The sequence below is a fragment of the Pseudomonas sp. GW821-FHT07B01 genome, from assembly GCF_059419065.1.
In genome coordinates this window covers 57,672-167,153 of record NZ_JBWKRA010000012.1, presented here as the reverse complement: position 1 = coordinate 167,153, position 109,482 = coordinate 57,672, and the positions used below count along the sequence as shown (strand labels likewise).

Genomic DNA, 109,482 nt, shown 5'->3' with positions numbered 1-109,482 from the left:
AAGGCTGTTCTCCGGCATTGGCCAGGCTGTCGAGCAACGCCTGGCCCATCAACTCGCGGCGCCAGCCACGCAGCGAGTCTGGCAATTGGTAAGGCCCATCGGGGTAGCCACTTTTAACCAGGGCTTCGAGGGTTTTCTTGCGCAGCATCAGTTCCGGCGCCATGTCCAGGCGCTCGGCGAAGGTTTGGCCCAGGGCCCGCAGTTGCTTGATCAACGCTGCAGCGTCCACCGGCAACGGCTCTGCCACGGCAGGCGGCCATTGGTCCATGGGCAGGCTGGCAGTGCGTTTGATCAGGTCCAGCAGGAACTGGCCGTCCTGACGCACGGTGCGCGGGTGCATGTCTTCGATCTTGCCCAGGGCGGCGAGGTTATCCGGCTGGGATTTGGCCAGGGGCCACAGAGAGTGTTCGCGAACGATGCGGTTGCGCGGCAAGTCGCGGGCACGGGCCTGCTGCTCGCGCCAGGCGCAGAGTTCACGCAGCACCGCGAGTTGGGCACGGGACAACTTCCACGCCAGCTTGGCGTCGCGGTACACCTCGTAGGGGTCGATCTCACGGCGCAGGTTGGCCACCAGTTCGGCGCCGTCTTCCAATACCCACCCGTATTTGTCGTCCGACAGTTGCGGGCGCAGGCGGGTGTAAACCTCGGCCAGGTGCACCGCGTCTTCGGCGGCGTAGCTGACCTGCGTCTCCGACAATGGCCGCTGCAGCCAGTCGGAGCGGGTTTCGCCCTTGGGCAGCTCGATATCCAACACCGCCTGCACCAGGCGCGAGTAGCCCATGGAGAAACCGAGGTTGAGGTACGCCGCCGCCAATTGGGTGTCGAACAACGGCACTGGCAAGCTGCCAGTCAGGCGCAACAGCACTTCCAGGTCTTCGCTGCAGGCGTGCACCACCTTGATCACCGCCGGGTTCTCCAGCAAGGCGGCCAAGGGTTGCCAATTGTCGATAGTCAGGGGGTCGATCAGGTAAGCGCGCACGCCATCACCGATCTGGATCAGCCCGGCAATAGGGTAAAAGGTGTCGACCCGCATGAATTCGGTGTCGAGGGCGACGAATGGCAACTGCTGCCATTCGGCGCAATGCTGGCCGAGGCTATCGTTGTCGCAGATCCAGTGAATATCGATGGCCACACGGCTCTCCCTTGAAGAATGGCGCGCAGTATATATCGCGAAAGGGGCTTGCGAGCATCCGCAGTGCACACGCCATCATGAAAACTCCGACAGGAGATGAAGAATAGTCCGACAAACGGGCGTTATCCTCTCTTACGCAAAACGTAGACGCACCATCGCCGCGAGCCCGGCAGGAACTCTTGGTAATTGAGGATTTTGAAGCCGGCTTGGCGAAACTCGCTCTCTACCGGCGTGCCCACGTTCACGGCAACAATCACCGTGTCGCGACTGACGCGGTGAAACTCATGCAATAACATGAGTCGTGCATCGCTGCCGGGCACATGGCGAAACAAATCCAGGCAGAAAATGCAGTCCACCGCATTCGCCGAAAGGCCAATGGAAAACGCCGAGCCCTGGAATGTTTTGACACGCTTGAGCAACGTACCCGGGTGATGGGTGCGCGCGTGATCGAGCATCGCCTGGGAGTTGTCCGAGGCCAGGATCACACGGTTGACGTGTTCGGCCAGCACCGGCCAGAAGCGCCCGGAACCGCACGCCAGGTCGAGGATAAGCCCTGGCTCGCCCGCCACTTTCAGGGCCTGGCGTACCAACCGCGCATCGCGCCACGCCGACAGGCGCTGCAACAGCCTGGGCGGACGCGGGTCGCCACAGCCCCTGGCATGCTCACGGTCATAGCGCTCGGTGAATTCGGTCTCGATGGAGGATGGAGGTTGTGGCGACATCGCGGGCTCATGTGAATGAAACGGTAGTGAACGACCTTGATCCGCAGCTTAACCTTCGCAACGTGAAAAAAAGGTCGAAAGCCCACACCGCTAAAACCGGTCACGCTTGATGCAAGTACCACCGCCAATCCTGCTCCCCCACCTCGCCCATGAACTGGCGGTATTCGGCACGTTTGACCGCCAGGTAAACGCCTAGGAATTCGCGCCCGAACGCATCCGGTGCCCAGCGGGAGGTTTCCAGCGCGCGCAAGGTGGTCAGCCAGTCGGTGGGCAGCAGTTCCTTGGCCTGGGCGTAGCCGTTGCCTTGCACCGGGGCGCCAGGGTCGAGCTGTTCGCGGATGCCTCGATGAATGCCGGCCAGGATCGCAGCAGCCGCCAGGTAGGGGTTGGCGTCGGCACCGCAGATGCGGTGTTCGATATGCCGGGATGGAGCCGGGCCACCGGGCACACGCAGGCTGACGGTGCGGTTGTCCACGCCCCAAGTGGCAGCGAGCGGCGCATAGCTGTTGGTTTGGAAGCGTCGATAAGAGTTGGCGTTGGGGCAGAACATCAACAGTGAATCGAGCAAGGTACTGAGCATGCCGCCCACGGCCTGGCGCAGCAGTGGCGTGCCGTCGGTCGCTTCACTGGCAAACAGGTTATTGCCCTGGGCATCGGCCAGGCTGACGTGCATGTGCATGCCGGTGCCGGCCAGGTCGTCGAACGGCTTGGCCATGAAACAGGCGGTCATTCCATGTTTGTGCGCCACGCCCTTGACCAGGCGTTTGTAGCGCACGGCTTCGTCCATCGCCTGCAGCGCGTCGGTGCGGTGCTCGAGGGTGATTTCCACTTGGCCCGGCGCGTACTCGGAGATAGCCGTGCGCGCCGGAATGCCTTGCAGTTTGCAGGCGCTGTAGAGGTCGGCAAGAAACGGCTCGATCTGCTCCAGCTCGCGCAGGCCGTACACCTGGGTCGAGCGCGGACGCTTGCCATCCACATCCCGCGCCGGTTGCGGGCGGCCGTTGCTGTCGGGCTTCTGGTCGAGCAGATAGAACTCCAGCTCCGCCGCCATCACCGGGTAATAACCGTCGGCCTTGAGCGCCTCGATAACATTGGCCAGCAGGTGCCTGGGGTCGGCCACGGTGGCGGGCAGACCTTCGGTGGGGTGCATGCTGACTTGCACCGCTGCGGTGGGGATCAAGCGCCATGGCATGCGCTGCAAGCTGCCGCTGATCGGATAGGCGCGGCAGTCGATATCTCCCACCTCCCAGACCAGCCCGGAGTTTTCTACGTCATCGCCATTGATGGTCAGGCCGAGGATGGTACTGGGCAGAGGCCGGCCACTTTCGTACACCGCCAGCAGTTCGTCGCGGTGCAGCAGCTTGCCGCGCGGTACGCCGTTGTTATCGAGGATAAACAGCTCGAACATCTCAATGTCGGGGTTCTGTTCAAGGAAGGTCTGGGCTTCATGCAGGCTGGCAAAAACACTCATGGGAATTCTCATACGTTTGCGTCAGGCAAGCGCGCAGGCGCCGCCGGGCAGATGCGCACAGGTGCGCGTCATCCTTGGGGTAGATCAACGTAGGAGAGAGGTATCTGGCGGGCGCGCGTGTCGGCAATGGAACAAGGCCCAGAACGCAAGCGCAGACGGCAATGTCGCGGTGTGAGTGTCAGGGCAAGCGTGCATGCGCGGTTCACAGTGATAGAGAGACTGGAGCGTCACACGCGAGGATACGCGAGTAAATTCAGGCTTGATGGAGTTTGGTTGCAGTTTGGCTAAACATTCACCGCGCCTTGCCACCCTGCCCTGTGCTGGAAATAATGAGCCCCCGACCGTGCCCCAAGGATTCGACCCCATGAAAGCGCCTCTGGCCCTCTGTGTACTGGCAAGCCTGGCCACTGTCGCCCAGGCCGACACCGCTGCATCTCGCCTTGACGACGTGATTGCGCACGGTACCCTCACCGTGTGTACCACCGGCGACTACAAGCCTTACACCTCGCTGCGCAGCGACGGCGGCTATGAAGGTATCGACATTGCCATGGCCGAGTCTCTGGCCAAGAGCCTCAACGCCAAAATCAACTGGGTGCCCACCACCTGGAAAACCCTGATGCCGGACTTTCTGGCCCAACGCTGCGACATCGCGGTGGGCGGTATTTCCGTGTCGTTGGAACGTCAGAAAAAAGCCTTCTTCAGCCAGTCTCTCGGGGTCGATGGCAAGATCCCACTGGTGCGCTGCGCCGATGTGCAGCGCTACCAGACGGTGGAACAGATCAACCAGCCCCAGGTGCGAGTGATCGAACCCGCCGGTGGCACCAATGAAGTGTTTGCCCGTGCGCACCTGGGCCAGACGCAGATTCGCCTGCATGACAACGTGACGATTTTTGATGAACTGCTGGCGGGCAAAGCCGATGTGATGATTACCGACGCCAGCGAGGCACGTTATCAGCAGAAGCTCAAGCCTGGGTTGTGCGCGGTCAACCCGGAGCAACCGATGCAGTACAGTGAAAAAGCGTTTTTGTTGCCGCGCGATGATGTGGCCTGGAAGAGTTACGTGGATCAGTGGTTGCATTTAAGTGTGGCGACGGGGGCGTATGCGGGGATTGTGGGGCAGTGGTTGGCTGCGCCTTGAATGCGGGGTGCCAGGTAGATCGGTGTTGATTGTCCGGCCGTCATCCCAGGCGAGCCAGCTCCCACATTGGGATCCTGGGGCGTCAGCCCGGCCCTACGCCTTGATCAACGCTACAAACGCCGCACACGCAGCGCTGCGATACGCGCCCTTGCGGCTCAGCAGTGCCGCGGTGCGCTGCGGCAACGGTGGGGCAATCGCCACGGCATGCAGGCCTGCCTGGGCCTCGGCCAGTGCGCGGGGCAGGATGGTTGCCAGGGGCGTGCTGCGCACGATTTCGATAATCGCGCTGATGGAATTGGCCTCCATGGCAATCTGCGGTTTAACCCCTTGCTGGTGGCAGTAGTCGTCGATATAGCGACGGGTGGCGAAGCCTGTGTTCAGTAGCACCAGGGGCTGTTCGAGCCAGGCTGGTTGTGTGCGTTCTGGATGGCTGGCACTGACGACCAGGCTCAGCTCTTCGACAAACAGCGCCTCGCAGTGGATCTCCAGCCCATGCTCGCCGGTAAAGCCGATGCCGATATCCAGCAGGTCCTCGCCCAGGGCGGCTTCGATGCGGTCTTGGGTCAGTTCCTCAATGCTCAGGGTGATGCCGGGATACAACGCATTGAAGCGTGCCAGCAGCGGGCCGATCAGGTAGGCGGTGAAGGTCGGCGTCATGGCCAGGCGCAAATGCCCCCGGCGCAGGTCCTGCACGTCATGTATGGCGCGGGTGCCGGCCTGTAGATCCTGCAAGGCCAGCCGCGCATAACGCACATAGGCCTGCCCCGCGTCGGTCAGGCTGACACTGCGCCCGGAACGGTCCAGCAGTGGCGCGCCCAGGCTTTCTTCCAGTTGCTTGATCTGTTGCGACAAGGTCGGTTGCGAGACATGTAGCGCCTCGGCGGCACGCGTGAAATTGCGATGCTCGGCAACCGCCAGCAAGTAACGGATATGACGCAACAGCATGGGCAGCGCTCCAACTATAGGCATGACTTATAGAAAGCATAATAAACCGATCTTGGACGCTATAGCCGAAAACTTCCATCCTTGCCCCATCAGCGACGCAAGGAGAACCACCATGCAGCATCTCATCGACGGCTTTCGCAAATTCCAACGTGAAGCCTTTACCCCTCGCAGTGACTTGTTCAAACACCTGGCGACTACGCAAAACCCCGGCACCTTGTTCGTGTCCTGCTCTGACAGCCGCGTAGTCCCCGAGCTGTTGACCCAGCAGGAACCCGGTGACCTGTTCGTCATCCGTAACGCCGGCAACATAGTGCCGTCCTACGGCCCGGAACCAGGAGGTGTGTCGGCCACAGTCGAATATGCCGTTGCGGTGCTGGGCGTCAGCGACATTGTGATTTGCGGGCACTCGGACTGCGGTGCGATGACTGCCATTTCTACCTGCAAATGCCTGGACCACCTGCCCGCCGTGGCCAACTGGCTGCGCCATGCCGAGTCGGCCAAGGTGATAAATGCCGCTCGCACGCATGTCTCGGACGCTGCACGCCTGGATTCGTTGGTGCGCGAAAACGTGGTCGCCCAACTGGCTAATCTCAAGACTCACCCTTCTGTCGCCCTGGCGCTGGAACAAGGCCGGATGAACCTGCATGGCTGGGTGTACGACATCGAAACCGGCGGCATCGACGCTTTGGACGGGCACACCGGGCGCTTCGTCTCCCTGCTCGACCACCCCAGCACCCGCGCCCACGCTGCCTGAACCTTATTCAACCCAAGAGGACGTCACCATGTTGCAATCCCAATTCGCCCAAACCCCACGTCTGGCCCTGGCCGACACCGTTATCGACCTCAAGGCACGCAAAAACCTGTCGTGGCAGGACCTCACCGACGGCACCGGGCTGAGCCTGGCATTCGTCACCGCAGCCCTGCTCGGCCAGCACCCGCTGCCCAAGGAGGCGTCCGACATCGTGTGCGGCAAACTCGGTCTCGACGAGGACGCCAGCCGCCTGCTGCAGAGCGTCCCGTTGCGCGGCAGCTTCCCGAGCGGTGTGCCGACCGACCCAACCATGTACCGTTTCTATGAAATGCTGCAAGTCTACGGCTCTACCTTGAAAGCCCTGGTGCATGAGCAATTCGGCGACGGCATCATCAGCGCCATCAACTTCAAACTGGACATCAAGAAAGTCGAAGACCCGGACGGCGGCTCCCGTGCGGTCATCACCCTGGACGGCAAATACCTGCCGACCAAACCCTTCTGATTCGCCGCCAACCGTCTACGCTCTTGGCACACCAACAAGAACGAGGGACGGGTAAATGAAGAGACTGCTCCGATTCACCTGGCTGCTGCTGTTGTGTTGCAGCCAGGTGCATGCCGCCACGGCACAGGAAGCGGATGCCCAAGCCGCCAAGGCCCTGCTGGAAAAGGCCTTGGCGTACTACCACAAGCAAGGTGACAAGGCGTTCGCCGCTTTCAGCCGTCAGGGCGAGTTCATCGACCAGGACCGTTATGTGTTTGTGGTCGATACAAAAGGCGTACTGCTGGCCAGTGGCGGGCCCTCCTCCGCGCTCATAGGTCGCGATGTGTCCGAGGTACTCGGACCAGATTTGCGCCAATCCTTCAAGGACGCGCTCAAGGTGCCCGAAAACCAGGGTATCCAGCAGGCTGACTACCGCTGGCAGAACTGGAATGACGGCAAGGTCGAACATAAACACGTGTTTTATCAGCGCGTGGGCGAACGCATCCTGGCGGTCGGTTATTACTTGCCGCGCGCCACACCGGAACAGGCACGGGCGCTGCGCAACAAGGCGGTGGAGGCGTTGGTCAAGGATGAAGCCGGCACGCTCAAGGCGATCAACTCCTTGCAACGCGGCTTCCTGCAAGATGATCTCTACGTATTCGTGGTGGACCTGAACACGCAGCGCTACGTCGCCCATGGCACCAACCTGCGCCTGATCAACACCGATTTTGCCAAGATCAAGGACCCGGATGGCAAACCGGTGGGTGTGCCGATCCTCCAGATGATGGCTGAACAGGACCAGGGCGAATACAAATACCGCTGGAAAAACCCGGTGACCGGCAAGGTCGAGAACAAGCACGCCTATGTGCGCAAGAGCGGGCATTTCATGGTTGCGGTCGGGTATTACAGCCCCTGATCCTGATCGTTCCCACGCTCTGCGTGGGAACGCCGCCTGGGACGCTCCGCGTCCGCTTATCTAACTTTGTCTTCACGGCCGCGCAGTACCCGATTCGGCATCGCTATCGCTGCTGCCAACCCCAGCAGCGACACCGCCGCACTCACCATCAGCAAATGCCGGAACGTCACCGCCAGCTCGCCGCGCAACGCATCCTGCGCCGGGCCGGGTGCGGCGTTGAGGCCGTCGAGCAGTACGTTGCCGGAACTGCCTTCGGCCACCAGTGCGCCGCTCGTCAAATGGGCGAAACTGGAATCGTGCAACAGCGCCAGCAGCAACGCCGACATGCAAGCCACCCCCACTGCCCCGCCCAGGGAGCGAAACAGGTTGGTGGTGCTGGTGGCCACACCGATATCCCGTTGCTCCACCGAGTTCTGCGTCCCCACCAACGAGGTCGGGAACTGCATGCCGGCGGCGATACCGCACAACAACATGAAGACGCTGGTAAGCGCCACCGCCTGGGGCGCGCTGTAGGCCATGCCGAGAATCGCCAGCGGGCTCAACACCGCGCCGCTGAGGATCATCGGTTTATAGCGGCCGGTCACCGAGGTCATGCGCCCGGCGAAATACGCGCCCATCGGCAAGCCCATCGCCAACGGCAGCAAGTGCAGGGCTGCGCTGTCGGCCCCAGCGCCGGTCACGGTCTGGTAGCGCAGGGGCATCAGCACTGTCAGGGAAATCGCCTGGAAGCTGGTGACGAAAATCGTGCACCAGCACAACACCGCACTGCGGTTGGCAAACAAGTGCATCGGCAACAGCGGTTCCCGCGCCCGGCGTTCGTGCCACACAAACACGCTTAACGCCATCAGTGCGCAGGCCAGCAACCCCAGCACTTGATCGTCACGCCACGAATGGCCCTGGCCGATTTCAGTGATGCCCAGCAACAAGGCGGTGAGGCCGACGATCATCAGCACCGTGCCGAGGTAATCGATGATCGGCTTGCGCTGCGGCACCGGCAGCCCCACCAGGGTGCGATGGGCCACGTACCAGGCGCCGACGCCCAGTGGCAGGTTGATCAAAAACACCCAGCGCCACGACAGGTACTCGGTCATATAACCGCCCAGCACCGGCCCGGCCACGCTGGCCACCGCGTACATGCTGCTGAAATACCCTTGATAACGTCCCCGTTCGCGGGGAGGAATAATGTCGCCAATGATCGCCTGGCTCACCGAGACCATCCCGCCAGCGCCGATACCCTGCAGAACCCGAGCCAGCACCAGTTGCTCCATGCTTTGCGCAAGGCCGCAAAACAACGACGCCAGGGTGAACAGGCCCATGCCGATGAGCATCATGGGCCGGCGCCCATACAGGTCACCGAACTTGCCGTAGATCGGCACCGCCACGGTCATCGCCACCATGTAGCCGGAGATCACCCAGGCCAGCAGGTTGACGTCATGGAACTGCGCGGAAATGGCCGGCATGGACACGGCGACAATGGTCTGGTCCAGGGCACCCAGGAAGATCGCCATCATCAGCGCGACCAGGATACTGCGCACGGCGGGAACGGTTGGAGCGGGCTAATTGAGGTGAGTCACGGCAGAACCTTCGAGCAGGGCCCACAGGCAACGGTCACCGGTGGGAATGCTCGATACGATAGCAGGCTATTCGATAGGCTCGTAAGGAAGGCCGACGTAATTTTCTGCGATGGTTTTGCGCCCGGCCTGGGAGTGAATGAAATAGTCCAGTTCGCTTTCGGCAATACGCTGGCTGAAGTCATCCGCCTGGGGAAACTGATGCAGCATCGAGGTCATCCACCAGGAAAACCGCTCGGCTTTCCACACTCGGCGCAGGCAGATTGCCGAGTATTTTTCCAGCAAGTCCAGGCGCCCTTCGCGGTACACCTTGAGCAAGATGCGGAACAAGGTGCTCACATCACTGGCTGCCAGGTTCAAGCCCTTGGCACCGGTGGGCGGCACAATGTGCGCGGCATCGCCGAGCAGGAACAGGCGCCCGTACTGCATGGGTTCCACCACAAAGCTGCGCAGCGGCGCGATGCTTTTCTCGATCGACGGGCCGGTCACCAATTGTTCGGCCAATGAGCCGGGCAGGCGGCTTTTGAGTTCATCCCAGAAACGTTCATCCGCCCAGTCTTCCAGCTTCTCTTCGACCGGCACTTGCAGGTAGTAACGGCTGCGGGTCGGCGACCGCATGCTGCACAGCGCAAAACCCCGCGCGTGTTTGGCGTACACCAGTTCGGCATGTACCGGCGGCGTGTCGGCCAGCACGCCCAGCCAGCCGAAGGGGTAGACGCGTTCGAACACCTTCAGCGCTTGCGCCGGTATCGACTGGCGGGCCACGCCATGGAAACCGTCGCAGCCGGCAATGTAATCGCACTCCAGGCGGTAGGCTTGGCCTTCGTGCTCAAAGGTCAGCCAGGGCTGTTCACTTTTCAGGTCATGGAGTTGAACATCGGAGGCTTCGTACAGGGTGATGGCACCGGCGGCTGCGCGGGCGGCCATCAGGTCGCGGGTGACCTCGGTCTGGCCGTAGATCATCACCGACTGGCCGCCGGTCAAGGCCTTGAGGTCAATGGAGGTGAGTTGACCATTGAGGGCAATATCAAACCCGTCGTGCACCAGACCCTCGGCGTCCATGCGTTGGCTGACCCCGGCTTCGCGCAGCAGGTCGACCATGCCCTGTTCCAACACACCGGCGCGGATACGGCCTTGTACGTAATCGGCGCTCTGACGCTCTAGAACGAGGGTCTGGATGCCAGCGTTGTGCAGCAGTTGGCCGAGCAGCAATCCGGAAGGACCGGCACCAATAATGGCGACTTGGGTTTTCAGGGTTTTCATTATTTTTATGACCTTCAAGCTTCACGCGAACGTATGGAGTGAAAGAGTTGTCATTGCTCTTGTGGCTGACATTTTTCACTTGAGTGAGGCTCATAAGAAGGTGAAAACTGCGTCAAAACCTGTGCTTTTCGCCAATCGGGGCGATTACCGAACCATTATCCTGAGTATCGGATTGAAACCATGACCAAAACCGCGATTCCGGTCTTCAAGCTTTACGGGGAAAGCCAGCAGTGGCCGACTCCCGATTTGTTGCACTGCGAAACCATTTCCCGGCGCAGTCGGGAATACCAGTGGGAAATCCAGCCCCACCGGCACGCGGACCTGTGCCAGTTGCTGTATGTGCACAAAGGCCAGGCACAACTGGAAATCGAGGGCCAGCGCACCACGCTTAACGAGTCGAGCCTGCAAGTGCTGCCACCGCTGTGCGTGCATGGCTTTCGTTTTTCCGAGGATGTGGAAGGGTTTGTGGTAACGCTTTCGGCGCCGCTGGTCAGCCACTTGCAGGCGCAACTGGACTCTACCGTCGATGGCCTGCACACACTCGGCAGCTACCCGGCGGGCAAGGACAGCGATTACTTGAACAGCCTGTTCGTACGCTTGCAGGACGAATACGCCGATGACCAACCGGCACGGGACATGATGCTGCACGCCCTGGTCAGCGTGTTGTTGGTATGGGTCAGCCGCCAGGCGATCCAGCGCCGCCATCCACGCGCGCCGCGGGGTCGTGAGTACTTTCGGCGGTTTACGCAACTGGTCGAACAGCATTACCGCGAACACCCGAAGATTGAAGACCTGGCCCACAAGCTGGGCATCTCGGTCTCACACTTGAACGGGACGTGTCGGGAATTGGGTGGGCAACCGGCGTTGCAGATCATGCATGACCGCCAATTGCTGGAAGCCAAGCGCCTGCTGACCTACACCAGCATGACCATCAACGAGATGTCCGAAGTGCTGGGCTTTTCCGACCCGACCAACTTCTCACGGCTGTTTCGCCGCAGGGTCGGGTTTTCACCCAAGGCGTTTCGTGAACAACTGAAGGCAGAGCAGCCTACCTGAGCGCACTGAAACTGCCGGTGCGGGGAACGCATTGGTCCTGATGGCAGCTGATAGCGAACGCCGCTGGCTGCATGCGCGTTTGCTCGACGCGGTAGGCGGCAGTCCCATACAGCGCCGTCGCCAATGCGCAGAGGGTGAAAATCGTCAGGTACTTTCTGGTTTTGATGCTCATGGCACAGACCTCTGAACGGATCTACAGGGTGCTGTTTAAAGCATAGGTCAGTCAGGGCAACTTGCCATGATGCGCTGCCATTCAGCGCGCTTATTTCACCTCAGAGCCCTACGTCCCAAACCGGCTCTTCGGGAAACCGCAGCACCAGGAAATCCAGGAGGCTACGCAGCGCCGAAGGCATGTGTTTGCGTGAGGCGTACACCGCATAGATGTTCATTTGTCGTGGCTCGGCGTGCGGCAGCAAGCGCACCAACTCCCCACTGCGAATCAGCTCGCCGGCCTGATAACTGGGCAGCATCGCCACCCCTGCCCCGGCCAGCGTCACGCGCATTAACGTGCTGGCTTCGTTGGCCGTGATATTGCCGTGGACCGGCACCGACACGTGCTCTCCGTTTTCTTCGAAATGCCACAGGCTCTTGCCGAAGTAAGAGTGGGTCAGGCAATTGTGCCGGGCCAGGTCTTCGACTTTCTGCGGCGCCGGATGCTCGCGCAGATAAGCCGGTGTGGCGCACACCACCGAGCGACATACGGTCAGGCGCCGGGCGATCAGGTTGGGGTCCAGATCGTTGCTGGTGCGGATCGCCAGATCGATGCGCTCGTCCACCAGGTTCACCGTGCGATCAAGCATTTGCAAATCCACCGTCACCAAGGGGTAAAGCTTGACGTATTCGGCAATCGCCGCGCCCAGCTGCGCCTGGCCGAACGAAGTGCTGACGCTCAGGCGCAACAGGCCTCGGGGCGCATCATCGGGCTCGCTGACGGCGGCCTGCATATCACCGCACAGTTCCAACAATTGCCGGCAACGCGGCAGCGTTTCTCCGCCGGCGGCGGTGAGGCTGAGCTTGCGCGTGGTGCGGTGCAGCAAGCGTGCGCCCACCCAGTCTTCCAGCTCGGCCAGGTAGCGCGAGACCACCGGGCGCGACAGGTCAAGGTGGTCGGCAGCGGCGGATTGGCTGCCCAAGTCCACCACGGTGACAAACACGCGCATTGCTTGAAGACGATCCATGATTTGCCCGATTTTAGAAACAAACTATGTCCCAGCATCGCATTTTTTGTCGTGTTTTATGCAACTAAGCTCTGTGCATCCCTTACCGATGGCAGGAGCTGCCCGATGTTCTCGACCTTCAAACGCTTGACCCTGGCCACCGCCGCCCTGGCCTTCGCTGCCCACGCAGCAGCGGCAGAGCTGAAACTCGACGTGTACAACCCAGGCGAAGCCGCGATCTTCCCGGTCAGCTCGGTGCTGGTGAGCGGCGAGAAAGACGCGATCCTGGTGGATGCGCAATTCGGCAAAGGCCAAGCCGAGCAGCTGGTGCAGAAGATCCGCGCCAGCGGCAAGCACCTGACCACCATCTACATCAGCCATGGCGACCCGGACTACTACTTCGGCCTGGACACCCTCACCGCCGCTTTCCCCGACGCCAAGGTGCTGGCGCCGCAGCCGGTGGTCGACCATATCAACGCCACTGTCGCCGACAAGCTGGCCTTCTGGGGCCCGAAAATGGGCGCAGACAAACCGGCCAAGACCCTTGTACCGCAGGTACTTAAAGGCCACAGCCTGACCCTGGAAGGACAGCAGCTTGAAGTGGTGGGCCTCGACGGCCCGCAGCCAGATCGCAGCTTTGTGTGGATTCCGTCGATCAAGGCCGTGGTCGGTGGTGTGGTGGTCGCTGAAAACATCCACGTCTGGATGGCCGATACCCAGAGCGCGCAATCCCATAAAGACTGGTTGGCCACCCTCACGCGCATTGAAGACCTGAAGCCGAACACCGTGGTGCCGGGCCATTACCTGGGCACGCCATCGCTGGCCTCGGTCACCTTCACCGCTGATTACATCAAGGCCTTCGACCTCGAAACCGCCAAGGCCAAGGACTCCGCCGCCCTGATTGCGGCCATGAAAAAACGCTACCCCACCCTCGCCGACGAAAGCTCGCTGGAACTGAGCGCCAAAGTCGCCAAGGGCGAAATGAAGTGGTAACTGGCTTTAAACCTTAACCCTGTTGGAGAACATCATGAGCAAGATCGCAATCATTGGTGCCACTGGCCGCGCCGGTAGCCAACTGCTGGAAGAAGCGCTGCGTCGCGGGCATACCGTCATCGCCATCGCCCGCAATACCGACAAGCTGGCTGTGCGCCCAGGCGTTACGGTCAAACAGGTTGATGCCCTGGATGCCGAGGCCTTGCAACACGCCATCAGCGGTAGCGACGTGGTGATCAGCGCGGCGCACTTCGCCACGCTTCCCGCCAGCGCCGTGATCGGCCCGGTGAAAAAGGCCGGGGTGAAACGTTTGTTGGTGGTCGGCGGCGCAGGTTCGCTGTTGTTGCCCGGTGGCGGGCGCGTGATCGACAGCGAAGGGTTCCCGGCTGAATATAAAGCTGAAGCCAGTGCCGGGGCGCAATTCCTGGAAACGCTGCGCCAGGAAAAGGAGCTGGATTGGACCTTCCTGTCGCCATCGGCCCTGTTCGACGGCACCGAGCGCACGGGCAAATTCCGCTTGGGCACGGATGATCTGCTGGTGAACAGTGACGGCAACAGCTCGATCAGTTTTGCCGACTTCGCCATCGCCATGCTGGATGAAGTGGAAAACCCGAAGCACTCGCGCCAGCGCTTCACAGTCGGCTACTGACCCAACGCCGTCAACGCTAACCACGATGCGAAGCGAGCCGCTTTTGATCTGCTTTTGATCTTGATCTTAGGCGCCCCGTTAAACCACGCTGGCCGAACGCAGGCTTGAATTCGTGGGTAACCCGGCAGGACGCCGGGTTAGCCGCCCCGCGCCATGGATGGCGCGTGGCGGCGGCCCACGGATTCAAGCCTGTGTTCGGGCACACCGAGCCCAAGCGAGGTGCCGAGTGGTGGGGCGAGGACTTTTTGGTTACTTTTGGGTCCTTCCAAAAGTGACCCGCTGTAAAAGCGGAACCATAAGCAGCCGTTACCTAAATAATGGATATGTACACGGTCTGATCCAAGATTCTGGTCGGCTGTCAGGCCGCCTTCGCGAGCAAGCCTGCTCCCACAGTTGGATCGCGGGGGTGTCAGGTAGATGGGTGTCGGCTTTCAGGCCGCCATCGCAGGCAAGCCAGCTCCCACATTTGGATCGCGGCGAGTCAGGCAGATAGGCGTTGGCTGTCATCCCAAACTGGCCTCACTGACCAACCAATCCATCAGCGCGACCAACCCAACCGACGGTTCCTTCCCCGGCGGATACACCAGGAAATACCCCATCCCCGTCGACACCCGCAGTTCAAACGGCATCGCCAACCGCCCCGCCCTCAGATCCTCGCCAATCAACGCACTGTCGCCCATCGCCACCCCGGAGCCCTGGGACGCTACGGTCATTGCCAAGTCCAAGGTTTCGAAGTGGTGCCGTTGGATGGGGTCGCTCAAGCAGGCATTGGCAGCCTTGAGCCACAACGTCCAATCGCGCTCGTCTCGGGTCGGGTGCAACAGTACCTGATGCTGCAAATCCTGCGGCGTACGCAAACTGCCCAGCAACCCAGGCACGCAGACCGGCGTGAGACGCTCGTCGAACAGATGCCGCGCCTCGGCCGACTGCTCGGCGATGGGCCCGTAGATCACCGCCGCGTCAAACGGCTCACGACGAAAGTCGACGTTATAGGCCACCGTCGTGGTGAGCTCCACCGGCACATCCGGGCGTTCTTTTTGCCATTGCAGCAAGCGCGGCAACAACCAGCGCATCACGCAGGTGGACGCTTTGAGCTGCAAGGTGCGGCGCCGGTCACCGATGTGCTCCACCGCGTCAGCGAGCAAGCCAAACACCTGTTGCGCGCATGCCAGCCATTCGCGCCCCTCCTCCGTCAGGCTCAAGCCACGCGCCTGGCGCTGAAACAAGGCATAGCCCAACTGGCTTTCCAACCCGGCCACCTGTCGACTCACCGCGCCCTGGGTAATGTGCAGGTGTTCGGCGGCACGGGTGAAGTTGCAGCACTGGGCTGTGACCCAGAAGGTGTGCAACGCAGGTAACGGTGGGAGGCGTTTCATCGGGGCGCAGCCATGACGGGAGGACATGGCGAGTATGACTTTTTATCGATTGTTGCCGCCACCGGCCAACCGCTCCAATAGCGCTTCGACCCCATCACAAGAGCGACCTGTATGGCGACCTGCGGCGAAGTATTGGTGCACCTCCTGGAACGCTACGGCGTGGACCACGTATTCGGCATTCCCGGCGTACACACCGTGGAGCTGTACCGGGGCTTGGCGCGCTCCAACATCCGACATGTCACCCCGCGCCACGAACAGGGCGCCGGCTTCATGGCCGACGGTTATGCGCGCACCTCTGGCAAGCCCGGCGTGTGCTTTATCATCACCGGCCCCGGCATGACCAATATCACCACCGCCATGGGCCAGGCCTATGCCGACTCGATTCCGATGCTGGTGATTTCCAGCGTGCAGGCACGCAGCCAGTTGGGCGGCGGGCGCGGCAAGTTGCATGAACTGCCGAACCAGAGCGCACTGGTGGCCGGAGTGGCAGCGTTCTCCCATACCTTGATGTCAGCGGCCGAACTGCCCGCCGTGCTGGCGCGGGCGTTTGCGTTGTTCCAGGCTGGTCGGCCGCGCCCGGTGCATATCGAGATCCCCCTGGATGTGTTGGTGGAAAATGCCGACGCGTTGCTGGGCAGCACGCCTGTCAGCGTCACCCGTGCCGGCGCAGCCCCGGCTGCCATTGAGCAGATGCGCCAGTGGCTGGCTGCGGCCAAGCGCCCGCTGATCCTGGCCGGTGGCGGCGCCATTGACGCCGCCACCGAACTGACCCACCTCGCAGAAACCCTCGGCGCGCCCGTGACCTTGACCATTAACGCCAAGGGTATGTTGCCCGCCGCGCACCCGCTGCTGATCGGTTCCACGCAAACATTGCCCGCCACCCGTGCCTTGGTGGCTGAAGCTGACGTGGTATTGGCGATCGGCACCGAGTTGGCGGAGACCGACTACGACGTCACCTTCGCCGGCGGTTTCAACATTCCCGGAACGCTGCTGCGCATCGATATCGACCCGGACCAGACCGTACGCAACTACCCGCCCCAAGTGGCACTGGTGGCCGACGCACGCATCGCCGCCCAGGCCCTGCTTACCGCACTCAACCGCCAGCCGCTGGCGCCGCGCACTGCCGACTGGGGTGCAGCACGCGCCTCCCGTTTGTGGGCCGAGCTGGAACCTGCCTGGGACGCTTCGACGCGTGCGCAAACCCGGTTTCTCAACGCGGTTCTGGAGGAATTGCCCGGCGTGGTGTTCGTGGGCGACTCCACTCAACCGGTGTACAGCGGCAACCTGACCCTGAACCTCGACCACCCACGCCGCTGGTTCAATTCCTCCACCGGTTACGGCACCCTGGGTTATGCCCTGCCTGCGGCCATTGGTGCCTGGCTCGGGCGCGGCGATGGCCAACCTGTGGTGTGCCTGATCGGCGACGGCGGCCTGCAATTTACCCTGCCGGAGCTGGCCAGCGCGGTGGAAGCGCGTACACCGGTGATCGTGCTGCTGTGGAATAACCAGGGTTATGAAGAGATCAAGAAATACATGGTCAACCGTGACATCGAGCCGGTGGGTGTGGACATCTACACGCCGGACTTTATCGGCGTGGCCACGGCCTTGGGTTGCGCGGCAGAAAGCATCCGCAGCATCGAACATCTTCGCACCGCATTGCATGCTGCTGCTGATCGCCAGGGGCCGACGCTGCTTGAAATCGACCAGGGGCGGTGGGAGTTGACGAATCTGTAATCCCGCAACGCTGGACCTGTGGCGAGGGAGCTTGCTCCCGTGAGTCCCTGCCAGCCAACGCCCAATGCGCGCTTACCTCACCACTCGGCATCCGCATTTTTTCAATAGCCCCTGCGACTTTCTGATTTGCCCCGCTGCACGCTCCATGGCCTGATTCGCCCTTGTTCATTCAAGGCAGGCCCATGGAAAACGTTCAGGCAAAATCCACCTCCGCACTATGGCTGATGATCAGCGTGGTGCTCGTCGCTCTCAACTTGCGCCCCTCGATGGCGGCCGTGGGGCCCTTGCTGGCGTCGATTCGTGCGGATGTGCCGCTAAATTTCAGCAGCGCCGCCTTACTGACCATGTTGCCGGTCATGGCCATGGGCCTGGCGATGTTCTTTGGCATGGGCCTGGCCAAGCGCGTGGGCGAGCATCGCAGCATTGTGCTGTCGCTGCTGGTGATTGGGCTGGCGACCTTGTCGCGGTTGTTCCTGGATTCGGCACTGGAACTGATCGTGAGTGCCATCGCGGCGGGAGTCGGCATTGCGCTGATTCAGGCATTGATGCCGGCGCTGATCAAGTCGCGGTTCAGCGCCAATGTCTCGTTATTCATGGGCCTGTATGTCACCGCGATCATGGGCGGCGCGGCCCTGGCTGCTTCGTTCTCGCCGTTGGTGCAAGCCCGGACCAGCAGTTGGCGTATCGGCCTGGCTATCTGGGCACTGCTGGCGTTGCTGGCCCTGGTGTTCTGGTATGCCCAGCGTGCGGCTCTGCCGCCGTTGCCTCAAGCCGGCTCGGGCCCTCAGGAGGCTTTTTCCAGCAATCGCCGCGCCTGGTTGCTGGCGATCTTTTTTGGCCTCGGCACCGCGTCTTACACCTGTGTGCTGGCGTGGCTGGCACCCTACTACGTCGAGCAGGGTTGGAGTGAACAGAATGCCGGCTTGCTGCTGGGCTTCTTGACCGCCATGGAAGTGATCTCCGGCCTGGTCACCCCGGCCATCGCCAACCGCCGCCAGGATAAGCGTGGCGTGGTGGCGGTGTTGCTGGTGCTGATCATCCTGGGTTTCTGCGGGCTCATTCTCAGCCCGCAACACTGGAGCCTGTTGTGGCCATGCCTGCTCGGCTTGGGGATTGGCGGCCTGTTTCCGATGAGCCTGATCCTGTCCCTGGACCACCTCGACAACCCGCGCCGCGCCGGTGGCCTTACCGCGTTTGTGCAGGGCATCGGTTATCTGATCGCCGGCCTGTCGCCGCTCATTGCCGGTATGATCCGCGACCAATTGGGCAGCTTCGAATGGGCCTGGTGGTCATTGATGGCAGTGAGCGGGCTGATGCTGCTGATCGTTATGCGTTTCAACCCGGCGCATTACGCACGCCATATCCGCTGACGTCGTATTACAAACATTTTTTGTCCCACACAAAACATTGAAGGGTCCTACAGAGCTTTCTATTGGTACGAGCGTTCCGTTAACATTTTGCTCAGTCTTGTACTGAGTTCGGTACAAAGGGTTTACGGACGAAACCGATGCTAAACAGTAACTTGCTCAGAAAGCTCGATATGCAGGATTTGATGGTGTTTATCGCCGTCTACGACCAGAGCAGCGTTACCGAGGTGTCTGAAACGCTGTTCGTCAGCCAGTCCACCGTGAGCTATAGCCTGAAGAAGCTGCGCACCAGCTTTGAAGATGAGCTGTTTATCAACACCCGCGCAGGCATGCGTCCTACGTACAAGGCCACCACCATGTACGAGCACGTGCACAAGATTCTGGAAAGCATCAACCTGTGCCATGCCGGTGGCCAGGCTTTTGATCCGACCCAACAGGCCGTGACCTTCAATGTGTGCGCTCCGGAATATTTCGAACAGTTGATCCTGCCGCGCCTGCTGAAGCGCTTCGATCATGCCGACCTGCCGGTAATCGTCAATGTGCAGAAGCTGGAAACCGACATCCCCGCCGACGACCTGCGTGAAGGTCGCCTGGACCTGGTGATCTGCTTCGGCCCGCACTTTCACCGCGCTCACAAAGACTTCAAGACCCAGATGCTGTTGGAGGACGACTTGGTCTGCGTGTGCGACCAACGCTCAGCGCCGAGAGAACAGGCGTTCAGCCTGCAATCCTTCGTTGAGCGGCGCCACGTATTCCCTACGCCGTGGACCTCCGACACCAACATGATAGATGGCTGGCTTGCGCGCCAGGCCCGCAAGCGTCAGGTGATTGCACGGGCCAACAGCTACAGCGCGGCATTGAAGATGATTGCCGGCACCGACTTCATCGTCACCTTGCCCCGCCGCGTGCAAAAGTTACTGGCACCGGCGCCGGCATTCGGTGTTTGCGAAGCACCTAACGGTTTGCCGGGATTCACCCTGGATATGCAGTGGAACGAAACCAGTGGGCAGGACAGCGCCAATACCTGGTTTCGGGAACAAGTGGTGAAGGTGTGTGCGGATCAGGGTTTGTTATAGGAACGCACCTGCTCAAGCTCTCCACACCCTAATCAGATAGCCAGTGACGTTCGGCGCTTAGTGACAGCCTGCGATGCGACATCCCGAGCGACAGGGCAATCGATATGGCAGTCTGCTATTACTTTGACCATCCATGCCAGAAACTGCTTTACGGCACCTGAACGCTCACGCCCCGGCACGCACACAGCTGAAAACTGCGCGCCCGGAATCTTGATCTCGGGTCTGTAAGGAACCAGCAATCCATTCGCAACATAGTCTGCCGCCAAGACCGTGCTCGCCAGCGTCAAGCCATGCCCGGCAATAGCGGCCTGGAGCGCAAAATGCTCATCATTGTATTCACGATAGACCGCGTTTGATAGCCAACTTTCATGATTCGCAGCCGCGCACCAGGACGCCCAACTAATTGAAGCGGGCGATGACGTAGCCCAACGTATATTTATAAGTTTCAACGAAGTTTCAACTTCCTCTTGCCTCCAGTGGGCATGAGAGAAAACACCAAACTGTTCGCGCATAAGCGCGTGGCTGTACAAGTCTGGAAAATCGCGAAACCCACAACGAATCGCTAAATCAACAGATGAGTCACGAAACAAATCCACCACTTCATTACTGGTTTCAACACTGACATGAATGTCTGGATGTTCACTATAAAATTTCGCCAGCCGGGGAATCAACCATAAAGACGCAAATGCCGGCGTGGTAGAAACTCGGAGTGTGTTGGAGTCGGCGGGTGGCTTGAGCGAAGACATACTACCGCTTATATCCAGAAACGAAAGATGCACCTTTGAATATAGCCTCTCACCGTTCGCTGTGAGTTGAACACCGTGGGGAGTGCGCACAAAAAGCATACTGCCCAGTAAGTTTTCAAGTGTTTTTATTTGTTGTGATACTGCCGCTGGGGTAACAAACAACTCCGCGGAGGCTGCTTTAAACCCACCGAGTCTTGCGGCAGATTCAAATGCACGAATGGCTGTCAACGGCAATTTTGCGAACATTAATCATCCCCCTTCCATGGTAAAAAAACTAAGCCAGGCTTACTTTATCTGATTTGCCTTCGCTTTCATAGAAGTGAATTCTAGGCTACGCCACCTAGCCGGTAACAGGAGGCGCGTCGATCGAGAATGTCGAGTCCATACTGACTGCGCTTGCGGATTGACGAAATTCTTTAGTCTAACTAAATGACACTGGCCTATATACGGTCTATCCCTGAGTGCACTTCAGCGTTCATGGAGTAGGTCTCGTTGCGCCTTTTTTAGAGCACATGGTGCATTCATGGAAAAGAACATACCTATCATTGACGTCGGTAGTTTGACGCAGGGAGCAGAGATATCACCACGTCTAGTAAAGGAGATCGACAACGCGTGCAGGGAGGTCGGATTTTTTACCGTTGTCAATCACGGTGTAGATAACACGCTTATTTCAACTGTCTTCTCTCAAATAGAATCGTTTTTTGACCTGCCTGTTCAGGCCAAGGAAAAAATCGAAATTCATAAATCCCCCTATATGCGTGGCTACTTTAGCGAAGGCGCTGATAAGTCGGATGGCATATTGGGCGATGTCAAAGAGGGTTTTGACATGGCCGCGGACTTGTCGCTTGACGACGAGTTCGTAAAAGCCAAATTACCTTTTTACGGCCCCAATGTATGGCCAGAGGAATTACCCGACTTCAAGCTTGCGATGACGGAATATCACTCGCAAATGCTTACGTTCGGAAAAAAACTGCTAAACGTGTTTGCCCTCGCGCTCAATATGCCGATCGATTACTTCGATGATAAATTCAAGAAGCCGATGGCCCAATTGAGAGTCCTGCGTTATCCCTCCACTCAATATACGCAGGGAGCGCCGATGGGTGCTGGAGAGCATACAGACTTCGGCTGGATAACCATGATCTCGGAAAGTGCCACCGGGGGGTTGGAGGTACAGAGTGCCAACGGCACCTGGATCAAAGTCAAACCCATCCCAAATGCCTTTGTCGTCAATGTCGGGGATCTAATGTCTCGCTGGACGAATGACCGTTACAAGGCAACGCTGCATCGAGTGATAAATACCTCTGGCAAATTACGCCATTCGGCGGCGTTTTTTATGGATCCAGACTACACCGCCAAAGTGGAGTGCCTGCCCAGCTGTTGCGCAGACGGCAGTCCTGCGAAATACAGAGCGATCATCGCGGGTGAGTACATGGACCAGAGGTTCTTGGAAACCACCACATTTCGTGAACTTGAACCCAACTAGTAGGAGTATTGAACGTGCTAGGTAAAGAATACACATTCTATCTATCAGCGATCGTAGCGATACTGGGCACCGTGGGCTATCACATGCTCATGAAGAAAATTCCGTCTACGATCAACCCCTTGGTTTCAATTGTCAGCATTTATGTGGCGATCGTTATCCTGTCCACCTTGATGCTGCCATTTTTTTTGGGCAGTGGAACGTTACTCGCGGGCTTGAAGCAAATGACCTGGCTTCAGGGAGGCATCGCGTTTTGCATCTTGATGATGGAAATCGGTTTTTTGATGATGTACCGCAGTGGATGGGACCTCAGTACGGGCAATATCGTTACCGGCGCAATTATCAATATTGCGCTCGGCTTCATCGGGGTATTCCTGCTTAAAGAAGGACTCTCTTATTTAAATATTGCCGGTGTTTTATTGTGCATCGTCGGCGTGATACTGATCGGCTACAAATCCAGTAGCAGCGAACAACCCGTGGACGCGGATACGCACGCTACGGTCTCGCTAGTACCACCCTCACTGGCGCCACATGCAACGGCAAAAGAACCCTAGCCAGCCGTACGCCTGCAATACATCTCTGGCATTGTGTATGCACACATATTCAGACCCCGCCGTTAGTTCCACATGCGCACGGAAGTGATTACACCTGTCCAGGCATGATCGGTTGTTCAATGCTAGCGCCCAAACCAGCTCAATAAGCGTTTCAGTGATTTTGCTCTTGAAGGTGATGAGATGTCTTTACTGTATGCTGATAATTATCTGCGCGCCATCAAAGACGCCAACGTGAAAACCCTGCTTATTTCAATAGCTAAAGAGCGAAGACTGTTGCCATCGGTGATGATACTAAGTGCAATAGCATCCTTCACTGCAGGGGGCATATTCCTGGCGTATACTCAACAGATCGTTGCGGTACTCGGTGCGATTATCTTGATTGCCCTTGCCAAAATCTGGTCCTGGTACCTGAGCCACGATTGCGCGCACAATTCTGTTTTCAAGTCGAAGAAAGTCAATTCTGTCATCGGAGAGTTGCTGTCTTTCCTTAACGGCCTCTCTTTCTTTTCATTTGAAGCCTATAGAAAAGATCATGTTCGCCATCATGCCGAAAAAATTGATATTGGTGGGTTCGATAGTGGTCACTTTGCTGTCGCTCATCCGAGGCTATTCAGTGCAATCATTGTTGCAGAAAAAATATACCTTCCCGCCCTCTACTATGTGATCAAGCTTACCAATATTTACTCCGTGATATTCAGTGGCAGCAGGCGCGAAGTTGCAAGGGGTATTGGAAGCCTGTGCATTTACGTTGTAGCCTTCGCTACGTTTGCCCGGTTCTCCCTGATACTTGTGGTGGTATGGCAAGCCTCCTCCTTCCTTAGGATACACATCGTACGATTCGTCGACTGTTTCCAGCATTCTTTCCAGCAGGTGTATACGGCGGGAGAAAAGCTAACCCATGGAAAACACTACGAAATCCAGAATACCTTCTCCGTACCGGTGGCAAGAAAGTTTACCTTCCTTAATCTGATTATTTTGAATTTTGGTTACCACGCGGCCCACCACTGCTTTCCAACATGCCCTTGGTATATGTTGCCACAACTGGAAGCTGCCATAACCAAACAGTTGAGGCTTTACGGAATAACGGAAACAAGAGAAGAAAGCACGCCATTCTTCAACTTCATGACTGCCTATCATCGTGGGCGGTTATCAAGAATCATCAGCACCGATGAAGGACAACCCTATGATGCTGATGGCCAATTTAACACCCATCATTTCACCGGTGCGTACACAGATAAGCTCTTAGGTTGAGTCACCCACTCAGGTCGGGCCTTATCAAAGCATGGACACTGTCAGGTCGTGGATACGGAGACCCCCACCTCAGCACTTGAAAGTCGTAACTTACTTATAACTCAACTCATGACAAATCAATCAGATCTATAAAGGAGTGCGTGTGGACGATTCATGTGCAGACGCCAACAGCTTCTGGCTGACGGCTGTTGAAAAAGAGAGTATTCGGGACGCGCTCATAGACATTTGTTACGAGCCAACGGGAGGGCGAGACTACATCCACCTCATTCGCATGACCGCTTACCAAAAGTTCCCCGCGCGGCTTCTAAAAAAGCTTGAATCACTTAAAGATGACGATGCTTCTTATTGTGTATTTGAGAACCTTCCGATTGACGACACATTTGGCAGCCCGCAAGGCGACGCTAATAGCTTGAACTTCAAAAGTGGTTATCTTTCTGAAAATGTGCTGGTTGCCCTGGGCAGTTTGATAGCGGAGCCCTACTCCATCAAGCATGAGGGGCCAAAACTGGTCAATGACTTGGTACCGCATCCGGAGGCCGTAGGCGAGTATACCGGCAACGGTTCGGACCTGGAGTTGGACCTGCACACCGAAAATGCCTTTCAGGCTTATGACTCCCGTGGAGACACCTCGCCGCTGGCTCTTCTGCTTCTCGGCGTTCGCGGTGACCCTGCCGGGGTGGGCCCGAAAACCTGGGTGGCCGATGCGAGGGAAGCCCTTCAGGTTCTGGAACAGGCCGATATTGAAATCCTATATGGCAAACATTTCATCATTCGTCAGCCCTACCGCTGGAGGAACAGTACCGCAGGCGCGAAAGAAACTCATGTATACCCAATTCTGAGCGGTCCACTGACTCACCCTAGAGTCACTGCTGCGTTTTACCCGGACATGGTAATTGCCGCTGATCACGAAGCACAAAATACCCTGTTGAGGTTTTACCACGCGCTTAAAAGCGTAGCGCGGCCGCTGGACATTCAACCTGGCAAGTTGGTGTACATCAACAATCGTTTCATGCTCCATTCGCGTGACAAGTTCACCCCCAGTTTCGATCCAGAGGGGCATGCGTATCGTTGGATCCAGCGTTTGTTCATCACGAACAACTTGTGGAACTTCCGCTCATTCAATAAGTGTGGCGCGCGAATCTTCGAACCCGTTACTCGATGATATAAAGAGATAAATTAAATGTCGAACCATAAGCCATATACGTCAATTATTCATAATATAGGCACTTTCCTCACGGGTGATCTCGCGACTCCACTCATTACAGCAGATACCCTCGTCAGTGTTGATGGCATGATCACCTACGTTGGTCAGGCAGTAGATGTAGATTTTTCACACGCAGACCTGCTGATTGACGCCAAACAAAGCACGGTCATGCCAGGCTTGATCGACAACCACACTCACCCGACCCTGGGTGAGTACAGCCCGCGCTCTGGCAACCACAATTGGATCTGGCACTCCTTGCAGGGCGGCGTGACGACCATGATCTCTGCCGGGGAAGTGCACGTTCCGGGGCTACCGACCGACCGGGTCGGTACTATCGCCATGGCAATCGCAGCGCAGCGCTCTTTCTCCAATGCGCGCCCTAGCGGAATAAAAATGGAAGCCGGCGCGCCACTGCTCAACGATGAGTTTTCGGATGAGGATTTCGCCGCAATGGTTGCTCAAGGCATCAACCAACTGGGAGAGGTCGGGATAGGGCCGGTCAAGTCAGTCAGTCGTGCAGCTGAATTGGTCAAAATGGCTCGCAAACACGGCATGACCTCCATTACCCACACGGGCGGTCCTTCAATTTCTACCTCCCAGAGCATGGGCGCAGAAGAGATCCTTGAAATTGCACCCGATATCATCGGGCATATCAATGGCGGCTATACCGCACTGGCACCCAGCCAAATCAGATGCCTGTGTGAAGGCTGTCTGGGTGCCCTGGAAATCGTACATAACGGCAACGAGTTCGCGGCGGTCACCACCCTGAATTACGCACGAGAAATGGACCAACTGGACCGTATCGTCATTGGCACGGATTCTCCTGCCGGATGTGGGGTTCCCGCGCTTGGCATGCTCAGGGCAATTGCCTTGCTCAGTAGTTTTGGCGACGTTCCACCGGAAAAGGCCGTCTGCTTCGCAACGGGTAACACCGCCAAGGTGAGAAAGTTGAATCGCGGGATTCTGGGCGTCGGAAGAGAAGCCGACATTCTGATCGCCTGTGGGCCTTTGGGAGGAGCGCAACCCAGCGTACTTGGAAGTTTCAGCAGTGGTGACCTTCCAAGTATTACCTCGATTCTGATCGATGGGCGCTTGGTCGTGAGGCAATCCAGGAACTCGCCACCGCCATCTGTCACACCTGAAATAACTCTGCGTACCTAATAGCAGCGTCCCGAAAGGGACGTCGCCTCGAGAGCACTCATATGCATAGAATTCTGCCCGAAATTACGCGCAGAGGGCCTACCGTACTCGCATGCGGTTGCGCAATTGGATTGGCTATTCCCTATCTTGCAGACTTGGCGAGGCCATTGCTCCCCGTCATGGTTTTCATATTTGTCCTGGGCACTCTCCTGCGTATTAACAACGCTGAAGTCATCACTGCAGCCAGAAACTTGAAAATATCCCTGATATTTCCAGCCCTGATGGTGGTGGCTTGCCCTTATATTTTTGGAATGCTTTCGCTTTACCTCACCGGCAATCAAGAACTTTCCCTTGCGATAGCCATCGCTGTCGCCGCCCCGCCCGCCAGCGGAAATGCAGCCGTCGCGAGAATGCTCGGGCTTGATCCTTCCATGTCACTGGTGACTGCGCTCTGCTCAATGGCAATCATCCCTGTCACCGCTCCGCTGATACTCCACCTATTCGCTGATGGCCTTTCACTCTCCTTGAACCCCGTTGATCTGGCGATCCGACTGGCCGTATTGATAGGAGGCGCCGAAGGCGCTGCTATTTTGATACGTCGTTTTTCGCACACCTTTGTCGCCACGCACGGCCTGGCTATTGACGGTATTGTCGTCATCGCGCTTTTCCTCTTTGCAGTAGGCACGATGGCGGGCATGCAGCAGGTAATTCTGGAGACCCCTTCGTTGGCCATCTCAATGATCGCCATCGCCTATTGCATCAACGTCTGCCTGCAGCTTCTCATGGGCTGTTTATATCCCGGGTCATTGATCGCCAAGTTCACCATGGCACTCAACGGTGGCAATAGAAATGTTGGGCTATTATGGTCTGCTCTTGGTGTCAGCTTATCTCCCACAATGGCGTTGTATTTTGCATGCTGCCAACTGCCTATTCACACCATGCCGAAGATACTGCAGTTTGTTTTACCCAAAGTTGAAAGCTATTTGAACAAACTGGTTTTAAGCAAAAATCGAATCTGAGCTATTACTGCCTGGAACTGCATAAAAATGATACTCACGCCAGAAAATATCAGGCTGATTGCCGAACGCTCTTCGCTGGAGACTACTGCCTGCTCTTGTATTCGGGGCTTGTCGCAGGGGTGGGAAACCTTACCCAAAACACTCGAGGCGAACAGCCTGTTGCGCTTCATAGGCGAAATCTCGACCGATAGGGCACAAGAACTCAGCCTTGAGGAATACCACCCGAACGGTACCCATTTCTGGTCTGAAGACGCGCCTATCTGCTTTGATTTCTTTCCTTATAATATTTCAAGCATCTGGGGCTGTAAGTGTTGCGCGCGAGCATTCCTCAGGTTTACAGAAGCAGGCGCCTATCACTCCGAGCAACGCATCCGTATTTTGCGTGCGTCGCTGATTGGCAACCCCGTTCAAGAAGAGCACGTTCAGGATTAGCCGTTCTTGAGCCGCCCCCCTCCTGCCCCTAACACGGGTATAAGCCTCAGGCTTTATTCGCTACCAACCCGCGATCACTCATGAATGCCTCCAGTCGCGAGCGCATCCAGCGTTCCGCCGGGTCTGTGTCAACGTGGCTGAGCCACACCATGGACAAATCCAGGGTCGGGGTTTCGAACGGGAACGGCTCGCAGAACAGATTCCCGCTGGCGGCCATGGCCTGGGCGGTGTAATCCGGCAGGCTGGCGATCATGTCGGTGCCGGCAAGCAAGGCCGGCAACGAACTGTATTGCGGCACCGAGAGCACTACATGGCGTTTGCGCCCCACCTCTGCCAGCCACTCATCGGCAAACCCGGCCACATTGGCGGTGTGGGACACCAGCACGTGGGGCCGTGCGCAATATTCGTCAAGGGTCAGCGGGGTGTCCGAGGCATCGGCGCGCAGCAGGCACGGGCGGATGTGCCGCAATAGCTTGCGCTTGGCATTGGCCGGCAACCCGCGGGTCTGGGTGATGCCGACGGTAATGTCGCCAGAAGCCAGCAGGTCGGGAATGCGCCAATAATCCACATGCTGCACCACGAACACCACCTGCGGCGCTTCCTGACGCAAGGCCCGTAGCAAGGGTGGCAGCAGGCCGAATTCAACGTCATCGGACAGGCCGATGCGGAAAGTCATGGTGCTGATGGACGGGTCGAAATCATGGGTCAGGCTCAGGGCCGAAGACAGCGAGTCCAGGGCCGGCGACAGGTGCTGGATGATCTCCTCGGCGCGCGCCGTAGGCTCCATGCGATGGCCGACACGAATAAACAGTGGGTCGTTGAACAGGGTACGCAGGCGGTTGAGGGCCGAACTGATGGTCGGTTGGCCGAGAAACAGCTTCTCCGCCACCCGCGTCACATTGCGCTCGAGCATCAGTGCTTCAAAGACCACCATCAGATTGATGTCGGCCTTGCGTAATTCATTGCGATTCATCGGCGCCTGCCCCTTTCCCCAAGACAAGCGGCAGTTTAGGAAGGCTGCGGGGCTGCGTCTATGTGCGTACTGCTCAATAACGGGTTGGGGACGGTAAATCTGCGTTTGAAGGTTGCCGCTGCGCTTAAAAATGTGGGAGCGGGCTTGCTCGCTCCCACAATTAGACCGCGGTTACCTGACTCAAGGCTTGAGCGGAAACTCCTGGTCACGCTCGGAAAGCTCGGTGCCATCGTCCGGATGCTTCCAGGTTTGCGGCTTTTCGTCTTCGCGCTGCCGCCGGGGTTCTTCACGCTCCGGCTCGTTGTGCTGCTTGTGTTCGTTGCCCATAACGGCCTCCGCCCATAAGAATTGGAAACAGCTTCAAGCATAGGACACGGCGGGTTGTTTTGAAGCCGAAATGGATTGATAGCCAATACGCATCAATTCATCCAAATTAGTCACTTATCATTTCTAAATGTGTCAGCCACTATCCCAAGTCTTAAGCGAAACAAGCACTTTAAAAAGAACGCTGGAGACACAAAACCATGACGACCCCTTCCCGGCCTGCGGCTGCCCCCTCGAAAGTAGGCGCGGTATTGCGCGTTACTTCGGGCAATTTTCTCGAACAGTTCGACTTCTTTCTGTTCGGTTTCTACGCCACCTATATCGCTGCCGCGTTCTTCCCGGCCGCTAATGAGTTTGCGTCATTAATGATGACCTTCGCCGTGTTCGGCGCTGGCTTCCTGATGCGTCCATTGGGCGCGATTATTCTGGGTGCCTACATCGATGACGTGGGCCGTCGCAAAGGCTTGATCGTGACCTTGTCGATCATGGCCAGCGGTACGCTACTGATCGTACTGGTGCCGAGTTATCAGACCATCGGCCTATGGGCGCCGTTTCTGGTGCTGCTGGGGCGCCTGCTGCAAGGTTTCTCGGCCGGTGCGGAGCTGGGTGGCGTGTCGGTGTACCTGTCCGAAATGGCCACGCCGGGCCGTAAAGGCTTCTACACCAGTTGGCAGTCGGGCAGCCAACAGATCTCCATCGTCGTCGCCGCGGCCCTGGGTTATGGCCTGAACGTGTGGATGGAACCTGCGGTGGTGGCCGATTGGGGCTGGCGTATTCCGTTCGCCGTCGGCTGCGTGATCATTCCGTTTATCTTCGTGTTGCGTCGCAACCTGCAGGAAACCGAAGAGTTCGCCAACCGCAAGCATCGCCCGACCATGCGTGAAGTGATGGCGACCCTGGTGAAGAACTGGACCGTGGTCATCGGCGGCATGCTGATGGTGGCCATGACCACCACCGCGTTCTACCTGATCACCGTGTACGCGCCGACTTTCGGTAAAACCGTGCTGCACCTGAGCACCTCGGACGCCCTGCTGGTGACCTTGCTGGTCGCGATTTCGAACTTCTTCTGGCTGCCGATCGGCGGCACGTTAAGCGACCGCTTCGGCCGCAAACCGGTGCTGATTGCCATGACAGTGCTGACTGTCCTTACGGCTTATCCGGCATTGTCCTACGTGGTCAACGCACCAAGCTTTGCGCACATGCTGGAAACCCTGCTGTGGTTCTCGTTCCTGTATGGCATGTATAACGGCGCGATGATCCCGGCGTTGACTGAAATCATGCCGGTGGAAGTGCGTGTGGCGGGTTTCTCCCTGGCCTACAGCCTGGCGACAGCAGTGTTCGGTGGCTTCACGCCAGCGATCTCCACCTGGTTCATTCACATCACCGAAGACAAGGCTTCACCTGCGTATTGGATGATCTTCGCCGCACTGTGTGCATTGTGCTCGACCCTGGCGTTGTATCGCCGCGCCAATACCCGTGGCCAAGTCCTGCAGGAGGCCGCGCAATGAAGCCGCTGTTCAAGACCCTCACCGCTGTCGTCCTCGGCACCCTGGCGCTGGCCGCCCAGGCTGAGCAACTCAAAGTCATGACCTCGGGCGGCTTCACCGCCGCGTATAAGTTGCTCGGCCCGCAATACGCCGAGCAAAGTGGTGACACCCTCGAGACCATTCTTGGCCCGTCCATGGGCAAGGCGCCGGAAGCGATTCCCAACCGCCTGGCCCGTGGTGAGCACGCCGATGTGGTGATCATGGTCGGCTATGCCCTGGACGAATTGATCAAACAAGGCAAAGTCGACCCCGCCTCCCGCGTGGAATTGGCGGACTCGCGGATCGGCCTGGTGGTGAAGGAAGGTGCGGCCAAACCTGCGATCAATACCGACGCCGAGCTCAAGGCTGTGCTGAGCCAAGCCAAATCGGTGGCCTATTCGGATAGCGCCAGCGGCGTTTATGTCGAGAAGGAATTGTTCAAGAAGCTCGGCATGCCGGCCAAGGGCACCATGATCCAACGCGTGCCGGTGGGCGAACAGGTGGCCAAGGGTGATTACGAGGTCGGCTTGCAACAAGTGGCAGAATTGTTGCCAGTCAAGGGCGTGACGTTTGTGGGCAAGATCCCGGAAGACGTGCAGTCGGTGACGCGCTTTGCCGCGGGCATTCCGGTAAACGCCGAACACCCGGAGCAGGCCAAGGCGCTGTTGCAGTTCATGGCATCGCCCGAGGCCCAGCCGGAGGTGCAATCCACCGGCCTGGACTCGGTGTCACGCTGACCGGAACGGCATCTCCCGCACCAAACGCTCCAACTCCAGCGCCGCCGGTGGCAACGTCCGCCCGCGGCGCTTGATCAAGCCCACATTGCGCAACACCTGGGGCTCCACCAGCGGCACACTGACCAGAATCGGGTGAGTGTGCGCCGGCATCGCAATCGACGGCACCATCGCCACGCCCAGCCCCGCCTCCACCAGTCCGATCATGGTGGTCACATGGTGCGTCTCGCAGATACTCGGCTTTTTCACCCGCACGCCACGCAGGGCCTGGTCGAGCAGGAAGCGGTTGCCCGACGTCTTATCCACCTCGATGTAGTCATGCTCATAGGCCTCGGTCCAGCTCACGCTGTCACGCTCAGCCAACGGGTGGTCACGCCGACACGCCAACACATAGCGCTCCTGCAACAGCAACTCGAATTCCACCTCATCGGCCAGGCTGCCGCTGAAACTCACACCAAAGTCCGCCTCGCCGCTGGCCACCGCATTGCACACCTCGCCGGCACTGGCATCCAACACCCGCAGGCGAATCTTCGGGTACAGCTTATGGAATTCGGAGATCACGTGGGGCATGAAGTAGTACGCGGTAGACGGCACGCAGGCGATGGTGACGTTGCCCATGCGTGTGGACGCGACGTTGCTGATGCCCATCAAGGCGATGTCCAGATCATCGAGCATTCGCTCCACCTGGGGCAAAAACGCACGCCCGACCATGGTCAGGCTGACCCGCCGTGTGGTGCGTTCGAACAGCTTTACATCCAGTGCGGATTCGAGCTTTTCGATACGCCGGCTGAGGGCCGGTTGCGAGATACGGATGGCCTCGGCAGCGCCACGAAAACTGCCCTTGTCCACCACGGCGCGGAAAGCTTGGAGGTCGTTGAGGTCGAAGTTGATGATCACGGGAGGCAGGCCAAAGGTGGTCGAGGTGGCGAGCATTATCGTATGGGAGCCGGTGGGACGCCATGTGTGCCGAGACGGTTTGCCGAGATCATCCTGTTACACATATGAAGTCATACATATCAGCAGGTTATCGGCCGCCTGCGGCCACGCGATCGCCAAAACGGGTCAATACTGGGGGCCTGACCTACACAACTGGAGACGTAGCAATTCATGGAAACCTACCCCTTCTGGATGGACGACGAGGCGCCTGGCATCGGCATCGATCAGTTGCTTCTTGCATCGCGCCAATGGTCGAGTAGGATTGAATCCTACTTAACCCTGGCGGATAACCCCATGCGCTCAACCCACCAAATGAGCATCACCTTGCCCCTTGAAATGGCTGCCCTGGTCAAGGCCAAGGTGGCTGCTGGCGAATATGCCAGCGAAAGTGAAGTGATTCGCGACGGCCTGCGGGTGTTGCTGGCGCGTGATCGTGCCATGGAGGATTGGCTCAGAGCCGAAGTCATCCCCGCAGCGACCGCCCTTGAGGCGAAGCCTGAGCTTGGGTTATCGCCAGAACAGGTCCGCGAACATATGGCCGCAAGACGTCAGCGCAAAGGCACAGGGGAAGCGTGAGCTACTCGGTAGTTTTCTCGCCCGAGGTCTTGGCGCAACTCGATGCCCTCGAAGACTACATCAGCGATGTCGGCTCCCCTCCTGTAGCGGCGCGTTTTATCGACAAACTTGTCAGCTACTGCGAAAGCCTTGCCCTGTTTCCCTTGCGCGGCATGCACCGTGACGACCTGCTGAAAGACTTGCGCATCACTCACTATCGTCGCAGCACCATTATTGCGTTCAGGGTGAAGCCTGACTTCAAAACGGTATCGATAGTGGGGGTGTTTTACGGCGGGCAAGACTACACGGCGTTGTTGCATGCAGATGAGAACGAACACCCGACAAGGGCTGAAAAGCCTGCTGAAAACTGATCACCAGGCTTTTAGCGTTCAAACATCCTTTAATGAAGGGCCTGATAGCGAGTTCCAAGCCGCTGGTGCACCGAAAAACGCCTGGGCATTACTGTCCAACGTTTCCAAGTGATACCCGCCTTCCTGCACGATTACGCAGGGCAGCCCCAGCGCACGAATGCGGGCTCCCAACCGCGCAAAACCCTCCCGCGTCACCGCGACTTTGCTTTGTGGGTCCAGCTCATAGATATCGAAGCCCAGTGACAACACCAGCACATCCGCCGAGAAGTCCTTCACCGCTGCCAGGGCCTGCTCCAGGTTTTCAAAGAACACCGCTTCGCTGGCACCATGGGGCATCGGCAGGTTGAGGTTGTACCCCTCGCCGGCGCCGTTGCCTTTTTCCTCGCCAAAGCCTGCCACGCCAGGATAGAAGTTGGTCGGGTCGCCGTGGATCGACACATACAGCACGTCGTCGCGGTCGTAGAAAATTTCCTGGATGCCCTGGCCGTGATGCATATCGGTATCGAGCACCGCGACACGCTGGAAACCCTGGCGCAGCGCTTGCGCAGCCACGGCCGCATTGTTGATGTAACAGAAGCCACCGGCCGCGTCGAAGCGGGCGTGATGGCCCGGCGGCCGGCACAAGGCGTAGGCGGCAGGGGCGCCATCGAGGATGTCTCCCGCTGCGGCGATGGCGCTTTGGGCTGACCAATAAGCCGAGCGCCAGGTCAATTCACCGATGGGGCAACTGCCATCGGCCAGGTAGCGTGCCGCCTGAGCCAGGATGCCGCGCAAGGCATTGGGTTCACGCACGAAGATGTTGGACATGACTTCGTCGCCCCAGTCTTCGGGAATTTCTTTCCAGCGCTGGTGAGCTTCTTGAAGAAAAGCCAGGTAGTCGCCGCCGTGCACCGCGAGCAACGGCCCCATACCGTAATCGGTCGGTTGCTGGATATCGAAGCCCAGGGTTTGCGCAGCCAGCAGCAGGTTGCGCGCACGCTCGGGAACCTCCTGGGGCGTGCGCATCTGGCCGCGGGAGTAGTAGCTACGCGGGTGATGCAGGAGTTGTTCGGGGTGAAAAAACGTCTTCATGAGTTGCTCCTGGATAAACACAGAATCTGTGGGAGCTGGCTTGCCTGCGATAGCGGTGAATCAGGCAGTAAATTGTTCTCTGACGGTCCGCTATCGCAGGCAAGCCAGCTCCCACAGGGGTGCGGCGTCGGCCTTTAGAAATGAACATGCCCGGCGCGTTTCAAGACGGCGTTGAGCAAGACATCGGTACCCTGGCGCACATCGTCGGGCAAGACATCCTCGGCTTCGTTGTGGCTGAGGCCGCCGACGCAGGGGATGAAGATCATCGCGGTGGGGCAATAGCGCGCCAGGTGAATCGCATCGTGGCCGGCGCCGCTGACGATGGTCTGCTGGCTGTAGCCCAAGCCGTCCACCGCAGCCTGCACGCAAGCCACGCACTCGGCGTCGAACGGCGTAGCCGGGCTGATCCAGTGAGGCGTGATGGTGACGCTCAGGCCACGGTTGTCCGCGATAGCCTGCAGGCGTGCACGCACTTGCTGCTCCATGGCGTCGATGTCGGCGTCGCGGTGATGGCGCAGGTCGACGGTAAAGTTGAGCAAGCCGGGGATGGTGTTGCGCGACGACTTGGCGATGCTCAGTTCACCCACAGTGGTAAGGCCCTGCGGGGCAAAATCGGCAGCGAGGTTTTCCAGGGCCTGGATCATTTTTGCCGCGCCGTACAGCGCATCTTTACGCAACGGCATCGGCGTGGTGCCAGCGTGCGCGGCCATGCCTTCGACCCGTACATCGAGCCAGCGAATCGCTTGACCACCGGTGACTACGCCGATGCTGTTGGCGTTGTCTTCCAGAATCGGGCCTTGCTCGATATGCGCTTCGAAATACGCATCCACTGCGCCACCCAACGGGCGCTCACCGTTGTAGCCGGTGGTGCGCAACGCCTCGTTCACGCTGATACCGTCTACATCAGCGGTTGCCAGTGCCATGTCCAGGGCAAGCGTGCCGGTGAACACTGCCGAGCCCAGCATCGCCGGGGTGAAACGGGCGCCCTCCTCGTTGGTCCACACTGCAATTTCCAACGGCTTGCGCGTCTGGATGCCGTGGTCGTCGAGGCTGCGGATGACCTCCAGGCCAGCCAACACGCCGTACACCCCATCGAAGCGTCCGCCTTCGGGCTGGGTATCCAGGTGGCTGCCCATCATCACCGGGGCGGCGTCATTGTCGGTGCCCGCGCGGCGGGCGAACAGGTTGCCGATGGCATCCACGCTCAACGTCAGGCCGGCTGCTTTACACCAGTGGCTGAACAGCTCACGACCGGCCTTGTCTTCAGCGCTCAACGCCAGGCGGCAGCTGCCACCGCGTGCGGTCGCGCCGATCTCGGCCATGTCCATCAGGCTACGCCACAGGCGCTCGCCATTAATCTTCAACATTGCTGACTCCCTCAACTGTGTGCCATTTCCAGGCGGTGGGCCGTGGCATGGCGGCGGGACAAGGCCAGTACGCACACCAACGAAACCGCCGCGATCACGCTGTAAAACACTGCCATCGGCCACCATTGGCCCAGGTATTGATGGGCCAGCCAGGTGCCGATCAACGGTGTCAGGCCGCCGGCCAGCGCGCCGCATACCTGGTAAGCCAGGGAGATCGCGGTGTAGCGCACACGGGTTTCAAACAGGCCGCTGACAAAACCTGCGATGACGGCGTAGAACGACGCCATGCAGACCACCGCCAGGGCAATGCCGAGGATGATCAACGGTGCCTGAGCGCTGCTGACCAGGACGAACATCGGGTACGGCGAGGCCATTGCCAGCACGCACATGGCGCACAGAAACCGCGTAGCGCCGACCTTCTCCGCCACCCAGGCGGCTAGCGGCTGGACGCAGAACTGAATAATGGCGACGAAGAACAGGCATTCCAGAATCAACGAGCGCGGCAGATTAAGTTGCTGAGTGCTGTAGGCAATCATGAAGGTGTTGGTGAAATACACGCCGGCAATCCCCAACGTATTGGCGCCAATGCACAACAACAATGGACGCCAAGCGGTCTTCATCACTTCCAGCACGGGGGCTTGGTCCTGCTTGATCGCTCGCGCTTTTTCCGCCAGAGCCTTGTCTTCGAGGAACTCCGGCGACTCGTTCACACCCAGGCGAATCGCGAGGCCGACGATCAACAGCAAGGCACTGGCCAGGAACGGCAGGCGCCAGCCCCAGCTGAGCAGGTCCTCTTCAGGTAAACGAGTGACGGCACTGAACGCTAGCAAGGAAAGAATCAAACCGGCCGGGCTGCCCAACTGCGCGAAGGATGCAAAGAAATTACGCCGCCCTTTCGGCGCGTGCTCGCCAGCCATCAACACCGCCCCACCCCACTCGCCGCCAACCGCAATACCCTGCACCACCCGCAACAGGATCAACAGCACCGGTGCGGCAGCGCCGATCTGGGCATAGGTCGGTAACAGGCCGATGCACACCGTGACCACGCCCATCATCACGAGGGTAATCACCAGGGATTTCTTGCGGCCGATGCGGTCGCCGATATGACCGAACACGATGCCGCCCAACGGCCGCGCAAAAAAGCCGACGGCGAAGGTGCCGAACGCGGCCATGGTGCTGAACAATTTATCGTCGGAGGGGAAGAACAGTTGACCGAACACCAGCGCTGCAGCGGTGGCATAGATGTAAAAGTCGTACCACTCGATCATGGTGCCGATAAAGGCGGCGGCCGCAGCACGGCGAGGCTGCGGCGAAGCGGAAGGCTTCATGGGGCTGGCTCCTTTGTTTATTTTTTTGGCAGGAGAAAGTCAAACCGGTGCGCTCTGGTGGCGCTCGTTAAACCCGATTTTTCGGCCAGGGGCTATGATTAGTCAATTTTCTATTTATTATCTTGATTATAAGAACTGCTTATTATCGAGCGCCGCCATGCCCGAGTTCCGCCGCGATATTCACCCTCTGCTCAATGACCGCCTGGACTGGAACCTGCTGCGCACCTTCCGCGTGATCGGCCAGGAACTGAGCATCAGCCGCGCCGCCGCCCGCCTGCATCTGACGCAACCGGCCATCAGCCAGGCGCTCAAGCGCCTGGAAGAACAGCTGGATTGCCAGCTCATCCTGCGCCGAGGCCCGCGCTTCGTGCTCACCGAAGCCGGTGAGCAGATCTTCGCCATTGCCGGAGAGATGTACGGCCAGGTCTCGCAGATGAGCAACGCCCTGCAAAAGCCGGGTGATGAAGTGATCGGCAAAGTGCGCTTGCTGATGATCAGCCGGATTAATTCCGACACTTTCGATGACTTTCTCGCGGGTTTTCATCGCGAACATCCACGGGTCGATCTGGAAGTCGAAGTGATGCGCAGCTCCGACATTGTCGCCGCGCTGCTGGAAAAAACCGCGACCCTGGGGCTCAGCCTCAATCGCCGGCCACAACCGCGCCTGGAACAGCATCTGTTTCTGCGTCAGCGTTATGCGTTCTTTTGTGGAAAACACCACCCATTGTTCGGACGCACTGGGTTAGTCGAAGGGGATCTGCAATCGGAGAATTTCGTGAGTTTTACCAGCGACCAGATTGGCGGCATGTTGTCGCCGCTGACTATTTTCCGTGATCAGCAAGGGTTTGGCGGGCGGATTGTGGCGTCGTCATCCAGCCTGGAAGAAGTGCGGCGCCTGGTGATTGCTGGGTATGGCCTGGGATGCCTGCCGGTTCATGTAGTGGCCGAAGATGTGCAGAACGGGCTGCTCTGGCGGCTGCCGCCGGATGAGGGCATTGCGGATGTGGATATTCACGTGCTTTGGAACCGGGAGCAGAAGATGAGTCGGGCGGAGGGGGTGTTTATTGAGTGCCTTTTGGAGCGGTTGGCCAGAACATAATTGGCCGCATCCGAGTGCGCCAAAAAGCAGTTACAACTCACCCGATGCGCACCGAAGCGCGCACGGCTAGGATTGCAGCGAACTAAGCCAATGGCGTACATTAGCGATGATTTTTCATTGAGACATCGGTCTTCACACGTCGCGTTAAAGAATTGATCGACGAAGATGCCTACACGGCCTTTCAGAACGTGCTTGTAGTGAATCCCGCTGCAGGCGATGTGATTGAGGGTACGGGCGGTATCCGCAAAATACGAGTAGCAGCCAAGAGCCATGGTAAACGAGGCGGGGCACGTGTGATCTATTACCACTTCGCCTCGGCATCACAGATTGTTTTACTGATGATCTATCCCAAAAATGAACAGCAGGACTTGAGCGCCGACGAACGCAAGTCACTGAAGGCTGCGATTGAGCACTGGAGATAGCTATGAGCCGACTTTTTGATGAATTGATGGAAAGCGTTCAAGAGATGAACGAGATCCTGCGCGGAGAACGGGAGCCATCCCGTGAATTTCATGTCGACTCAATGCGAGTTAAAGAGATCCGTAAGGCAACAGGGCTGACCCAGGCTAAATTCGCAGCGCTGATTGACGTTCAGCTCGGTACGTTGCGCAACTGGGAGCAGGGTCGTCGCGAACCTACTGGGCCGGCAAAGGCGTTGTTGAAAGCTATCCATAACGACCCGGTACATGTACTGAACGCGCTGGCTAGCTAAAATAAAACTCCCCCCCTGCACCTTAAACATCGTCATAACCGGAAAAGCTCGGAGCTGACTCAACTTCGGGCTTTTTCGTTTGTGATGCTGAGTGAGGACTCTTCAAAAACCTCACATCGATAGCACTGATGATTACTATCGAAACGAGCGCCTGCTCGATTGCCAGCACTGATTCCTATAATCGCCCCCAGCTTCCCTCTCCTGCGTCTGACTTCAGGCGACTTTCACCTTGGAACCCCACACCATGCCAAGCGCGAGCCAGGCCCCTAGCGGCCTTCCCGAACATAATCAACAAAGCGTCAAACAGCAGTGGCTGGCGATTCTTTCGGTCGCCGTGGGTGCCTTTGCCCTGGTGACCAGCGAGTTTCTGCCGGTGGGCGTGCTCAACGACGTCGCCAGCGACTTGGGCATCAGTGCCGGCCACGCCGGTTTGATGGTGACATTGCCCGGCATCATGGCCGCCCTCGCCGCGCCGTTTCTGTCGGTCAGCATTGGCGCCATGGACCGTCGCTACCTGCTGATTGGCCTGACACTGGTGATGATCATCGCCAACTCGGTGGTGGCCTTTGCCACCGATTTCAGCCTGCTGCTGTTTGGCCGCGTATTGCTCGGCATCAGCATCGGCGGCTTCTGGGCCACCGCCATTGCCCTCAGCGGGCGGCTGGCGCCCAAAGGCGTTGGGGTTGCGAAAGCCACCTCGATCATCATGATGGGCGTGACCCTGGCCACCGTGTTGGGCGTGCCGGTAGGTACATGGCTCAGCGGCCTGATGGGCTGGCGCATGACCTTCCTGGTCACGGCGTTGGTGGGTATTCCGGTGCTGTTGGCACAAATTTTCCTGCTGCCGCGACTCACCCCGGAGAAAGCCATTCAGATCCGTGACCTGCCGGCTTTGTTTATCAACCCACAAGCACGGGTTGGGTTGATCGCCGTGCTGCTGATCGGCCTGGCGCACTTTGCCGCGTACACCTATGTCGCACCGTTTTTCAAACACAGCTCCGGCTTCGACGGCCCGACGATTGGCTCGCTGTTGTTGCTGTATGGCGTGGCTGGCGTGCTGGGCAATATCTTCGCCGGCTTTGCCGCCAACCGCAGCGTACGCAACACCCTGTTGCTGGTCGCGCTGATGATCGGCACCAGCACCGCGCTGTTCCCCTACTTCGCCACCGGCATGACCGGCGCGGCGATGCTGATCGCCCTGTGGGGCTTCGCCTTCGGCGCGTTCCCGGCCTGTGCGAGCATCTGGATGTTCGTCGTGGCGCCCAAGGACGTAGAGCGTGGTATGCCGCTGTTTGTGGCGCTGTTTCAGGTGATCATTGCCCTGGGCTCGTTCTTTGGCGGGCGGATCGTCGACCAGATGGGCAGCTCGGTGTTGTTGAGCCTGGCCACGGTGTTGGTGGGTTTCGGATTTGCGACCGTGCTGGTGTTGGGACGCAAGGTGAGTAATAGCCTGGTGGCGCAGCCAGCCTGACCGGGTTGTAGGCGCGAAAAAGCCTGCTGAGCATTGAGCTCAGCAGGCTTTTTTCGTTTCAGGGAGCAGGTATTTATTTGGCCGTGGGGAAATCATGCTCGAGGACAGCATCCACCAAGGCTTGCGCGTTCTCGATCAATTGAGCCAGGGCCATGATCACGGGCGACTTCGTGCTGACTAGATCTTCGGCGCATTGGTAGGCGGATTGAAGGGCGGATGAGAGGGTTTCGGTGGCGTTTATAAGGGTTTCTTCGGTGCCGACATCATCGGCTACGCAAAAGATTTTGCGTGCATGCCCTTCGGTAGAATCAGCGGTGATCTTATTCATGATGTAACCCCAGCCAACGCAACCCTGCACGAAAACTGCCGAACCTGCACAACGTAAGCACCTGTTTCGGAAAAGCTTGGTAACCAGAATCCCCACCAGGAACCTTGTGTGCATAAGCCTGCAAGCTAGCCTCAAAAGGTCGCCGCCGTGGCGACATACTGTCAAGGGTGCTGATATGCCAACGAGATATCGCGATGCGGTCACAGGTGAATACGTAACTGAGCAAGAGGCGAAGAAAAGACCAAGGGAAACGGTGAAAGAAACCGATAAAAAGCGCCCGGCAAAGCCGACGGCCAAAAAGTAGGATCAACAGATGAGAGCGACTGCCGTATGTCCAGACAGACTTGCCAATGAAACCCGATTGCTCCAATGTAATGACCAACGTCATTACACAAGGAGCTATCCCTTGGCATCTATCAACATCCGTATCGATGACGACCTGAAAGCTCGCGCCTACCTGGAGCTGGAGAAGCTCGGTGTCACCCCTTCCGAACTGATACGCCAGGCGCTGCAATATGTTGCCGAACGCGGCCAGTTGCCATTTAAGCCTGTGCTGATGACTGAAGAGGATGAAGCCTTGATGGCGACCGTACGTGAGCGTCTTGCATCGCCTCAACGCGTAAGGGTTTCTTTGGATGACCTATAGCCTTGATTTTGATGCGCGTGCATTGAAGGAATGGCAGAAACTCGGCGACACCCTCCGTCAGCAACTCAAGAAGAAGCTGGTCGAAGTCCTGAACAACCCACGTATTGAGGCTAACCGCCTACATGGGCTGCCTGACTGCTACAAGATCAAACTGCATAGCAGCGGGTACAGGCTGGTGTATCAAGTGATAGATCAGGAAGTTACGGTGTTCGTGGTCGCCGTCGATAAACGTGAACGAGATCAGGCTTATCGCAAAGCGTCTGAGCGCCTTGATCAGCGTTAGGCAGGACTACAACAATTCCCTGAAGCAGCCGTTAATAAAGGCTGAAAACGAAAAAGCCCCGCAGTTTATTCAGCTACGGGGCTTTTTCTATGTAATGGCGGAGAGATAGGGATTCGAACCCTAGGTACCGGTGAAGGTACAACGGATTTCGAATCCGTCCCATTCGGCCACTCTGGCATCTCTCCAACGGCGCGCATCATAACAGCATGATTGATGGATGCAAAGCGCAGAAGCGATTTTTTCCGTGCTATCAGATGCTTGCGTCGATTACAGCGGTACGCCGAGACGATTGGCGACTTCTTCGTAAGCTTCGATCACGTCACCGAGGCCCTGGCGGAAGCGGTCTTTGTCCATCTTCTTCTTGGTGTCCTTGTCCCACAGGCGGCAGCCATCCGGGCTGAACTCGTCGCCCAGGACGATGGAGCCGTCGTGGAATACGCCGAATTCGAGCTTGAAGTCCACCAGCAACAGGCCGGCGTCGTCGAACAGCTTGGTCAGCACGTCGTTGACCTTGAGGGACAACTCCTTCATGCGCGCCAGTTGCTCAGCGGTACCCCAGCCGAACGCCACGACGTGGGATTCGTTGATGAACGGGTCGCCCTTGGCGTCGTCCTTCAGGAACAGTTCGAACGTGTAAGGGTTGAGCTTGAGGCCCTCTTCCACGCCCAAGCGCTTGACCAGGCTGCCGGCGGCGTAGTTACGCACGACGCATTCCACCGGGATCATGTCGAGCTTCTTGACCAGGCACTCGTTGTCGCCCAGCAGTTTGTCGAATTGGGTCGGGATACCGGCCGCCTCGAGTTTCTGCATGATGAAGGCGTTGAACTTGTTGTTCACCATGCCCTTGCGATCCAGCTGTTCGATGCGCTTGCCGTCGAACGCCGAGGTGTCGTTGCGAAACAGCAGGATCAGGCGGCTGGCGTCGTCGGTCTTGTACACCGACTTGGCTTTGCCGCGGTAGAGTTCTTCACGTTTTTCCATGATGGGCTCCGCTTTGAGTAAGGTGGGCTAGGCGATGTGTCGCCAGTCGAGCCCTGAATCTTGATCGGCCAGTTGCAGCCAGTCCGGGTCGCACCCGAGGGTGTCGACAAAACATTGCCGGGCAAGCGTCGGCAGGTTGTTCTTGCTGCTGAGGTGAGCCAGGACCAAGTGTTGCAGGTCTTGCCAGCCCAACTCGTACACCAGATATGCCGCCTGGTGATTGTTCAAATGTCCCAGCTCGCCGCCCACCCGTTGCTTGAGAAAGTAAGGGTAGTGACCGCGTGCCAGTAGATCCCTGCAGTGGTTGGACTCGATCATCAAGGCATCGAGGTCCCGGTAACCGTCCAGCACCCTGGCGCAGTAGGAACCCAGGTCGGTCAGCACGCCGAAACGCCGCTGGCCGTCACTGAATACGTATTGCGTGGGCTCCTGGGCATCGTGGGCAACCGCGACGACATTGATGCTTAGGGCACCGATTTGCAGTTGCTCGCCACCGGCCAGAAAACCTGCCGGCTCAACGGGTTTGCGCATCCCGCGCAACGTGCCACGACTCAAGTACACCGGCAGATTGTAGCGCCGAGACAGCAAACCCACGCCATGCACATGGTCGGCATGTTCGTGGGTTACCAGAATCGCGCTCAGTTGCGTGGGGTGAACCCCCAGGCGCAACAGGCGCCGCTCGGTTTCCCGCAAGGAGAAACCACAATCGACCAGCACGTACGTGTCATCATGGGCGACCAGCGTACCGTTCCCTTGGCTACCGCTGCCGAGAACGGCAAAACGCATCGGATCAGCCCAGGTTGTCTTGAATCACGCCCAACACTTTGCGCGCTGTTTCAGCTGGCGCGACGGTGTTGATGTTCTTCTCGACGGTGACTTGCACGCTTTCGCCCACCTTGCTCAAACGAACCTGGTAACGCTCGGCGCGGGTCTCGATCTCTTCCTTGGTCGGCGCGCTGCCGAACAATTTGCCGAAGAAACCTGGCTCGTCGTCTTTCTTCTCGGCCTTTTCAGCCACGTTGATGTAGTACAGGCCGAGGCTGCGGTTGATGTCTTCAACGCGCCAAGGGCCCTGCTCCAACGCGCGGCCAACACTGGCCCAGGCGCGGTCGAGGTCTTCACCCAGGTTCAGCACGACGTTGCCGCTACCGTCTTCGGTGAGGCTGACGCGGCTAGGGGTGTCGTAATCACGGGCGGCGAGGAGGGATACGGAACCGCCCTTCTCGGAGATACGGCTCATGCTGGCCAGCATCTCGTCGACCAACGCGGCGTCGACACCGGTGTTGACCGAGCGCGGGGTGAAGTCGACGTCAGCCGTGCTGCCGGCAGGCCGCTCGGCGCTGACTACATAGACTTCGCTGGTGTTGCGCTGCACGCCAGGCTCGATGCGTACACGCACACGGGCTTCGCTGTCGGCGGCTACACCGCCCGCCAGCAGGCGCTGGGCCATGTTGGCTGACAGCTCGCGACCTTGCTGCCACGCGGTGGTGAACTCACCGGTCTGCGGGCGCTGCTGGTCGAGACGGAAACCGTTGTCCTGGAAGAACTGCACCGCCACCGGCCAGACTTCGGCAGGTGGGCGCTGGGCCACGATCCAGCGGTTGTCGCCGCTTTTCTGCAGGCTGTAGTCGCTGGCATCGGCCACGGCCATGATCGGCTGTGGGCGCGGCACTACGTACTCACCCTTGACCGTGTCGTCGGCGACGTTGCGTGGAATCGGCAACAATGGGTCAAGGCGCTTGGCGACATTGACATCAGGCGGCAGTTGCATCGGTTTGGTTGCTTGCGCTTCCAGGTAATCGCTGCCGCGGTCACGGAAGTAGCCTTCCGGGCCCCATACCCAACCGCAGCCACTGGTGCTGGAGATAATCAAGGCAAGTGCGGAAAGTCCGGCCAATCGCTTCATGCGTAGTGCTTCCTCAATTAAACCAGGACGCCGGACTGGCGCAGGGCCTGTCGCAGCGGTTCGTGACAGGCTTCGCTGAGGGGGGTGAGCGGCAGACGGATACCGTCCGGCATCAGGCCCATCTCAAACAGCGCCCACTTCACGGGAATAGGATTGGATTCGATAAACAGTGTCTTGTTGAGCGGCATCAGCTTTTCGTGGATAGCGCGAGCGGTGGCTGCATCGCCCGCGATGGCGGCGGCACACATATCGCTCATGGCGCGCGGGGCCACGTTGGCGGTCACGGAGATATTGCCCTTGCCACCCAGCAGGATCAGCTCGACAGCGGTGGCGTCGTCACCGGAATACACCAGGAAGTCGCTGCTTACGCCGGCCAGGATATCCTTGGCGCGCTGCAGGTCGCCGGTGGCTTCCTTGATGCCGATGATGTTCGGCACGGTGGACAGGCGGATCACGGTCTCGGCCTTCATGTCGCACGCGGTGCGACCCGGTACGTTGTAGAGGATCTGCGGGATCTGCACGGCTTCGGCGATAGCTTTGAAGTGCTGGTACAAGCCTTCCTGGGTCGGCTTGTTGTAGTACGGAGTTACCAGCAGGCAAGCGTCGGCGCCAGCCTTCTTGGCGTTCCTGGTCAGCTCGATCGCCTCACGCGTCGAGTTGGCGCCCGTACCGGCGATCACGGCAATGCGGCCCGCAACGCGCTTGACCACGAACTCGATCACCTGGATGTGCTCTTCCACATCGAGGGTGGCCGATTCACCTGTGGTGCCGACCGCCACAATGGCGTTGGTGCCCTCTTGCAGGTGGAAGTCCACCAGTTTGCCCAGGCTGTCCCAGTCGAGACGACCTTGTGCATCCATGGGTGTGACCAGTGCCACCATACTGCCCGCAATCATGCAACCGCTCCTGCCGGAAAAAGAGAGCCGTAATGGTACTGGCGCCAAGATGCTTGTACAAGCGAAGTACCGCGTGAGGATGCGTTCTGGCGCAACTAAACGTCGGGCAATGACATCAGCGGGCCAAAGCACCGCCCGAAGCCGGCTGATCACGCAATGAAAACGCCACCTCCTAGCCCTTGGCGACGCTTTTCGCTACCCTTGATCCTTTGATCGATACAGCCCACACGGTATCGACCGCTCATCGCTTTAGGAAGGCTGCATGTCCACCCCCACAGTTCGCGAACAATTCCTTGTTATCAGTGCCCTCGGCGCCAACCCCATGGAGCTGACCAACGTCCTGTGCCGCGCCAGCCATGAGAACCGCTGCGCCGTCGTGACCTCCCGCCTCACCCGCCATGGCGAGTGCAGTGCGCTGGTCCTGCAGATTTCTGGCTCCTGGGATGCCTTGGCGCGCCTGGAAACCGGCCTGCCGGGCCTGGCCAAGAAGCATGATTTCACCGTCAACGTGGTACGCAGCGCCGCCCTGGAAAACCGTCCCCAGGCTCTGCCTTACGTAGCCTATGTCAGCTCGGCCTACCGTTCGGACATCGTCAACGAGTTGTGCCAGTTCTTTATCGACCATAACGTCGAGCTGGAAAACCTGACCTGTGACACCTACCAGGCGCCACAAACCGGCGGCACCATGCTCAATGCCACCTTTACCGTGACCTTGCCGGCCGGTGTACAGATCAGTTGGTTGCGCGACCAGTTCCTGGATTTCGCCGATGCCCTGAACCTCGACGCCTTGATCGAGCCATGGCGCCCACAAAACCCCATGTAAGGAAGTACCTCTCTATGCCGGTAGCCATCGACACACCCGTGGCCGATTTCGAGGCCCAGGCCACCAGCGGCCAGACCTTCAGCCTCGCGGCCCTCAAGGGCAAGCAAGTGGTGATCTACTTTTACCCGAAGGACAGCACCCCAGGCTGCACCACCGAAGGCCAGGGCTTTCGTGACCAGTACGCCGCATTCAAGGCCGCCAATACCGAAGTGTTCGGTGTGTCGCGTGACAGCGTGAAGTCCCACGAGAACTTCAAGGGCAAACAGGAATTTCCTTTCGAGCTGATCAGCGATAAGGACGAAGCGGTCTGCCAGCTGTTTGATGTAATCAAGTTGAAGAAGCTGTATGGCAAGGAATACCTGGGTGTGGATCGCAGCACATTCCTGATCGACAGCCAAGGCGTGCTGCGTCAGGAATGGCGCGGAGTGAAAGTGCCGGGGCATGTTGATGCCGTGTTGGCGGCAGCGCAGGCGCTGAATAAGGCCTGATTCTGCGTCGACAAGGCCGTCAGGCCTTGCGCAACCAATAACGGTACACACCCTCGGCGGCGTCTTCATGCTCCAGGGTGTGGCCAGCCAGCTTGGCAAAGGTGCGAAAATCACGCTGGGAGCCGGCGTCGGTGGCAGTCACCTTGAGCACGGCACCGCTGGCCATTTTATTGAGCTCCAGCTTGGCCTTGAGCAACGGCAAAGGGCAGTTAAGACCGCTGGCGTCGAGTTCGGTGTCACAGGCTACAGCGTCGGTCATGGTGCTACTCCAGGCAAACATTCGGGCCGCTTAGAATATCTGGTCCCAAGCTCAGTGTCCGGCTACAGTAAGCTCTTTGTCGAAAGGCTTTGTGCATGACTTTTTTGCGCCCTACCCTGCTGACGCTGGCCTGCCTGCTGGCCTCCCCGGGCTTTGCTGACGACCTGCCGTCACTTGGTGACGCCAGCTCTGCCATAGTCTCGCCGCAACAGGAATACCAATTGGGCCGTGCCTGGCTGGCCTACCTGCGCGGCCAGGTTTCGCAACTCAATGATCCGCAACTCAAGGATTACGTTGAAACCAGCGTGTACAAGCTGGTGGAGACCAGCCAGGTCAATGACCGGCGCCTGGAATTCATCCTGATCAACAGCCCACAGCTCAACGCCTTTGCGGCTCCCGGTGGGATCGTCGGGGTCAACGGCGGCCTGTTTCTCAATGCACAGACCGAAGGTGAATACGCGTCGGTACTGGCCCACGAACTGGCGCACTTGTCCCAGCGTCACTTCGCCCGAGGCGTGGAAGCGCAATCACGCATGCAACTGCCGATGATGGCCGCCCTGCTTGGCGGCATTATCGCCGCCGCTGCGGGTGCCGGCGATGCCGGTATCGCCGCGATTGCCGGCTCACAAGCCGCCGCGATCCAGGAACAGCGCCGCTTCTCTCGCCAGAACGAGCAAGAGGCAGACCGCATCGGCATCCTCAACCTTGAGAAAGCCGGGTACGACCCGCGCTCCATGCCCACCATGTTCGAACGGCTGATGCGCCAATACCGCTTCGACGCCAAGCCGCCGGAATTCCTGCTGACTCACCCGGTAACCGAATCGCGTATCGCCGACACCCGCAACCGCGCCGAACAAGCCAAACCTGGCGGCAAGGAAGACAGCCTGCGCTATCAACTGATTCGCGCACGGGTGCAGCTCAAGTACGAAGACACACCAGGTCTGGCCGCCAAGCGCTTCCAGGCGCAGCTGGATGAGAACCCTAAAAATGACGTAGCGCGTTATGGCCTGGCCATCGCTCAGATCAAGGGTACTCAACTCAAGGAAGCGCGGGAAAGCCTGGCGCCACTGTTGGCCAAGGCGCCCAACGACATTACCTACAACCTGGCCCAAATCGAACTGGACATCACCAGCAACCGCATGCCGGATGCGCAGCAACGTACCGACCGCATGCTCACCCAGTACCCCAGCAACTATCCGCTGAACCAGGTGCGAGTAGACCTGCTGCTTAAACAGAACCGTACCGCCGATGCAGAAAAGGCGCTGGATGGGCTGCTCAAGTCGCGGCCGGACGATCCGGACGTGTGGTATCAGGTCGCCGAGACTCGCGGCTTGTCCGGCAACATCATTGGCCTACATCAGGCTCGCGCCGAATATTTCGCATTGGTGGGGGATTTCCAGCAAGCCATCCAGCAGTTGGACTTTGCCAAGCGGCGCGCCGGCAATAACTTCCCGTTGTCCTCACGCATCGACGCCCGTCAGCGCGAGCTGATCGAACAAGAGCGCCTGGTGAAAGGCATGATGAGCTGAACCCGCCACCCACAAAAAAGCCCCGCTGCCGTTAACCGGCAGCGGGGCTTTTTTATAGGTCTAGCGGATTACTCGGCCAGTTTGAAGGTGATGAAGCTGGCACGGCCTTGACGCAGGACGCGCATCGACACCGAGCGATTCTTCGGCAACGCCTTGGCGATGTCGGCGAATTCCTTGGTGGTATCGATTGCCTGGTTGTTCAAGTGGGTGATCACGTCACCCGGTTGCAGGCCGATCAAGGCGGCTGGGCCGTCCTGAACTTCCTTGATCACTACACCACTTTGCAGGTCGAAGGTTTTCTTCTGCTCGGCGGTCAGTTCAACGACGGCAATACCCAGACGGTTACTGCTGCGCTCGGCGCCTGGCTTGGCGTTGCCCAGGGCGTCCAGGGTCGCGCCTTCTTCCGGAATTGCCCCAACGGTCAGTTCGACGTTCTGGCGCTTGCCGTCACGAATCACTTCCAGCTTGGCTTTGCCGCCGGCCTTGAGCGCGCCGACCAAGTGTGGCAAGTCCGCCGACATAATGATCGGCTGGCCGTTCATGCTCAGGATTACGTCACCGACTTTCAAGCCGCCTTTGGCCGCAGGGCCATTGTCCTGAATCTGCGCAACCAGGGCACCGGCCGGCTTGTCGAGACCGAAGGACTCAGCCAGGTCCTTGTTCACTTCCTGGATTACCACGCCCAACCAGCCGCGGCTGACCTTGCCGCCGCTTTTGAGTTGATTGGAGACGTCCATGGCCACATCGATCGGGATCGCGAAGGACACGCCCATGAAGCCACCGGAGCGGGTGTAGATCTGCGAGTTGATCCCCACCACTTCGCCGGCCAGGTTGAACAGCGGGCCACCGGAGTTACCCGGGTTGATCGGCACATCGGTCTGGATGAACGGTACGTAGTTTTCGTTTGGCAGGCTGCGACCGATGGCGCTGACGATGCCTTGGGTAACGGTGTGGTCAAAGCCGAACGGTGAACCGATCGCGACCACCCACTGACCGGCCTTCAGGTCCTGGGACTTACCCAGCTTAAGCACCGGCAAGTCCTTGCCATCGATTTTGAGCAAAGCCACGTCGGAACGTGGATCGGTGCCAATCAGCTTGGCCTTGAGTTCACTGCGGTCGGCCAGGCGCACGAGAATCTCGTCGGCATCGGCAATCACGTGGTTGTTGGTGAGGATGTATCCGTCAGGCGAAATGATGAAGCCGGAGCCCAGGGACTGGGCTTCGCGCTGACCACCGCCACCACGGGGAGAGCGAGGTTGGGGCATCCCGCGTTCGAAGAACTCGCGCAACATGGGCGGCAAGCCTTCCAGGTCGGGCATCTGCTGGTTCGAGACTTTGCGATCCGGCAGCTTCTGCGTGGTACTGATGTTCACCACGGCAGGCGAGGCCTGCTCCACCAGTTGGGTGAAGTCAGGCAGCTCGACCGCTTGCGCAGGTAAGGCCTGGCCCAGCACCAGCACTGTGGCGACTATGGATAAGTAAGACTTCAAACGTGGTATCGACATACAGCTCCCGTTACGACGAGCAGGGTTAAGCGACAGGGTTCAATAAACGCCGGATACTGCGACCGGCATTTTTGTTCCGCGAACAAACACGGCCAGAGCCATCAAACCCTGACCTATAAAAAACATGGGAAGTTTTTGCAAGTGAAAATGCTGATCCAGAGATTTCATACGCCCCGCACCCAACGAAATTCGGGCTCAGATTGAAAGAACAGGATGAACATAAGATTAACAATCTCAGGGCGTGGCGGCGGCCTTCTCACCACGTACCGACAACGCGATGCGCTCAGCAGTACCAATGGGAATTTCGCCCACTACCGTGACCATTATTTCGCCATCTACTGTATTCAAGCGCCGCGAGACTGCCACGGTCGGCCCAAGCTGAGCGCGGGTTTCATTCACATCGGCGCCATCGGCTAACTCAAGAAACACCGAAAAACGCGCAAGCCCATCGTCATACATCAGGCTGTCGACGGTAGATTTCGTTTGGGCATCTTTGCGCGTAGCGCTGCTGATCTGTTGGAAACCAGGCGGTAGCCAGTCCAGATGCCACTTTTGCGTGGCAGACAACTCAGGTGCTTTAGCGGCGGACATCGTTACTGGCGAACAGTCGCTGCTGGGCTGCAAGTCCTGGTCAGAAGGAGTGGCCGAAGCATCCAGGCGGGTGAACTGAAAACGCTCCAACAACTGCCCTTGGTCATTCAGCAGCAAGGATTTAAGCGGCAGCGCAGTTTCACGGTCCAGGTGTAATTCAAACCCATAACGATAGGGATCACGGGGGCTGATCGACACAATCACCGCATGACGACCGGCCACGCGCGATTTGCCAATAACGGCCAAGTCATAGAATGAAGTGAGTTTTTTTGGATCAAGAATACGCGTGGGTGCCTCAGGTGACTGACCGAGACCAGCCGCCAACGTGCCACTTACACATTGTGCCCGACCATCAACCCTGACCGCTTCCCGGGCGGAGCCGTCAAGTTGCAACAAGCGTTCACGAACATGACCATTCTGGACACGGTGCCAGATGTCATGGGTAGAAAAACTGCCGTTACGTTCGTAGACAAACGTACCTTCAAAGCTTTGCTGCTGCTCTGCACGCCCAAGTCGAGTCAGCCAGTCTTGGGCTTCATCGGCATGGGCGGATAGTGCAAACCAACTACTGAGCAAAAGCGTAAGGAGCGGTATGGCGCGCATAGGGCTCCTTAGCGAATCAGCGGTTTTCCTGGCTTGCTGCACGAGCGTATGGCAGAGCGCTGTCAGTGCCTTTGGCAGCCGATTCCTGCGCATGTTGACGCAGGTAGCCTGGAAGGCGCTGATCCTGCCAGCCGGATTGCCCCTGAAGTACACCATTAGCCATAGGGCCGGTGGTATCAGTGCTTTCCTTGTAGCCAGCCAGCACGGCCGGGCCTTTGACTTGCGGACCGGCCATGACCGGTTGCTGAGTCTGTTGGGCCAGCTCGTTGCCTGCGATCTCGTCCTGGTTGTACAGGCGAACGCCTGCCAATACAGCAACGGTCACCGAAGCGGCCACTGCCAGACGACCCAGGCTGCGCCACGGACCACGCGAGGCTTTTGCCGGAACGGCTTCATCAGCCAGTGCAGCAGAAACGGCCGCAGCAATATCCAGACGAGGGATTAGGAGATCCTTGTGCATCACCGCCCGAGCGACTTGGTAACGAGACCAGGTATCACGGGTTTCGGCGTCATCAAATGCGTTAAGCACTCGACGAAGTTCCAGTTCATCCGCTTCGTTATCCATCACTGCGGACAGCGATTCCTGCAGGGCATCACGACTCATGGCGGTTCCTCTCTTGGCTGTCGCCGCTGTCTTTAGTTTTCCTGCAACAACGGTTGCAAGGCTTTGTCGATGGCTTCCCGGGCCCGGAAAATCCGCGACCTCACAGTCCCCACCGGACATTGCATGACGCTCGCAATGTCTTCGTAACTCAGACCATCGAATTCACGTAAAGTTAACGCCGTACGCAAATCTTCTGGCAGTTGCTGAATAGTGCGATGGACGGTTCCTTCGATCTCGTCGCGCAGCAATGCACGCTCCGGCGACTCGAGATCTTTGAGGCCGTGATCACCATCGTAAAATTCAGCATCTTCTGAACTGACATCACTGTCTGGTGGGCGGCGACCGCGTGACACCAGATAGTTTTTCGCCGTGTTGATGGCGATGCGGTATAGCCACGTGTAAAACGCACTGTCACCGCGGAAATTTCCAAGTGCACGGTAAGCCTTGATAAAGGCTTCCTGCGCAACGTCCTGCGCTTCATGGGTGTCGTGCACAAACCGCACGATCAACCCGAGAATTTTGTGCTGGTATTTCAGCACTAGCAGATCAAATGCTCGCTTATCACCGCGCTGTACGCGCTCGACCAGCTGCTGATCCTCTTCCTGGGTTAGCATGAACACTCCTCGTTGTACTTGAAGGAGGCTTGCATAACTAAACGATCAGGCTTGCAAACATAGACTCGGGCTTTTCGCAAAAGTTCTCCCCCTTCAAGCAAGTTTCCGGCATGCACTGATTTGGCACACACGAAAAACGCAGCACGGTCGGTGCCGGCTGCGCGAATAATCTTGTCGCCGGTTTCGTGACGCGTCCAATGCTCCCGACGGGCCAATAAACTCAACGTTTTCCCAGCTTTCGGGCAACCTGCTATTGAGTCGGGGCTTATGCAAAAAGTTCCCGTCCCGCTAACCTGCCGTTTCCCAAAGCTGCGCAGCATAATCTCACAATGCCACGAAGGCGTGGCTATTGTGCCGCTCCACCCCTCTATATACTAGTGGCCCGTGTGACCCTTTGATTCGCCGATCCAGGCGTACTGTTTGCGCCCCCCTTTGGATCGCTTTTTGCGGAATCCGTCAAATGAGCCAACAGTTTCAACACGATGTCCTCGTAATCGGCAGCGGCGCCGCCGGCTTGAGCCTGGCCCTGACCCTGCCCAGCCATTTGCGTATAGCGGTTTTGAGCAAAGGCGACCTGGCCAACGGCTCGACCTTCTGGGCCCAGGGCGGTGTTGCTGCGGTGCTGGATGACACCGACACCGTGCAATCCCACGTCGAAGACACCCTTAACGCCGGCGGGGGCCTGTGCAACGAAGACGCCGTGCGCTTCACCGTCGAGCACAGCCGGGAAGCCATCCAATGGTTGATCGACCAAGGTGTACCCTTCACCCGCGATGAACATGCCGGCAGCGACGACGGTGGCTTTGAGTTCCACCTGACCCGCGAAGGCGGCCACAGCCATCGCCGAATCATTCACGCTGCCGATGCCACCGGGGCCGCGATTTTCAAGACCCTGCTCGACCAGGCCCGCCAACGTCCAAATATCCAATTGCTGGAGCAGCGCGTCGCCGTCGACCTGATCACCGAAAAACGCTTGGGCCTGCCGGGCGAACGCTGCCTGGGCGCCTACGTACTCAACCGCACCAGCGGTGAAGTCGATACCTATGGCGCACGCTTCACCATTCTTGCCTCGGGCGGCGCCGCCAAGGTCTACCTCTATACCAGCAACCCCGACGGTGCCTGCGGCGACGGCATTGCGATGGCCTGGCGCTCGGGCTGCCGGGTCGCCAACCTGGAGTTCAACCAATTCCACCCAACGTGCCTGTATCACCCGCAGGCCAAGAGCTTCCTGATCACCGAAGCCCTGCGCGGCGAAGGCGCACATTTGAAGCTGCCCAATGGCGAACGCTTCATGCAGCGCTTCGACCCACGCGCCGAGCTGGCACCACGCGATATCGTCGCCCGCGCCATCGACCACGAAATGAAGCGCCTGGGTATCGACTGCGTGTACCTGGACATCAGCCACAAGCCCGAAGCCTTCATCAAGACCCACTTCCCGACCGTCTACGAACGCTGCCTGACCTTCAATATCGACATTACCAAGGGCCCGATCCCCGTGGTGCCGGCCGCGCACTACACCTGCGGTGGCGTGATGGTCGATCAGCATGGCCGCACCGACGTGCCGGGCCTGTATGCCATCGGCGAAACCAGCTTCACCGGCCTGCACGGCGCCAACCGCATGGCCAGCAATTCATTGCTTGAATGCTTCGTGTATGCCCGCTCGGCGGCAGCGGACATTCTTGAGCAACTGCCGCGTATCCCGGTACCGGCCGCCCTGCCCCGCTGGGACGCGAGCCAGGTCACCGATTCGGACGAGGATGTGATCATCGCCCACAACTGGGACGAGCTGCGGCGCTTCATGTGGGATTATGTGGGCATCGTGCGCACCAACAAACGCCTGCAACGGGCGCAACATCGGGTGCGCTTGCTGCTGGATGAGATCGACGAGTTCTACAGCAATTATAAGGTCAGCCGCGACCTGATCGAGTTGCGCAACCTGGCCCAAGTGGCCGAGCTGATGATCCGGTCGGCCATGGAGCGCAAGGAAAGCCGCGGCCTGCATTACACCCTCGACTACCCACAGATGCTGCCCGAAGCCCGGGACACTATCCTGGTGCCAACCACCTACGGCGGCTGAACTTCAGGCGTACCCGCAGGCGTCGGTGCACATCGGCGGCCTGCGCATCCTTTGGCACGCAGATGGACCGCACTCGCCGTTCACCCCGCACCCGGTAACGCAACACCACGATCAGCGGCAACGCCAGGCTGTCGGGCCGCAGTTGCACAGGGTGCCACCCGCGTGCGGCGCTCCATAATTGCCAGCCATCGTCGTCACGGCGCAGGCCACGAATCGACGAACGGTGAGTGAGCAGGATTTGCCGCGGTAACACCCAGGCACAATGAGCCAGGCATAACAGGATGCCCAGGCTTGAGTAAGGCAGGTTTAGAACCAGCAGGCTGCCCAGCGCGATCAGTTGGGCAAGCACATAGGCCGCCAGCAACAGCCGCGAGGCCTGCCAGCGGCATTCGAAACGATTACTTGGGCTGGACACGGTCCAGGATCATCCGAACCATGCGCTGCAGCTCCGGGTCTTCGGATTCGGCGCGCTCCATGAACCAGCCAAACATGTCCTGGTCTTCGCACGTAAGCAACCTGACGTAGAGGTCGCGGTCCACCTGATTGAGCGTCGCGTACACCTCTTTGGTGAAAGGCACCAGCAACACATCCAGCTCCAGCATGCCGCGACGGCTGTGCCAGTAGAGGCGATTGATTTCTACATCTTCGACCATGGAGCCCTCCTAAAATAGAGCGCAAGTATACAGCCCAGGCGACACCGGAACAGTCGGCTTTGGTCGACCGCGACGAAACTATGCATTTGCCGGACGCCCCTCTATGATGCACCCATGACTTTTTGACCTGCGATGACCCATGGCTGACTCCGCTTTTTTCTGCTCCCTGTCCCACGAAGGCGTTCTCGCCGTCCGCGGCTCTGATGCTGCCAAGTTCCTGCAGGGCCAACTGACCTGCAACCTTAATTACCTGAGTGAAACCCAAGCCAGCCTGGGCGCGCGCTGCACGCAAAAAGGCCGGATGCAGTCGAGCTTCCGCATCCTGCTGCAGGGTGATGGCGTACTCCTGGCCATGGCCACCGAGTTGCTTGAACCGCAGCTGGCAGATTTGAAAAAGTACGCGGTGTTCTCCAAATCCAAGCTCACCGACGAAAGCGCTGCCTGGGCGCGCTTCGGCCTGGCGAACGCAGACGCGGCCCTGAGCGCCCTGGGCCTCGCGCTGCCGGTCGAGACCGATAGCGTGGCGCGCAACGAAGCATTGATCGCCGTCCGCGTTTCCCCGGGCCGTGCCGAACTCTGGGTACCTGCCGAACACGCCGGCGCCGTGCGCAGCCAATTGGCCGCGCAGTTGCAACAAGCTCAATTGAATGCCTGGCTGCTTGGTCAGATCCGTGCCGGTATCGGCCAGGTGATGCCCCAGACGCGCGAGTTGTTCATCCCGCAGATGCTCAACCTGCAGGCCGTGGGTGGCGTCAGCTTCAAGAAAGGCTGCTACACCGGCCAGGAAATCGTCGCGCGCATGCAGTACCTGGGCAAACTCAAGCGGCGCCTGTATCGCCTGAGCCTGGAGGCCGACGAACTTCCCGAGCCAGGCACGCCGCTGTTTTCCCCCAGCCATAACAGCGCAATCGGCGAAGTGGTCATCGCAGCAAAAGCTGACCAGTCGATTGAACTTCTCGCCGTGCTGCAAGCCGAAGCTGCCGACAGTGGCGACGTGCGCTTGGGCACCCTGGAGGGCCCGGGCTTGAATCTGCTTGACCTACCCTACCAACTGGACCGTGACCGCGAGATCCAGCGTTAATCGCCGTACTTTTTGCAGCACCCTAGAGAGCATGAATGAACAAGCTGGCGGAAAAAGTCCAACAAGCGTTGGTAACGGCCATCGACAACGATGACCTGGTTCTGCCGACATTGCCGGAGGTGGCCCTGAAAATTCGCCAGGCCGCCGAAGACCCGGACATCAGCATCAGCCACCTGAGCAAAGTGATCAGTCGTGACACGGCCCTGTCGGCGCGCCTGATCAAAGTGGTCAACAGCCCGCTGCTACGGGCCAGCCAGGAAGTCACCGATCTGCACACCGCCATCACCCGGCTCGGTACCAACTACAGCAGCAACCTGGCTATCGGCCTGGTGATGGAGCAGATCTTTCACGCCCGCTCCGAGGTGGTCGAACAGAAAATGCGCGACGTGTGGCGCCGCAGCCTGGAGGTGGCAGGCGTGAGCTACGCCTTGTGCCGTCGCCACAGCCAGCTCAAGCCAGACCAGGCGGCCCTGGGTGGCCTGGTGCATCAGATCGGCGTGCTGCCGATCCTCACGTATGCCGAGGATCACTATGAGCTGCTGGCCGACCCCGTCAGCCTCAACCACGTCATCGACAGCATCCACCCGGTGCTGGGGGACAAGCTGCTGCGGGTCTGGGACTTTCCCGAGATGCTGGTGAACGTGCCAGGCCAATACCTGGACCTGACACGCGACTCTGCAAGCCTGGACTACGTCGACCTGGTGCAGGTCGCCGCGCTGTACTGCCACCGCGGCACCGACCATCCCCTGGGGACCGCGCCGATTGCCACATTGCCGGCCCTCATGAAGTTGCGCATAGACCTGCACAGCGACGCCCTGCGCAGTGAACTGGACGAAGCGCGCTCGATGTTTTACTGATCAACCCGCGATAAAACTCACGCGTACCTTTAGCCCCGCCAGCTCGCCATCATGCAGGCTGATCTGCGCCAGGTGCGCACGGCAAATCTCCCCGACAATCGCAAGCCCCAAGCCCGACCCCATGCCCTGCTGGCTGCGTCGATAAAAGCGCTCGAATACCCGGTCCCGCTCATCCAGCGGGATGCCAGGGCCGTCATCCTCGACTTCCAGCACCGCCGGGGCCGTCACTCGCAGAATGACGTTGCCGCCGGGCGGGGTATGGGCCAAAGCGTTATCCACCAGGTTGCTGAGCAGCTCATTCAACAGCGTTGGTTCGCCGCGCAGCCATACCGGCTCGTCGGCCTCCAGCGCCAGGGCCACGCCCCGCGCATGGGCCAGCGGCGCCATGGCCATACCGAGCTCACGGGCCAATTGGCTCAAATCGAGCAGTTGCGCACCGCCTTCGGCAATGGCGCGGGCACCGTTTTCGATGCGGGCCAGGGACAACAATTGATTTGCCAGGTGTGTCAGCCGGTCGGTGCCCTGGGCGGCCGTTTCCAGGGTGTTGCGCCAGGTGGCCGGTTCTTCGGCACGCAGGCCCAGTTCCAGCCTGGCCTTAAGCGCCGCCAGGGGGGTGCGCAGCTCGTGGGCAGCGTCGGCAATAAACTGCGCCTGGCGCTCGAACTGCCCGCGCAGACGTTCGGTGAAATGGTTGAGTGAGCGTACCAGTGGGCCGAACTCGTCCTGAACTTCCACCAAGGGCAGGGGCCGCAGATCATCAGGCTGGCGCTCTTCCACCGCCGTACGCAGGCGTTCCAGCGGGCGCAGTGCGGCGCTCACCGCGAACCACACCAGCAATAACGCACCGATGGCGAGCATGCCCAGGCGCAACAAGGTGTCGGCCATCAGGCTGCGGGCCATGGCCACCCGGGCTTCGTCGGTCTCCGCGACACGAACTTCGGCCATGCCATTCATGTTCGGCTCCGAGACGGCCTTGAGCAGGCTCACCACGCGCACAGGCTGGCCCAAATACATGGCGTTGTAGAACCGCGCCAAGGCCGGGTAATCGTCGGTGCGGGGCGTGCCGGGCGGCGGGCCAGGCAGGTTTTCGTAACCGGAAATCAGTTTCTGATCAATATCATTGACCTGGTAATAAATGCGCCCGGCACTGTCGTAGGCAAAAGTGTCCAAGGCCACATAGGGCACATTGGCGCTGAGGGTGCCGTCCACCTGGGTCAAGCCGGCGGCAATGGTGCGTGCCGAGGCCAGCAGCGTGCGGTCATAAGCGGTGTCGGCGGCTTCGCGACCGTTCCAATAAGCGCTCATGCCGCTAGCGAGCATCAACAACACCAGCAATAACGCAAGGTTGCACAGCAAGCGCCAGCGCAGGCTGCTGGGCTTATGCATCACGGGCTTCCAGCAAATAGCCAAGGCCGCGGAAGGTGACGATGGCGATGGGTTGGCCATCGAGCTTCTTGCGCAGGCGATGCACGTAGATTTCGATGGCGTCGGGGCTCGCCTCCTCGTCCAGGCCGAATACCTGGGAAGCCAATTGCTCCTTGCTCATCACGCGCCCCGGCCGGGCGATCAAGGCTTCGAGCACCGCTTGTTCTCGGGAGGTCAAGGTCATCAGCTCGCCTGCGACCGTGAAGCGCCGAGTGTCGAGGTCGTACACCAGCACACCGCAGGTTTGCTGACGCTCGCCGCCCAACACGCTGCGCCGCAACAGTGCCTTGACCCGTGCTTCGAGTTCCGTGAGTTCAAACGGTTTGGCCAGGTAGTCATCGGCGCCCAGGTTCAGGCCGTGCACGCGGTCTTTTACATCACTGCGAGCAGTCAGCATCAGCACCGGCAGATTTTTTCCACGTGCCCGCAAACGCGCGAGCACCTCGAAACCATCCAGGCGCGGCAGCCCTACGTCCAGGATCACCGCGGCGTATTCCTCGCTGCTCAAGGCCAGGTCCGCCGCCACGCCGTCATGCAACACATCAACGGTCAAACCCATGCTCTTGAGCGCTTGGGCCACGCTTTCGGCGAGCTGCAGATGGTCTTCAACCAGGAGGACACGCATGGATTTCTACCTCGTTCAGGGGTGGTCGGCGCCACGCTTTGCCCGGCAGTTTACAGCCGCAACCTGGCCTGTGAAGCCCGAAAACATTGAAAGGCGATTGAAAGGTTAGTGAAAGCTTCGCCCTTTAGCATCCAACCACGGTGGTCTATGCCCGCCGAGTTGCCTGACCCGTAGCGCCCGAAAAACGCCTCGAAGCGTTTTCGCCAGAATAAGAACAATAACGGAGTACACCACGATGCTGTCGACCCAGCCACAGGCTTGCCCGCCTGTTCGTTCTTCCCGCCTGACCCACACCGCCCTCGCCAGTGCCGCTGCCCTTGCCGGCTTTGCGCCGCTCAGCCAGGCTGCCTTCTTCGAAGACAGTAGCGCGACCCTGGAAACCCGCAACATGTACTTCAATCGCGACTTTCGCGACGGTACCAGTGCGCAGCAATCCAAGCGCGACGAATGGGCCCAGGGCTTCATGCTCAACGTGCAATCAGGCTACACCGACGGCACCGTCGGCTTTGGCGTGGATGCGCTGGGCATGCTCGGCGTCAAGCTCGACTCCAGCCCCGACCGCACCGGCACCGGCCTGCTGCCGACCCACGATGACGGCCGCGCCGCCAACGAGTACGCCAAGCTGGGCCTGACCGGCAAAGTGAAAATCTCCGCCACCGAGCTGAAGATCGGCTCGCTGATCCCCGAACTGCCGATCCTCAAGCCCAACGACGGGCGCATCCTGCCGCAGACCTTCAACGGTGGCTTGATCACCTCCAAGGAATTCAAGAACCTGGTATTCACTGGTGGCCGCCTGGATAAAGCCAAGGACCGCGACGACACCAACTACGAAGACATCGCGCTCAATAACAAGAACAGCCGCTTCCTCAGCGGAGCCACCGGCAAGCACTTCAACTTCGGTGGCGTCGACTACAAGTTCGCCGACAAGATCACCGGCAGCTACCACTTCGCCCAGCTCGACGACGTGTATCGCCAACACTTCCTCGGCATGGTCGCCTCACGCCCGATGGGCCCTGGCACTTTCGCCGCCGACCTGCGACTGGCAATCAGCGATGACACCGGCTCGGCCCGCGGCGGCAATATCGACAACAAGTCCCTCAACGGCCTGTTCAGCTATGCCCTCAATGGCCATAAGCTCAGCGCCGGCTACCAGCACATGTCCGGCGACAGCGCCTTCCCGTATGTGGATGGCAGCGACCCGTACCTGGTCAACTTCGTGCAGATCAACGATTTTGCCGGCGCCGAAGAACGCTCCTGGCAGGCACGTTACGACTACGACTTCGCCAAGCTGGGCATTCCTGGCTTGAGTTTCATGAGCCGTTACCTCTCGGGTGACAACATCAAGCTCAAGAACGGCGAGACCGGCAAGGAGTGGGAACGCAACAGCGAGATCAAGTACGTGGTGCAAAGCGGCACGTTCAAAGATGTGGCCGTGCGCCTGCGTAACGCCACCTATCGTTCCAACTACTCGGCCCGTGATGCGGATGAAATGCGCTTGCTGGTCAGCTACAGCGTCGCACTTTGGTAGTACCCCTTATAACAACAACGATGGAGATCGCCATGACCCCTTCACTGCGTAAATTTGCCCTCGCCGCCGGCTGCATGCTGTTCGCCGGCCAACTGCTGGCCGCCGACGAACCCAAGCGTCCGGAATGCATCGCCCCGGCCTCCCCTGGCGGCGGTTTTGACCTGACCTGCAAACTGGCGCAAAGCGCGCTGGTGAACCAGAAGCTGCTGACCAAGCCGATGCGTGTGACCTACATGCCAGGCGGCGTGGGCGCGGTGGCCTACAACGCGGTCGTCGCCCAGCGCCCTGCAGATGCCGGCACGTTGGTCGCCTGGTCGAGCGGTTCGTTGCTGAACCTGGCCCAGGGCAAGTTCGGCCGTTTTGATGAAAGCGCCGTGCGCTGGTTGGCGGCAGTGGGCACCAGCTATGGCGCCATCGCGGTGAAAAGCGACTCGCCCTACAAGACCCTCGACGACCTGGTCAAAGCCCTGAAGAAAGACCCGGGCAGCGTGGTGATCGGCTCCGGCGGCACCGTCGGCAGCCAGGACTGGATGCAAACCGCACTGATCGCCAAGGCCGCCGGGATCAACCCGCGCGAACTGCGTTACGTCGCCCTTGAGGGTGGCGGTGAAATCGCTACGGCTCTGCTGGGGGGGCATATCCAGGTGGGCAGTACCGACATCTCCGACTCCATGCCGCATATCCAGAGCGGCGATATGCGCCTGCTGGCGGTGTTCTCCGAGCAACGCCTGGATGAGCCGGAAATGAAGGACATCCCGACCGCCAAAGAGCAAGGCTACGACATCGTCTGGCCGGTGGTGCGTGGCTTCTACCTGGGGCCAAAGGTCAGCGATGCCGACTACGCCTGGTGGAAAGACGCCTTCGACAAACTGCTGGCTTCCGAGGAGTTCGCCAAGCTGCGTGACCAGCGCGAGCTGTTCCCGTTCGCCATGACGGGCCAGGAGCTGGACACCTACGTGAAGAAACAGGTGGCTGACTACAAAGTGCTGGCCAAAGAGTTCGGCCTGATCCAGTAATCGCCCCTCTTTTGTGTAATGCCCCTGTAGGAGCGAGCGTACTCGCGAAGAACCCAAGGACATCCACGTGCGTCCAGAGAGCACGCGTTATCGTTGAAGTTTTTCGCGAGCAAGCTCGCTCCTACAAGAGGGGCCTTGGAGTTTTCTATGCTCTTACAACGCATTTTCGCTGCCGTGCTATTGCTGGCCTGTATCGGCCTGGCGCTGATGGCCTGGCCGTATCAGGCGGCTTTTTCCTACGAACCCGTAGGGCCAAGAGCCTTCCCCCTGCTGTTGCTCGGGCTGATGGGCCTGGCGCTCATCTACATGATGATTCGCCCGCAGGCGACCAAACACACTGACGATGAACCCGCGCTGGATCAACCCACGTTGATCAAGATCGGCATCTGTGTGGCCCTGCTGCTGGTGTTTGCCGGCACATTCGAATCCTTGGGTTTCATTCTCAGCAGCATGCTGATCGGTATTCCGATGGCACGGCTGTACGGCGGCCGCTGGTTGCCCAGCGTGGTGATCATCACCTTGATGAGCGTCGGTCTTTATCTGCTGTTCGATAAAACCATGGACGTACCGTTGCCCCTCGGCCTGCTCGACGTTCTGGAGAACTGATATGGATACTTTTGGCTATTTGGGCCAGGGTTTCGGCGTTGCGCTGAGCCCCTATAACCTTGTGACCGCGTTGTGCGGCACCCTGATCGGCACCGTGGTCGGCCTGTTGCCGGGCCTGGGTCCGATCAACGGCGTGGCACTGTTGATCCCCATCGCCTTTGCCCTGGGCTTGCCGCCCGAGTCGGCGCTGATCCTGCTGGCAGCCGTGTACCTGGGTTGTGAATACGGCGGCCGCATCAGCTCGATTCTGCTGAACATCCCGGGCGAAGCCTCCACCGTGATGACCACCCTCGACGGCTACCCGATGGCCCGCAAAGGCCTGGCTGGCGTGGCACTGTCGTTGTCGGCGTGGAGTTCGTTCATCGGCGCGTTTATCGCTACCTGCGGCATGGTGCTGTTCGCTCCGCTGCTGGCCAAGTGGGCGATTGCTTTCGGCCCGGCGGAATATTTTGTCTTAATGGTGTTTGCGATTGTCTGCCTGGGCGGCATGGCCGGTGACAAACCACTGAAGACTTTTGTTGCGGCGCTGATCGGCTTGTTCCTCTCTTGCGTGGGCATCGACGCCAACAGCGGTGTGTACCGCTTTACCGGCGACAATATTCACCTGACCGACGGTATCCAGTTCGTGGTCCTGGTGCTCGGCCTGTTCTCCATCAGCGAGATTCTCCTGCTGCTGGAAAAAACCCACCGTGGCCAGGAAGCGGTGAAAGCCACAGGGCGCATGATGTTCAACGTCAAGGAAGCCTTGTCGGTACTGACCGTGAACCTTCGTTGCGGCGTATCGGGTTTTATCATCGGCGTATTGCCGGGTGCGGGTGCGACCATGGCCTCGGCCGTTGCCTACATGACCGAGAAACGCATCGCAGGCGCCAGCGGCAAATTCGGTCAGGGCGACATGCGCGGCCTGGCCGCTCCAGAAACCGCGATCGGCGCGTCGGTCTGCGGCGCCATGGTACCCATGCTGACCCTCGGCGTTCCTGGCTCGGGCACCACGGCGGTGATGATCGGCGCCCTGTCGCTGTACAACATCACTCCCGGCCCACTGCTGTTCCAACAGCAACCGGACATTGTCTGGGGCCTGATCGCCTCGTTGTTCATCGCCAACATCATGCTGGTCGTGCTCAACATCCCGATGATCCGCATCTTCACCCGTATCCTCGCCGTGCCGAACTGGGCGCTGGTGCCGGTGATCGCCATCATCACCGCGATTGGCGTGTACGCCGTGCATGCCACCACCTTCGATCTGTTCCTGATGATCGCCATCGGCATCTTCGGCTACATCCTGCGCAAGCTGGACTTCCCGCTGTCGCCGCTGCTGCTGGGCTTTATCCTCGGCGGCCTGATGGAGCAGAACCTGCGCCGTGCGCTGTCGATCTCCAACGGTGCGCTGGAAATCCTGTGGTCGAGCCCTATCACCTTTGGCGTCTGGGTGCTGACCGCAATCATGCTGCTTGTACCGCTGCTGCGTATCTGGCGTAAACGCGTGCAACAGCGTCGTGCCCTGGCCGATGTCTGAGGTCACCTTTAAACATTGGTGGGGAACACCGCTGGTCGGCCTGGCCGGCGGTTACCTGGCCAGCCTGGTGGGCTGGCCTTTGCCGTACATGGTCGGCTCGTTGCTGGCGATCATCCTGGTGCGCTGCCTCACGCCCTGGCAATTGGCGGAGATTCCCGGCGGGCGCAAATGCGGCCAATGGGTGGTGGGCATCGGCATTGGCTTGCACTTCACCCCGCTGGTGATCGAGCAGGTGATGAGCCACTTCGGCCTGATCTTCTTCGGTGCACTGGTCACCAGCTTGTCAAGCGTGGTCGGCGTGTGGTTGATGCGCCGCAGCGGTGAAGACCGCGCCACGGCGTTTTTCTCCAGCATGCCGGGCGGTTCCGGGGAGATGGTCAACCTGGGCGCCCGCAATGGCGCGGTGCTCGGCCGGGTTGCGGCCGGGCAAAGCCTGCGTGTGCTGGTGGTGGTGCTGTGCGTGCCAGCGATCTTCAAATATTTGCTCGGAGGCGGCGCGCCGCAGTTCCATCCGGCGCCCGTGGACTGGGCGTGGCTGGCCGTGCTGTTTCCGGTGGGTGCGCTGGTTGCCTGGGGCTGGCAACGCTTGCGCCAACCCAACCCTTGGCTGTTCGGGCCATTGCTGGTGAGCGCGATCGCCAGTGTGACCTGGGACTTACACATCGGCCTGCCAGACGGCGGCAGTCAGATCGGCCAATGGTTGATCGGCAGCGGTTTGGGCTGCCACTTCAATCGGCAGTTCTTCCGTCGCGCGCCATCGTTCATGGGCCGCACCTTGATTGGCACGGCATTGACCATGCTGCTGGCGACGTTAGCGGCGGTGGGCTTGAGCGCCCTCACTCACCTCGACCTGCGATCACTGACCCTGGGCATGATGCCAGGCGGTATCGCTGAAATGAGCCTGACAGCTGAAACCCTACAGCTGTCGGTGCCCTTGGTGACGGCGATGCAGGTGATGCGCTTGTTGTTCGTGCTGTTCTTGGCCGAGCCTTTGTTTCGGCACTGGAACCGTCAGCCCGACGCCCTCTAAAACCTCCCACATGTTGAATGTGCCAGGCCTCAGACGGGTGGCAAACGCCACTCGATGGGGGCCTCGCCATTCTGCTCGAGAAACTTGTTGGCCCGGCTGAAATGCCCGCAGCCCAGAAACCCGCGATACGCCGACAACGGCGACGGATGCACCGAGGTCAGCACCAGATGCTTGGTGGCGTCGATGAGCTTCTGCTTGCTTTGAGCATGGGCGCCCCACAGCAGGAACACCAGGTGCGGCTGATGCTCGCTGACTACCTCGATAATCCGATCGGTGAAGAACTGCCAGCCCTTGCCCGCATGGGCGTTGGCGTTGGCGCGCTCCACGGTCATGGTGGTGTTGAGCATCAGCACGCCCTGGTCGGCCCAGCTTTGCAGGTAGCCGTGGTTGGGAATGTCGATGTTCAGGTCGCGCTTGAGCTCTTTATAGATATTGACCAGCGACGGCGGCGCCGGCACGCCCGGTTGCACCGAGAAACACAGGCCATGGGCCTGGCCAGGGCCGTGATAAGGGTCCTGGCCGAGGATCACGACCTTGACCTTGTCCAGCGGTGTTGAATTGAGTGCGTTGAAAATCAATGGGCCGGGCGGGTAGATCTCTTTGCCTGCGGCATGTTCCTGGCGCAGAAACTCGCGCAATTGCGCCATGTAAGGCTTCTCGAACTCGTCACGCAGAGCGTGTTTCCAGCTGGGTTCGAGTTTGATACGGTCGCCATCGGTCATAGTTGAATTGTCTTGTAAAAAAGAATGAGGCGAACCCTAGGAAAGCCGACCCCGCTTGTCAATTGATCTGACACAGCACCGGCACTTTCCCACGAAGGGATCATACTCATCCTTCACCTTCTCGATTGAGGTCACGATGAACCTGCATTTCGAAGAACTGACCGGCAGTGGCGGCGCTCGCATCGGCATCGCCAGCCTGGACGCGCCAAAGTCCCTTAACGCCCTCTCCCTGCCGATGATTCTGGCCCTGAATGAGCGCATGGAGGCCTGGGCCAAAGACCCGCAGATCGTCTGCGTGCTGCTGCGCGGCAACGGCCCCAAAGCTTTTTGCGCCGGTGGCGAAGTGCGCAGCCTGGCTCAGGCTTGCCGTGAACAGCCGGGCGAAGTTCCGGCTCTGGCCGCGCAGTTTTTTGCCGCTGAATATCGTCTTGACTACCGCCTGCACACCTACCCAAAGCCGTTGATCTGCTGGGGCCACGGTTATGTCTTGGGCGGTGGCATGGGCCTGTTGCAAAGCGCCGCCGTGCGTATCGTCACACCAAGCAGTCGTTTGGCCATGCCCGAGATCAGCATTGGCTTGTACCCGGATGTGGGGGCCAGTTGGTTCTTGTCCCGCTTGCCGGGCAAGCTCGGCCTGTTCCTGGGCCTCACCGGTGCCCATATCAACGGCCGCGATGCGCTGGACTTGGGCTTGGCCGATCGCTTCCTGCGCGATGACCAGCAAGACGAATTGCTCGATGGCCTGCTGCAGCTGAACTGGCAGGAACAGCGTGCGATGCAACTCAACAGCTTGCTCAAGGCCCTGGCGCAGGAGGCGATCAGCGGTCAACCCGACGCGCAATGGCTACCACGCCGCACTCAGATCGACGAATGGCTGGATGTAGGAGATGTGCTCTGTGCTTGGCGCGCCTTGAACCTGCTGCGCGACCACAGCGACCCGCTATTGAGCCGGGCCGGCAAAACCCTGAGTGAGGGCTGCCCGCTGACGGCGCACCTGGTGTGGGAACAGCTCCAGCGCGCCCGCCACCTATCCCTGGCCCAGGTGTTCCAGATGGAATACACCCTGAGTCTCAACTGCTGCCGTCATCCGGAATTCGCCGAAGGGGTTCGGGCACGCCTGATCGACAAAGACCAGGCGCCTCATTGGCACTGGCCGGATATCAACACACTCCCGGAAGCGGTGGTGCAAGCGCACTTTGACAAGGCCTGGGAAGGTAGGAATCCTCTGGCAGATTTATCTGACTACTGACAGGTCTGTACGTTTGTCGTTGACCTTGAACGCGCAATTGTCCGGTTGGCTGTCCACGCACGTATACACCGGCAACTCGAACGCATCGGGCTGCAGCTTCCAATACAAGGAGCTGGTCAACGACATGTTGATAATCTCATTGCCCCTGCTTGGCCTCAACGCTACTACCCCGTTCCAGCTGGTGCGGTAGATGCACTTGTCCATGTAGCCGTGTCCTCTCTCCTCGCCGTCGCCCGGCATGAAGACTGCGCCAATGAATCCGTCGATAACACCACGAGACGCAACCCTCGGGCTTTGCCAGCGCAGGCCATGGTCCTTGGCGCGATAATGGCCATCGGCGTACACGATCTGCGTCGTATAAGGACAGCCCTGCTCCGCTCTTGCCGATGCAATGAAGCAGCTCATCAGCAGGAGCACGCAAATCAATTGTTTGAACATAGGGATTCCATCTGCTCAGTCTCACCACGCAAAAACACAAGGCTTCTCGTTAGTGAAGTACAGCTAGCGCCTCAAAGATAGCTGTTAAATCTGACAGTACGGACATACGGTACCTATAAAAAACGGCGCATGATGCGCCGCTTGTTTTTCAAGATATTTAACGGTGACCGCCGCGACCACCTCCGTGGTCGGAACCGCGTCCACGCCCGCCATTACCCCAGCGATCGCCCCACCCCTGGTTGAGGTAGGGTCGGTACCCGGCGCGAGGATAATAGCGCGGGGCTGGTTGGTAGTAGCGCGGCGCCGAATAGTAGCGAGGCTGTGGCGCATAGTAGCGAGGCGCTGGCGCGTAATAGCTGCGCCCAGAAGGGTAATAACGCGGGCCGCCGTAGTAATAGGCTGGCGCCGGCGCGGTGTAGACCTCGGAGCGATAGTAGGTAGCGCCTCCATCGTAATAGGGCACGCAGGCTGAAAGGGTCAGGCCGAGCAAAGCGATGAGCAGCAGTCGTCGATACATGGCGGCCTCCTGGACCGCGGAAGAGCTCCTCCAGCGACGCTGGCGAGCGGCATTCAGCTTTCACTAAATGACGAAATATCTGACATCAAAAACCGAATCTGGTGCGTTCGCGACACAAGTGGAAACATCTGTTTCAGACGAAGTGAAGGTCTGTCAAAAACCCATGATGATGGAATGCCGCCCAGCCGCGCTGTATCGTGCAACAACTACCGCTGTTCTACCCGATGCCTGCCTGAACCGACCCATGACCACACCGACCCTATGCCCCGCCTGCGGTGCCCGCAACGACTGCTCCCTGGCCGATCCGCGCACGGCCGATCAAGCCTGCTGGTGCTACAGCGTCATCATCGACCCGGCGGTGCTTGAAGCCCTGCCGGATGAGGTGCGCAATAAAGCCTGCCTGTGCCCACGCTGCGCCCAAGTGGACGAACAGTTGCGTAACCGCCATGCGCGTTGATCGCTTCCTAAGCAACCTGCCACAGTTCAATCGTAAACAAGTGCGCTTGTTGCTGGTGGAGCGCCGGGTGACCGTCGAGGGTGTTGCAGTCAGCGATCCGCACCATGACGTACGTGAGTTCAGCCAGGTCTGCGTTGACGGTGAAATTCTGCAAGCGGGCAAGCCGGCACGCTATTTCATGCTGCACAAACCCCAGGGCTGCGTCAGCGCCACGTCGGACCCGCAACACTCCACGGTCCTGGACCTGCTGCACGAACCGGACAAAGCCGACCTGCATATCGCCGGGCGCCTGGATTTCAACACCACCGGCCTGATGCTGATCACCAACGATGGCCAATGGTCACGGCGCCTCACGCAACCACAGACCAAGTTGCCCAAGGTGTACCACGTGCAAACCGAACAGGACATCGGCCCGCAGTATGCGATGACGTTCGCGGCAGGGGTGTATTTCGCCTTTGAAGATCTCACTACCCAACCTGCCAAACTTGAACGGCTGGGCCCAAGAACGGCCCGGTTGAGCATCGTCGAAGGCCGCTATCACCAGGTGAAGCGCATGTTCGGGCATTTTGATAATAAGGTAATCGGCCTGCACCGCGAGCGAATGGGCCCCTTGGTGCTGGATACCTCGCTTGCGCCGGGTCAGTATCGGCCACTGACTGACGACGAGATCCGACTCATCTGACGACCGTTCAGCCGGTGATGGCAAAAAACCAACCGCTTACCTTGCGACCTGCCTTCGGTGCTGCTTGAATCAAGGCTTCAGCCAGATGATGACTGATGAGTCGCCCTATAACCTCCAAGAAACACCTGCCGCGCCCGTGCTTGATCGTCGGGCCCTCCCGGCAAACCGCCCGCCATAACAACACCCGCCGGCCAGCCGTCATCGGACCGACGTGAGCCTTCATTTTCCAGGCGTATGCCTACCTGTCATAAAGCACGTGCAAAGTGATTTGCGCGCACTACCCGCTTGCCAGGAGTCTTACGACATGAGGCCAGAAATCGCTGTGCTGGATATACAGGGTCAGTATCGGGTTTACACGGAGTTCTATCGCGCGGACGCGGCGGCAAAGACCATCGTCCTGGTCAACGGCTCCATGGCGACCACGGCGTCCTTCGCTCAAACCGTCAAAAGCCTGTACCCGCAATTCAATGTGGTGTTGTACGACCAGCCCTACGCTGGCCGTTCCAAAATCCATAACCGTCATGAGCAGATGCTCACCAAGGAAGTCGAAGGCCAGATCCTCCTGGAACTGCTCGACCACTTCGCCGCTGAACATGTGCTGTCCTTCTCCTGGGGCGGCGCCGCCACGTTGGTGGCCCTTGCACAGCGGCCCCGTAGGATAGAAAAAGCCGTGATCAGCTCCTTCTCGCCGGTAATCAATGCGCCGATGCGCGATTACCTCGAACGAGGCGTCGACTACCTGGGCAACCTCGACCGCGACCGTGTCGGCCACTTGGTCAACAGCACCATTGGCAAGCACCTGCCGTCGCTGTTCAAACGCTTCAATTACCGCCATGTCAGCAGCCTGGCCGCACACGAATACGGGCAAATGCACTTTCACATCAGCCACGTGCTCAACAGCGACCGGCAGTGCTACCTCAAGGCGGCCAGGCAAATCGACATTCCGGTGCTGTTCTTGAACGGCGAGTGGGACGAATACACCAGCGCAGACGACGCCAAGCTGTTTGGCCAGCATGTGGCCAAGAGCTGCTTCAGCACCATCCAGGCAACGGGGCATTTCCTGGACATGGAACATAAAGCCGCGTGCCGCGATAGCCGTGAGGCCGTGGTGGGCTTCTTGAAAGGGCAGCGGCCCGCCAGCCCGTTGCGGTATAGCCAGGGCCAGGCGCAACATGCGTGGGCGCTTTGAGATCAAGCCTGACACTGTGGCGAGCATGCTCCCTCGCCACATGCAACTCTCACATTTTTCAAAGAAAAACTTCAAATCCAGCCGAACATCTGGTACAAAGTCAGCCGTTCTGAGCGGGTATAGTTTAATGGTAGAACAGTAGCTTCCCAAGCTTCCGACGAGGGTTCGATTCCCTCTACCCGCTCCACTCAGATTTGCGCTGGCGTCAGGAAGGTTCTGACGCAGGATGCACAAAAAACCGGTCCTTGGTGACCGGTTTTTTTATGTCTAAAATTTATTCTCCAGCGCTCATCTGCTGCTCGGCAGTCGAGCCTGAGGGTGTGAAGCACCTTGTAATACCTCCAAGCGGCGCCATTTGTGCGCCCCCATACTCAACATCACCCTGCCCGCCTATCTGTTGAATCTCATCGTTGAATACGTGTTGAATCATCCACAGGAAAAAAGCCGCTCGGGATTTCTTTTCTGGCATCCGCGGCGCTCCAGGTATTACAGCAGGAGCGGTAGGTACGCCTAAGCAAAGTCTTACGGCAAGGCCGGCAACACCTCGCGATAATGTAGGCTCATCGGCCCAGAGTTCGGAATATGGCAATGCTGGACACCAAAAAAACCACACCCAAAATCATCCTGCGCCAAGTAGCCGGCTGGGTGTTGGTTTTGCCGCTGCTGGTCTCGTTTGTACGGCTGCCCTTCCCCTTCCCCCTTAGATTTTTGCTGGAGTTAGGAGTGATTGCCGCGTCAGCGTATGGCGTGAGGTTTGCCTGGCGTCACGCAACCCCACGCGTGGCTGTGTTCGCTTTGTTTGTCACCCTGCTCAACGTCATTTCTATGGTCATGTTAAGTACAGCGTCAGTACTCATAGCCCTTTACATTGTCGCCAGGCTCTACTGGTATCCCTATTTTTCCAACTGGGTTTACTGGAATTTCTAATTGGGCGAAGAATTTGACCGCAAGAAACGTAGTTCCCAAACCCCTTGGTGGAACTACAGTGGCGTCGTCCCCCCTCAACGCCCTTCAAGGAAACTGCTCATGACCTACCACTACAAGCTCATGCCTTCCCCTGTCGGTGAACTCACCCTGGTGGCGCGCGGTGGCAAACTCAGCGCCATCCTCTGGGAAGTAGAACGCGCCAATCGCGTACGCCTGGGTGAATTGATCGAGGCCAACGACAGCCCGGTGTTGCGCGAAACCGAACGCCAATTGAAGGAATACTTTGCCGGAACGCGTAACCAATTCGAACTCGAGCTGGACTTCGCCGGCACTGACTTCCAGAAGCAGGTCTGGCAGGCACTGCTGACCATTCCCTTCGGCGAAACCCGCAGCTACAGCCAGATCGCCGAGCAGATCGGCAACCCCAAAGCCGTGCGCGCAGTCGGTGCCGCGAATGGGCGCAACCCGATCTCGATCGTTGCGCCATGCCACCGAGTGGTGGGCGCTTCGGGCGGGCTGACCGGGTTTGCCGGAGGGCTTGAGGCCAAGCAGTATCTATTGACGCTTGAGGATCGCAGCCAGGCAAAAATGGCTTTTTGATTACCGTTCAGCAAGCGCTCCGCGAGTGAAAGCCTGATACTCGAACAAACGTGCAAAGCCCAACTGTTGATACAGCGAGATGGCCTCCGCCGAGGCCTCGAGAAAACATCGGTGAGCCCCCAGGCTCGAGGCGTGAAGCAGGGCAGCTTGAATCAGGCAAGTGGCATAGCCTCTTCCACGAAAGCCCTTGAGCGTGCCGACATCATTCAGACGGGCCTCGCCTTCACACAATGACAACGTCAACGAACAGCTCACCCGCCCCTCGGCGGACAAGGTGAAGTGGTAAAGGGACTCACCCGCATCAAGCGCCCTCTGGTGCCGTTCCTGATAGTTCACAACGACCTCGGGAAGCATCGAATATGCACTGCCAACTGGACCCACCCATTCGTTCAAATCCCGCGTCAGGCAGATCTGTAGAGTCCCCTCGCTCATCCTTGGAATAAAACGCGACAGCTCGAGAACCATCGCGGTTGTCTGTTCGGCAGGCTGGAAACCGATTGCGCAGAGCGCCTCGCGTAGCTCAGCGACCTTTTCCTCATGAACCACAATGCGTATTGCAAGGACGGAACCATGGATCAAGCCCAACGGGTCAGCAAAAGCTTCGCCCAATGGAGCGCTGCCCACGCGAATAAATAACAAGTCATACAGGCCAGAACATACGTCAACGAAATAAGCGTTGATAGCCGCGCTATAACGACGATGCAGGCCGCAGGTGGCAGAAAAATAGTGATCTTCGGTCAGGTGATAAAGTGTGCGCAGGTCGCAGGTGGCATATGCGGTCATAGAGGTTATCCAGGTAAAAACCCAGTCTTGCGCTCGCCGCCTTGAGATACCGTAGGCTCGCTCCTAAAAGCACGGCAGAAAAAACCCATAGTCCTGTTGATATGAAAACGGCGGTTGGATCCTCTCCAACCGCCGTTTTTTCATTTCCAGTAGCCGCCTCAACCGTCGCCTTGATGGCCCTTACCGTAGGTCGACGCCAGGGCCCGGGCCTTTTGCAAGCGCTCTTCAAGCTTGGGTAGCGTCTCATCCACCAGTGCCTTGATCTCTGGCACATCCGACGCCGCGCCTTCTTTCTTGAACAGGGCGATGGCGTCTTCGTTCTCCTTGACCTGCTGCGCGGTATAGGCAGCGTCAAACGAATCGCCGTCCTTGAGTTCAGGCATCAGGGTTTCGGCCTTATCAACGATCTTCTCCCGTGGGGCCACTGGCAAATCGAGCTTCTTGGCGATCGCCGCCAAGTGCTGGTTGGCCAGCGTGCGCTCGTTGATGACCTCAATGGTGTAGTCCTTGATTTCCTGGGACGAGGTCTTGGCATGGGCCATGCGACTGGTTTCGATATCGGCCATGCCTTTGGCCGAAGCCTGCTCGATGAATGCTGCAGGCGACTGGGCGAAAGCATTGCTGGCGCCGAGGCCCAGCAGCATCGCGAAACTGGCGGTGCGTAACCGGATAGCCATGCGGCTCATGATGGGTTCCTCCAGGGCAAAAATAGGCGCGGGAGCATACAACCCGCCCTGAATTCGAATTTTCACGGCGGTAAAGGTTTAGAAAAAACTTACCTGTGCGACGAACGGTCGTCGTCGCCTCAGGCCGCTTTGCTGCCGAACAGGCCCGGCAATGCGTGCGCCAGGGCATTGAGGGCGAAGCCGATAAACATCACGCCGCAGAGCTTGGTGATCAGGATTTCATGGCGTTGATACAGCGTGCGCACCCGTTGGGCACCCACCACGCCGATCAGGATCGCGTAGGCCAGCAAGCCACCGATAAAGCTCAGCAGAATCAACGTCGGCAGCATCGACCAAGTCAACAACTCGGCTCGGCTGGACAGCAACGCGGTGAACGTCGCCACGGCAACCGGATAGGCCTTGGGATTGGTCAAGCCAAACAGAATACCGTGCCAGAACGGATGGCGCGCCGCGCCCTGAGGGGCGTCGCTATTGCGGCGTTGGGTACGGATCGCACGCCAGCCGAGCCAGAACAAATACATTCCACTGAGTACACCGAGTACGTCAAACGCACTGCTGCCGACTTCCCGCGCACCGACGATGGCAATCAGCGCCGTGCTGCACCACACCACATCGCCGAGCAAATGACCGCACAAGAATCCTGCCCCGGCACGCCGGCCACGAGCCGCACCGATGCCGAATACGGCCAGGACACCGGGGCCTGGGGTAATGCCGTAGATAAAACCCGAAGCCAGCACGGCGAACAGCAAGGATGGGGTCATGGTAGACGCTCCAACAGACGCTTGAGGGTGAACGATTCTGCATGTTTCAGCGCGGTGGGTAAAACTTCATTCCAGCATAGGGCTGGGCGCGACAGGCTTGCAGCCGCGAGGCCAGATCGCCGACATGAACCTCCAGCTTATGGCCGTCGGGATCGAGAAAATAAAACGATGCGCCTTCGCTGCGGTTGTCTCGCCATTCCTGTACACCGGCAGCGCGCAGGTGTTCGACCAAGGGAGCGAAATCAGCAGCATCGACAGTGAAGGCATAGTGGGTGTAATCCACCACCGGAGCAGTCGAGCGCAACGGGTCCAGCGACAGGCACAGCCAAAGCCCAGGCAGTGAGAGGTAGGCACCGTTGTCCCAGGTTGCGTCGAGCTGCAGGCGCAGCAGGTCGTGATAGAAACTGACGCTGCGCGGCACATCGGTGACGGCCAGGGTCAGGTGGTTGAAACCGCTGAGCATCTAGGTGTTCTCGCGTTATCGTGGGTCTGCGGACAATACACCCACCACCCTGCCAATCAACCACTGCAACCCCACATCGCCACCCCGCCGCGTATGCCAGGCCAGCTCAAAGGCAAACGACGGAATATGAAACGGCGGTGGCACGGCCAGCAATTGCCGAGCGTCGATATTCATTAAACCACGGGACGACACCGTCAGAATCAGGTCCGTGCCCTGGATCAACTGCGGCGCCACGCTCCAGTGCGGCAGGCTGATCGCCACGTGGCGGCGTTCACGAATGGCCGTAAGCGCCCGTTCGATTTCCGGCGTGCCGCTGCCGCGCATCTCCAGCAGCACATGGGGACGTGACAGATATGTCGGCAGGTCCAGCACTCCGTTGGGCGCAAGGCTGGTGGGGTCGACCAGGCAGGTGTAATGCTCTTCGAACAGCGGCGTAGTCCGCAGTTCGGCGGGCATATCGGGGAATACGCCCGCAGCCAGGTCGAGATCGCCATTGAGCACACCCTCAACCATGCCTTCGCGGCTGGCCTGGATAATCTGCAAGTCAATACCGGGCGCTTCATGGCGTAGGACGCGAACCAGGCCGGGCAGGAATATGGCCGCGCTGTAGTCCGACATCGCCACACGAAAGCGGCGCTTGGCAGAAGTGGGGTCAAAACGATTCGGCGCCAGTAAGGCCTGCACCTGGGCCAGGGCTTCGGTCAATGGCGCCGCCAATTCCATGGCTCGGGCGGTTGGCACCAATGTGCCGCCCTGACGCATCAGCAGCGGGTCGCCCAGCATATCGCGCAGCCGCGCCAACGCATGGCTGACCGCCGGCTGGCTCAGGTGCAGGCGCTCGGCGGCGCGGGTGACGTGTTGCTCGCTGAGCAAAGCGTCGAGGATCACCAGCAGGTTCAGGTCGATGCGACGCAGATCATTCATCAGCTGCATGCTCGGCATAATAATTCGGAATTTAAATTTGAGCGACGAATACCCTAGAGTCCAGCAAAACCTTTGGGAGCGTCGAGATGACTGTGTTGCATTGGGTAGGTTTGTTAGCGCTGGCGGTGTTCGCCGGCGCGGTGGTGCCGTTTCAGAGTGCGATCAACGCCAACCTCGGGCGCGGCCTCGGCCATCCCTTGTGGGCCACCCTGGCTTCGTTACTGGTGAGCATCATCGTGCTGCTGCCGGTGATTGTGGCGCTGCGTTTACCCCTGCCGAGCCTGGCCTTTATCAGCAAGGCACCGTTGTGGATGTGGGCCGGCGGTGCCTTTGGCGTGTGTTTTATTTCATTGGCGTTGATGCTGCTGCCCAAGCTCGGCGCATCGGGCTTCATTGCGCTGGCCATGGCCGGGCAGGTTCTCGCGTCATTGCTGCTGGACCATTTCGGCCTGTTCGGCCTAGTGGAACGTCAGTTGACAACCTCCCGGGTGTTGGGCGCGCTACTGCTGATCAGCGGCGTTGCGCTGATTCAGTTCAGCGGCGCTCAGCCGCAAGGCGATTGATCTGCGCCTGCTCCACCACGGGCTGCGGCGCGCCTTGGCTGGCCGCCTGCAACATCGCACGGCCGACGGTCTCGGTGCTCACCACCCAATCCGGTTTCAGTCGCCGCACAAACGAAAGCACCGGCCCGAGCACGCTATAGAAGGATTGGTACAACGGCGTCTTCGAACGCACACCGTGCAACGGCTGGATGATCCCCGGGCGGAACAGATACACCGCCTTGAACGGCAAGCGCAGCAAGGCATTTTCGGTCTTGCCCTTGACCCGCGCCCACATCGACTGGCCGGCTTCGGAACTGTCCGTGCCGGCGCCGGACACATAGATAAAGGTCATCTGCGGATTGAGCCGCGCCAGGGTGCTGGCCGCCACGAGGGTCAGGTCATAGGTGAGGTGGGTATAGCGCGCCTCCTTCATGCCCGCCGACGAAACACCCAGGCAGAAGAAACAGGCATCAAAACCCTGCAGCAGGTTTTCCAGGGGTTGGAAATCCAGCATGTCGTTGTGCAATACCTGATGCAGCTTGCCGTGCTCCTGAGTCAGGGGCGTGCGGCCGACGGCTACCACTTCCTGCACATCGGCCGCCAGCAGGCACTCGCGCAGCACACCCTGGCCCACCATGCCGGTGGCGCCGAATAACAGAACTCTCATCAAATATTCCTTCATCCCACTGACTTGGCGAGTCGACAGACGAGCCTCTTGAAGGCTACCGGCACATCCGCCCTGCACGCCGGCACCTTACCCAATTTACTGACGCACACCCCCATTAAATCGCATGATATCACCCCCCTTCAGGTCCCTTGGCACACCAGGACATTGTAGGCAGCTATTCGAATGACATTACTGTGCCATCCTAAAAGCAGGAATGTACCTACACGAAATACTCCATCCGGGCTATCGCACATGGGAATCGTCTGACTTATCGAATCAAAATTTTCCCGGTAGTGTTTTCCAGCCCCCCCCAAAGGACGCTAGAGAAATGGAAAACTCATCGCTCACACACAAATTCTCAAATTACAAAAAACTCATAGCATTGGCCGAAACGGACTGGCACTCGGCAAAGAGCGGGCGAATATGCGAGCTCAATGTCACCGTCAAAAGCAATAATTACCTGACAGATCAATATGGGCGCGACTTCCATCACTTCTGCACAACCTCATATCTTGGGCTCGATCACCACCCGGCCATAATAGAAGGTGCGATGCAGGGAATAAGGGAGGCCAAAACCCTGCGAATCGCAAATTCAAAAAACCGTTGCAAACTGGAAATACTCGAACGATACGAGCTAGAACTATCGGATCACTTTGACTCCATTTGTTTAAGCACATTGTCTTGCAGTGCTGCTAGCTCTGGACTGCTCCCTCTGCTCGCGAGCGGAGCCTTTACTAGTAATTGCCCGCCTACAATGGTATTCGACAAGCACTCGCATTACTCGATGAATCACATCAAAGCGTCCTGCGCTGATGAGACCGAAGTAGTGACCGCCCCCCACAACGATCTCTCTTTCATTGAAGATTTATGCAAAACCCGCAAATGCGTCGCGTATATAGCTGACGGCATATACAGCATGGGCGGCGTTACGGACGTTGACGGTTTACTTTACTTAAAAGCTCGTTATGGGCTATTTCTCTATATGGACGACTCGCATGCGCTGTCGGCATTCGGAGAGGGAGGACGTGGTTACATCCGGCCATTTATGCATGCGCAAGACGATCAGACACTAATAGTCGCGTCCTTAGGAAAGTCTTTCGGTGCTAGCGGCGGGTTGATCATGTTTGGCAGCGAACGACAAAAAAGTCTGATGTACCGTTATGGTGGCCCGAGCAACTGGTCGCAAAGTCTGAACTCAGCGGCTATTGGCGCTGGGCTGGCGTCGCTAAAAATACACCAGACTGAAGAGCTATACGAGCCTCAAGAAAAACTTCAATTTAACATTCAACTATTTGACAAATTAATATATACAGAGCAGCATGGCACCCAGACTGCCATACGCTTAATTAACTGTGGAGAAGCTGAAAAAGCGAATGAGCTCGCTACCCGACTTTCGGACATTGGCTTTTTTACATCTGCTGTATTTTTTCCGGTAGTGCCAAAAGGAAAATCAGCCGTACGCATAACGCTCCGAGCAGATATGTCCCCTACAACGATAGAGTCGTTTTGCGCACAGCTAACCCAACTAACCACGGCCTCAAAAACCAGCACCAGCTTGCACTCCCAGTCAGAAGCTACCTAATGGGGACGTTCAATAATGGCCACGATTACTGAAACGGATTAAAAACTGTGTAAACGATGCCGAACTAGCAGTTTCTTCCTTACTTAGGATATAGGACGATTTTTATTGAAAAGCAATATCGCTCTCCTCCTCGCCTGTAGTGCTGCCTTCCTCGCTCAAGCCGGTATCAGCAGCTATCTGCCCGCAGTCCCAGCAATCGCGCAAGCTTTAGCCGTCGAAAAGCATGTTGCTCTGGCTCTAGCGGTGTATCTGGTGGGCATGGCCTTGCCAATGCTGCTGTGGGGTAGTCTGGCTGAGCGACTTGGCAGAAAACCGGTGTTACTTGCAGCCTTGGCGGTGTATGCCCTGGCGAGTGCGACGATCCCATCAGCGTTCAACGTTGAGTCATTTCTAGCCTTACGCCTGCTTCAAGGCTTGGGGGCTGGTGGGATGTCCGTCATGGCGCGGGTATTAGTGCGCGACAACTTCAGCGGTGCACAGTTGGCCAAAGGACTATCGTGGCTGGGGATGACCTTCGTGGTCGCCTTGGGTATTGGCCAATTCGTGGGTTCGTTATTGCAAATGGCGTTTGGCTGGAAGGCAATTTTCTATACGTTGGCAATCGGGGCTGTCGCTTTGATAGGGGTGTTGCAGCGGGTGGTATTTGCGACGCAAGCAAAAGCTGGCTCTCCGGTCCGCGCTTGGCGTGTTTACAACGCGATTGCGCGACATCCTCCCTTTCTGCACGCCGCACTGGCCGGCGGTTTGGGCTATGGGGTGATCATTGCATTCAATACCTGCGCACCGTTGATTTTTCAGGGAGGTTTTCAGTGGAGCGCAATGGAATACGGCTGGCTGGGTTGGCCGATCAGTGGGGCTTACCTGGCAGGTGCGTTAATGGTCAATCGCTTCGTTGCACGCACAGGTCGCTTGAGAATGATGCGTGCAGGCGTTGCATTGGTACTGCTCGGTACGGCGACCATGTTGCTAGGCAGCGTGCTTGCCAGTGGGCTCGCGGTGCTGCTGTGGTTGCCCTATTGCGTGGCGGTGCTGGGGCAGTCTATCAGTTACCCTATCAGTTTATCTCTCGCCAATGATGAGGCCCCCATCAGCGGCTCCTACGCCATGGCCCTCGGCGGTTTTGTGCATCAGTTGATGGCAGCCATGATCGGCGGTGCGGCAAGCCTATTGGTGAGCCAGCAGGCGTGGCCGCTGGCGGTGTTGTGTGTGGCGTTGGCGGGCGGCACATGCATATGCCTTGCCCGCTGCAGCTCGGATCAAAACGCGCTACGAAAGATCTCCTCAATCTGACGCTGGTCCGCCCGCCGTGGGTTGGTCAGCCCGCAGGCATCTTTCAACGCATTGCTGGCCAGCAACGGGATGTCCTGCAACTTAGCGCCAAGCTCACGCAAGCCCGCAGGGATTTCCACGTCCTGGGACAACCGACGAATCGCCGCGATGGCAGCCTGGGCGCCCTCCTCGGCGGTGATGCCCTTGATATCTGCGCCAAGGGCCCGGCCCACGTCGCTCAGGCGTTTGGCGCAGACGCTGGCATTGAAGCTTTGTACATGGGGCAATAGCACGGCGTTGCACACGCCGTGGGGCAGGTCGTACAAGCCGCCCAATTGGTGAGCCATGGCATGCACGAAACCCAAGGACGCATTGTTGAAGGCCATGCCGGCGAGAAACTGCGCATAGGCCATGTTTTCCCGTGCGGCCTTGTCAGTGCCGTCGCGGACCGCCAGGCGCAGGTTGGCGCTGATCAACTCGATGGCCTTGATCGCGCAGGCGTCGGTGATCGGTGTCGCGGCGGTGGACACGTAGGCTTCGATGGCGTGGGTCAGCGCATCCATGCCCGTGGCGGCGGTGAGGCCCTGGGGCATGCCGACCATCAGCGCCGGGTCGTTGACCGACAGCAACGGCGTGACATTGCGATCGACGATGGCCATTTTTACGTGGCGGCTTTCGTCGGTGATGATGCAAAAACGCGTCATCTCGCTGGCCGTGCCAGCGGTGGTGTTGATGGCAACCAGCGGCAGTTGTGGCTTGCTCGATCGGTCGACGCCTTCATAGTCGCCGATACGCCCACCGTTGGTGGCGCACAGGGCAATGCCCTTGGCGCAGTCATGGGGCGACCCGCCGCCCAGGGACACGACGAAATCGCAGGCACTCTGTTGCAGTAACGCCAGGCCTTTTTCGACGTTTTCCACGCTGGGGTTGGGCTTGGCGCCGTCGTAGATCACCGAGTCGATATCCTGCATCGCCAGCTTCTCGGCGATCATGCCGGCCACACCGGCTTTGGCCAGGCCGACGTCGGTGACGATCAACGCCTTGCCAAAGCCGTAGTTGCGGATGGCGGTCATCGCTTCGTCGAGGCAATCGATGCCCATGATGTTGACGGCGGGGATGAAGAACGTGCTGCTCATGATCAATCCTCAAAGGCTTTATGCCGACAGAATCAACCTGTACCGCGTGGCGCATCTTGATCAGGATCAATGCCGGCTCGTGATAAAGTCACCCCCCAGCCGATTTCGAGTAGACCCGCCGCAATGAAGGATTTCCAGGATATTGACGCCCACCTTGAAGACTGGAGCGCCCTGCGCGCTGCCGTCGACTTCAGCGGGATTCTGATCGGCAACGGCGCCAGCCGTACGATTTGGGAAGACTTTGCCTACGACTCGCTGTTCGAAAACGCCCGTACCGTCGAAGAAAAACCCCTGAGCCCCTCCGAACTCAGCGTGTTCGATGCCTTGCAGACCCGCAGTTTCGAGCAAGCGCTGGGCGCCTTGAAAACCACCAGCCGGGTCAACAAAGCCCTGGCGGTCAGCTCGGCGGCGCCGCGTAACCGTTACTACGCGATCAAGGAAGCGCTGATCAACACCATTCATACCGTGCACATTCCCTGGCGCCTGGTGCAACCGTCGACGCTGGCGACGATCAACGCGGAGCTGACCACCTACGCCACCGTCTTCACCAGTAACTACGACTTGCTCAACTATTGGGCGACCCTGCACGCACCGGGCATTGACGACCTGTTTCGCAGCGCCGACTCAAGCTTCGACTTGCGCAATACGCACACCGACGCCACCCGCATCCTGTACCTGCACGGCGGCCTGCACCTGGTGCGCAACCTCGACGGCACGGCGCGCAAATTGCCGTCCACCGACAGCACCCTGCTCAGCAGTTTTGCCATCAACAACACGATCAAGACCCTCGACGATGTGCCGCTGTTTGTCAGTGAAGGCAAGGTGGAGGAGAAACTCAAAAGTATCCGCAGTTCGGATTATCTGTCGTTCTGTTATGAACAGCTGTTGAGCCATGAAGGCGCGCTGTGCATCTTCGGCCATGACTTGGGGCCGCAGGATAAACACCTGGTGGATGCTATCGGCCAGGCCAGCATCAACACCCTGGCGATCTCGGTGTCGGGGCGCAGCGATGGGTTTATTCGCCAGCAGAAGCGGCGGTATCTGGAGTTGTTCGAGGGCTCTGCTGTGGAACTGAGGTTCTTTACAGCGCGTACGCACCCACTGGGTAATCCGGCATTGTCCGTCCCTGTGGAACGCTGAGCAAAATGTGGGAGCTGGCTTGCCTGCGATGGCGGTGGGTCAGCGACAGATCGGGCACCGATAAACCGCTATCGCAGGCAAGCCAGCTCCCACATTGACTGCATTTCAAGTCGGGATCTGCCTCATTCCTCAGCGCTGTGCACCACCACCAGCAACTGCGCCTGCACCTCTCCCACCGAGCGAATCCGGTGGGGTTTCTGCGCGTTGAAATGCAGCGCATCGCCGCGCGCCAACAGCACCCGCTCACTCATGAAATCCACCTCAACCTGGCCTTCATGCACGAATAAAAACTCCTCTCCCAAGTGCTCCTTGAAGGTTTTGTCGGTGAACTCCGCCGGCGGATAAATGATGAACGGCAGCAGGCTGCGCTCGCTGACTTGGTGGGCAAGCACCGCATAACCCGGCGAGGTGTCGGGCCGCTCATGGCTGCGCACCAGGCTGTAGCTGTCGAGGCTGACGTTGTCTTCGCTGAACAGCTCTTCGACCTTCACGTTCAGAGCCTTGGCCAGTTTCAATGCCGCGGCGATGGAGGGCGTATTGAGCCCGCGCTCGACTTTCGACAGGTAACTCTTGGTCATCCCGGATTTTTCGGCCAGGGCCTCCAGGGTTACGCCAAGTTTTTTTCTTAATATTTTCAAGCGGATAGACATTTGCTGCGGTTAATCCATGCAGAAAGCGATGAGACAGACTTGCCAATGACACAAAGTGTCATATAGCATCTTTAGTGTCATTTGCACTCACCCAACGACCTTGCGAGCAGCGGGCGACCAGCAAATCCGACGTCCATTGAACCATCCAAAGGACATCAATATGGCCAAGACATTAGCACTCCCAAAAGACCAACTGGTCAAGCAAGCACTGAGCCAGATGCAAAACAGCCTGGCAGATAATACGTGGACCGACCGGCAAAAGCTGGCGCTGACCTGCCGAATCCTGTTCGAGTACGGCCACGACTCCGGCCTGGCCGGGCAGATCACCGCACGTGGGCCGACGCCCGGCACCTACTACACCCAGCAACTGGGCCTGGGTTTTGACGAAATCACCGCCAGCAATCTGCTGCTGGTCAACGAAGACCTCGAAGTACTGGAAGGCCATGGCATTCCCAACCCCGCCAACCGTTTTCACACCTGGGTGTACCGCGGCCGCCCGGATGTAAACTGCATCATCCACACACACCCCACGCACATTGCCGCGCTGTCGATGCTGGAAGTGCCGTTGCAGGTGTCGCACATGGACCTTTGCCCGCTGTACGAAGATTGCGCGTTCCTGGAGGCCTGGCCCGGCGTGCCGGTGGGCAACGAAGAAGGGGAAATCATCACCACGGCCCTGGGCGACAAGCGCGCCATCCTGCTCTCGCACCACGGGCAGTTGTCCACCGGGGCCAACATCGAAGAAGCCTGCGTGATTGCGCAACTGATCGAACGGGCTGCCAAGTTGCAGTTGCTGGCGATGTCTGCGGGCAGCGTCAAACCGATCCTGCCGGAGCTGGGGCGCGAGGCCCATGACTGGATCTCCAAGCCCAAGCGCCACGGCGCCGCGTTCAACTACTACGCCCGGCAAAACCTGCGCAAGCACGCCGACTGCCTGAACTGATTGCCCCTTTTTCGACCGGAGTTTTTCCCATGTCCAACCCAACCATTCACGGCATTATCGGCTACACCATCACCCCCTTCAGTGCCGACGGCCAACGCGTTGACCTCGACGCCCTCGGGCACTCCATCGACCGCTTGATCAACAGCGGCGTCCACGCCATTGCGCCCTTGGGCAGCACGGGCGAAGGCGCTTACCTGAGCGATGCCGAGTGGGATGAAGTCAGCGCCTACAGCATCAAGAAAGTCGCCAAGCGCGTGCCGACCATTGTCAGCGTGTCCGACCTGACCACCGCCAAAGCCGTACGCCGCGCCCGCTATGCCGAAGAGCACGGCGCCGATGTGGTCATGGTGCTGCCGGCCTCGTACTGGAAACTCAGTGACGCGGAAATCCTCGCTCACTACGCCGCCATCGGCGACAGCATCGGCGTGCCGATCATGCTCTACAACAACCCGGCCACCAGCGGCACCGACATGTCGGTGGAGCTGATCCTGCGCATCCTCAAGCAGGTCGAGAACGTGACGATGGTCAAGGAGAGCACTGGCGACATCCAGCGCATGCACCAGTTGAAACTGCAAAGTGACGTGCCGTTCTACAACGGCTGCAACCCGCTGGCGCTGGAAGCCTTCGCGGCTGGCGCCAAAGGCTGGTGCACCGCGGCGCCGAACCTGATCCCGCAACTGAACCTGAGCTTGTATCAGGCCGTACTGGCCGATGATTTGAACAAGGCGCGGGAGCTGTTCTACCGACAGTTGCCCTTGCTGCAATTCATCCTCAAAGGCGGGCTGCCGGCGACGATCAAGGCCGGGTTGCGCTTGACCGGGTTGGAGGTGGGTAATCCGCGCTTGCCGGTGTTCCCGTTGGGTGAGGCAGGGATCGGACAGCTCAAAGCGTTGCTGTCATCGGTATAAAAACGCCCGGCTCTCGCGAGCCGGGCGTAGGCCTTCTTGCACAACCGTCAGGTCTTGTCCTTGATAGTGACACTGGAACCATTGGTCTTGACGCTGGCAATGCCATTGTCTCGTGCGGCTGTAGAGGTGTACTGCTCACTGCTGCCGATCACTTGATGATTGGCAGCCTTGAGGTTGAAGAACGGCTGGCCGTTGCTGGCCACTTTTTTCTCATAACGTTCATCATGTGGGCTGTTTGCCTGCACTGAAGCAATGCCTGCTTCAGTAGCACCGCGGGTGGTGTAAAGCTCGCTGGTCAATATGGTTTCTGCGTTCGCCGCCTTAAGCACGAAACGAAACTGCCCGTTACTGCTTTTACTCAACTCATACCATCCAGCCATGACTTTCTCCTTTGAGTGGGATATCGCTCCCAAACTTGTAGGATTAAAGGCCATGCCCCAATTTTTTCCAGCCAAACACGGGAGATCTATTTAGCTGGAGACAAATGACAATAGTTCTCGATATCATTCGCGACTTTTCCACATCGTACTTCGTCAAGAAGGGTATCCATGTCTCGTCCCCAGCCCGACCCGTCGGCGGCCGATGCCTGTCGCGGGTTTTATGCAGACATTCTGTATTTCCTGCGTAAACGCACGGACAACGCCAGCGACGCGGCGGACATGGCCCAGGATGTGTTTACCCAATGGCTGGGCTACCGCGACCGTGCCAAGGTCGAGCAGCCACGGGCGTTTCTGTTCCAGATGGCGCGCAACCTGCTGCGCGATCACTGGCGCAAACAGAAGGTACGGCAAACCGTCCACCCTGATCACGCCGAAATGGATGCCGAGCCGGTCACCGACGAGCACAACGACCCCATGGCCGCCGCCCTTCGCCTGCAACGCCTGGAACAGTTGAAAGAAGTCCTTGCCGAACTCTCGCCGCGCCGACGAGAAGCCCTTATGCTGCACCGCTTCGAAGGCTTGAGCCAGGCGCAGATCGCAACGCGCATGGGCATCTCCACCAGCATGGTGGAAAAGCACATCGCCTTTGCCCTGCTGCACTGCAAGCGACGCCTTCAACCCGACATCGGCACGGAGCAGCCAGAATGAACCGCCCGAGCGACACAAACGCGCTGGACAGCCAAGCGAGCGATTCCATCGATGCCCAGGCCGCCAGTTGGTTTGCACGCAACCGCAACGAAGTCAGCCGCGCCGACCGTAAAGCCTTTGCCGCCTGGCAGGCGGTGCCCGACCATGCGCGCGCCTATGCCGAATTCGAACAGTTATGGGCCGACCTCGCCCAATTGCAACAACTGAACAAACCGCTGGCACTGCCCAAGCGCAAGCCCGCCTTGTGGCGCCCTGCCCTGGCGGTGGCCGCTGCCTTGGTGTGCGCCGTGTTGGCGCCCTCTCTCGGCGCACCGCGCGAGCTGTATCACAGCCAGGTTGCCACCCAGGCCAAGGGCATGCGCACGTTGAATCTGCCGGATGGCAGTACCTTGTATGTGAATGCCAACACCCATATCCGCGTGGACTTCAGCGCCCATCTACGGGTGCTGCATCTGGACAAAGGCCAGCTGTACATCGAAGTGGCCGCCGACAAGGAACGCCCCCTCTACGTGCAGGCCGGCGAGTCGAGCGTACGGGTGGTGGGCACGGCTTTCGATGTGCGCCGTGGGCAGCAGCAATTGGTGGTCAGCGTTGCCCATGGCCAGGTCGCTTTCGCGCCAAATGGCGAAAGCCCCGTCACCCTGCTCGGCGCCCAGCAACGGGCCTCATACAACTACGCCAAAGGCACCGTGCAATCGCAAAGCCTCAGCGCCGAAGAGATCGCCGATTGGCGCAGCGGGCATTTGTCATTTCGCAATCGAGAGCTGGCCAGCCTGATCGACGAACTTAGCCTCTACCGTCCACAGACGCCGTTGCAGGTCAGCAAGGCCGTCGCGCAGCTCAAGGTGTCGGGCAACCTTGATGTGAGCGACCCGGACGCCCTGCTCAACGCCTTGCCCGCGCTGTTGCCAGTGAAAACCGTGCTCTCGGCGGATGGCATCATGAGAATCGAGCCGAGCAAATAAACGGCAGAAACCGCACATGAGAATATTTTGCATTCGCATGTGTGGTTTTTTTTGCCTGCCCCGTCTTCCTCCTGTCTGTGTTTGATACGCACACCTTTTTGGCTATTTAGCCGCTCCGGGGGATTTCATGTTTCGCGCGCCTTGCCACGCTTCGCACCTGTTTCTTCGACCGACACTCATGGCTACGTGCCTGGCCTTGAGCCTCAGCGCCGAAGCCGAGTCGCTCAAGCTGCACCTGCCGGCCCAGTCGCTGGCCACGTCCCTGAGCCAGGTGGCCCAGCAAGCGAAAATCCAGCTGCTGTTCGATGAAACCCTGCTCAAGAACGTGCAGGCCCCAGCGCTTGACGGTGACTACACCCCGGAAGTGGCCATCCGTTCCCTGCTCAAAAACGGTGAGCTCAACCTGATCAAGGTCGGCAGTACTTATGTGGTGCGCCCCGACGAGGGCAAAACCACCACCGGTGGCGCAATCCAGTTGGACACCCTGAGCGTGATCGGTACCGGCAATGAGGTAAACGCCAGCACCGTCAACCGCTCCACCCTGACCCAGGCCGACATCGACCGTTACCAGTCCAATAACATTCCCAGCCTGTTGCAGACCTTGCCCGGTGTCAGCCAGGGCGGCTCGCTGAAACCCGGCGGCCAGACCATCAACATCCGCGGTTTCGGCGATGCCGAAGACGTGCCGCTGACCGTTGACGGTGCCACCAAGACAGGCTTTGAGCGTTACCAGCAAGGCACGGTGTTTATCGAGCCCGAGCTGATCAAGCGCATCGAAGTGGAAAAAGGTCCCAACTCGCCGTTCACCGGTAATGGCGGCTTCGGCGGCACGGTCAACATGGTCACCAAGGACGCCCCGGACCTGCTCAAGGACGGCCGCAACAGCGGTGCGATGCTCAAATATGGCTACTCCAGCAACGACCATGAACAGGTCTACAGCAGTGCCGTCTATGGCCGTACCGACGACGGCCGTTTCGATGCGCTGGCCTACCTGACCCAACGCGACGGCGGCGATATGAAGGTGGCCGCCAAATTGCCCAACGACAACAATGAGTACCCGATCAACCCCCAGCGCTTGCCCAACAGCGCCCAGGATGTGGACGGCAAGCTGTTCAAGGTCAACGCGCACTTTACCGATGAGCACAGTGTCGGGCTGTCATACTCGCGCTCCCACAGCAACCGCTGGACCCCGTTTTCCGCCGCCAGTTACCCCACGCCGCCAACCCAGTTCAACATCGACCGCTACGGCTACGAAGGCGCGTTGAAGCGCTTCCTCGCCCACCGTGACACGGTCGACACCACCTGGTCGGGCAAGTATGAATACCAGCCGCTGGACAACCCGCTGGTGGACTTGACCATCAAGTACTCACAGTCCAACACCGAACAGACCGATGAGCGTGACGCCACGGCGTTTTTCCAGTTGGCCACCGGCGGGCGCAAGATGGACACCGCCTACACCGACAAGCTCCTGGATATCCGTAACGTCAGCCTGTTTGACACCGGCCCCTTGCAGCATGCCGTGACGGTCGGCGGGCAAATCCGCAAGCACACCCGCGAAACCGAGATGTGGATGCCCGGCGCCACCTACAACACGCCGCGCTACAACTACGGGCACTTCCAGCCGGGCTTCATGCCCCACGGCAAAGTCGATACCAACAGCTTCTTTATCCAGGACGCGGTGACCTTGGGCGACGTGACGATCACGCCTTCGCTGCGCTACGACCATGTGCGCAACCGCGGCGAAGGCAACGATGCGCCCTACTACAACAACCCCAACCCGGCAGTGGGTCACGACTACAGCGACCGCACCTACACTGGCTGGTCACCACGCCTGGCGCTGTTCTGGACCGTGACGCCGAACGTGGGGCTGTTCGCCAACTGGAGCCAGACCTGGCGCGCCCCGGTGATCGACGAACAATACGAAGTGCAGGGCGTGGGCAGTCGCACCGCCACCAGCGTCGACCTGGACCCGGAGCGCATCACCTCGATCACCCTGGGCAACATCACCAGCTTCGATAACCTGATCGCCCAGGACGACAACCTGCAACTGCGCACCACCCTGTTCCACAACAAAGTCGAAGACGAGATCTTCAAGGCCACCGGCGTGGGCTGCCAGAACCAGGCTGTCAATGGCGGCAGCATCGCTTCAGCTTGCCCGCCAGGGCCGATGTCCAACTACCGCAATATCGGCAGCCTGACCATCAAGGGCGTTGAGCTCGAATCGATCTACAACTCCACCTACCTGTTTGGCTCGGTCTCGTTCGCCTATGCCAAGGGCCAGCACCAAGGCGCCTACACCAATCCCTGGGGTCCGGACGTAGCCGCACGGGATATTCCGCCGACCAAATGGGTACTGGTACTGGGCACTCACATCCCGGCCTGGGATGCCCAGGTGGGCTGGATGGGCCAATTCATCGGCGCCACCGACCGCCTGCCCAGCGACAAATACTCTGGCGGCCCGGGCTCCAGCATCGGCGATGTGTTCTACGACCAGTACGGCAACAAGCGCTACAACACCCAGGGCCTGTTCGCCAAATGGGCACCACAGCAGGCATATCTCAAAGGCACCGAGGTGAACTTCACGGTGGACAACCTGTTCAACAAAAACTTCCGCCCGGCCTTGAGCGGCGACCGGGCATACACCAAGGGGCGTGATGCGAAGATCAGCGTGACGCGGTTCTTCTAAGCACACACCCAACTGTGGGAGCTGGCTTGCCTGCGATAGCGGTGGTGCAGCCACCATGGTCATCGCAGGCAAGCCAGCTCCCACAGGGAACCGCGCCCATTTCAGGCCAGGTAGCCATCCCCGCGCAACAGGGTTTCCAGGCAGTGCTCGGTGATGTGATAGAACGCCTTGAGCTCCTGGATTTTTGCCAATAGCTGCGCGTTGTCCACAGGCTCGGCACGTTTGACCGCCAGGATCATCTTGTTCTTGTTCGTGTGTTCCAACGAGATGAACTCGAACACCTTGGTCTCATAGCCACAGGCTTCAAGCAACAATGCACGCAGGCTGTCGGTGACCATTTCTGCCTGCTGGCCCAGATGCAGGCCGTATTGCAGCATCGGTTTGAGCAGCGCCGGGCTCTGGATCTGCAGGCGGATCTGTTTGTGGCAGCACGGCGAACACATGATGATCGACGCACCGGAACGGATGCCGGTGTGGATCGCGTAGTCGGTGGCGATGTCGCAGGCATGCAAGGCAATCATCACGTCCAGCTCACTGGGCGCCACGCTGCGTACATCGCCGCATTTGAACACCAGCCCCGGGTGCTCCAGGCGTGCGGCGGCGCTGTTGCACAGGGTGACCATGTCCTCACGCAACTCGACACCGGTGACCTCGCCCTCGGCCTTGAGGGTATTGCGCAGGTAATCGTGAATGGCGAAGGTCAGGTAACCCTTGCCCGAGCCGAAATCGGCGACACGCACCGGGCGGTCGAGCTGCAACGGCGACGACGTCAGCGCATGGCTGAACACTTCGATGAACTTGTTGATCTGCTTCCACTTGCGCGACATCGAGGGGATCAGCGCCTGCTTGGCGTCGGTCACGCCCAGGTCGGCGAGGAACGGCCGGCTCAGGTCGAGGAAGCGATTTTTTTCGCGGTTATGCTCAGCTGAAGGCGCTTCGCGCAGTTGCTGCGGTTTGCTTTTGAACAGCGAGCTTTTGTTCTTCTTGCTGTATTCCAACTGGGCTTCGTCGGTCAGCGCCAGCAAGTGCGCGTTCTTGAACGAGGTGGGCAACAGCTCGGCAATCGCCGCCACGCCGTCGGCCAAGGGGAAGTTCTTGGTGATGTCGCGGGTCTTGTAGCGATAGACGAACGACAGGCAAGGCTGCTCCTTGACCACCACCGGCTTGATGATCAGCCGCTGCAACTCGGCTTCCTCACCGACGTACTTGGCCAGCACCAGCTTGATAAAAGCGTTCTGGGCCAGGCTTGCGCTCAACAGTTCGATGAACTGGGCATGATGATCCGGCGCAGGGCGGGCAGGTTGAGCGGTGACGGACATGAACAAAAACGCCTCGGGTAAAGAATGCCGGGCATTTTAGGCGGGATGGGGGTTCAGGGCACGGGGTTATTTGATCAACGGTCAATCAACCCGAATAAGGATGCTGCCTTGTGTAGGAGCGAGCTTGCCTGCGATGCAGGCAACTCGGTTAATCAGGCAAACCGAGGCGATGCCATCGCGGGCAAGCCCGGCTCCCACAGAAAGCAGTTATTCGAGTACAACCAGGCGATTGGGCAGTTCGTTGCGGGTTTGGGTAACGGGCACATGCACCTTGAGCAACTCGCCACAGGCTTCAACGCAGGCGATGAACCCGGCCAGCGTCTGCCCCTGTTTAACTTGCTGGGTAAACGCCTGGACAATGGCGTCCCAATTGCTGTCATCCAGGCGCTTGGAAATCCCCTCATCCACCAGGATCTCCACATAACGCTCAGCCTCGCTGACAAAAATCAGCACCCCGGTGCTGCCCACCGTGTGGTGCAGGTTCTGCTCCAGAAACTGCCGCCGCGCCAGGTTGGACGCACGCCAGTGGCGTACCGAACGCGGGATCAGCCGAGTAGTGACCTTGGGCAAGCGGAACACCAGGCACAGCACAATGAACGTCGCCCACTGCGCCACCAGCAAGGTGTACATGGTCAGGTAACCCGACAGGTAATGCACCACGCCCGGTACCACCAACGCGATCAAGCTCGCCCACAGTAACGGAATGTAGGCGTAGTCGTCGGCGCGCGCCGCCAGCACGGTGACCAACTCCGCGTCGGTGGTTTTCTCGACCCGGGCGATCGCTTCGGCGACTTGGCGCTGCTCGTGTTCAGTCAGTAATGCCATGGTTGTAGATGCTCTATTCTCGTTATTGTCATTACCAACTGCCCGAAGCCCCGCCACCGCCAAAACCACCGCCGCCGCCGCGGAAACCACCGCCACCGCCGCCGCCACCACCGCGCCCGCTGCTGTTGAGAATCGCCAGCAGGATAGCGCCTACCGGCAAGCCCATGCGATTGCACAGCCACAGCACGCCGATCAGCAGAATAAACAGGCCGATGGAAAACCCGGGATTATCCATGGCGAAGTTCGCATCCGCCACATGGGCCGGCACCGCCAAGGGCTCACCGCCCACCACCTGGATCATCGCGGCCACGCCGTCGCTGATGCCCTGGCTGAAATTGCCGACCTTGAACTTGGGCAGGATCACCTGGTTGATGATCACCCAGGATTGCGCATCCGTCAGCACGCCTTCCAGGCCATAGCCGACTTCGATGCGCAATTGGCGGTCATCACGGGAGACGATCAACAGCGCGCCGTTGTCCTTGCCCTTCTGGCCAATGCCCCACTGGCGGCCCAATTGATAACCGTAATCCTCAATAGGCACGCCTTGCAGGTCGGGCACGGTGACCACCACCAGCTGGTCGCCCGAGGTCTGCTCCAGCGCCTGCAATTGCTGGGTCAGTTGCTCGCGCACCGCCGGGTCGATCATCTGCGCGCTGTCCACCACCCGCCCGGTCAGCGCCGGGAAGCTCAGTGCCGCCTGGGCCACGCCCACGCAGGCCAACAGCCACAGCGCCAGGCCTATCCGTAATAAACGCATCGACACCTCAGTGCAGCCTTATTTGAACTTCACTTGCGGCGCTTTATCGGCATCGGCGCTGGTGGCTTCAAACGTGGCGCGGATCGGCAAATCGCTGTACATCACGCTGTGCCACAGGCGGCCCGGGAAGGTGCGGATCTCGGTGTTGTAAGCCTGTACGGCCTGGATAAAGTCACGGCGAGACACAGCGATACGGTTCTCGGTGCCTTCAAGTTGCGATTGCAAGGCCAGGAAGTTCTGGTTGGCCTTCAGGTCCGGGTAACGTTCGGACACCACCATCAAACGGCTGAGTGCGCCGCTCAGGCCATCCTGGGCTTGCTGGAACTGCTTGAGCTTCTCGGGGTTGTCCAGGGTACTGGCATCCACCTGGATCGAGGTGGCCTTGGCCCGCGCTTCAATCACCGCGGTGAGGGTTTCCTGTTCGTGGGCGGCATACGCCTTCACCGTTTCCACCAGGTTGGGGATCAGGTCGGCACGGCGTTGATACTGGTTCTGCACCTGGCCCCAGGCGGCCTTGGCCTGTTCGTCCAGGGTCGGGATGTTGTTGATGCCGCAACCGCTCAGCACGCTGCTGATCAGTAACAGCGCCGCAGCCTTGAAGCCCCAGCGATAAGTGTGTGCTGCTTGCATAGTGTTTCTCCTGCCCGATCTGATGGAATGTGACGACTAACCCTATAAACCACGCGCTTGGGGCATAATCCGCCACCACTGGAATGCTTCGAGCCAATCAGCTACAAAGATGCCCAGCGCGAAAAAGAGTTCAGAGTGTGCTGCATTTATCTGAACAACACCCGAACAACAATAGACGTTCCCCACATTTTGGCCGACAGCATCTCTCTGAATGCTGCGCAATAGCCGAAAAAGGATATTCATGAAAAAGCTGTGTTTGCTCGGCCTTGTTGCCACTCTGGCCACTCACCCCGTCTGGGCAGAAACAAAGCCTGCTGCGCTTAACGACAAGGACGCCTTCGTCAGCGACCTGCTCAAGCAAATGACCCTGGATGAGAAGATCGGCCAATTGCGCCTGATCAGTATCGGCCCGGAAATGCCCCGCGAGCTGATCCGCAAGGAAATCGCCGCCGGCCGCATCGGTGGCACGTTCAACTCCATCACCCGCCCGGAAAACCGTCCGATGCAGGACGCGGCCATGCGCAGCCGCTTGAAGATCCCGATGTTCTTCGCCTACGACGTGATCCACGGCCACCGCACCATTTTCCCGATCAGCCTGGCCCTGGCTTCCAGCTGGGACATGGACGCCATTGGCCGCTCCGGGCGCATCGCCGCCCAGGAAGCCGCCGCCGACAGCCTCGACATCACGTTTGCACCAATGGTCGATATCTCCCGCGACCCGCGCTGGGGCCGCACTTCAGAAGGTTTCGGTGAAGACACCTACCTGGTGTCACGCATTGCCGAAGTCATGGTCAAGGCGTTCCAGGGCACCAGCCCCGCAAATGCCGACAGCCTAATGGCCAGCGTCAAGCACTTTGCCCTCTATGGCGCGGTGGAAGGCGGGCGCGACTACAACGTGGTCGACATGAGCCCGGTCAAGATGTACCAGGACTATCTGCCGCCCTACCACGCAGCGATCAAGGCTGGCTCCGGCGGCGTGATGGTGGCGCTCAACTCGATCAACGGCGTGCCCGCCACTGCCAACACCTGGCTGATGAACGACCTGCTGCGCAAGGACTGGGGCTTCAAGGGCCTGACCGTCAGCGACCACGGCGCGATCTTCGAGCTGATCAAGCACGGCGTGGCCAAAGACGGGCGTGAAGCCGCCAAGCTGGCGATCAAGGCCGGCATCGACATGAGCATGAACGACTCGCTGTACGGCAAGGAATTGCCGGGGCTGCTCAAGTCCGGCGAGATCCAGCAGAGCGACATCGACAACGCCGTGCGCGAAGTGCTCGGTGCCAAGTACGACATGGGCCTGTTCAAGGACCCGTACCTGCGCATCGGCAAGGCCGAGGATGACCCGGTCGACACCTACGCTGACAGCCGCCTGCACCGCGCCGAGGCCCGCGACATTGCGCGCCGCAGCCTGGTGTTGCTCAAGAACCACAACGACACCCTGCCGCTGAAAAAATCCGCGACCATTGCCCTGGTCGGCCCGCTGGCCAAGGCACCCATCGACATGATGGGCAGTTGGGCTGCTGCCGGCCGGCCTGCGCAGTCGGTGACCCTGCTCGACGGCATGAACGCCGTGATCGGCGAAAAAGGCAAAGTGATCTATGCCCGTGGCGCCAACATCACCGGCGACAAAGCGGTGCTCGACTACCTCAACTTCCTCAACTTCGATGCCCCGGAAGTGGTGGATGACCCGCGCCCTGCCCAGGTGCTGATTGATGAAGCGGTGAAGGCGGCGAACAACGCCGACGTCATCGTCGCGGCGGTGGGCGAGTCCCGTGGCATGTCCCACGAATCGTCGAGCCGTACCGACCTGAACATCCCGCAAAGCCAGCGCGACTTGATCAAGGCCCTCAAAGCCACCGGCAAACCGCTGGTGCTGGTGTTGATGAACGGCCGTCCGCTGTCGATTCTCGAAGAGAACCAACAGGCCGATGCCATCCTGGAAACCTGGTTCGCAGGTACCGAAGGCGGCAACGCCATCGCCGATGTACTGTTCGGCGACTACAACCCGTCGGGCAAACTGCCGATCACCTTCCCTCGTTCGGTGGGGCAGATTCCAACTTACTACAACCACCTGACCGTAGGCCGGCCATTCACCCCAGGCAAGCCGGGCAACTACACCTCGCAGTACTTCGATGACACCACCGGTCCCCTGTTTCCGTTTGGCTATGGCCTGAGCTACACCACGTTCAGCCTGTCGGACATGGCGCTGTCGTCCACCACGCTGAACAAGACCGGCAAGCTCGACGCCAGCGTCACCGTGAAGAACACTGGCAAGGTCGATGGCGAAACGGTTGTGCAGTTGTATATCCAGGACGTGGCCGGTTCGATGATCCGCCCGATCAAGGAGCTAAAGCACTTCCAGAAGGTCATGCTCAAGGCTGGCGAAGCGCGTACGCTGCACTTCACCCTCACCGAGGACGACCTGAAGTTCTATAACACCCAGCTCAAGTACGCAGCCGAACCGGGTGAGTTCAATGTACAGATCGGGTTGGATTCCCAGGATGTGCAGCAGCAAACCTTCGAACTGCTCTGATCTGAAGCTGTAAACACGGTCGCTGTGGGAGCTGGCTTTTGTGGGAGCTGGCTTGCCTGCGATACAGGCACCTCGGTTTGTCAGGTGTACCGAGGTGATGCTATCGCAGGCAAGCCAGCTCCCACAGTTGATTGAGTTGGCCCGACTAGCCGCGCCGATCCAGCAGGTTCACCACCAACCGATCAATCCAGCCCCACACCCGCTGCTTTACCCGCCGCCACAATGGCCGCGCCTTCCATGCCTCCAGACTCACCGCCTGGCTCTGGGCAAAGTCCGCTTCGAAACTGCCCACCACCGCCGCCGTCAATTCCGGGTCCAGCGCTTCAAGATTGGCTTCCAGGTTAAAGCGCAAATTCCAGTGGTCGAAATTGCACGAGCCAATGCTCACCCAATCGTCCACCAGCACCATCTTCAGGTGCAGGAAGCACGGCTGGTATTCGAAGATCTGCACCCCTGAACGCAGCAGACGCGGGTAATAACGGTGCCCGGCGTAACGCACCGACGGGTGATCGGTGCGCGGGCCGGTGAGCAACAGACGCACGTCCACACCGCGCCCTGCCGCCCGGCGCAAGGCACGGCGCACGCTCCAGGTGGGCAGGAAGTATGGGGTCGCCAGCCAGATACGCCCCTTGCTGCTGTTCAAAGCACGAATCAACGATTGCAGGATGTCACGGTGCTGACGCGCATCGGCATACGCCACGCGGCCCAGCCCCGGCTCGGTGGCGGGCACCTTGGGCAAGCGAGGCAAACCAAAGTGGGTAGCCGGTTTCCACTCACGGCGCGCGGCGTTAGCGTGCCATTGCCGGTCGAACAGGGCCTGCCAGTCCAGCACCAGCGGGCCGCTGATCTGCACCATCACTTCATGCCAGTCGGCGGTGTCTTGCCCCGGCGTCCAGAACTCGTCGGTGACACCGGTGCCGCCGACCACCGCAATGCGCTGGTCGATCAGCAGTAGCTTTCGATGGTCGCGATACAGGTTGCGCATCCAGCGCCGCCAATTCAGGCGGTTGTAAAAGCGCAGCGCCACGCCGGCATCGGTCAAGCGCTTGCGCAACCCCAAGGTAAACGCCAGGCTGCCGTAATCGTCAAACAGACAACGCACCTGCACGCCGCGTTCGGCGGCCAGCACCAGTGCCTGCACCATGGCCTCGGCGCAGGCACCGGCTTCGACCAGGTACAACTCAAGGTCAACCTGCTGCTCAGCCCGGGCGATGCCCACCAGCATCTGCGGGAAGAAATTCGGCCCGTCGATCAGCAATTCGAACTGATTGGCGCTGCGCCACGGGAACACCGCGCCGCTCATGTCAGCGCGCCGTGAAGATCAGCACCGCACCCACCGGCACCGACAAACTGATCGACTTGAGCCCTGCCGCCTTACGCAAGGTAGCCACACCGGGCGCCAAGTCGAAATCTTCGGCATGCAGCACCACGGGCTCCAGGGTTACCACCTGGAAACGCCGCTCATCCAGGCGCGTGGCCAGCAGTTCGGCGCTGTAGGTCTGGGTCTTGCCGTGCAGCGTGACGCTCAAGGGCAGGCGCAATTCCAACTGCGCGCCGGACGCCAGGTCATTGATGGGCTGCAGATTGATCTGTGCGCTAATCTGCGCTTCGGGGAAAGTCTTGATCTCGAACAGCTCTTTACGCATGCGCTCGTCGCGCAGCGGGATGCCGCTGTTGATTGAGTCCAGCTCCACTTCCAGCCGAGCCGCACCTTTGGCGTCGACCTTGCCATGCAATACCAGGAAGCGCTGGACTTCAGCCACTTCGGTATTTTTAGTGGTGACGAAGGACAGGCGTGAGGATTCGTTATCCAGGTACCAGTCGGCGTGGGCGGGCACGGCAGCAAAGGCCAGCAGCGCGAAGACCAGAGGTTTGACATTGAACATAAAGACTCATGGGGCAAAAAACCTGGGCGAACCTTAAGCGCAATCTCACAACCGGCGCAAATTCAAATGTGGGAGCTGGCTTGCTGTGGCGAGGGAGCTTGCTCCCGTTCGACAGCGCAGCTGGAGCCGGCTCTTTGGGGGCGCTACGCACCCCAGCGGGAGCAAGCTCCCTCGCCACAAAGCCAGCTCCCACAGGGTTTTTGCTGTGTTTTCAAACCAGCGTTCGCTGCACTTCGCAGATCGTTTCTTCAAGGCTGCCCATATGCAAATTCAACACTCGCTCCACCGGCGCCTGATGCATTGGCCAATGCAGCGCCATGCTCCCCACCAGGCGGCCATTGGCGCGCACCGGCAGCGCCACCGCCCGGATCAGGAACGGCAAACGCACAGGATATTCCCAATAGCCCTCGGTACGCTGGCCAAAGCCCTGGTGCTGGGTTTGCTCGCATGCGCGATAGTGCTCGTCTGCCGCCACATGATTACGGCCTGCCAGGCGATTTACTTCTTCGGCCGGCAATTGCGTCAAGCAGGCTTTGCCCATCGCGGAATGGAACAGGCTGGCATACTGGCCGACGATCTGGCAGTTGTTCGGGTACAGCTTGCGCAACACGCGGGGGATCGCGCTCTCCATGACCTCCAGGCGCTCACCATCGAAACACGACAAGTCCACCACCAGCCCGGTGCGCTCGCTGAGCTCCAGCAACCAGGGCGCGGCGCTCTCCACCACCTGGCGCTTGAAGCGTTGCTGGGTATCGCCGAACAAGCGCCGGGCACGCAGGCGGTAACGCCGATCGCTCAGGCCGCGGTAGACCCACCCCTGTTCCTGCAAGGTCAGCAACATGCGCGACACCGTGGCCTTGGGCAGCTGCGTGAGGTAGTGCAGTTCTTCCAGCCCCAGGGCTTGGTGCTCGCCCAGCAACTCGACGATTGCCAGAGCGCGCTCAACCGAGCGTACGGTGCCTGTCTCCATGTTCGATCTCCCTGTTGCCGGTGGATGATCTTTTTTCACAGCAAGATACAGGCCCGGTCAGCGCTCAACGGGTCGTTGCAAGGCACGCCGGTGGCCGGCGTTGTACCCATTGGGTCAGTTGTTCATGGGCATAGGCCAATTGCAGTACGGCCCTGTCGGCCTGGGCCGGGCCGATGATTTGCAGGCCCATGGGCAAGCCCTGGGGGTTGAAGCCCACCGGGATGCTCATGCTCGGCAAACCGGCGAGGGTCGGGCCGATCACCACCTCCATCCAGCGGTGATAAGTGTCCATTTCACGCCCGCCGACGAGGCGCGGCCAAGGCTGTTGTGCATCGAAAGGGAACACCTGGGCGGTGGGCAACAGCAGGAAATCGTAACGTTCGAACAGCTTGCCCAAAGCGCGGTACCACTCACTGCGGTCCACCGACGCCTGGTAAACCTGCTGGGCACTCAAGCCCTGGCCGCCCTCCACTTCCCATTGCGCTTCGGGCTTGAGCAACGCGCGTTTTTGCGGGTTGGCGTAGGCCGCGCCGAGGTTGCCGTGCACCAGCCAATGGCGGTGTACCAACCAGCAGCGCCACAGGCGCGCCATGGAAAAGTCCGGTTGGCAGCTGTGCACTTCACAGCCCAACCTGGCGAAATCATCCAGCGCCGCTTCGCACAGGCTCATCACGCCATCATCCATCGGCAGATAACCGTTGTAGTCCCCCAGCCAACCGAGGCGCACGCCCTTGAAGTCGCGCAGCAACGGCTGGCCCAGCACCGCCGGATCGGCCTGGGATGACAGCGGCGTGCGGGGGTCGTAACCGGCCTGGATGCTCAGCAACCGCGCCACATCCGTCACGCTGCGCCCCATCGGGCCTTCGGTGCCCAGTTGCTGCACAAACAGTTCCGGCATCGGCCCGTGGGGCACCCGTCCTTGGGAGGGGCGCAAGCCGAACACGTTGTTGAACGCCGCCGGGTTGCGCAGCGAACCCATCATGTCGCTACCGTCGGCCACCGGCAGCATGCGTAGCGCCAGGGCCACCGCCGCTCCGCCACTGCTACCGCCGGCCGCCAGGCGCGGGTCATAGGCGTTGCCGGTGGTACCGAACAGCGTGTTGTAGGTGTGGGAGCCCAGGCCGAACTCCGGCACGTTGGTCTTGCCGATGATGATCGCGCCACTGGCCCGCACCCGCGCCACGCTGATGGCGTCCTCGCCCGGCACATGCTCGGCGAACAGCGGTGAGCCCAGGGTGGTGCGCAAGCCCCGGGTGGCCGCCAGGTCCTTGATGGCCTGGGGCATGCCATGCATCCAGCCACGGGAGTGGCCCTGGTCCAACTCACGATCGCACGCCCTCGCCTCGGCCAGCACGGCCTCGCTGTCGCGCAACGACACCAGCGCATTCACGCCAGGGTTAAAGCGCTGAACCTGTGCCAGGTACGCCTGCATCACCTCTTCGCACGACACCTGCCGCCCATGAACGGCCCGCGACAGCTCAGTGGCATCCCAATCAACAATACTCAAGGCTTCACCTCTCTGGAAAACGGCAGCGGCTTGCTCGCACGGGGTGCCTCGCGCATGCAGTAAGTGCCCAGCAGCGTCAGCACGCACGCAAACAATACATAGAACGAGGGCGCCACCGGCGTGCCCAGCACCTTGCTCAGCCAGGTCACGATCAACGGCGCGAAACCACCGAACACCATCACTGCCACGTTATAGGCCACCGACACGCCGGTCGAGCGCACCTCGATAGGGAACTGCTCGGCCAATGCCGTCGGCGCTGGCCCGAAGAACCCGCCAATCGCCGTACACAACATCACCTGCATCACCAGCAGGCGCTCGATGGACGGCGCGGCGGCCACCCACACATACAACGGGTAGACCATCACGAAGAACGCCAGGGTGAAGGCCATCAACACCGGTCGCCGTCCCAATCGATCCGAGAGCAGGCCGGACAACGGAATCACCACGGTCATCAGCGCCACCGCAAACATCTGCACCATCAGCACCTGGTCCAGCGGGAGGCCGAGATTCTTGTGGGCGAAGGTCGGCATGTTCACCAGCACCACATAGAACGACACCGTCGCGCCGCAGGCCAGCCCCATCGACACCAGAATACTGCGCCGATGCTCACGCAGCACTTGCATGAGGCTCGGCGCCGGGCCAGTGGCTTGCTTGCGCGCTTCGATGAACTCTTCCGGGTCTTCCATGTGCCGACGAATCCACAACCCCACCGGGCCGATCAACAAGCCCAGCACAAACGGCAGGCGCCAGCCCCACAGGTCGAGGGTTTCGGGCGAAAAGAAATGCGTGACCAACGCCACCATCGCCGCCCCGCCGAACACCGCCAGGCATTGCCCTACCAATTGCCAGGAGCCATACAAGCCCTTGCGATGGGCCGGTGCGCTCTCTACCAAAAACGCCGTGGCACTCGCGTACTCACCGCCCGTTGCAAAGCCCTGCAGCATGCGCGCCACTACGATCAACAACGGCGCACCCATGCCAATGGCGGCGTAGCTCGGCGCGAAGGCGATCAACGCGATGGACACGGTCATCAGCCGGATAATCAACTGCATCGCCGCCTTGCGGCCTTTGCGGTCGGCGTAGATGCCCAAGAGGATGCCGCCCACCGGGCGCATGAAAAAGCCCACGCCGAAGGTGGCCAGGGCCATCAGCAGCGAGGCGTATTCGTCCTCCGAGGGGAAGAACTGCCGGGCGATGATACTGGCGAGAAAGCCGTAGACGATGAAGTCATACCATTCCAACGCGTTGCCAATCACCGCCGCCACCACTTGGCGGGTGCGCGAAACACCAGGTTTTGCAGTCTGCATGAGGAACACTCCATTCAACCGATCAGGGAAAGGGTCCAGCGGCAGAAAAAAGAGGTCGTCAGGCCGGCTTGAGCCAGCTCTCGGCCAGCGCGCCCCAGTAGGCTGCGCCGGTCAGCAGGATGTCGTCGTTGAAGTCATAGGCGGGGTTGTGCACCATCGGCCGCGACACGCCGTTGCCGATAAACAGATAACTGCCTGGGCAGCGTTGCAGCATCCAGGCGAAGTCTTCGCTGCCCATCAGCGTGCGGGTGTTGCCGTCCACGGCGTCGGCACCGAGCAAGGCCACGCCGACCTGACGGGCGAATTCGGTTTCTTCGGCGTGGTTGACCAGCACCGGGTAGGCCGGGCGGTGTTCGACCTGCACGGTGCAGCCGAAGCTGGCGGCCTGGGTCTGGATGATCGCGTTGACCCGTTCCAGCATTTGTTCACGCACCTTGGGGTTGAGTGCGCGCAGGCTCAGGCGCAATAACGCTTGCTGGGGAATCACGTTGGCCGCCTGGCCGGCCTGCAAGGCGCCGACGGTGACCACGGCGGCTTCCTGGGTATCGATATTGCGCGCCACCACCGTTTGCAGAGCCATGACCATGCTGGCTGCCGCCACCAGTGGATCGATAGTGAGGTGTGGCATGGAGCCGTGGCCACCGACACCTTCGAGGGTCACGGTAAGCAAATCCTGGGACGCCATCATCGGGCCAACTCTCAAGCCCAGATGCCCCGCCGGCAAACCCGGCATATTGTGCATGCCGAACAACCCATCACAGGGAAAACGCTCCAGCAGTCCATCCGCCAACATCGCCTCGGCACCGCCCTGGCCTTCTTCGGCGGGTTGGAAAACCAGGTTCAAAGTACCGTCGAATTGCCGCGTCGCCGCCAAGTAACGCGCGGCACCGAGCAACATGGTGGTGTGGCCGTCATGGCCGCAGGCGTGCATGCAGCCGGCATGTTGGCTGGTGTAGGCCGCGCCGGTATTTTCGATGATGGGCAAGGCGTCCATGTCGGCGCGAATCCCCAACGTGCGCGAGCTGTTGCCATTGCGCAACACAGCGACCACACCGGTCCTGCCGATGCCGGTGTGCACCTCGTAACCCCACTCCTTGAGTGACTGTGCGACCAGCGCTGAGGTGCGGTTCTCTTCAAAGCCGAGTTCGGGGTGGGCGTGGATATCGTGACGCACAGCGTGCAAGTCGCTGGCAACGTCACTGAGCCAATCCAGGATGTGCTGGTGCGGGCGCATGGTGATTCTCCTCACAGGCGGGTGGTCCCGTTCTTGTTGGCGACACATCGACAGCTAAGCGCGATGTGCGCGTGAGGACAATCAAAGGTGGTTCCACCCTGTGGAACCTCAGGGCCGGTTCTTTTTCCGAGAACCCACGCAGATAATCTAAATGTAGGAGCGGGCTTGCCTGCGATGGCGGCGGCAGGCACCAGTGATGTTGACTGACCTGGCGCTATCGCAGGCAAGCCAGCTCCCACAGAGGAATGAGTGTGTCAGGGAGTCAGGCGGCAGCCTTGGCGGTTGCCTATCCATCGCGCTGTATGCGTACGCCCCAACCCACTCGCCGTTACTTCACTGCGCTCAGGCGTGTCGATAAACGCACTGATGGGCACGTACTGCTTCACATACCCCAGGCAATATTGCGCCGGGTTGTTGGCCACATACCGGCACGAGCAGTACTCCTTGGCGGTGTACGCCGCGATGATGTCGGGGAAGGCTTGCAGGTTAACGCGCTCATGCCAAACCCATCCCGACAGTGCAAAGAACAACACCAGTAAAACGCTGATGAACGGATGGCGTCGAATCATGAGCGCACCGCCGCCAGCACGCGTTTGAGCAGTTCGTTATGCCGGTAACTACCATCCCGATCATCGCCGTAACGCACGATCACCAAGTGTTCATCGGGCAGCACAAACAGCGCCTGGCCCCAGTGCCCCAGCGCGGCGAAGGTAGTGGCCGGTGCGTCGGGCCAGGGTTGGGGGGCGCCGGTGTTGAGCCACCAATGGCCGCCCGGCACAGCTTCATCCTGGCCGGCTTTGTAGCGGTCGAAGGGCCGGCGGTTGAAGGCGACCCAGTCCTTGGGCAGCAGTTGCCGCTCGCCCCAGCGTCCATCCCGCGCCATCAGTAACCCTACTCGTGCCAGATCGCGGGCTGTGAGATAGGCATAGGACGACGCGACAAACGTTTCATCGGCATCGGTTTCCCAGGTTGCGTCGCGAATGCCCAGGGGCTGGAACAGCGCGTCCCACGGGTAGGTCATGTAGGCCTTGTGGCCGAGCATGCCCTTGAGCGCGACGGACAGGATAGTGCTGTCGCCACTGGAATAACGGAAAGCCTGACCTGGGGCGGCGGCGGCCTCGGTATCAGCCGCGAATTGCGCCATGTCGGTGTGGCCACGGGTGTAGAGCATCGCCACCACCGAAGATTTCAACGGGGCGTACTCGTAGTCTTCCTGCCAGTCCAACCCGGAGGCCCAGTGCAGCAGGTCAGCCATGCTCACCTTGGGGTGCTGCTTCATCGGCGGGTAGAAACGTGCGGCGGGGTCGTTGAGTTTGAAGCGGCCTTGCCCATAGGCCACGCCCAGCACGGTAGCCATCAGGCTTTTGCTGACAGACCAGGTCAGGTGCGGTGTGCTGGCAGTGGTGGGTGCGGCGTAGCGTTCATAGATGATTTCGCCATCCCGAATGACCAGCAACGCGTCGGTGCGAATACCGTTGCGGGTGGCATCGTCACGGGGTGGGAAAGCGTAGGCGTTCAGGGCATCGACAGCAGGACTGGAGAGGGCTGTGCCCACGGCCCACTCCTTTTCAGGCCAGATTTCAGCGAGAGCATTCACGGTGACAAACAGCAGGGCAACGCACAACAGGCCTCGGACCATGGACGCAAACTCAAGGGGGCATTCAAGCCCGCGAGCCTAGCTCACGCCAGTGACAGATTTGCGACAAGGGGGCTGTCATCCAACCGTCACCGTAACTTCATGGCGCTGACACCGAGGCTACATAGCCTGACTTTGGACAACAAAGTCGACTGGCCGCAACCTGGCCGGCACCCGGAGACTCGCTATGACTCAGATCGCCCGCATCAGCGACAAAGGCAATGAACGCCGTCTGCAAGCCGAACGCCTGGTAGGCGCACAGGCATTGCAGGAAGCCCAGGCCCTGCGGTTCAACGTGTTCAGCGGCGAGTTCAACGCCAAGCTGAAAGGCGCGGAACTGGGTCTGGACATGGATGACTATGATGTTCACTGCAGCCATATCGGCGTGCGGGATTTGAACAGCGGTCGACTCGTCGCCACCACCCGTCTGCTCGACCACCAGGCCGCCAGCACCCTGGGCCGGTTCTACAGCGAAGAAGAATTCAGCCTGCATGGCCTGCTGCACTTGCAGGGCCCGATTCTGGAGATTGGCCGCACCTGCGTCGACCCGGCCTATCGCAATGGCGGCACCATCGCGGTGTTGTGGGGCGAGTTGGCCGAGGTACTCAACCAGGGTGGCTACAGCTACCTGATGGGCTGCGCAAGCATCCCGATGCACGACGGCGGCATCCAGGCCCACGCGATCATGCAGCGCTTGCGCGAGCGCTACCTGTGCAACGAACACCTGCGCGCCGAACCGAAAAAACCGCTGCCGGCCCTGGACTTGCCGTCCAACGTCATCGCCGAAATGCCGCCGCTGCTCAAGGCCTACATGCGCCTGGGCGCGAAGATCTGCGGCGAGCCGTGCTGGGATGAAGACTTCCAGGTAGCAGACGTGTTTATCCTGCTCAAGCGCGACGAGTTGTGCCCGCGTTACGCGCGCCACTTCAAGGCGGCCATGTGATGAACCGCCTGCGCATTTACGGGCGCATCGCCCGCGTGCTGTTGGTGGTGGGGCTGGGGTTGAGCATGGCCAGTGTGTTCGGCCTGTTCGAGCGCCTGGGCGTGGCTAACTCGATGGTGCGGCGCCAGCGTTGGTCGCGCTTCTTCATGGCACGACTGACCAACGCCCTGCCCTTTCGCGTGACGGTGCATGGCGAGTTGCCGCAAACGCCGATGCTGTGGGTGAGCAATCATGTGTCCTGGACGGATATCCCGTTGCTGGGCATGGTGGCGCCGATGTCGTTTTTGTCCAAGGCCGAAGTACGTACCTGGCCGGTGGCGGGCTGGCTGGCGGCCAAGGCTGGCAGCCTGTTTATTCGTCGCGGTTCAGGTGACAGCCAACTGATTCGCAAGCAGATGACCCGTCATCTGGAACAACAGCACCCCTTGCTGATGTTCCCCGAAGGCACCACCACCGACGGTCGCGGCCTGCGCACGTTCCACGGGCGCTTGCTGGCCAGCGCGATCGATGCGGATGTGTCGCTGCAGCCGGTGGCGATTCGGTATCTGCGCGACGGCCAGGTCGACCCGCTGGCCCCCTTTATTGGCGATGATGATTTGCTCTCGCACCTGATGCGCTTGTTTTCCAATGACCAGGGCGAGGTAGAGATTCATGTGCTCAAGCCGATTGCCTGCACTGGGCAGGAACGTGCGGCGTTGGCGTATCAGGCGCAGCAAGCGGTGCAGAAGGCGCTGTTCGGCCCGGTGCCGGAAACCGAGCAAGTGGCCGCTCGGCCTGCATTCGCAGCCTGACGCAATGTGAACTCAATCCAAATGTGGGAGCTGGCTTGCCTGCGATGGCGGTGGGTCAGCCATAACATTCTCAACCGGTATGCCGCTATCGCCGGCAAGCCAGCTCCCACATTCAGATCTCATGTAGTCAGGTGAGATTGTGCAAATTTCTGCAGCTCTGGGTAGAACAGTCGAAAGTCGCCACTCAGGGGTTCATACAAAACCCGCAACTCCTGCATCGCGTACCCCAGTTCCTCAGGCTGTGTCAGCCGCCGCGAAATCCCGCGCAACACCTGCTCCATCACCGCAAACTCGCGGTACGAGCCCAACCAATCATCCGCTGCCATATACGGCGCAATCTGCGCCAGCCGCCCCGGTAACGCGGGTTCAGCCGCCAACACCTGATACACCTGGGACGTGAAACGCTCCAGAGGCTGGTCGGCATACAGCGCCCAATCCCGCGCCAGGCAATGGTCAAAAAACACATCGAGGACGATCCCGGCATAGCGCCTGCGGGTCAGACTGAAGCGCGACAAGGCCTCGCCCACCAGCGGATGGCTATCGGTAAAGCGGTCGATGGAGCGATGCAACTGGATCGCCGCTTCGATTTGCGGGCTGAACTGGCCCTGCAGGCGGCCTTTGACGAAGTCACCATAAAGGCTACCCAGCAATTGCGCAGGAAGTTGGCCGCCCAGGTGCAGATGTGCGAGATAATTCATGCCGCGCAGTCTACCACTGCCACCAATATATCGTTATAACCCGATATACCGATTCGACCTGGCCTCAGATCAAAATCATATTGGTATATCGGGATATTACGATTTAAAGTTCGCCTCATCGCGATATAACGCTTTACGACACCGAGCACCCTGCCATGTCCATCGACCTCGACGAAATAATAAAAGCCCTGGCGCACCCAGTACGACGAGACATCCTCACCTGGCTCAAAGACCCGAAAGTGCAGTTCCCCGAGCAATTGCACAACCACGAATACGGCATCTGCGCCGGGCAGATCGACCAGCGCTGCGGCTTGTCCCAGTCGACGGTGTCGGCGCACCTGGCCACCTTGCAACGGGCGGGTCTGATCAGCAGCCAGAAGGCTGGACAGTGGCACTTTTTCAAGCGCAATGAGGAAGTGATCCAAGCCTTTCTCACTGCGCTCATTACCGAACTCAGCGCACCGTAATCATCAAGGACACGCCCATGCCACTCTCGCTACTCATACTGGCCCTGAGCGCCTTCGCCATCGGCACCACCGAGTTCGTCATCATGGGCCTGCTGCCCGATGTGGCGGCGGACCTGGGTGTGTCGATTCCCGGCGCCGGCTGGCTGGTCACCGGCTACGCCCTGGGCGTGGCCATCGGCGCACCGTTCATGGCACTGGCCACCGCCAGGCTGCCACGCAAGGCGGCGCTGGTAGCGTTGATGGGTATTTTCATTATCGGCAATCTGCTCTGTGCCCTGGCAAGCGACTACAACGTGCTGATGTTTGCCCGTGTGGTCACAGCGTTGTGCCACGGTGCCTTCTTCGGGATTGGCTCGGTGGTGGCGGCCAACCTGGTGCCGGCCAACAAACGTGCGTCGGCGGTGGCGCTGATGTTCACCGGGTTGACCCTGGCGAACGTGCTGGGCGTGCCCCTGGGTACGGCGCTGGGCCAGGAAGCCGGCTGGCGCTCGACCTTCTGGGCCGTGACCGTGATTGGCGTGATTGCCTTGATCGGCCTTATTCGCTTCCTGCCCGCCAAGCGTGACGAAGAAAAACTCGACATGCGCGCCGAACTGGCCGCCCTCAAGGGTGCTGGTATCTGGTTGTCGCTGAGCATGACTGCGCTTTTTGCCGCGTCCATGTTTACCCTCTTTACCTACGTCGCGCCGCTGCTGGGCGATGTCACTGGCGTGTCGCCCAAAGGCGTGACCTGGACCCTGCTGCTGATCGGCCTGGGCCTCACCGTGGGCAACATCATCGGCGGCAAGCTGGCGGACAAACGCCTGGCGGCCACCTTGATCGGCGTGTTCATCAGCATGGCGGTGGTGTCCACGGTGCTGAGCTGGACCAGCATTGCGGTGATACCGACTGAAATCACCCTGTTCCTGTGGGCCACTGCCTCGTTCGCCGCCGTGCCGGCGCTGCAAATCAACGTGGTGACCTTCGGCAAGGCCGCGCCGAACCTGGTGTCCACCTTGAACATCGGGGCCTTCAACATTGGCAACGCCCTTGGCGCCTGGGTCGGCGGCAGCGTGATTGCCCACGGCTTCGGCCTGACCAGCGTGCCGCTGGCGGCCGCCGCACTGGCGATTCTCGCGCTGCTGGTGACCCTGATCACTTTCCGTCAGGGCGCCAATGCCGACCTGGCCCCCGCGACCCACTGATCAACTTGAAAGAGAAGGTGTTTTTCCCATGACGACTATTTTCGATCCGATCACACTGGGCGACCTGCAACTGTCGAACCGCATCATCATGGCGCCGCTGACCCGCTGCCGTGCTGATGCCGGCCGCGTGCCCAATGCGCTGATGGCCGAGTACTACGTGCAACGCGCCTCCGCCGGGCTGATCCTCAGCGAAGCCACTTCCGTGACACCGATGGGCGTGGGCTACCCGGACACCCCCGGCATCTGGTCCAACGACCAGGTGCGCGGCTGGGCCAACATTACCAAGGCCGTGCACGGCGCGGGCGGCAAGATCTTTCTGCAGTTGTGGCACGTCGGCCGGATTTCCCACGAGTCCTACCTGAACGGCGAAACTCCGGTGGCCCCGAGTGCAGTCCAGGCTAAAGGCCACGTCAGCCTGGTTCGCCCGCTGGCCGACTACCCTACCCCGCGCGCCCTGGAAACCGCTGAAATCGCCGACATCGTCGACGCTTACCGCACCGGCGCCGAGAACGCCAAGGCCGCCGGTTTCGACGGCGTGGAAATCCACGGCGCCAACGGCTACCTGCTCGACCAGTTCCTGCAAAGCAGCACCAACCAGCGCACCGACCAGTACGGCGGTTCCCTGGAAAACCGTGCGCGCCTGTTGCTGGAAGTCACCGACGCCGCCATCGAAGTCTGGGGCGCCGGCCGCGTGGGGGTGCACCTGGCACCGCGTGCTGACGCGCATGACATGGGTGACGACAACCTCGCCGAGACCTTCACCTACGTCGCCAGCGAACTGGGCAAGCGCGGCATCGCCTTCATCTGCTCCCGCGAAAAAGAAGGTGCGGATAGCCTCGGCCCACAGCTGAAAAAAGCCTTCGGCGGCGTATACATCGCCAACGAACGCTTCACCAAAGACAGCGCCAATGCCTGGCTGGCGGCGGGCAAGGCGGATGCAGTGGCCTTTGGTATTCCTTTCATCGCCAACCCGGACCTGCCGGCGCGACTGAAGGCCGATGCGCCGTTGAACGAGCCTCACCCTGAGACCTTCTATGGCAAAGGCCCGGTGGGTTACATCGACTACCCGACGCTGCCGATCTAACCTAACCCGCAAACCCAATGCTGTAGGAGCGAGCTTGCTCGCGAGAAACTAACAGGCGCCGCGTTCACTCAGGAAGCACGCGTTATCGTTGAAGTTTTTCGCGAGCAAGCTCGCTCCTACAGTGTCAGGAGCAAGTCCCCTCCCACATTTGTGCCTGTCTGTAGCCCCCCTGGAAACATCGCTTCACAGAACGGCAACAATATCGCTACAAAATACTTAGCCGGCTACCTATCAACCGCCCGCCAGGCCGTATATAAAGTCACCCCACAAATCAGCCAAAGGACGATTGACCATCCTTAGGCTTTACTGTTGACACAACGGGTTGCAATTACGCATTTTGTTTCAATTGCGCAGGCTGGGGCTCAGGCGCAGCATGTCCAGCCCTATGTCAGCCCAGCGCTCGGCGTCCTGGTGCAGTTCAAAGCTATCGGGGACCAGCAGCCACTGGCCGATCAAACCGTGGATGAAGGCATGTATGCAGACAGCCCCACGGGTGGTGTCAAGATTTTCAGGCAGTTGCCCGCGATTGACCGCGTTACGCAACGTCAGGCTGATACGCAGGTTGCATTCCAGGCTGTGGGTCTGGCGTTGGCGGCGCATGTCGCACATTTCATCGGTGAACTCGCACTTATGAAACAGAATCTCGTTGATGCGCCGGGTTTTCGGGTCCAGAGCCACTTCGTGGTAGAGATGAATCAGCAGCTTGCGCATACAGCCGAGCGGGTCGGCTTCATCCTCGCTTTCACTCGCCCGGGCCAGTTCGTCCAGCGGTTCGTGCAGCGTGTCGAGCAGGGCCTGGAGCAAATCGGACTTATTGCTGAAATGCCAATAGATAGCCCCGCGCGTCACCCCTGCCAGCGCGGCGATGTCCGCCAGGGTGGTGCGCGCCACGCCACGCTCATAAAAGGCTTGCTCGGCGGCTTGGAGAATCTGGCTGCGCGTTTCCTGAGCTTCCTCTTTGGTGCGACGAACCATGGCAGTAAAACCTCAATCAGGACACTGTGGATGGTACTTGACCATCATCTGAATAATTGTGGGACGACGCCGTCATGGGCGCCGAACGTACTAGAATCGAGGCTTGCAGCGGTGCTTTGTCAGCATTGCGCGAAGCCTGTCAAGAGTTTACAAACAACCATGAACGTAAGTATATTGCGTAGCAAGCTACTTATCCACTCA

Annotated in this window: 116 protein-coding genes, 2 tRNA genes and 1 pseudogene (2 of these 119 running past the window's edge); 61 read left to right on the top strand and 58 right to left on the bottom strand. The window is 59.6% G+C overall.

Annotation, left to right across the window (positions count from 1 at the left end):
* Positions 1 to 2 carry a 2-nt sliver of a YcgL domain-containing protein gene (locus tag AC07S6_RS15690; RefSeq protein ID WP_003189597.1) on the bottom strand. 292 nt of this gene lie to the left of the window's left edge, so a 2-nt sliver of its 294-nt coding sequence is all that appears in the window; the start codon is cut by the window's left edge — 2 of its three bases fall inside, at positions 1 to 2; its stop codon lies off the left edge, out of view.
* A protein-coding gene (gene rnd, locus AC07S6_RS15685) for a ribonuclease D (RefSeq protein WP_495112602.1) crosses the window boundary here: on the bottom strand, positions 1 to 1,132 show its 5' portion. 2 nt of this gene lie to the left of the window's left edge; the window shows 1,132 of its 1,134 coding nt (coding positions 1–1,132); it begins with the start codon at positions 1,130 to 1,132; only part of the stop codon is in view: it crosses the left edge, with 1 base visible at position 1. The genes AC07S6_RS15690 and rnd overlap by 4 nt, the downstream gene beginning before the upstream one ends.
* A gap of 122 nt (positions 1,133 to 1,254) precedes the next feature.
* The gene (locus tag AC07S6_RS15680) at positions 1,255 to 1,854 is read right to left on the bottom strand and encodes a class I SAM-dependent methyltransferase (RefSeq protein WP_054919994.1); all 600 of its coding nucleotides are present in this window, start codon (positions 1,852 to 1,854) and stop codon (positions 1,255 to 1,257) included.
* Positions 1,855 to 1,954: 100 nt separating this feature from the next.
* Positions 1,955 to 3,325, bottom strand: a complete 1,371-nt coding sequence (locus AC07S6_RS15675) for a glutamine synthetase family protein (protein ID WP_495112601.1) — start codon at positions 3,323 to 3,325, stop codon at positions 1,955 to 1,957.
* 364 nt (positions 3,326 to 3,689) lie between these two features.
* Here AC07S6_RS15675 and AC07S6_RS15670 point away from each other — a divergent pair, with 364 nt between their 5' ends.
* A complete protein-coding gene (locus tag AC07S6_RS15670) occupies positions 3,690 to 4,463 on the top strand; it encodes a transporter substrate-binding domain-containing protein (protein WP_495112600.1) in 774 nt (257 codons plus the stop codon).
* A 93-nt stretch (positions 4,464 to 4,556) separates the two neighbouring features.
* On the opposite strand, the gene cynR is transcribed toward AC07S6_RS15670, so the two are convergent.
* Positions 4,557 to 5,408, bottom strand: coding sequence for a transcriptional regulator CynR (cynR, locus tag AC07S6_RS15665; RefSeq protein ID WP_495112599.1), 852 nt, complete (start codon positions 5,406 to 5,408; stop codon positions 4,557 to 4,559).
* Positions 5,409 to 5,520: 112 nt separating this feature from the next.
* On the opposite strand from cynR, the gene AC07S6_RS15660 reads away from it, so the two are divergent.
* Genes AC07S6_RS15660 through AC07S6_RS15650 form a run of 3 tightly spaced genes read left to right on the top strand, consistent with a single transcriptional unit; the run spans position 5,521 to position 7,556 of the window.
* Positions 5,521 to 6,162, top strand: coding sequence for a carbonic anhydrase (locus AC07S6_RS15660; protein WP_054919998.1), 642 nt, complete (start codon positions 5,521 to 5,523; stop codon positions 6,160 to 6,162).
* Positions 6,163 to 6,190: 28 nt separating this feature from the next.
* On the top strand, positions 6,191 to 6,661 hold the full coding sequence (gene cynS, locus AC07S6_RS15655; RefSeq protein WP_054920001.1) for a cyanase: 471 nt from the start codon (positions 6,191 to 6,193) through the stop codon (positions 6,659 to 6,661).
* A 55-nt stretch (positions 6,662 to 6,716) separates the two neighbouring features.
* Entirely contained in the window at positions 6,717 to 7,556 is an 840-nt protein-coding gene (locus tag AC07S6_RS15650) for a cache domain-containing protein (RefSeq protein WP_495112598.1), read from the top strand.
* A gap of 56 nt (positions 7,557 to 7,612) precedes the next feature.
* On the opposite strand, the gene AC07S6_RS15645 is transcribed toward AC07S6_RS15650, so the two are convergent.
* Together AC07S6_RS15645 and pobA are read right to left on the bottom strand one after the other, a co-directional pair.
* A complete protein-coding gene (locus tag AC07S6_RS15645) occupies positions 7,613 to 9,091 on the bottom strand; it encodes an MDR family MFS transporter (RefSeq protein ID WP_495112597.1) in 1,479 nt (492 codons plus the stop codon).
* Between the two features lie 105 nt (positions 9,092 to 9,196).
* On the bottom strand, positions 9,197 to 10,381 hold the full coding sequence (gene pobA / locus AC07S6_RS15640; RefSeq protein WP_495112607.1) for a 4-hydroxybenzoate 3-monooxygenase: 1,185 nt from the start codon (positions 10,379 to 10,381) through the stop codon (positions 9,197 to 9,199).
* Positions 10,382 to 10,570: 189 nt separating this feature from the next.
* Between pobA and AC07S6_RS15635 the strand changes: the two genes are divergently transcribed.
* Complete coding sequence (locus AC07S6_RS15635; RefSeq protein ID WP_198862739.1) at positions 10,571 to 11,446, top strand: helix-turn-helix domain-containing protein; 876 nt, start codon at positions 10,571 to 10,573, stop codon at positions 11,444 to 11,446.
* Here AC07S6_RS15635 and AC07S6_RS15630 read toward each other — a convergent pair.
* Both AC07S6_RS15630 and AC07S6_RS15625 read right to left on the bottom strand, forming a co-directional pair.
* Entirely contained in the window at positions 11,439 to 11,618 is a 180-nt protein-coding gene (locus AC07S6_RS15630; protein WP_003189580.1) for a hypothetical protein, read from the bottom strand. The two genes, AC07S6_RS15635 and AC07S6_RS15630, sit on opposite strands and share 8 nt — an antisense overlap.
* A gap of 100 nt (positions 11,619 to 11,718) precedes the next feature.
* On the bottom strand, positions 11,719 to 12,624 hold the full coding sequence (locus tag AC07S6_RS15625) for a LysR family transcriptional regulator (RefSeq protein ID WP_490613734.1): 906 nt from the start codon (positions 12,622 to 12,624) through the stop codon (positions 11,719 to 11,721).
* A 105-nt stretch (positions 12,625 to 12,729) separates the two neighbouring features.
* Between AC07S6_RS15625 and AC07S6_RS15620 the strand changes: the two genes are divergently transcribed.
* Both AC07S6_RS15620 and AC07S6_RS15615 read left to right on the top strand, forming a co-directional pair.
* On the top strand, positions 12,730 to 13,596 hold the full coding sequence (locus tag AC07S6_RS15620; RefSeq protein ID WP_019818268.1) for an MBL fold metallo-hydrolase: 867 nt from the start codon (positions 12,730 to 12,732) through the stop codon (positions 13,594 to 13,596).
* A 34-nt stretch (positions 13,597 to 13,630) separates the two neighbouring features.
* A complete protein-coding gene (locus AC07S6_RS15615; protein ID WP_495112596.1) occupies positions 13,631 to 14,245 on the top strand; it encodes an NAD(P)-dependent oxidoreductase in 615 nt (204 codons plus the stop codon).
* A 503-nt stretch (positions 14,246 to 14,748) separates the two neighbouring features.
* On the opposite strand, the gene AC07S6_RS15610 is transcribed toward AC07S6_RS15615, so the two are convergent.
* Entirely contained in the window at positions 14,749 to 15,621 is an 873-nt protein-coding gene (locus tag AC07S6_RS15610; RefSeq protein ID WP_197882898.1) for a LysR substrate-binding domain-containing protein, read from the bottom strand.
* Between the two features lie 111 nt (positions 15,622 to 15,732).
* On the opposite strand from AC07S6_RS15610, the gene AC07S6_RS15605 reads away from it, so the two are divergent.
* From AC07S6_RS15605 to AC07S6_RS15595, 3 genes are all read left to right on the top strand, one after another.
* Positions 15,733 to 17,355, top strand: coding sequence for a 5-guanidino-2-oxopentanoate decarboxylase (locus AC07S6_RS15605; RefSeq protein WP_495112595.1), 1,623 nt, complete (start codon positions 15,733 to 15,735; stop codon positions 17,353 to 17,355).
* Between the two features lie 182 nt (positions 17,356 to 17,537).
* Positions 17,538 to 18,725 carry a cyanate transporter gene (locus AC07S6_RS15600; protein WP_490613731.1) on the top strand — a complete coding sequence of 396 codons (1,188 nt, stop codon included), beginning with the start codon at positions 17,538 to 17,540 and terminating at the stop codon, positions 18,723 to 18,725.
* Positions 18,726 to 18,862: 137 nt separating this feature from the next.
* Complete coding sequence (locus AC07S6_RS15595) at positions 18,863 to 19,798, top strand: LysR family transcriptional regulator (protein ID WP_034126603.1); 936 nt, start codon at positions 18,863 to 18,865, stop codon at positions 19,796 to 19,798.
* Between the two features lie 32 nt (positions 19,799 to 19,830).
* On the opposite strand, the gene AC07S6_RS15590 is transcribed toward AC07S6_RS15595, so the two are convergent.
* On the bottom strand, positions 19,831 to 20,790 hold the full coding sequence (locus AC07S6_RS15590) for a LysR substrate-binding domain-containing protein (protein WP_495112594.1): 960 nt from the start codon (positions 20,788 to 20,790) through the stop codon (positions 19,831 to 19,833).
* 277 nt (positions 20,791 to 21,067) lie between these two features.
* Between AC07S6_RS15590 and AC07S6_RS15585 the strand changes: the two genes are divergently transcribed.
* The 7 genes from AC07S6_RS15585 (at position 21,068) to AC07S6_RS15555 (ending at position 27,624) form a co-directional block, all read left to right on the top strand.
* Complete coding sequence (locus AC07S6_RS15585; protein ID WP_197882908.1) at positions 21,068 to 22,027, top strand: isopenicillin N synthase family dioxygenase; 960 nt, start codon at positions 21,068 to 21,070, stop codon at positions 22,025 to 22,027.
* Positions 22,028 to 22,041: 14 nt separating this feature from the next.
* On the top strand, positions 22,042 to 22,578 hold the full coding sequence (locus tag AC07S6_RS15580; RefSeq protein ID WP_495112593.1) for a hypothetical protein: 537 nt from the start codon (positions 22,042 to 22,044) through the stop codon (positions 22,576 to 22,578).
* Between the two features lie 180 nt (positions 22,579 to 22,758).
* Positions 22,759 to 23,829, top strand: coding sequence for a fatty acid desaturase family protein (locus AC07S6_RS15575; RefSeq protein ID WP_495112592.1), 1,071 nt, complete (start codon positions 22,759 to 22,761; stop codon positions 23,827 to 23,829).
* Positions 23,830 to 23,971: 142 nt separating this feature from the next.
* Entirely contained in the window at positions 23,972 to 24,991 is a 1,020-nt protein-coding gene (locus AC07S6_RS15570) for a TauD/TfdA family dioxygenase (protein ID WP_197882916.1), read from the top strand.
* Between the two features lie 18 nt (positions 24,992 to 25,009).
* Positions 25,010 to 26,194: an amidohydrolase family protein gene (locus AC07S6_RS15565; protein WP_197882918.1), complete on the top strand. Its 1,185-nt coding sequence runs from the start codon at positions 25,010 to 25,012 to the stop codon at positions 26,192 to 26,194.
* 41 nt (positions 26,195 to 26,235) lie between these two features.
* Positions 26,236 to 27,192 carry a hypothetical protein gene (locus tag AC07S6_RS15560; protein ID WP_034126598.1) on the top strand — a complete coding sequence of 319 codons (957 nt, stop codon included), beginning with the start codon at positions 26,236 to 26,238 and terminating at the stop codon, positions 27,190 to 27,192.
* A gap of 27 nt (positions 27,193 to 27,219) precedes the next feature.
* Entirely contained in the window at positions 27,220 to 27,624 is a 405-nt protein-coding gene (locus AC07S6_RS15555) for a hypothetical protein (RefSeq protein WP_495112591.1), read from the top strand.
* 46 nt (positions 27,625 to 27,670) lie between these two features.
* Here AC07S6_RS15555 and AC07S6_RS15550 read toward each other — a convergent pair whose 3' ends face one another.
* Together AC07S6_RS15550 and AC07S6_RS15545 are read right to left on the bottom strand one after the other, a co-directional pair.
* Positions 27,671 to 28,597 (bottom strand): LysR substrate-binding domain-containing protein, encoded by a 927-nt coding sequence (locus AC07S6_RS15550; protein ID WP_003189553.1) that lies wholly within the window; start codon positions 28,595 to 28,597, stop codon positions 27,671 to 27,673.
* 180 nt (positions 28,598 to 28,777) lie between these two features.
* Positions 28,778 to 28,924 (bottom strand): hypothetical protein, encoded by a 147-nt coding sequence (locus AC07S6_RS15545; protein ID WP_164919346.1) that lies wholly within the window; start codon positions 28,922 to 28,924, stop codon positions 28,778 to 28,780.
* A gap of 197 nt (positions 28,925 to 29,121) precedes the next feature.
* Here AC07S6_RS15545 and AC07S6_RS15540 point away from each other — a divergent pair, with 197 nt between their 5' ends.
* On the top strand, positions 29,122 to 30,429 hold the full coding sequence (locus AC07S6_RS15540) for an MFS transporter (protein ID WP_014717456.1): 1,308 nt from the start codon (positions 29,122 to 29,124) through the stop codon (positions 30,427 to 30,429).
* Positions 30,426 to 31,184 carry a substrate-binding domain-containing protein gene (locus AC07S6_RS15535; protein ID WP_495112590.1) on the top strand — a complete coding sequence of 253 codons (759 nt, stop codon included), beginning with the start codon at positions 30,426 to 30,428 and terminating at the stop codon, positions 31,182 to 31,184. Before AC07S6_RS15540 ends, AC07S6_RS15535 begins: the two co-directional genes overlap by 4 nt.
* Here AC07S6_RS15535 and AC07S6_RS15530 read toward each other — a convergent pair.
* Positions 31,176 to 32,078: a LysR family transcriptional regulator gene (locus tag AC07S6_RS15530; protein ID WP_020301045.1), complete on the bottom strand. Its 903-nt coding sequence runs from the start codon at positions 32,076 to 32,078 to the stop codon at positions 31,176 to 31,178. The two genes, AC07S6_RS15535 and AC07S6_RS15530, sit on opposite strands and share 9 nt — an antisense overlap.
* A gap of 210 nt (positions 32,079 to 32,288) precedes the next feature.
* Here AC07S6_RS15530 and AC07S6_RS15525 point away from each other — a divergent pair, with 210 nt between their 5' ends.
* Both AC07S6_RS15525 and AC07S6_RS15520 read left to right on the top strand, forming a co-directional pair.
* Positions 32,289 to 32,693 (top strand): ribbon-helix-helix domain-containing protein, encoded by a 405-nt coding sequence (locus AC07S6_RS15525; RefSeq protein WP_495112589.1) that lies wholly within the window; start codon positions 32,289 to 32,291, stop codon positions 32,691 to 32,693.
* Entirely contained in the window at positions 32,690 to 33,043 is a 354-nt protein-coding gene (locus tag AC07S6_RS15520; protein WP_495112588.1) for a type II toxin-antitoxin system RelE/ParE family toxin, read from the top strand. Before AC07S6_RS15525 ends, AC07S6_RS15520 begins: the two co-directional genes overlap by 4 nt.
* 18 nt (positions 33,044 to 33,061) lie before the next feature.
* Here the strand turns inward: AC07S6_RS15520 and AC07S6_RS15515 are convergent, their stop codons facing one another.
* The 3 genes from AC07S6_RS15515 to AC07S6_RS15505 form a co-directional block, all read right to left on the bottom strand.
* Positions 33,062 to 34,114 (bottom strand): histone deacetylase family protein, encoded by a 1,053-nt coding sequence (locus AC07S6_RS15515; protein WP_495112587.1) that lies wholly within the window; start codon positions 34,112 to 34,114, stop codon positions 33,062 to 33,064.
* A 134-nt stretch (positions 34,115 to 34,248) separates the two neighbouring features.
* The gene (locus AC07S6_RS15510; RefSeq protein WP_197880201.1) at positions 34,249 to 35,481 is read right to left on the bottom strand and encodes a Zn-dependent hydrolase; all 1,233 of its coding nucleotides are present in this window, start codon (positions 35,479 to 35,481) and stop codon (positions 34,249 to 34,251) included.
* Positions 35,482 to 35,492: 11 nt separating this feature from the next.
* The gene (locus AC07S6_RS15505; protein WP_495112586.1) at positions 35,493 to 36,809 is read right to left on the bottom strand and encodes an MFS transporter; all 1,317 of its coding nucleotides are present in this window, start codon (positions 36,807 to 36,809) and stop codon (positions 35,493 to 35,495) included.
* A 157-nt stretch (positions 36,810 to 36,966) separates the two neighbouring features.
* On the opposite strand from AC07S6_RS15505, the gene AC07S6_RS15500 reads away from it, so the two are divergent.
* The 4 genes from AC07S6_RS15500 (at position 36,967) to AC07S6_RS15485 (ending at position 40,091) form a co-directional block, all read left to right on the top strand.
* Positions 36,967 to 37,908, top strand: coding sequence for a LysR family transcriptional regulator (locus AC07S6_RS15500; RefSeq protein ID WP_133633373.1), 942 nt, complete (start codon positions 36,967 to 36,969; stop codon positions 37,906 to 37,908).
* A gap of 152 nt (positions 37,909 to 38,060) precedes the next feature.
* A complete protein-coding gene (locus tag AC07S6_RS15495; protein ID WP_495112585.1) occupies positions 38,061 to 38,330 on the top strand; it encodes a type II toxin-antitoxin system RelE/ParE family toxin in 270 nt (89 codons plus the stop codon).
* Positions 38,331 to 38,332: 2 nt separating this feature from the next.
* Positions 38,333 to 38,620, top strand: a complete 288-nt coding sequence (nadS, locus tag AC07S6_RS15490; protein ID WP_014717446.1) for a NadS family protein — start codon at positions 38,333 to 38,335, stop codon at positions 38,618 to 38,620.
* 244 nt (positions 38,621 to 38,864) lie between these two features.
* Positions 38,865 to 40,091: an MFS transporter gene (locus AC07S6_RS15485; RefSeq protein WP_197880204.1), complete on the top strand. Its 1,227-nt coding sequence runs from the start codon at positions 38,865 to 38,867 to the stop codon at positions 40,089 to 40,091.
* A gap of 73 nt (positions 40,092 to 40,164) precedes the next feature.
* Here the strand turns inward: AC07S6_RS15485 and AC07S6_RS15480 are convergent, their stop codons facing one another.
* On the bottom strand, positions 40,165 to 40,419 hold the full coding sequence (locus AC07S6_RS15480) for a DUF6124 family protein (protein ID WP_495112584.1): 255 nt from the start codon (positions 40,417 to 40,419) through the stop codon (positions 40,165 to 40,167).
* 406 nt (positions 40,420 to 40,825) lie between these two features.
* Here AC07S6_RS15480 and AC07S6_RS15475 point away from each other — a divergent pair, with 406 nt between their 5' ends.
* A complete protein-coding gene (locus AC07S6_RS15475) occupies positions 40,826 to 41,065 on the top strand; it encodes a type II toxin-antitoxin system RelB/DinJ family antitoxin (protein ID WP_014717442.1) in 240 nt (79 codons plus the stop codon).
* On the top strand, positions 41,055 to 41,348 hold the full coding sequence (locus AC07S6_RS15470; RefSeq protein WP_168224225.1) for a type II toxin-antitoxin system RelE family toxin: 294 nt from the start codon (positions 41,055 to 41,057) through the stop codon (positions 41,346 to 41,348). The genes AC07S6_RS15475 and AC07S6_RS15470 overlap by 11 nt, the downstream gene beginning before the upstream one ends.
* Positions 41,349 to 41,443: 95 nt before the next feature.
* On the opposite strand, the gene AC07S6_RS15465 is transcribed toward AC07S6_RS15470, so the two are convergent.
* The 5 genes from AC07S6_RS15465 to dapA all read right to left on the bottom strand — a co-directional run bounded on the left by AC07S6_RS15465 (position 41,444) and on the right by dapA (position 45,131).
* Positions 41,444 to 41,533, bottom strand: a tRNA-Ser gene (locus AC07S6_RS15465).
* An 82-nt stretch (positions 41,534 to 41,615) separates the two neighbouring features.
* Complete coding sequence (gene purC, locus AC07S6_RS15460; protein ID WP_197880207.1) at positions 41,616 to 42,329, bottom strand: phosphoribosylaminoimidazolesuccinocarboxamide synthase; 714 nt, start codon at positions 42,327 to 42,329, stop codon at positions 41,616 to 41,618.
* Positions 42,330 to 42,356: 27 nt separating this feature from the next.
* A complete protein-coding gene (locus AC07S6_RS15455) occupies positions 42,357 to 43,115 on the bottom strand; it encodes an MBL fold metallo-hydrolase (RefSeq protein WP_060764420.1) in 759 nt (252 codons plus the stop codon).
* A 4-nt stretch (positions 43,116 to 43,119) separates the two neighbouring features.
* Entirely contained in the window at positions 43,120 to 44,235 is a 1,116-nt protein-coding gene (bamC, locus tag AC07S6_RS15450) for an NlpB/DapX family lipoprotein (RefSeq protein ID WP_032892980.1), read from the bottom strand.
* Positions 44,236 to 44,252: 17 nt separating this feature from the next.
* Positions 44,253 to 45,131, bottom strand: coding sequence for a 4-hydroxy-tetrahydrodipicolinate synthase (gene dapA, locus AC07S6_RS15445; RefSeq protein WP_054897607.1), 879 nt, complete (start codon positions 45,129 to 45,131; stop codon positions 44,253 to 44,255).
* A gap of 262 nt (positions 45,132 to 45,393) precedes the next feature.
* Between dapA and AC07S6_RS15440 the strand changes: the two genes are divergently transcribed.
* Complete coding sequence (locus tag AC07S6_RS15440; RefSeq protein ID WP_003189463.1) at positions 45,394 to 45,954, top strand: glycine cleavage system transcriptional repressor; 561 nt, start codon at positions 45,394 to 45,396, stop codon at positions 45,952 to 45,954.
* A 14-nt stretch (positions 45,955 to 45,968) separates the two neighbouring features.
* Entirely contained in the window at positions 45,969 to 46,442 is a 474-nt protein-coding gene (locus AC07S6_RS15435; RefSeq protein ID WP_003189461.1) for a peroxiredoxin, read from the top strand.
* A 19-nt stretch (positions 46,443 to 46,461) separates the two neighbouring features.
* On the opposite strand, the gene AC07S6_RS15430 is transcribed toward AC07S6_RS15435, so the two are convergent.
* A complete protein-coding gene (locus AC07S6_RS15430) occupies positions 46,462 to 46,701 on the bottom strand; it encodes a sulfurtransferase TusA family protein (protein ID WP_495112583.1) in 240 nt (79 codons plus the stop codon).
* A 95-nt stretch (positions 46,702 to 46,796) separates the two neighbouring features.
* Between AC07S6_RS15430 and AC07S6_RS15425 the strand changes: the two genes are divergently transcribed.
* The gene (locus tag AC07S6_RS15425; protein ID WP_197880209.1) at positions 46,797 to 48,230 is read left to right on the top strand and encodes a M48 family metalloprotease; all 1,434 of its coding nucleotides are present in this window, start codon (positions 46,797 to 46,799) and stop codon (positions 48,228 to 48,230) included.
* A 68-nt stretch (positions 48,231 to 48,298) separates the two neighbouring features.
* On the opposite strand, the gene AC07S6_RS15420 is transcribed toward AC07S6_RS15425, so the two are convergent.
* The 4 genes from AC07S6_RS15420 to rpoE all read right to left on the bottom strand — a co-directional run bounded on the left by AC07S6_RS15420 (position 48,299) and on the right by rpoE (position 52,147).
* A complete protein-coding gene (locus AC07S6_RS15420; RefSeq protein WP_014717365.1) occupies positions 48,299 to 49,735 on the bottom strand; it encodes a DegQ family serine endoprotease in 1,437 nt (478 codons plus the stop codon).
* A 234-nt stretch (positions 49,736 to 49,969) separates the two neighbouring features.
* Positions 49,970 to 50,929 carry a MucB/RseB C-terminal domain-containing protein gene (locus tag AC07S6_RS15415; protein WP_490613718.1) on the bottom strand — a complete coding sequence of 320 codons (960 nt, stop codon included), beginning with the start codon at positions 50,927 to 50,929 and terminating at the stop codon, positions 49,970 to 49,972.
* A 16-nt stretch (positions 50,930 to 50,945) separates the two neighbouring features.
* Positions 50,946 to 51,533 carry a sigma-E factor negative regulatory protein gene (locus tag AC07S6_RS15410; protein WP_034126575.1) on the bottom strand — a complete coding sequence of 196 codons (588 nt, stop codon included), beginning with the start codon at positions 51,531 to 51,533 and terminating at the stop codon, positions 50,946 to 50,948.
* 32 nt (positions 51,534 to 51,565) lie between these two features.
* Positions 51,566 to 52,147 (bottom strand): RNA polymerase sigma factor RpoE/AlgU, encoded by a 582-nt coding sequence (gene rpoE, locus AC07S6_RS15405; RefSeq protein WP_003172477.1) that lies wholly within the window; start codon positions 52,145 to 52,147, stop codon positions 51,566 to 51,568.
* Between the two features lie 460 nt (positions 52,148 to 52,607).
* Here rpoE and nadB point away from each other — a divergent pair, with 460 nt between their 5' ends.
* Positions 52,608 to 54,224, top strand: coding sequence for an L-aspartate oxidase (gene nadB / locus AC07S6_RS15400; RefSeq protein ID WP_054897610.1), 1,617 nt, complete (start codon positions 52,608 to 52,610; stop codon positions 54,222 to 54,224).
* On the opposite strand, the gene AC07S6_RS15395 is transcribed toward nadB, so the two are convergent.
* Together AC07S6_RS15395 and AC07S6_RS15390 are read right to left on the bottom strand one after the other, a co-directional pair.
* Entirely contained in the window at positions 54,193 to 54,639 is a 447-nt protein-coding gene (locus AC07S6_RS15395; protein ID WP_495112582.1) for a protein YgfX, read from the bottom strand. The genes nadB and AC07S6_RS15395 overlap by 32 nt on opposite strands.
* On the bottom strand, positions 54,623 to 54,877 hold the full coding sequence (locus AC07S6_RS15390) for an FAD assembly factor SdhE (RefSeq protein ID WP_014717362.1): 255 nt from the start codon (positions 54,875 to 54,877) through the stop codon (positions 54,623 to 54,625). The genes AC07S6_RS15395 and AC07S6_RS15390 overlap by 17 nt, the downstream gene beginning before the upstream one ends.
* 139 nt (positions 54,878 to 55,016) lie before the next feature.
* On the opposite strand from AC07S6_RS15390, the gene ygfZ reads away from it, so the two are divergent.
* Both ygfZ and AC07S6_RS15380 read left to right on the top strand, forming a co-directional pair.
* The gene (gene ygfZ, locus AC07S6_RS15385; protein ID WP_495112581.1) at positions 55,017 to 55,958 is read left to right on the top strand and encodes a CAF17-like 4Fe-4S cluster assembly/insertion protein YgfZ; all 942 of its coding nucleotides are present in this window, start codon (positions 55,017 to 55,019) and stop codon (positions 55,956 to 55,958) included.
* A gap of 35 nt (positions 55,959 to 55,993) precedes the next feature.
* Positions 55,994 to 56,815 carry an HDOD domain-containing protein gene (locus tag AC07S6_RS15380; RefSeq protein ID WP_495112580.1) on the top strand — a complete coding sequence of 274 codons (822 nt, stop codon included), beginning with the start codon at positions 55,994 to 55,996 and terminating at the stop codon, positions 56,813 to 56,815.
* On the opposite strand, the gene AC07S6_RS15375 is transcribed toward AC07S6_RS15380, so the two are convergent.
* Entirely contained in the window at positions 56,816 to 58,201 is a 1,386-nt protein-coding gene (locus AC07S6_RS15375; RefSeq protein ID WP_197880217.1) for a sensor histidine kinase, read from the bottom strand.
* Positions 58,194 to 58,865, bottom strand: coding sequence for a response regulator (locus tag AC07S6_RS15370; RefSeq protein WP_014717358.1), 672 nt, complete (start codon positions 58,863 to 58,865; stop codon positions 58,194 to 58,196). The genes AC07S6_RS15375 and AC07S6_RS15370 overlap by 8 nt, the downstream gene beginning before the upstream one ends.
* 235 nt (positions 58,866 to 59,100) lie before the next feature.
* Here AC07S6_RS15370 and AC07S6_RS15365 point away from each other — a divergent pair, with 235 nt between their 5' ends.
* The 5 genes from AC07S6_RS15365 to AC07S6_RS15345 all read left to right on the top strand — a co-directional run bounded on the left by AC07S6_RS15365 (position 59,101) and on the right by AC07S6_RS15345 (position 64,561).
* Positions 59,101 to 60,393 (top strand): OprD family porin, encoded by a 1,293-nt coding sequence (locus AC07S6_RS15365; protein WP_197880218.1) that lies wholly within the window; start codon positions 59,101 to 59,103, stop codon positions 60,391 to 60,393.
* A gap of 32 nt (positions 60,394 to 60,425) precedes the next feature.
* Positions 60,426 to 61,409, top strand: coding sequence for a Bug family tripartite tricarboxylate transporter substrate binding protein (locus AC07S6_RS15360; RefSeq protein WP_014717356.1), 984 nt, complete (start codon positions 60,426 to 60,428; stop codon positions 61,407 to 61,409).
* 147 nt (positions 61,410 to 61,556) lie between these two features.
* The gene (locus tag AC07S6_RS15355) at positions 61,557 to 62,015 is read left to right on the top strand and encodes a tripartite tricarboxylate transporter TctB family protein (protein ID WP_003189430.1); all 459 of its coding nucleotides are present in this window, start codon (positions 61,557 to 61,559) and stop codon (positions 62,013 to 62,015) included.
* 1 nt (position 62,016) lies between these two features.
* Positions 62,017 to 63,531: a tripartite tricarboxylate transporter permease gene (locus AC07S6_RS15350; RefSeq protein ID WP_014717355.1), complete on the top strand. Its 1,515-nt coding sequence runs from the start codon at positions 62,017 to 62,019 to the stop codon at positions 63,529 to 63,531.
* Entirely contained in the window at positions 63,524 to 64,561 is a 1,038-nt protein-coding gene (locus AC07S6_RS15345; RefSeq protein WP_495112579.1) for an AbrB family transcriptional regulator, read from the top strand. The genes AC07S6_RS15350 and AC07S6_RS15345 overlap by 8 nt, the downstream gene beginning before the upstream one ends.
* A 29-nt stretch (positions 64,562 to 64,590) precedes the next feature.
* On the opposite strand, the gene ung is transcribed toward AC07S6_RS15345, so the two are convergent.
* On the bottom strand, positions 64,591 to 65,283 hold the full coding sequence (ung, locus tag AC07S6_RS15340) for a uracil-DNA glycosylase (protein ID WP_032903198.1): 693 nt from the start codon (positions 65,281 to 65,283) through the stop codon (positions 64,591 to 64,593).
* 136 nt (positions 65,284 to 65,419) lie between these two features.
* Here ung and dspII point away from each other — a divergent pair, with 136 nt between their 5' ends.
* The gene (gene dspII, locus AC07S6_RS15335; protein ID WP_495112578.1) at positions 65,420 to 66,532 is read left to right on the top strand and encodes an enoyl-CoA hydratase/isomerase DspII; all 1,113 of its coding nucleotides are present in this window, start codon (positions 65,420 to 65,422) and stop codon (positions 66,530 to 66,532) included.
* Here dspII and AC07S6_RS15330 read toward each other — a convergent pair.
* On the bottom strand, positions 66,518 to 66,970 hold the full coding sequence (locus AC07S6_RS15330; RefSeq protein ID WP_495112577.1) for a DUF3757 domain-containing protein: 453 nt from the start codon (positions 66,968 to 66,970) through the stop codon (positions 66,518 to 66,520). The two genes, dspII and AC07S6_RS15330, sit on opposite strands and share 15 nt — an antisense overlap.
* A gap of 157 nt (positions 66,971 to 67,127) precedes the next feature.
* Positions 67,128 to 67,487, bottom strand: coding sequence for a hypothetical protein (locus AC07S6_RS15325; RefSeq protein ID WP_495112576.1), 360 nt, complete (start codon positions 67,485 to 67,487; stop codon positions 67,128 to 67,130).
* A gap of 244 nt (positions 67,488 to 67,731) precedes the next feature.
* On the opposite strand from AC07S6_RS15325, the gene AC07S6_RS15320 reads away from it, so the two are divergent.
* The 7 genes and pseudogenes from AC07S6_RS15320 to AC07S6_RS15290 all read left to right on the top strand — a co-directional run bounded on the left by AC07S6_RS15320 (position 67,732) and on the right by AC07S6_RS15290 (position 71,342).
* The gene (locus AC07S6_RS15320; protein ID WP_019818502.1) at positions 67,732 to 67,944 is read left to right on the top strand and encodes a cysteine-rich CWC family protein; all 213 of its coding nucleotides are present in this window, start codon (positions 67,732 to 67,734) and stop codon (positions 67,942 to 67,944) included.
* The gene (locus AC07S6_RS15315; protein WP_014717350.1) at positions 67,934 to 68,626 is read left to right on the top strand and encodes a pseudouridine synthase; all 693 of its coding nucleotides are present in this window, start codon (positions 67,934 to 67,936) and stop codon (positions 68,624 to 68,626) included. Before AC07S6_RS15320 ends, AC07S6_RS15315 begins: the two co-directional genes overlap by 11 nt.
* Before the next feature lie 304 nt (positions 68,627 to 68,930).
* A complete protein-coding gene (locus AC07S6_RS15310; RefSeq protein WP_072434345.1) occupies positions 68,931 to 69,815 on the top strand; it encodes an alpha/beta fold hydrolase in 885 nt (294 codons plus the stop codon).
* 113 nt (positions 69,816 to 69,928) lie between these two features.
* Positions 69,929 to 70,002: transfer RNA gene (locus tag AC07S6_RS15305), tRNA-Gly, on the top strand.
* Between the two features lie 183 nt (positions 70,003 to 70,185).
* A pseudogene (locus tag AC07S6_RS15300) lies at positions 70,186 to 70,319 on the top strand (type II toxin-antitoxin system HicB family antitoxin); the annotation flags it as partial.
* An 84-nt stretch (positions 70,320 to 70,403) separates the two neighbouring features.
* Positions 70,404 to 70,742, top strand: a complete 339-nt coding sequence (locus AC07S6_RS15295; RefSeq protein ID WP_495112575.1) for a hypothetical protein — start codon at positions 70,404 to 70,406, stop codon at positions 70,740 to 70,742.
* 99 nt (positions 70,743 to 70,841) lie between these two features.
* Complete coding sequence (locus tag AC07S6_RS15290; protein ID WP_197880225.1) at positions 70,842 to 71,342, top strand: methylated-DNA--[protein]-cysteine S-methyltransferase; 501 nt, start codon at positions 70,842 to 70,844, stop codon at positions 71,340 to 71,342.
* On the opposite strand, the gene AC07S6_RS15285 is transcribed toward AC07S6_RS15290, so the two are convergent.
* The 5 genes from AC07S6_RS15285 to AC07S6_RS15265 form a co-directional block, all read right to left on the bottom strand.
* Positions 71,343 to 72,125, bottom strand: coding sequence for a GNAT family N-acetyltransferase (locus AC07S6_RS15285; protein ID WP_495112574.1), 783 nt, complete (start codon positions 72,123 to 72,125; stop codon positions 71,343 to 71,345).
* Between the two features lie 158 nt (positions 72,126 to 72,283).
* The gene (locus tag AC07S6_RS15280) at positions 72,284 to 72,811 is read right to left on the bottom strand and encodes a DUF4142 domain-containing protein (RefSeq protein WP_197880227.1); all 528 of its coding nucleotides are present in this window, start codon (positions 72,809 to 72,811) and stop codon (positions 72,284 to 72,286) included.
* A 119-nt stretch (positions 72,812 to 72,930) separates the two neighbouring features.
* Positions 72,931 to 73,572: a LysE family translocator gene (locus tag AC07S6_RS15275; RefSeq protein WP_105226095.1), complete on the bottom strand. Its 642-nt coding sequence runs from the start codon at positions 73,570 to 73,572 to the stop codon at positions 72,931 to 72,933.
* Positions 73,573 to 73,618: 46 nt separating this feature from the next.
* On the bottom strand, positions 73,619 to 74,035 hold the full coding sequence (gene fos, locus AC07S6_RS15270) for a fosfomycin resistance glutathione transferase (RefSeq protein WP_495112573.1): 417 nt from the start codon (positions 74,033 to 74,035) through the stop codon (positions 73,619 to 73,621).
* Between the two features lie 15 nt (positions 74,036 to 74,050).
* The gene (locus tag AC07S6_RS15265; protein WP_495112606.1) at positions 74,051 to 74,968 is read right to left on the bottom strand and encodes a LysR family transcriptional regulator; all 918 of its coding nucleotides are present in this window, start codon (positions 74,966 to 74,968) and stop codon (positions 74,051 to 74,053) included.
* Between the two features lie 77 nt (positions 74,969 to 75,045).
* Between AC07S6_RS15265 and AC07S6_RS15260 the strand changes: the two genes are divergently transcribed.
* Positions 75,046 to 75,522, top strand: coding sequence for a DMT family transporter (locus AC07S6_RS15260; RefSeq protein WP_014717341.1), 477 nt, complete (start codon positions 75,046 to 75,048; stop codon positions 75,520 to 75,522).
* Here AC07S6_RS15260 and AC07S6_RS15255 read toward each other — a convergent pair.
* Positions 75,494 to 76,168: an NAD(P)H-binding protein gene (locus tag AC07S6_RS15255; RefSeq protein ID WP_236281754.1), complete on the bottom strand. Its 675-nt coding sequence runs from the start codon at positions 76,166 to 76,168 to the stop codon at positions 75,494 to 75,496. The genes AC07S6_RS15260 and AC07S6_RS15255 overlap by 29 nt on opposite strands.
* 328 nt (positions 76,169 to 76,496) lie before the next feature.
* Here AC07S6_RS15255 and AC07S6_RS15250 point away from each other — a divergent pair, with 328 nt between their 5' ends.
* Complete coding sequence (locus AC07S6_RS15250) at positions 76,497 to 77,750, top strand: aminotransferase class I/II-fold pyridoxal phosphate-dependent enzyme (RefSeq protein ID WP_495112572.1); 1,254 nt, start codon at positions 76,497 to 76,499, stop codon at positions 77,748 to 77,750.
* A 105-nt stretch (positions 77,751 to 77,855) separates the two neighbouring features.
* Entirely contained in the window at positions 77,856 to 79,040 is a 1,185-nt protein-coding gene (locus AC07S6_RS15245; RefSeq protein ID WP_014717339.1) for an MFS transporter, read from the top strand.
* On the opposite strand, the gene yiaY is transcribed toward AC07S6_RS15245, so the two are convergent.
* Entirely contained in the window at positions 79,007 to 80,155 is a 1,149-nt protein-coding gene (gene yiaY / locus AC07S6_RS15240; RefSeq protein WP_034126546.1) for an L-threonine dehydrogenase, read from the bottom strand. The two genes, AC07S6_RS15245 and yiaY, sit on opposite strands and share 34 nt — an antisense overlap.
* Before the next feature lie 123 nt (positions 80,156 to 80,278).
* On the opposite strand from yiaY, the gene AC07S6_RS15235 reads away from it, so the two are divergent.
* A complete protein-coding gene (locus tag AC07S6_RS15235) occupies positions 80,279 to 81,295 on the top strand; it encodes a DUF4917 family protein (RefSeq protein WP_395605789.1) in 1,017 nt (338 codons plus the stop codon).
* 122 nt (positions 81,296 to 81,417) lie between these two features.
* Here AC07S6_RS15235 and AC07S6_RS15230 read toward each other — a convergent pair whose 3' ends face one another.
* Positions 81,418 to 81,945: a helix-turn-helix domain-containing protein gene (locus AC07S6_RS15230; RefSeq protein ID WP_014717336.1), complete on the bottom strand. Its 528-nt coding sequence runs from the start codon at positions 81,943 to 81,945 to the stop codon at positions 81,418 to 81,420.
* Positions 81,946 to 82,105: 160 nt separating this feature from the next.
* Here AC07S6_RS15230 and AC07S6_RS15225 point away from each other — a divergent pair, with 160 nt between their 5' ends.
* Both AC07S6_RS15225 and AC07S6_RS15220 read left to right on the top strand, forming a co-directional pair.
* Positions 82,106 to 82,888 carry an aldolase gene (locus AC07S6_RS15225; protein WP_014717335.1) on the top strand — a complete coding sequence of 261 codons (783 nt, stop codon included), beginning with the start codon at positions 82,106 to 82,108 and terminating at the stop codon, positions 82,886 to 82,888.
* Positions 82,889 to 82,917: 29 nt separating this feature from the next.
* Positions 82,918 to 83,796, top strand: coding sequence for a dihydrodipicolinate synthase family protein (locus tag AC07S6_RS15220; RefSeq protein ID WP_313042655.1), 879 nt, complete (start codon positions 82,918 to 82,920; stop codon positions 83,794 to 83,796).
* Between the two features lie 47 nt (positions 83,797 to 83,843).
* On the opposite strand, the gene AC07S6_RS15215 is transcribed toward AC07S6_RS15220, so the two are convergent.
* Entirely contained in the window at positions 83,844 to 84,176 is a 333-nt protein-coding gene (locus tag AC07S6_RS15215; RefSeq protein WP_014717333.1) for a YegP family protein, read from the bottom strand.
* A gap of 168 nt (positions 84,177 to 84,344) precedes the next feature.
* On the opposite strand from AC07S6_RS15215, the gene AC07S6_RS15210 reads away from it, so the two are divergent.
* From AC07S6_RS15210 to AC07S6_RS15200, 3 genes are all read left to right on the top strand, one after another.
* Positions 84,345 to 84,884 carry an RNA polymerase sigma factor gene (locus tag AC07S6_RS15210; RefSeq protein WP_495112571.1) on the top strand — a complete coding sequence of 180 codons (540 nt, stop codon included), beginning with the start codon at positions 84,345 to 84,347 and terminating at the stop codon, positions 84,882 to 84,884.
* Positions 84,881 to 85,849, top strand: a complete 969-nt coding sequence (locus AC07S6_RS15205) for a FecR family protein (RefSeq protein WP_495112570.1) — start codon at positions 84,881 to 84,883, stop codon at positions 85,847 to 85,849. The genes AC07S6_RS15210 and AC07S6_RS15205 overlap by 4 nt, the downstream gene beginning before the upstream one ends.
* A 127-nt stretch (positions 85,850 to 85,976) precedes the next feature.
* Positions 85,977 to 88,535: a TonB-dependent receptor gene (locus AC07S6_RS15200; protein WP_490613703.1), complete on the top strand. Its 2,559-nt coding sequence runs from the start codon at positions 85,977 to 85,979 to the stop codon at positions 88,533 to 88,535.
* Between the two features lie 101 nt (positions 88,536 to 88,636).
* Here AC07S6_RS15200 and AC07S6_RS15195 read toward each other — a convergent pair whose 3' ends face one another.
* The 4 genes from AC07S6_RS15195 to AC07S6_RS15180 all read right to left on the bottom strand — a co-directional run bounded on the left by AC07S6_RS15195 (position 88,637) and on the right by AC07S6_RS15180 (position 92,066).
* Positions 88,637 to 89,854, bottom strand: a complete 1,218-nt coding sequence (locus tag AC07S6_RS15195; RefSeq protein WP_490613702.1) for a class I SAM-dependent methyltransferase — start codon at positions 89,852 to 89,854, stop codon at positions 88,637 to 88,639.
* 207 nt (positions 89,855 to 90,061) lie between these two features.
* Entirely contained in the window at positions 90,062 to 90,679 is a 618-nt protein-coding gene (locus AC07S6_RS15190) for a TPM domain-containing protein (RefSeq protein WP_044272726.1), read from the bottom strand.
* Between the two features lie 31 nt (positions 90,680 to 90,710).
* The gene (locus tag AC07S6_RS15185) at positions 90,711 to 91,436 is read right to left on the bottom strand and encodes a TPM domain-containing protein (RefSeq protein WP_495112569.1); all 726 of its coding nucleotides are present in this window, start codon (positions 91,434 to 91,436) and stop codon (positions 90,711 to 90,713) included.
* A gap of 18 nt (positions 91,437 to 91,454) precedes the next feature.
* Complete coding sequence (locus AC07S6_RS15180) at positions 91,455 to 92,066, bottom strand: LemA family protein (RefSeq protein WP_014717327.1); 612 nt, start codon at positions 92,064 to 92,066, stop codon at positions 91,455 to 91,457.
* A 241-nt stretch (positions 92,067 to 92,307) separates the two neighbouring features.
* Between AC07S6_RS15180 and bglX the strand changes: the two genes are divergently transcribed.
* The gene (bglX, locus tag AC07S6_RS15175; protein ID WP_495112568.1) at positions 92,308 to 94,599 is read left to right on the top strand and encodes a beta-glucosidase BglX; all 2,292 of its coding nucleotides are present in this window, start codon (positions 92,308 to 92,310) and stop codon (positions 94,597 to 94,599) included.
* Positions 94,600 to 94,744: 145 nt separating this feature from the next.
* Here bglX and AC07S6_RS15170 read toward each other — a convergent pair whose 3' ends face one another.
* From AC07S6_RS15170 to AC07S6_RS15135, 8 genes are all read right to left on the bottom strand, one after another.
* The gene (locus AC07S6_RS15170; protein ID WP_495112567.1) at positions 94,745 to 95,902 is read right to left on the bottom strand and encodes a phospholipase D-like domain-containing protein; all 1,158 of its coding nucleotides are present in this window, start codon (positions 95,900 to 95,902) and stop codon (positions 94,745 to 94,747) included.
* A 1-nt stretch (position 95,903) separates the two neighbouring features.
* Positions 95,904 to 96,485, bottom strand: a complete 582-nt coding sequence (locus AC07S6_RS15165; protein ID WP_495112566.1) for a YceI family protein — start codon at positions 96,483 to 96,485, stop codon at positions 95,904 to 95,906.
* A gap of 211 nt (positions 96,486 to 96,696) precedes the next feature.
* Complete coding sequence (locus tag AC07S6_RS15160; protein WP_495112565.1) at positions 96,697 to 97,455, bottom strand: helix-turn-helix domain-containing protein; 759 nt, start codon at positions 97,453 to 97,455, stop codon at positions 96,697 to 96,699.
* A gap of 64 nt (positions 97,456 to 97,519) precedes the next feature.
* Positions 97,520 to 98,962, bottom strand: coding sequence for an amidase (locus AC07S6_RS15155; RefSeq protein ID WP_495112564.1), 1,443 nt, complete (start codon positions 98,960 to 98,962; stop codon positions 97,520 to 97,522).
* The gene (locus AC07S6_RS15150; protein ID WP_098952492.1) at positions 98,959 to 100,269 is read right to left on the bottom strand and encodes a citrate-proton symporter; all 1,311 of its coding nucleotides are present in this window, start codon (positions 100,267 to 100,269) and stop codon (positions 98,959 to 98,961) included. The genes AC07S6_RS15155 and AC07S6_RS15150 overlap by 4 nt, the downstream gene beginning before the upstream one ends.
* Positions 100,270 to 100,327: 58 nt before the next feature.
* Positions 100,328 to 101,503, bottom strand: coding sequence for a M20 aminoacylase family protein (locus tag AC07S6_RS15145; RefSeq protein WP_495112563.1), 1,176 nt, complete (start codon positions 101,501 to 101,503; stop codon positions 100,328 to 100,330).
* Between the two features lie 254 nt (positions 101,504 to 101,757).
* Positions 101,758 to 102,072, bottom strand: a complete 315-nt coding sequence (locus AC07S6_RS15140; protein ID WP_495112562.1) for an amidase — start codon at positions 102,070 to 102,072, stop codon at positions 101,758 to 101,760.
* Positions 102,069 to 103,142 carry a serine hydrolase domain-containing protein gene (locus AC07S6_RS15135; RefSeq protein ID WP_495112561.1) on the bottom strand — a complete coding sequence of 358 codons (1,074 nt, stop codon included), beginning with the start codon at positions 103,140 to 103,142 and terminating at the stop codon, positions 102,069 to 102,071. Before AC07S6_RS15135 ends, AC07S6_RS15140 begins: the two co-directional genes overlap by 4 nt.
* Positions 103,143 to 103,326: 184 nt before the next feature.
* Here AC07S6_RS15135 and olsB point away from each other — a divergent pair, with 184 nt between their 5' ends.
* A complete protein-coding gene (olsB, locus tag AC07S6_RS15130; RefSeq protein ID WP_003189352.1) occupies positions 103,327 to 104,082 on the top strand; it encodes an L-ornithine N(alpha)-acyltransferase in 756 nt (251 codons plus the stop codon).
* A complete protein-coding gene (locus tag AC07S6_RS15125) occupies positions 104,082 to 104,873 on the top strand; it encodes a lysophospholipid acyltransferase family protein (RefSeq protein ID WP_495112560.1) in 792 nt (263 codons plus the stop codon). The genes olsB and AC07S6_RS15125 overlap by 1 nt, the downstream gene beginning before the upstream one ends.
* 119 nt (positions 104,874 to 104,992) lie before the next feature.
* On the opposite strand, the gene AC07S6_RS15120 is transcribed toward AC07S6_RS15125, so the two are convergent.
* A complete protein-coding gene (locus tag AC07S6_RS15120) occupies positions 104,993 to 105,571 on the bottom strand; it encodes an acyl carrier protein phosphodiesterase (protein WP_197880244.1) in 579 nt (192 codons plus the stop codon).
* 155 nt (positions 105,572 to 105,726) lie between these two features.
* Here AC07S6_RS15120 and AC07S6_RS15115 point away from each other — a divergent pair, with 155 nt between their 5' ends.
* From AC07S6_RS15115 to AC07S6_RS15105, 3 genes are read left to right on the top strand one after another with little or no spacing between them, the layout of a single operon-like run.
* A complete protein-coding gene (locus AC07S6_RS15115) occupies positions 105,727 to 106,038 on the top strand; it encodes an ArsR/SmtB family transcription factor (protein ID WP_003189349.1) in 312 nt (103 codons plus the stop codon).
* 17 nt (positions 106,039 to 106,055) lie between these two features.
* A complete protein-coding gene (locus AC07S6_RS15110) occupies positions 106,056 to 107,222 on the top strand; it encodes an MFS transporter (RefSeq protein ID WP_197880245.1) in 1,167 nt (388 codons plus the stop codon).
* A gap of 28 nt (positions 107,223 to 107,250) precedes the next feature.
* Positions 107,251 to 108,306, top strand: coding sequence for an alkene reductase (locus AC07S6_RS15105; RefSeq protein WP_197880246.1), 1,056 nt, complete (start codon positions 107,251 to 107,253; stop codon positions 108,304 to 108,306).
* Between the two features lie 342 nt (positions 108,307 to 108,648).
* On the opposite strand, the gene AC07S6_RS15100 is transcribed toward AC07S6_RS15105, so the two are convergent.
* Positions 108,649 to 109,281: a TetR family transcriptional regulator gene (locus tag AC07S6_RS15100; protein WP_014717304.1), complete on the bottom strand. Its 633-nt coding sequence runs from the start codon at positions 109,279 to 109,281 to the stop codon at positions 108,649 to 108,651.
* Positions 109,282 to 109,482 lie beyond the last annotated feature (201 nt).

Coding starts and splice junctions, on each gene's coding strand:
- AC07S6_RS15680 (WP_054919994.1), bottom strand. CDS start 1,854: ATGTCGCCACAACCTCCATCCTCCATCGAGACCGAATTCACCGAGCGC.
- AC07S6_RS15675 (WP_495112601.1), bottom strand. CDS start 3,325: ATGAGTGTTTTTGCCAGCCTGCATGAAGCCCAGACCTTCCTTGAACAG.
- AC07S6_RS15670 (WP_495112600.1), top strand. CDS start 3,690: ATGAAAGCGCCTCTGGCCCTCTGTGTACTGGCAAGCCTGGCCACTGTC.
- cynR (WP_495112599.1), bottom strand. CDS start 5,408: ATGCTGTTGCGTCATATCCGTTACTTGCTGGCGGTTGCCGAGCATCGC.
- AC07S6_RS15660 (WP_054919998.1), top strand. CDS start 5,521: ATGCAGCATCTCATCGACGGCTTTCGCAAATTCCAACGTGAAGCCTTT.
- cynS (WP_054920001.1), top strand. CDS start 6,191: ATGTTGCAATCCCAATTCGCCCAAACCCCACGTCTGGCCCTGGCCGAC.
- AC07S6_RS15650 (WP_495112598.1), top strand. CDS start 6,717: ATGAAGAGACTGCTCCGATTCACCTGGCTGCTGCTGTTGTGTTGCAGC.
- AC07S6_RS15635 (WP_198862739.1), top strand. CDS start 10,571: ATGACCAAAACCGCGATTCCGGTCTTCAAGCTTTACGGGGAAAGCCAG.
- AC07S6_RS15630 (WP_003189580.1), bottom strand. CDS start 11,618: ATGAGCATCAAAACCAGAAAGTACCTGACGATTTTCACCCTCTGCGCA.
- AC07S6_RS15625 (WP_490613734.1), bottom strand. CDS start 12,624: ATGGATCGTCTTCAAGCAATGCGCGTGTTTGTCACCGTGGTGGACTTG.
- AC07S6_RS15620 (WP_019818268.1), top strand. CDS start 12,730: ATGTTCTCGACCTTCAAACGCTTGACCCTGGCCACCGCCGCCCTGGCC.
- AC07S6_RS15615 (WP_495112596.1), top strand. CDS start 13,631: ATGAGCAAGATCGCAATCATTGGTGCCACTGGCCGCGCCGGTAGCCAA.
- AC07S6_RS15610 (WP_197882898.1), bottom strand. CDS start 15,621: ATGAAACGCCTCCCACCGTTACCTGCGTTGCACACCTTCTGGGTCACA.
- AC07S6_RS15605 (WP_495112595.1), top strand. CDS start 15,733: ATGGCGACCTGCGGCGAAGTATTGGTGCACCTCCTGGAACGCTACGGC.
- AC07S6_RS15600 (WP_490613731.1), top strand. CDS start 17,538: ATGGAAAACGTTCAGGCAAAATCCACCTCCGCACTATGGCTGATGATC.
- AC07S6_RS15595 (WP_034126603.1), top strand. CDS start 18,863: ATGCTAAACAGTAACTTGCTCAGAAAGCTCGATATGCAGGATTTGATG.
- AC07S6_RS15590 (WP_495112594.1), bottom strand. CDS start 20,790: ATGTTCGCAAAATTGCCGTTGACAGCCATTCGTGCATTTGAATCTGCC.
- AC07S6_RS15585 (WP_197882908.1), top strand. CDS start 21,068: ATGGAAAAGAACATACCTATCATTGACGTCGGTAGTTTGACGCAGGGA.
- AC07S6_RS15575 (WP_495112592.1), top strand. CDS start 22,759: ATGTCTTTACTGTATGCTGATAATTATCTGCGCGCCATCAAAGACGCC.
- AC07S6_RS15565 (WP_197882918.1), top strand. CDS start 25,010: ATGTCGAACCATAAGCCATATACGTCAATTATTCATAATATAGGCACT.
- AC07S6_RS15560 (WP_034126598.1), top strand. CDS start 26,236: ATGCATAGAATTCTGCCCGAAATTACGCGCAGAGGGCCTACCGTACTC.
- AC07S6_RS15555 (WP_495112591.1), top strand. CDS start 27,220: ATGATACTCACGCCAGAAAATATCAGGCTGATTGCCGAACGCTCTTCG.
- AC07S6_RS15550 (WP_003189553.1), bottom strand. CDS start 28,597: ATGAATCGCAATGAATTACGCAAGGCCGACATCAATCTGATGGTGGTC.
- AC07S6_RS15545 (WP_164919346.1), bottom strand. CDS start 28,924: ATGGGCAACGAACACAAGCAGCACAACGAGCCGGAGCGTGAAGAACCC.
- AC07S6_RS15540 (WP_014717456.1), top strand. CDS start 29,122: ATGACGACCCCTTCCCGGCCTGCGGCTGCCCCCTCGAAAGTAGGCGCG.
- AC07S6_RS15535 (WP_495112590.1), top strand. CDS start 30,426: ATGAAGCCGCTGTTCAAGACCCTCACCGCTGTCGTCCTCGGCACCCTG.
- AC07S6_RS15525 (WP_495112589.1), top strand. CDS start 32,289: ATGGAAACCTACCCCTTCTGGATGGACGACGAGGCGCCTGGCATCGGC.
- AC07S6_RS15515 (WP_495112587.1), bottom strand. CDS start 34,114: ATGAAGACGTTTTTTCACCCCGAACAACTCCTGCATCACCCGCGTAGC.
- AC07S6_RS15510 (WP_197880201.1), bottom strand. CDS start 35,481: ATGTTGAAGATTAATGGCGAGCGCCTGTGGCGTAGCCTGATGGACATG.
- AC07S6_RS15505 (WP_495112586.1), bottom strand. CDS start 36,809: ATGAAGCCTTCCGCTTCGCCGCAGCCTCGCCGTGCTGCGGCCGCCGCC.
- AC07S6_RS15500 (WP_133633373.1), top strand. CDS start 36,967: ATGCCCGAGTTCCGCCGCGATATTCACCCTCTGCTCAATGACCGCCTG.
- nadS (WP_014717446.1), top strand. CDS start 38,333: ATGAGCCGACTTTTTGATGAATTGATGGAAAGCGTTCAAGAGATGAAC.
- AC07S6_RS15485 (WP_197880204.1), top strand. CDS start 38,865: ATGCCAAGCGCGAGCCAGGCCCCTAGCGGCCTTCCCGAACATAATCAA.
- AC07S6_RS15480 (WP_495112584.1), bottom strand. CDS start 40,419: ATGAATAAGATCACCGCTGATTCTACCGAAGGGCATGCACGCAAAATC.
- AC07S6_RS15470 (WP_168224225.1), top strand. CDS start 41,055: ATGACCTATAGCCTTGATTTTGATGCGCGTGCATTGAAGGAATGGCAG.
- purC (WP_197880207.1), bottom strand. CDS start 42,329: ATGGAAAAACGTGAAGAACTCTACCGCGGCAAAGCCAAGTCGGTGTAC.
- AC07S6_RS15455 (WP_060764420.1), bottom strand. CDS start 43,115: ATGCGTTTTGCCGTTCTCGGCAGCGGTAGCCAAGGGAACGGTACGCTG.
- bamC (WP_032892980.1), bottom strand. CDS start 44,235: ATGAAGCGATTGGCCGGACTTTCCGCACTTGCCTTGATTATCTCCAGC.
- dapA (WP_054897607.1), bottom strand. CDS start 45,131: ATGATTGCGGGCAGTATGGTGGCACTGGTCACACCCATGGATGCACAA.
- AC07S6_RS15440 (WP_003189463.1), top strand. CDS start 45,394: ATGTCCACCCCCACAGTTCGCGAACAATTCCTTGTTATCAGTGCCCTC.
- AC07S6_RS15435 (WP_003189461.1), top strand. CDS start 45,969: ATGCCGGTAGCCATCGACACACCCGTGGCCGATTTCGAGGCCCAGGCC.
- AC07S6_RS15430 (WP_495112583.1), bottom strand. CDS start 46,701: ATGACCGACGCTGTAGCCTGTGACACCGAACTCGACGCCAGCGGTCTT.
- AC07S6_RS15425 (WP_197880209.1), top strand. CDS start 46,797: ATGACTTTTTTGCGCCCTACCCTGCTGACGCTGGCCTGCCTGCTGGCC.
- AC07S6_RS15420 (WP_014717365.1), bottom strand. CDS start 49,735: ATGTCGATACCACGTTTGAAGTCTTACTTATCCATAGTCGCCACAGTG.
- AC07S6_RS15415 (WP_490613718.1), bottom strand. CDS start 50,929: ATGCGCGCCATACCGCTCCTTACGCTTTTGCTCAGTAGTTGGTTTGCA.
- AC07S6_RS15410 (WP_034126575.1), bottom strand. CDS start 51,533: ATGAGTCGTGATGCCCTGCAGGAATCGCTGTCCGCAGTGATGGATAAC.
- rpoE (WP_003172477.1), bottom strand. CDS start 52,147: ATGCTAACCCAGGAAGAGGATCAGCAGCTGGTCGAGCGCGTACAGCGC.
- nadB (WP_054897610.1), top strand. CDS start 52,608: ATGAGCCAACAGTTTCAACACGATGTCCTCGTAATCGGCAGCGGCGCC.
- AC07S6_RS15390 (WP_014717362.1), bottom strand. CDS start 54,877: ATGGTCGAAGATGTAGAAATCAATCGCCTCTACTGGCACAGCCGTCGC.
- ygfZ (WP_495112581.1), top strand. CDS start 55,017: ATGGCTGACTCCGCTTTTTTCTGCTCCCTGTCCCACGAAGGCGTTCTC.
- AC07S6_RS15380 (WP_495112580.1), top strand. CDS start 55,994: ATGAACAAGCTGGCGGAAAAAGTCCAACAAGCGTTGGTAACGGCCATC.
- AC07S6_RS15375 (WP_197880217.1), bottom strand. CDS start 58,201: ATGCATAAGCCCAGCAGCCTGCGCTGGCGCTTGCTGTGCAACCTTGCG.
- AC07S6_RS15370 (WP_014717358.1), bottom strand. CDS start 58,865: ATGCGTGTCCTCCTGGTTGAAGACCATCTGCAGCTCGCCGAAAGCGTG.
- AC07S6_RS15365 (WP_197880218.1), top strand. CDS start 59,101: ATGCTGTCGACCCAGCCACAGGCTTGCCCGCCTGTTCGTTCTTCCCGC.
- AC07S6_RS15360 (WP_014717356.1), top strand. CDS start 60,426: ATGACCCCTTCACTGCGTAAATTTGCCCTCGCCGCCGGCTGCATGCTG.
- AC07S6_RS15355 (WP_003189430.1), top strand. CDS start 61,557: ATGCTCTTACAACGCATTTTCGCTGCCGTGCTATTGCTGGCCTGTATC.
- AC07S6_RS15350 (WP_014717355.1), top strand. CDS start 62,017: ATGGATACTTTTGGCTATTTGGGCCAGGGTTTCGGCGTTGCGCTGAGC.
- AC07S6_RS15345 (WP_495112579.1), top strand. CDS start 63,524: ATGTCTGAGGTCACCTTTAAACATTGGTGGGGAACACCGCTGGTCGGC.
- ung (WP_032903198.1), bottom strand. CDS start 65,283: ATGACCGATGGCGACCGTATCAAACTCGAACCCAGCTGGAAACACGCT.
- dspII (WP_495112578.1), top strand. CDS start 65,420: ATGAACCTGCATTTCGAAGAACTGACCGGCAGTGGCGGCGCTCGCATC.
- AC07S6_RS15330 (WP_495112577.1), bottom strand. CDS start 66,970: ATGTTCAAACAATTGATTTGCGTGCTCCTGCTGATGAGCTGCTTCATT.
- AC07S6_RS15325 (WP_495112576.1), bottom strand. CDS start 67,487: ATGTATCGACGACTGCTGCTCATCGCTTTGCTCGGCCTGACCCTTTCA.
- AC07S6_RS15320 (WP_019818502.1), top strand. CDS start 67,732: ATGACCACACCGACCCTATGCCCCGCCTGCGGTGCCCGCAACGACTGC.
- AC07S6_RS15315 (WP_014717350.1), top strand. CDS start 67,934: ATGCGCGTTGATCGCTTCCTAAGCAACCTGCCACAGTTCAATCGTAAA.
- AC07S6_RS15310 (WP_072434345.1), top strand. CDS start 68,931: ATGAGGCCAGAAATCGCTGTGCTGGATATACAGGGTCAGTATCGGGTT.
- AC07S6_RS15295 (WP_495112575.1), top strand. CDS start 70,404: ATGCTGGACACCAAAAAAACCACACCCAAAATCATCCTGCGCCAAGTA.
- AC07S6_RS15290 (WP_197880225.1), top strand. CDS start 70,842: ATGACCTACCACTACAAGCTCATGCCTTCCCCTGTCGGTGAACTCACC.
- AC07S6_RS15285 (WP_495112574.1), bottom strand. CDS start 72,125: ATGACCGCATATGCCACCTGCGACCTGCGCACACTTTATCACCTGACC.
- AC07S6_RS15280 (WP_197880227.1), bottom strand. CDS start 72,811: ATGAGCCGCATGGCTATCCGGTTACGCACCGCCAGTTTCGCGATGCTG.
- AC07S6_RS15275 (WP_105226095.1), bottom strand. CDS start 73,572: ATGACCCCATCCTTGCTGTTCGCCGTGCTGGCTTCGGGTTTTATCTAC.
- fos (WP_495112573.1), bottom strand. CDS start 74,035: ATGCTCAGCGGTTTCAACCACCTGACCCTGGCCGTCACCGATGTGCCG.
- AC07S6_RS15265 (WP_495112606.1), bottom strand. CDS start 74,968: ATGCAGCTGATGAATGATCTGCGTCGCATCGACCTGAACCTGCTGGTG.
- AC07S6_RS15260 (WP_014717341.1), top strand. CDS start 75,046: ATGACTGTGTTGCATTGGGTAGGTTTGTTAGCGCTGGCGGTGTTCGCC.
- AC07S6_RS15255 (WP_236281754.1), bottom strand. CDS start 76,168: ATGAGAGTTCTGTTATTCGGCGCCACCGGCATGGTGGGCCAGGGTGTG.
- AC07S6_RS15250 (WP_495112572.1), top strand. CDS start 76,497: ATGGAAAACTCATCGCTCACACACAAATTCTCAAATTACAAAAAACTC.
- yiaY (WP_034126546.1), bottom strand. CDS start 80,155: ATGAGCAGCACGTTCTTCATCCCCGCCGTCAACATCATGGGCATCGAT.
- AC07S6_RS15235 (WP_395605789.1), top strand. CDS start 80,279: ATGAAGGATTTCCAGGATATTGACGCCCACCTTGAAGACTGGAGCGCC.
- AC07S6_RS15230 (WP_014717336.1), bottom strand. CDS start 81,945: ATGTCTATCCGCTTGAAAATATTAAGAAAAAAACTTGGCGTAACCCTG.
- AC07S6_RS15225 (WP_014717335.1), top strand. CDS start 82,106: ATGGCCAAGACATTAGCACTCCCAAAAGACCAACTGGTCAAGCAAGCA.
- AC07S6_RS15220 (WP_313042655.1), top strand. CDS start 82,918: ATGTCCAACCCAACCATTCACGGCATTATCGGCTACACCATCACCCCC.
- AC07S6_RS15215 (WP_014717333.1), bottom strand. CDS start 84,176: ATGGCTGGATGGTATGAGTTGAGTAAAAGCAGTAACGGGCAGTTTCGT.
- AC07S6_RS15210 (WP_495112571.1), top strand. CDS start 84,345: ATGTCTCGTCCCCAGCCCGACCCGTCGGCGGCCGATGCCTGTCGCGGG.
- AC07S6_RS15205 (WP_495112570.1), top strand. CDS start 84,881: ATGAACCGCCCGAGCGACACAAACGCGCTGGACAGCCAAGCGAGCGAT.
- AC07S6_RS15200 (WP_490613703.1), top strand. CDS start 85,977: ATGTTTCGCGCGCCTTGCCACGCTTCGCACCTGTTTCTTCGACCGACA.
- AC07S6_RS15195 (WP_490613702.1), bottom strand. CDS start 89,854: ATGTCCGTCACCGCTCAACCTGCCCGCCCTGCGCCGGATCATCATGCC.
- AC07S6_RS15190 (WP_044272726.1), bottom strand. CDS start 90,679: ATGGCATTACTGACTGAACACGAGCAGCGCCAAGTCGCCGAAGCGATC.
- AC07S6_RS15185 (WP_495112569.1), bottom strand. CDS start 91,436: ATGCGTTTATTACGGATAGGCCTGGCGCTGTGGCTGTTGGCCTGCGTG.
- AC07S6_RS15180 (WP_014717327.1), bottom strand. CDS start 92,066: ATGCAAGCAGCACACACTTATCGCTGGGGCTTCAAGGCTGCGGCGCTG.
- bglX (WP_495112568.1), top strand. CDS start 92,308: ATGAAAAAGCTGTGTTTGCTCGGCCTTGTTGCCACTCTGGCCACTCAC.
- AC07S6_RS15170 (WP_495112567.1), bottom strand. CDS start 95,902: ATGAGCGGCGCGGTGTTCCCGTGGCGCAGCGCCAATCAGTTCGAATTG.
- AC07S6_RS15165 (WP_495112566.1), bottom strand. CDS start 96,485: ATGTTCAATGTCAAACCTCTGGTCTTCGCGCTGCTGGCCTTTGCTGCC.
- AC07S6_RS15160 (WP_495112565.1), bottom strand. CDS start 97,455: ATGGAGACAGGCACCGTACGCTCGGTTGAGCGCGCTCTGGCAATCGTC.
- AC07S6_RS15150 (WP_098952492.1), bottom strand. CDS start 100,269: ATGCAGACTGCAAAACCTGGTGTTTCGCGCACCCGCCAAGTGGTGGCG.
- AC07S6_RS15145 (WP_495112563.1), bottom strand. CDS start 101,503: ATGCGCCCGCACCAGCACATCCTGGATTGGCTCAGTGACGTTGCCAGC.
- AC07S6_RS15140 (WP_495112562.1), bottom strand. CDS start 102,072: ATGATTCGACGCCATCCGTTCATCAGCGTTTTACTGGTGTTGTTCTTT.
- AC07S6_RS15135 (WP_495112561.1), bottom strand. CDS start 103,142: ATGGTCCGAGGCCTGTTGTGCGTTGCCCTGCTGTTTGTCACCGTGAAT.
- olsB (WP_003189352.1), top strand. CDS start 103,327: ATGACTCAGATCGCCCGCATCAGCGACAAAGGCAATGAACGCCGTCTG.
- AC07S6_RS15125 (WP_495112560.1), top strand. CDS start 104,082: ATGAACCGCCTGCGCATTTACGGGCGCATCGCCCGCGTGCTGTTGGTG.
- AC07S6_RS15120 (WP_197880244.1), bottom strand. CDS start 105,571: ATGAATTATCTCGCACATCTGCACCTGGGCGGCCAACTTCCTGCGCAA.
- AC07S6_RS15115 (WP_003189349.1), top strand. CDS start 105,727: ATGTCCATCGACCTCGACGAAATAATAAAAGCCCTGGCGCACCCAGTA.
- AC07S6_RS15110 (WP_197880245.1), top strand. CDS start 106,056: ATGCCACTCTCGCTACTCATACTGGCCCTGAGCGCCTTCGCCATCGGC.
- AC07S6_RS15105 (WP_197880246.1), top strand. CDS start 107,251: ATGACGACTATTTTCGATCCGATCACACTGGGCGACCTGCAACTGTCG.
- AC07S6_RS15100 (WP_014717304.1), bottom strand. CDS start 109,281: ATGGTTCGTCGCACCAAAGAGGAAGCTCAGGAAACGCGCAGCCAGATT.